Genomic DNA, 91,640 nt, shown 5'->3' with positions numbered 1-91,640 from the left:
GTCAGACGACCTCAACCTGGCACTTATGATGCCGGCGGGGGCCGTCCACCCCAACATCCCGGGGCCGCGCAGCGGAACCCGGGATCCATAACCGCTGAGGATGCAGGACGAGGCGGAACGTCGATCGCTTCGTTCGGCACCGTCAGCGGTTATGGATCCCGGGTTCTCGCCTTCGGCGAGCCCCGGGATGACGTCGGGAGAAATGCGGCCGTGTACCGGATCGATGCCGCCGGCCAGAGATGCCCTCAAGGGGAGGTTGCGAACCGGATGGGCAATATCTTCAAATCCACCGCTTGCGCCGTTTGAAGCTCTTCAAGTTCCGGAAGCTCTTGCGCTGGTCGCCGGCACCGCCGAGGTAGAATTCCTTCACGTCCTCGTTGGTGCGCAACTCCTCGACCGTGCCGTCGAGCACGACCTTGCCCTGCTCCATGATGTAGCCGCGGTCGGCGACCGAGAGGGCGGCGCGGGCGTTCTGCTCGACGAGGAGGATGGTGACGCCCAGATCCTGGTTGATCTGGCGGATGATGCCGAAGACCTCCTTCACCAGGAGCGGCGAGAGGCCCATCGAGGGCTCGTCCATCAGGATCAGGCGGGGGCGGGCCATCAGCGCGCGGCCGATCGCCAGCATCTGCTGCTCGCCGCCAGAGAGGTAGCCCGCCGCCCCCGTGCGCTCCTTGAGGCGCGGGAAGTAGGTCAGCACCCGCTCGAGGTCCTGGCCGATCTCCTTGTCGCGGCGCGAGAAGGCGCCGAGGCGCAGATTCTCCATCGGCGTCATGTCGGCGACGATGCGGCGGCCCTCCATCACCTGGAAGATGCCGCGGCGCACGATCCGGTCAGGCTCGATGCCGTCGATGCGGGCGCCGTCGAACACGATCTCGCCGCGGGTGACCTCGCCGTCCTCCGAGCGCAGCAGGCCCGAGATCGCCTTCAGCGTCGTCGACTTGCCGGCGCCGTTGGCGCCCAGCAGCGCCGTGATCGAGCCCGCCGGCACGTCGAGGCTGAGGCCGCGCAGGACGAGGATGACGTCGTCGTAGACGACCTCGACGTTGCGCAAGCTGAGGAGGGGAGCCTGCGCGGCGTCGGGAATCGGGCGCTCCAGGGTCATGACCTGCGACATCGGACGGCTTTCGCTAAACGAGATGCGACGTCGAACCCTCCCCCCTCTGCGGGGGAGGGTGGCCCCTGCGTCAGCAGGGGTCGGGAGAGGGGACACCGCTTCCGGACAGGGCGCGGCCACCGTGAAGGGCGCCACATCCGGCAGCGTCGCGGTCCCCTCTCCCGCCCCACTCCGTGGGGCACCCTCCCCCGCAGAGGGGGGAGGGTTCAGAGGCGGGTCACCGGTCGAGGGCGGTTCTCACCACCCCTGCCACTCGCTCTTGCGCGGCAGGGTCACGGTCTTGACCGGCTCGAGCTTGATCGTGCCGGCCTTCATCAGGTCGGGCAGCGCCCCGTCGGTCGGGCCCGAGATCTTGGCGCGGTAGATGTGCACCTCCATCATGCCGCGGTGGTCGGTCGGCGACCAGGTCGAGGGGACGCAGACGCCCTCCATGCCGGCCGGCACCCAGTCCTTCTTCTGGTAGAAGCCCTTGCGGACGTTGGGGCCGGCGAGCCCGCCATTGTCCTTGGCCCAGGCGAGCGCCTCGGTCATGTAGAGGGCGGCGCAGATGCCGGTGTAGTAGTGCACCGGCCGGTAGGCGGTGCCGGCGGCGTCCGACACCTTCGAGATCTCGGCCGCCATCGCCATGCCGGGCGCGGTGCTGCCGCTCACCGCTGCGGTGCGGACCGGGAAGACGACGCCGTTCGCCGCCTCGCCGGCCGCCTTGGCGGCGTTCTCGTCCATGCCCCAGACGTTGCCCATGAACTGGATGTCGGTGCCGACCGACTTGCAGGACTTGAGCAGCGAGATGTTCGACCCGCCGGTGTTGCCGAGATAGGCGTAGTTGGCACCGGCATTCTTGGCGGTCAGGCACTGCGCCGTGTAATCGCCCGGCGCCAGCGCGAAGACGATCGCCGGCAGCACCTCGAAGCCGAGGTCCTTCGCCATCGCCTCGCCGGCTTCCTTGGGCGAGTTCGGGTAGGGGTGGTTGCCGCCCATATGGACGTATTTCGGCTTGCCGGTCTTGCCCTTGGCCTTCCAGTCGTCGGCGGCCCACATCAGCATGGCACGCAGCGCATCCGAGTAGGACGGGCCGTAGAAGAAGTTGTAGGGCGCGGCCTTGGCCTTGCCGCTGGCGCCGGTCGGGTCGCTGACCTGGGCGGCGTAGGAACCGGAGATGTAGGGCACCTCGTCCTTGGTGACGAAGGCCGAGAGCGCCTCGGTGTCGGCGGTGCCCCAGCCCTGGATCGCTGCGACCTTGTCGCGCCCGCCGGTCCACTTCTTGTAGAGCGCGACGGCGCGGGGCACCTGGTAGCCGTAATCGACCGATTCGACGTTCATCTTCTCGCCCTTGATGCCGCCCTTGCGGTTCACGTAGGCGAGGGCGTCGGCCACCCCTTGGGCGTAGGGCACGCCGACATCCGACGTGGCGCCGCTCTGGTCGGCGAGGTGACCGATCGGGATCTCGGCGGCCAGCGCCGGCAGGCTGAGCGCGAGGGCGGCGGCCGAGGCGAGGGAGAGACGAAGCATGGGTTTCCTCCGGTTGGCGGGCCGGTTCGTCCGGCCTCGTCGATGGGGTTCAGTGCGAGAACGGGTACAGCTTCCAGTACGCCTTGATCTGGCGCCAGCGATGGGCGAGCCCGTCGGGCTCGAACATCAGGAACAGCACGATCACGAGGCCGATCGCCATCTCGCGCAGGAAGGACAGGTTGTCCTTGAGTGCCAGCGCCCGGTCGAGGGACGAGCCGCGCACCGCGTCGGTGAGCCAGCCCATCGCCTCCGGCACCAGCACCATGAAGGCGGTGCCCATCAGCGTGCCCATGATCGAGCCGAGGCCGCCGATGATGATCATGCCGAGGAACTGGATCGAGAGCAGGATCCCGAAACCCTCGACCGAGACGAATTGCAGGTAATGCGCGTAGAGCGCGCCGCCGATGCCGGCGAAGAAGGCCGAGAGGCCGAAGGACAGGGTGCGGTAGCGGGTGAGGTTGATCCCCATCATCTCCGCCGAGAGGTAGTGGTCGCGCACCGCCACCAGCGCCCGCCCGTCGCGGGAGCGCATCAGGTTGGTGGCGAGCACGAAGGTCAGCACCAGGTAGGCGAGCACCACGTAGAAGTAGCGGTGGTCGGTGTCGAAGGCGAACCCGAAGATCGAGAACGCCTCCGCCGCCGTGCCGGCGACGCCGCCGGTGAACCAGTTCGCCCGGGCGAAGAAGTCCTGCAGGATGTACTGCGCGGCGAGCGTCGCGATGGCGAGGTAGAGACCTTTGAGCCGGGCCGCCGGCAGGCCGAAGATCAGCCCGATCGCGGTGGTCAGGACGCCGGCGAGCGGGATCGCGAAGAAGACCGGGATTCCGTAATTGTTCGACAGCCAGGCCGACGCGAAGGCGCCGAAGCCGAAGAAGGCCGCGTGCCCGATCGAGATCTGGCCGGTGAAGCCGACCAGGATGTTGAGGCCCAGCGCCGCCACCGCGAAGTAGCCGATCTGGATCAGCAGGCTCAGCCAGTAGCGGTCGAGGACCAGGGGCGCGAGGCAGAGCAGCGCCAGCCCCGCCCAGACCGCGTAGCGGCTGCCGGCGGTCGGGAAGATGGTGGTGTCGGCGGCGTACGTGGTGCGGTAGTCGCCGGCGGGGATCAGGCTCTGGGTCGCCATCAGACGCGCTCGATGTCGCGGGTGCCGAACAGGCCGTAGGGCTTGATCATCAGGATCACCACCAGGACGTAGAAGGGAACGATCTCGTAGAGGTTGCCCCAGTGCAGGTACTGGCCGTCGACGTACTGCGCGACGTTCTCCAGCACCCCGATCACCAGGCCGCCGATCACCGCGCCGACGACCGAGTCGAGCCCGCCGAGGATCACCGCCGGAAACACCTTGATGCCGTAGAGCGACAGGGCCGAGGATACGCCGTTGACGATGCCGACCACGATGCCGGCGACCGACGAGACCACCGCCGAGATCGCCCAGGCCAGCGCGAAGACGTTGCGGACCGAGATGCCGAGCGACTGGGCCACCTGCTGGTTGAAGGCGGTCGCCCGCATGGCAAGACCGTGCTTCGAGTAGCGGAAGAACCAGGCGAAGCCCGCCATCATGGCGACCGAGATGCCGAGGCTCATCAGGTAGACGGTCTGGATCTCGAGCCCGAGGAACGACACCGACTGCGTCGAGAAGATCGGCGGGAAGGGCTGGGCGAAGACCCCGAACAGCCACTTGCACAGGGCCTGGAAGAAGATCGACAGGCCGATCGTCACCATGATCACCGAGATGATCGGCTCGCCGATCAGGGGTCTCAGCACCACCACCTGGAGGGCGACGCCGAAGACCAGCATGAAGGCGAAGGTGATGCCCATGCCGACCAGGAACGGCAGCTGGTAGGTGGTGAGCAGCCACCAGCACACCCAGGCGCCGATGAGCAGGAACTCGCCCTGTGCGAAGTTCACGACCTGGCTCGCCTTGTAGATCAGGACGAAGCTCATCGCGACCACGCCGTAGAGGGCGCCGACGATCAGCCCGTTGACGACGAGCTGGAGCAGCAGGTGGGTGTTCATGGCCTCATGAAGCCCTATTCGGCGGCGGCGAGGGTGGCGGGGGCCGCCGTGAGGTCGATCACCGGCAGGGTGGTGCGGATGCGTTGCGTCGTGCCGTCCTGGAACCGGATCACCGTGTCGACCCGGTAGCTCGGCGCGCCGGCATAGATCGTGTCGATCAGGTCGGAATACTTCTCGTTGATGACGCCGCGGCGGACCTTGCGGGTACGGGTCAGCTCGCCGTCATCGGCGTCGAGCTCCTTGTAGAGGAGCACGAACTTGGCGACGCGCTGGACGTCGGTGAGCCCCGCATTCACCCGCTCGACTTCGGCACGGATCAGCTCGATCACCGCCGGCTTCGAGGCGAGGTCCGAGTAGGTGGTGAAGGCGATGCGGTTCTTCTCGGCCCACTTCGCCACCACCGCGTAGCGGATGCAGATCAGCGCCGCCAGGTACTCGCGCCCGGCGCCGAGGATCACGGCTTCGGCCACGTAGGGAGAGAACTTCAGCTTGTTCTCGATGTATTGCGGCGAGAAGCGCTCGCCATGGGCGTTGACGGCGAGGTCCTTGATCCGGTCGATGACGACCAGTTCGCCCTTCTTGTCGACGTACCCGGCATCGCCCGTGTGCATCCAGCCGTCGCGCACGTCGTTCGGGGCGTTCGGATCGGCCTTGTAGTAGCCGTGGAACATGTTGGCGTGGCGCGCCAGCACCTCGCCGATGCCGTTGCGGTCGGGATCGAGCACCCGGATCTCGATGCTGTCGTCGAACGGCACGCCGACCGTGTCGAAATCGACCGTCTCGCCCCGGTGCAGGGTGTAGGCGCCGAGCGTCTCGGTCTGGCCGTAGAGCTGGCGGAGCGGCACGCCCATGGCGCGGAAGAACCGGAACGTGTCGGGCCCGAGCGCCGCGCCGCCGGTGGCGGCCGAGGTCAGCCGCGTGAAGCCGAGCCGGTCGCGCAGGGCCCGGAACAGCAGGGCATCGGCTGCGCCTGAGCGCGTGCCCTTGTCGAGGGCGGAGAGGCCCATCCTCATGCCGCACTCGTAGAGGGCGCGCTTGAAGGGCGACGCGTCCATCATCCGGGCGCGCACGTCGGCGGCCACCGCCTCCCAGACCCGGGGGGCGAAGAGAACGAAGGTCGGGGCGATCTCCCGGAAGTCGTGCATCAGCGTGTCGGCATCCTCGACGAAGTTGACCTTCATGCGAGAGAGCAAAGCCTGGCCGAGCGCGTAGACCTGCTCCATGATCCAGGGCAGCGGCAGAACCGAGACGTAGTCGTCCTCCGGTCCCTTGGGGTCGGCGGCGAGGTAGCGGGCGCAGTGGCGCAGCACCCGGCCCCCGCTCAGCATCGCGAGCTTCGGCCGCGCCGTGGTGCCCGACGTGGTGCAGAGGATCGCCACCGCCTCGGCGTCGGTCGCGTCGACCATCCGGTCATAGAGGCCCGGATCGGCGGCGTGCAGCGCCTCGCCCTTGGCCGCCAGGGCTTCCGCCGAGATCAGCCGCGGGTCGTCGTACTTGCGCATCCCGCGGGGGTCGCAGAACACGATGTGGCGCAGAGAAGGAACTTGGTCGGCGAGGTTGAGGAGCTTGTCGACCTGCTCCTCGTCCTCGGCGATCACCGCCTTCACCCCGGCGAAGGCGAGGAGGTACTGGACCTCGTCCTCGAGCGCGTCGCGGTAGAGGCCGAGCGACAGGGCGCCGAGCGCGTGGGCGGCGATCTCGCCCGCCACCCAGTCGGGCCGGTTGTCGCCGATCAGCCCGACGACGTCGCCGGCGTCGATGCCGAGATCGGACAGGCCGAGCGCGAAGGCGCGGGTGCGGGCGTGGTATTCGCCCCAGGTGGTCGGGCGCCAGAGCCCGAAGATCTTCTCCCGCAGGGCGACCTCGTGCGGGTGCTCGGCGGCGTTGAGGCGCAGGAGCTTCGGGAAGGTGTCGGCGCTCTCTGCCCGCGCGGTGAAGTCCGTCATCACGACACCGCCCTCACCGGTTCGGGCGAGGCCGGTTCCTCATCCTCCTCACCGAGATAGGCTTTCCGCACGTGCGGATCGGCCAGAACGGCCTCGGGGCGGCCGAGCGCGATGCGGCGGCCGAAATCGAGCACCATCACCCGGTGCGAGATGTCCATGACCACGCCCATGTCGTGCTCGATCATCACGACGGTCATGCCGAACTCCTCGTTGAGGTCGACGATGTAGCGGGCCATGTCCTCCTTCTCCTCGAGGTTCATGCCGGCCATCGGCTCGTCGAGGAGGATCAGCTTCGGCTCCAGCGCCATGGCGCGGGCCAGTTCCACCCGCTTGCGCAACCCGTAGGACAGGGTGCCGGCGGGCGCCTTTCGGTAGGCCTGGAGGTCGAGGAAGTCGATGATCTCCTCGACCCGGCGGCGATGCGCCAGTTCCTCGCTCTGGACACCGGGCAGCCAGTACAGCGAGCCGGTGACGAAGTTGTTGCGCATCAGGTGGTGGCGCCCGACCAGGATGTTGTCGAGCACGCTCATGTGGTGAAAGAGCGCGAGGTTCTGGAAGGTGCGGCCGATGCCGAGCTTCGGACGCTGGTTCGGCGTCGCCTTCGTGATGTCGCGCCCGTCGAGCAGGATCTGGCCCTCGGACGGCCGGTAGCGGCCCGAGATGCAATTGATCATCGAGGTCTTGCCGGCGCCGTTCGGGCCGATGATCGAAAAGAGTTCGCCCTTCTCGACCGCGAAGCTGACATCCGTCAGCGCCTTGACGCCGCCGAAGCGCAACGAGATCTGGCGAACCGCGAGGGTTTCCGCCACGCCTGATCCTCCCCTGAGGATGGCGGCCGCGCTCGTGTCCGGCGCCGCTCTGCCATTCTGAGATGCCGGGTATGCGTCCCGGTCATCCGTGATGAAAATACGTTCGACTGTTTTTTTCCGAGCGTCAAGTGCTACACTGGGCCGACGAAAGTCGTGGGGCGGCACGCCCCGTGAGGGCGGGGTTAGGGGCAGCATGGCGCGTATCGCAGGCTCGTCGGGACCGCGGACCGAGGAGGCCATCCGGCGGGCGGGGTTGAACCTGATCGCCACCCACGGCTACGCCGCGATGAGCCTGCGCCAGCTCGCGGCCGAGGTCGGCATCCAGCAGGGCTCGCTCTACAACTATTTTCGCAACAAGCAGGAATTCCTGTTCGACCTCATCCGCGGGCACATGCTCGACCTGCACGCCGCCCTCGACGCGGCCCTGCTGGCGGAGGGGAGCGGGGAAGAGCGGCTGACCCGGTTCACCGAATTCCACGTCGCCTACCACGTCGAGCGGCCGCAGGAGGTGTTCATCTGCTACTCGGAGCTGCGCAGCCTGGAGCCCGACAACCTCGCCGCCGTGGTGGCGATGCGGCGCGACTACGAGCGCAAGCTCGGCGACATCCTCGACCACGGCTGCGCCACCGGGGAGTTCCGGCTCGCCGACACCCGGATGGCGACGCTGGCGATCCTCGCCATGCTGTCGGGCATCTGCACCTGGTACAAGCCGGGGGGCCGGCTCTCGACGACGGCGTTGCAGGAGATCTTCACCGGCATGGTGCTGGCGCTCGCTCGCGGCGGGGAGCCTGCGGCGGCCGCGGTGGCGCCGCGGCGGCGCGGGGCGCTCAGGGCGGGGGCCGCTTAGGGTCGAAACTCGGGAGTCCGGCGACGCTTGCGATCCCATCCCGAGCATTGGTGCACCTCACAAAATGCCCATTGCTCTGACGTCGCCACGGCGAACGACGACGATGATCGCGAGTTTTGTGAAAGCCGACAATCCGGTTCCGGCAGTGGTCGAGTAGACGACGGATATCCCGAGAGTCCCGCTTGCGCTGCGGCAAGTTCCGCTCATACTGCAATTCCGGCTCGTGTGACAGACGATGGGAGATGGGGTCCTGTGGGGGAGCGCCAGCGGTCCGCGCTGCATGTCTGGTCACAATGATCTCGACAACGGAGGATGCTTTTGCCCGAAATCAGTTCTCTGCTTGCCTTCACGCTGATTGCGCTCGGCATGGTCCTCACCCCAGGGCCTAACATGGTCTACCTGATCTCGCGCTCGATTGCGCAGGGACCGGTTGCCGGACTGATCTCGCTCGTCGGGGTGGTTCTGGGCTTCGTCATCTACATGGTCAGCGCAGCGTTCGGCCTGACGGCGCTGATGCTGGCCGTTCCGTATGCCTATGACGTCCTGCGCTTCGGCGGTGCGCTCTATCTGCTCTGGCTCGCCTGGCAAGCCGTCCGCCCGGGCGGGCGATCCCCGTTCCAGGTGAAGGATCTTCCCTTCGATCGCCCCCGGAAGCTCTTCCTCATGGGCTTCCTGACGAGCTTGCTGAACCCCAAGATCGCGGTCATGTACGTATCCCTGCTGCCTCAGTTCATCGACCCTGCGATCGGGAGCGTCCTGACACAGTCGTTCGTTTTCGGTGGCATCCAGATTTTCGTCAGCGGGACGGTGAACGCGCTCATCATCCTCTCGGCAGGGTCGATTTCCGTCTTCCTCATGCGTAGACCGACCTTTGTCGTCGTCCAACGCTGGGTGATGGGGACGCTGCTCGCCTCTTTGGCTGTCAAGATGGCGACCGAGGCACGGCGGTAGGCGGTTCTTGAGGGGACGATGAACCGGACTCGGCATTGGCCGACGCGTTCGACCCATTGATGTCCCTCACAAAACTCCCGATCGCCGACGCGGCTTGCTGTGGCCGCGACAATGCGGCGGGAGTTTCGTGAGATGCACGTGATTGCCCGCGAAAGCCGGATCACGACGGGAGTCGTATTCGACCATCGGGCGGCAGCTGCAGTTTTGGTGGCGGGTAGACCTCACGAGCTTGGCATCACGACTGGCGAGCCGTGGTTGCTCGGCTTGATCTGATGATCGCCTCTACACCGTCCATACGTCGCAAGTTCCGGATGGCGACAACGGATCGATTCACCGCGCGAGATGACGTCAGGCACCGCTCGGAATGCCCTGCCGCTGACACGCTGCCGTTCGATCGAGCGCAGCGAACGCCGATTCCGGCCCGGATCGCTGCCGTTGGTCCTCCACGGCGCGAATGGCCGTTTCCCACCCTTCCGCCGCCCTTCGCGCGGTCAAGCTGACTGGGGTCGGACCGTAGGTCGCGGCTGATGCCGCACGGTCAAGATCTTCTCAGCCACACGCAAATCGTTCCAAGCGCTGACAATGTATACCGAGCGTTCACGACCGAGCCTCTAGGTCTAGCGGGACATCCGGCGAGGACCGGATCCGGAGCGGCTGCCCCATGTTCGTGCTCACCCTTCCCCGCAAGTTCGCCCTGCTGATCGTGCTCGCGACCTTGAGCCTGGTCGCCCTGGGCGGGATCGCGCTCAACTATCAGTACGAGGCGATGCTGGCGCAGCGCGTCGAGCGGATGGCGCTCATCACCGAGGCCGCGGCCAACGTCGTCGAGCGCTACCGGCAGAAGGCCGAGAGGGCCGAGATGAGCGAGGCGGCGGCCCGGGAGGCGGCGCTCGCCGACATCGCGGCGATGCGACACGGCCGCGACAATTACCTGTTCGTCAACGACGCCGCCGGCACGGTGATCGCCCACCCCTCCGCGAAGGTGGTCGGCCGCAACCTGATGGGCGTGACCGATTCGACCGGATTCCGCTACGTCGCCGACGTGATGCCGCGGGCGGCGCGGGACGGCGTGGCGACGTTCCGCTACACCTGGGTCCCGGAGGGCGCGACGGCGGCGGTGCCGAAGATCGGGCTGTTTCGCTACTACGCGCCCTTCGGCTTCTCCATCGGGGTCAGCGAGTATGTCAGCGACCTGCGCGAGATGATCGTCGCGCAGATCGAGCGCCTCGCCGTGGCCGGCCTCCTCATCGTGCTCGTCCTCGGCGGCGTCTCGCTCCTGATCGTCCGCTCGGTGGTGCGGCCGATGGAATCCCTTCGCGGCACCATGGGCTCTCTCGCGCAAGGCCGCACCGATCTCGCGGTGCCGGAGGCCGGACGGCGCGACGAGGTCGGGGCGATGGCCCGCGCGGTGCTCGTCTTCCGCGACAACGCGATCGAGCGCGAGCGCCTGCGCGGTGAGAGCGAGGCCGAGGAGTTGCGCCGGATGCGCCGCGCCGCGTCGCTGAACGAGCTGATCCAGGGCTTCGAGGCCTCGATCACCAGGGTGGCCGCCACCGTCGCGTCGGCCTCGGGCGAGCTGCGCGGGACCGCCCAGACCATGACCGCCACGGCGACGCAGACCGCGGCCCAGTCCACCGCCGTCGCGGCCGCCGCCGAGGAGGCCGCGTCCAACGTCGAGACCGTCGCGGCGGCGGCGGAAGAGCTCGGCGCATCGGTCCAGGAGATCGGCCGCCAGGTCGACGGCTCGGCCCGCCTCGCCCAGGCCGCCGTCGCCGAGGCCGGCCAGACCGCCCACCAGGTCCGCGCGCTCACCGAGGCGACCGCCCGCATCGGCGACGTGGTCGGGCTGATCTCGTCGATCGCCGCGCAGACCAACCTCCTGGCGCTCAACGCCACCATCGAGGCCGCCCGCGCGGGCGCCGCCGGCCGCGGCTTCGCGGTGGTGGCGGCCGAGGTGAAGGAGCTCGCCGGCCAGACGGCGCGTGCCACCGAGGAGATCACGAGCCAGATCGCGGCGATCCAGGCCTCGACGGGCCAGGCGGCCGGCGCGATCGGCCAGATCACGGCGCGGATCGAGGAGATTTCGGGCGTGGCGACCTCGATCGCGGCGGCGGTGGAGGAGCAGGGTGCGGCGACGCAGGAGATCGTGCGGAACGTCAGCCAGGCGGCGGCCGGCACCGGCGAGGTGACGGGCAACATCGCGGGCGTGGCGGGGGCGGCGGAGGAGACGGGGGCGGCGGCGGGCCAGGTGCTGGCCTCGGCCACCGAATTGTCGCGTCAGTCCGAGCGCCTCTCGGCCGAGGTGGCGCACTTCCTGGCGCAGGTCCGGGCGGCCTGACGGTCCGGTACCCGAACGGGCCTGACGGCGGCGTCCGCCCCGCCGTCAGGCCTCGAACACCACGTCGAGGTGGACCGGGAACGGCGTGCCCTGCGTGTCGATGCGTCCGCGCGCGCCCTCGGCGCGGCGCAGGGACGGGCGGGCGAGGAGGGGCTCGAGCAGGCCGGGCAGGGTCGCGCGGTTGAGATGCGCGCCGAAGCACAGGTGCAGGCCGTGGCCCCACAGCATGTAGGTGTCCCACGGCCGGTCGGTGCGGAACCGGCCCGGCCGCGGCACCGCCAGGGGATCGAACATCGCCGACAGGTTGGCGGCGAAGACCATCGTGCCCTCCGGGATGCGGCGGGCGCGCAGGGTGCCGGGGGCCACGGTCGTCTCGCACATCGCCCGGCGATAGATCACCGGGTTGAGCGGGCGGAAGCGCAGGGCCTCGAACACGTGGGCGGCGAGGGCCGCGTCGTCGCCGGACCGCGCCGCCGCCTGGGCGCCGGCGAGCGCCGCCGGCCGGTCGAGCAACTCGTCGAGGGCCAGGATCGCGGCGGCCGAGGTCGTCGGCAACTCGCCGATCAACAGGCCGATCAGGTTGTCGCGGATGGCGCGGTCGTCCATGCCCGGGGTGCCCGAGGCCTGGAGCGCGAGGCAGCGGCCGAGCACGTCGTCGCGCGCCTCGCCCGAGGCCTTGCGGGCGGCGATGTGGGCGCCGAGCCACTCGCGAAAGGCGGCCGCCGCAGCTTTCGCCCGCGCGTCGAGGGCCGGATCGGCCTGGAGGTCGAGGAAGAGGTACCAGAACAGGGTCGTGGTCCACTCGACCATCGCCGCCTGCGACGGGCCGGGCGTGCCGAAGTAGCGGTCGAGGAGGCCGGCGGCGACCGGCAGCGTCAGCGCCTGCGGCACGTCGAGCCGGCCCCCGGCCGCCGCGACGCGGCCTCGCGCCTCCCGGGCGACGAAGGGCGCCACCACCTCCGGCACGTCCTCGCGCCGCACCACCAGCCGCATGTTGGAGACGTCGCGGGTGTAGCGCGGCGTGTCCTGCATCCCGAGGAAGAAGTTCTCGCCGTCGGTGATCGTCTTCATCCGCGGCCCGTAGACGACGCCGAACTCGTCGTCGCGCGACAGGATGTCGATCACGTCGTCGCGCCGGGTGACGATCGCGGTGCCCGAATTGGCGTAGGCCGTGACGAGGACGCGGCCGAACCGCAGGTTGGGCTGGACCAGCCGCAGCACCGCGAAGACCCGGCGCTGCCCGGCGGGCGCGGCGAAGAGCGCGGCGAGCCGCGCGCCGACCGGGCCGCTGCCGCGCAGGAGCGCCGCGACGGCGTCCCCTGCCAGCACGAGCGCGGCGCCGATCCCTTGCCCGAGGAGCAGCAGGCGCCGCCAGAGCACGACCGGCAGGTTGAGGAGCCACATGGCGGAGGGCCTCTTGGGATTTCTTGATGACGTGGATGCCGGTACGTCGCAGGCACGCAACACAATCAAAGACCTGGAGCGCTGCCTGATTGGAACGTCAGAGTATATGGCGGTGGCGTGAAGCCCGGTTCGCGTGAGCGGCCCGACAGGACACCCTCTTCGTCATCCCGGGGCTCGCCGACAGGCGAGAACCCGGGATCCATAACCGCTGACGCTTCGAGATAAGCCAGGATGCATTCCGCTTGGCTCGGCACCGTCGGCGGTTATGGATCCCGGGTTCCGCTTTCGCGGCCCCGGGATGACACGGAGGGTTTCATTGTGGGCGGCTGACGCAAGCCAGGCTCCCGGGTCACTGTCGCGTACCGTGTCGCAGCGCGATCGAGCGTCCTCTAGGTCGGATCGGTGATGCCCGTGCCGATCAGGCGGAGCGCCGTCATGCTCGGCACGAAGAAGTAGTCGCCGCCGCGGGGCTCCACGAGCTGGGGCAAGTCGTTGCAGATGTAGGGCCGCTGCCCGCTTCCCGGCTCGACCGCGATCACGAGCTTCGGATCGTGATGGGGGTCGCCCTTCGGGTGGTTGCCGATCACCGGGCAGGTGTCGCTGCCGGCGTTGAAGTCGAGGCCGTACTGCATCCATTGCTGCTGCACGAACTCGAACTGGCGGAACAGGTTGGTGCAGATCGCCAGGAAGATGATGCCCTGCTCGCCGGAATCCCGGCCGCTGCCTCCTTGCGACGGGCCGCCATAGGGCAGGCCGCGGCGCAGGATGCGGCGGCGGTTGACCAGCGCCGAGCCGTCGCCGGCCTTCGGATCCTTGTCGGTGACGTGCGGGTCGAGCATGTCGCGCGGGTTGGCCCGGCGCATATGGGCGGCGACCGGGCAGGTGGTGCCGGAGAGGTCGTCGCGATAGGTGAAGTCGGTGTAGCGCAGGGCGAGGGCGGCGAGCGTCGGCTTGTCCTTGGCGGCCTTGGCCTTGGCGAGTTCCGCCTGGAACGCCAGCCAGTCGGCATGGGTCGGCGCGGCCTGGAGCGGGATTCCGTCCTCCCAGCGCCCGACCAGCTTGGCGCGCAAAGTCGCCTCGGCCTCCGCCTGCGGGATGCCGTGGATCGCGGCGTAACGCTCGCCCTGCTGGCGGATGTAGGTCGCGAAGCTCTCGACGTTCTCGTGCAGCTTGCGATAGGCCATGAAGGTGCCGTTGCGGCTGAACTCGATCGGCATCGCCGCGCCGGGGATCTCCTGCCCCTCGTCCGGATAGCCGAGCAGGAACTCGCCGGTGGCGAGCGGCGCCCAGGTCTGGTCGGGCATCAGCTTGCCGCCGCCGATCACCCGCAGCGCCTCCAGCGCCGGCGGGAACTGGCCCTCGAAGACCGGGTCGCCGAAGCCGTCCGAGAGCCCGAAATGCTCCTTGTTGGTCGGTGCGAGGCCGTGCTCGCCCGGGCTCAAGACCGCCGACATCTCCTGGAAGTCGGCCCCGTCCGGCCCGGTGCCGGACAGGAGCACGACCTGGCCGCCGGACGCCGCGCACAGGTCGCGCAGGCGTTGCGTCTCCATCTCGAGTTCGGCGACCGGCGTGCCGTCCGCCTCCATCTGCGCGTTCAGCATCACCACGATGTGGACGCGGGTCTCGCCGGAGGAGTCGCGCCAGACCGGGTCGCGCGTGTCGAGGAAGGGGTCGTCGCCGAGGATCTCGGCCCGCTGCGCCATGCCGTCGATGAACTCGTCGGGCATGCCCCGCAGGGTGCGCACCGGCACGCCGAGGGCGAGGAGGCCGTAGAACGTGAAGGCGAGGTTGAGCGTCACCTTCGGCTTCACCAGGGTCACCTCGCCCGGATAGTCGGCCTCGCCCTCGGCGCGGGCCACGTCCTTGAGGCGCGGGGCGCGGCGGCGCACCAGCGCCTCGCCGCGATCCGGGTCGCTCCAGCGCGCGGCGGTGGTGACGAGCGGCCGCAAGCGCTCCACGAAGGCGCGGCCCTCGGTGCCGTCGCCGCGCACGGTCAGGAAGAAGGCGCGGGCCTTGGGGAAGCCCTGCCGGCCATAGGCCCGCAGGATGCCGCCCTGGATGTCGGCGAGGTCGAGGAGGGTCGTCATGCCGTGGGTTCCGGGCGAGGTGCGGCGCGCAGGCCGGGATCGGTCGGGCGGGGCGGCGGCGTCAGCTGCCGATCACCCCGGGGGCCTGCGTCGGGCCGGCGATGTCCGCCGGGCGGTGGGTGGCGAGGAACTGGCGGAACGCCGCCCCGCGCGCTTGTGGCGTGGCCCCCTGCTGGGCGATGGCGAAGCGGGTGAAGGCCTGCTGCAGGTAGAGCGCCTTCAGCACGTGCCGCAGGGTCGCGTCCGGCGCCGCCGGCAGCGGCCGGGCGCCGCGGCGCATCACGATCCAGTAATCGACCGCGAGGCCCGCGAGGCCGAGCACCAGCGCCAGGACGAGGCCGGTGGGCCATCGCACGAGGTGGAGCAGCATGGCGAGGAGCGGCAGCGCCACCCCGAGCGCCGGCGGGGCGATCACCAGCCAGCGGGAGGGCGACGACAGGGGCGGCGTGCCGATCCAGTAATCGTTGAACGGCATCGTCGTCTCGACCTGGCACGGCAACAGGAAGTCGGCGAAGGACTTTCCGTCGCGGACCTCGCGGAAGCCGTAGCAGAAGCGGAACACCGCCTCGAGCTCGCGCGGCATCAGCGCCCAGAGCTCCTCGCAGTAGCGCCGCGCCGGATCGGGCCCCTCCGGATCGAAGTCGATCATCACCAGGAGGTAGGGGCAGGCGAGGACGTCGTTGGCCTGCGGGAGCAGCAGGTCGGTCCCGTGCGCGGCGTCCGCCACCGCGTCGCTATGGTCGCGCCCGTTGAAGAACGGCTGGTCGAGCACGACGAAACGGGCGAAATGCGTGCGCGACGAGCGGGCGAAGGGGCTCTGGATCCCGACCTTCACCGCTTCCGGCGATTGCAGGGCGGTGGGCAGCGTCTCCAGCGCCTCGCGCACCATGTGGACGGGGGAGCTGCGCAGGCCCTCGTGCTCGACGATGACGTCGTTCTTGATCGGCACGATCGCGGTGAAGAAGTAGTGGCCGCCGTCGAGGTTCGGCATCTCGGCTCTCCTGGTCAGCGCGTCCTGTCAGCGATCTTGGCGCCGCGCGGCGCTGCGGCGGGTGCGGCCCTTGATCAGGGCCTCGACGGTGGCCCGGACCTCGCCGGCCTGCGAGGCCGACGCGTCGGCGCGCGGGGCGGCCTGGATGCTCTCCAGAACGGCCCCCCCGCCGCCCGGGGCGGGCGCGGACTGGACGACCTCCACCGGCGGCGGGCCGCTGCCGTCCCGGCCCCAGCGGGCCCGCACCATGGCGCAGCGATGCAGGTCGGCGATCGCGGTGTCGCGGCTCGCCACCGGCCCGTAGCCCGGCGTGCCGAGGCAGCCCTGGTTCTCGGCGAGCACCCGGTCGAAGGCCGCCGCGAGGGTGCCGTCGTCGCCGTCCGGCCCCACCGCCCGCAGGGCGGCGGCGAGTTGCAGCGCCAGCTTGATGTCGCGCTGGCCGCTGCCCGGCGTCGCGTTGTAGTAGTAACCGGTATCGATCTGGTTCGCCCGGATGTACGACTTGAACGGGGTGATCGGGATCGAGTTCGGGTACTTGGTACTGCAGTACCAGAACAGGTCGAGCCCGTTGGGGATGCCGTCCGCGAACGCGTCGATGTACTGGTCCCAGGTGCCGTTGAAGTTGCTGCAGAACAGCATGGTGTCGTTGGCGAGCACCTGCTTCGGCTGCCCGCGCTGGGGCCACTGGTCGCGCCGGATGATCACCCAGCGGGCGAAGTGGATCAGCGACAGGCCGAGAAGACCCGACAGGGTTCCGGGAAAGACCCGCGCCACCATGAAGATGAAGCGGTTGAGCCAAGTCCATCGTGGCCGGACCGGCGTCACGACGTTCATGCCATAGGCTTTGCCCGCCACGTTCGACATGCGTCCGTCCCCGATTCGTGCGGAGACACTATCACAACCTAGAGCGACATCAATCCGGAGCAGAAACCGGGCCGGCGGAAAATCGACCGGTGCGCGGACGGCGGATACCGGGAGGGTATGTTCTAACGCGAATTGTTGGCGGTGCTGCGTCTTGATGAAGATACGCCGGGAGCGAATGTCGTCAATTTGGGAATTACGGTTCTGAGGCGAGACTAGACCATGCGGCGGGCGGCGGCCCTGAACGGCCGCCGCCCGCGGCCGTCAGCCCACCGGCCGCTCGTCGGCGATGACCTTGCCGTCGTTGGGCAGGCTGCCGGGGGCGACGATCTCGACCGTGCCGCGCAGCTTCGTCACCGCCCGCAGGGTCTCGGCCACCACCTCGGCCAGGGCGGCGGCGCCCGCGCCGGCCTCCGCCCGCAGGGTCATGACGTCGGCCTCGTCGGCCCGGGTCACCACGAGGCGCAGGCGCCCGAGTTCCGGGTGGCGGCGGGCGATCTCGGCGACCTGCTCGGGGCGCACGAACATGCCCTTCACCTTGGCGGCCTGATCGGCTCGGCCCATCCAGCCGCGGATGCGCTCACCCCCCGGCAAGGCCGCCGTGAGGTCGCCGAGGGCGTAGCGGATCAGCGGCCGGTCGAGGTCGAGCACCGTGACGACGATCTCGCCGACCTCGCCCTCCGGCACCGGATCGCCGGTGCCCGGCCGCACGATCTCGAGGATCAGCCCGTCACTGACGAGGAGGCCGGGATCTCCCGGAGTCTCGTAGGCGATGAAGCCGACATCGGCGGTGGCGTAGGCTTGCGCTGCGGCGATGCCGCGCTCCCGGAACTCGGCCTGGAGCGAGGGCGGGAAGGCGGCGCCCGAGACCAGCGCCTTCGTGAGCGACGACACGTCCCGCCCGGCCTTGGCGCCGGCATCGAGCAGCACCTTGAGGAAGTCCGGCGTGCCGACATAGCCGGCGGGCCGGTAGGCCTCGATCAGGTCGAGTTGCTGCTCGGTGTTGCCGGGTCCGGCCGGGATCACTGCGCAGCCGAGGGCGCGAGCGGCGGTATCGAAGATGAAGCCGCCCGGCGTCAGGTGATAGCCGAAGGTGTTGAGCACCACCTCGCCGGGCTTGAAGCCCGCGGCCGCGAGCGCCGGCGCGCCGCCCCACGGATCCTCCCCGGCCCGCTGCGGCTCGAAGATCGGCCCCGGCGAGGTGAACAGGCGGGGAAATCCCCCGGCCGGCCCCGGCACGAAGCCGCCGAAGGGCAGGGCCTCGCGCTGGCGCGCCGGCATCTCGCCCTTGCGCAGGACCGGCAGGCGGGCGAGCGCCGCCCGGTCGGTCACGGTGGCGGGGTCGATCCCGGCGAGGTGGGCGGCGTAGGCGGGGGCCTTGAGGGCGGCCGCCAGGGCGTCGGGCAGGCGGGCGAGGAGGGTGAATTGGGGCATCGTGGGGCGTTCTCCCGGGGAATGGCCCGCGCGTTGGCCGCACGGTTGCGTCAGGATTGGAAGGAAGTGCTCGTGAAGACGACGGCGGCCGCCTGCTTGCCTGTCAACCCGAGCCCCGATACATGAGGCATCATCGATGCCGTAACGTCATGGCGCGCATACAGCAGCATCCCGAGTTTGCGGCGTGGTTCTCGAGGCTGCGCGATGCGGCGGCGTTCGCCCAGATCGCCAAGAGGATCGACCGGCTGGCGCTCGGGAATCCGGGCGACGTGGCTCCGGTCGGTGATGGCGTGAGCGAGATGCGCGTTCATGTCGGCCCTGGCTACCGGGTCTACTTCGTGCGTCGCGGAGAGGACATCGTCGTTCTCCTGTGCGGAGGCGATAAGTCCTCCCAGTCGCGCGACATCCGCCGGGCGAAGGCCTTGGCAGCGGCCCTCTGAACGTCGATGGTGACGATCATGACGAACGTCCTGCTCACTCCCTACGATACGGCGGACTACCTCGACAGCCCTGAGCGGATCGCCGCCTACCTCGAGGCGGTGCTCGCTGAGGACGATCCGGCGCTCGTCGCTCGTGCGCTCGACGCCATCGCACGGGCTCGCGGCCTCGCTCGCGGAGAGGTGCAGGCCGGGGCGACGCATCTGGCCGCCGTCATCGACCTGCTGCACCGGCTCGGCCTCAGGATGAGCGTCGCCCCGCTCGGAACATCCTGAGGCAGCCTTGTCTACAATCCGAACTCTGCGGTTCCTTTCTCTCCGGGCCCGTCGGGTGGAGACTGCAAAGCGCGTCACAGGCCGATGCGATCGAGGTCGCGCAGATCCTGCGCCAAGTCCGCCTGATCGTGATCGGCGGAGATGCCGCGCTCCTTGAGGAAAGCATCGAGTGCCATCCGGGTGCCGAAGCCGAGGAGGCGGCGCAACGCGGGCTTGGTCAGCCGCCCGGCCTGGAATTCCTCGACCGCGAGCCCTTCCAAGGCGCGCCGGGCGAATGCGTCTCCGTCCGCCTCCATCTGCGCCACCTCATCCCACCCGCGCCAGCAGCCGCTCCGCCCGGCGCAGGTGCGGCCGGTCGAACATCTCGCCGTCGATCCCGACGACGCCGACGCCCGGCGCCTCGGCGAAGGCCGCCACGACCTTGCGCGCCTGGGCGAGCGCGGCCGGCGTCGGCGTGAAGGCTTCGTTGATCACCGCGACCTGCGCCGGGTGGATCGCCATCTTGCCGACGAACCCGTCGCGCCGCGCCGCGCGGCACTCGCGGGCGAGGCCCTCGAGATCGCGGAAGTGGGCGTTGATGGTGTCGATGGCGTCGACCTCGGCGGCCGCGGCCGCCATCAGGGTCAGGTTGCGGGCGAGCTGGAACGGCGCGCTCCAGGCGCCGTCCTCCCCCCGGTTGGTCTCGGCGCCGATGTCGGCCGAGAGGTCCTCCGCGCCCCAGGTGACGCCGGAGAGCCGCGGGCTCGATCCCGGTAGGCTGGACAGCGCGAAGACGGCGCGGGCCGTCTCGGTGGCGATCGGCAGGATGCGGGTGGCGCCGTCGGGCAGCCCGTGTTCGGCCTCGTGGACCGCGAGGCGCCCCCCGAGATGCGCCACCGAGGGACCGCCCTCGGCCTTGGGCAGCATGATCCCGTCGGGGGCATGCGGCATCACCGCGGCGAGGTCGTCCTCGGTGAGGCCGGTATCGAGGGCGTTGACGCGGACGTAGAGCTTCGGCCGGCCGGCCTGGTCCCGCATCCGCGCCAGGAAGCCGGCCGCGACCTCGCGGGCCTTGGGCTTCTCCGCCAGCGCGACGGAATCCTCCAGGTCGAGGATCAGGGCGTCGGCCCCGACCTCCAGGCCCTTCTCCTGCTTGCGGGGGGAATCACCGGGCACGAACAGCAACGAGCGCATGACGGGAGCCTGCCTGGTCTGATGATTTTATTCCACTCGCGACCGGAGCATGAGGCTGCGGGTGGGACGTGAACGAGACGTGGATGACCCTTGCTCGCAGGTCGAGCCGTGATCGGAGCTTGTCTGAATTGATGGGCCGGCATGAAGCCCTCTTCGTCATCCCGGGGCTCGCTGCAAGCGAGAACCCGGGATCCATAACCGCTGACAGTTCAGGACAAGGCGACCGGCGTTCCTCTTCATCCGGAAGCGTCAGCGGTTATGGATCCCGGGTTCCGCTGCGCGGCCTCGGGATGACATGGAGGGTGTCATCGCCGTCGGCGCCAAGAGAAGTTGGGGTCAAGAGAACGAGCGCTCAGGCCGCCACCGGGCGCTTGCGCATCATCGCCTGGCGCCGGCACTCGGCCACCAGCGTGCCGTCCTGCTTGTAGGCGCGGTGGACGAACTCGACGATGCCGGCCTCCGGCCGCGAGCGCGACTCGCGCTTGGCGACGACCTCCGTCGTCACGCTCACCGTGTCGCCCTCGAAGAGCGGCGCGGGAAAGCGGGTCTCGGTCATGCCGAGATTGCCGATCGTGGTGCCGACCGTCGTGTCGTTGACCGAGATGCCGATCATCAGCCCGAGGGTGAACAGCGAGTTCATGAGCGGTTTGCCCCACTCGGTCTCGGTGGCGCAGAAATGCGCGTCGATGTGGAGCGGCTGCGGATTGAGCGTCATGTTGGAGAAGAGCATGTTGTCCATCTGCGTCACCGTACGGGTGAGGCGATGGCGGAGCGTGGCGCCGACCTCGAAATCCTCGAAGTACAGCCCGCCGCGCGGATGGGTCGAAGCGGGAATCGTGCTCACGCGGCGTCCTCCGTCGTCAGGGTGATCAGGCGGGCGCCCTCGGCGACCTGCTGGCCGGCCTCCGCGGCGACCTCGGCCACGGTGCCGTCGGCGGGGGCGGTCAGTGCGTGCTCCATCTTCATCGCCTCGACCACGGCGAGGCGCTGGCCGCGCACCACCTTGTCGCCGGGGGCGACCAGCACGGCGACGAGGCGGCCGTGCATCGGCGCCTTGATGGTGCCGCCCTGGTCGATGTGGTCGAGATCGACCGCGAAGGGATCCGGCGGGGAGAGGGCGATCTGGCGGCCCTCGGAGAGGACCAGCACGCCGCCCGGCGCCTCGACGATCGCCAGCGAGGCGGGCTCAGGACCCGCGCCGCCATACTCCACGCTCGGCCCGGAGGCGCCCCAGTGCAGCACGGCCTCGGCGGGCTCGCCCTCGATCACGACCGGAAACACCTGGCGGCGGGCCTCGCCGAGCTGGAACCCGTCCGCCGCGTCCCAGGGCGAACTGGCGCCGGCGGGGGTCGCCCGCGCCACCAGCGCCCGGATTCCGGCGCGGATGGCCGCGTCGCGGTACGGGCTCGGCGCCGTCAGGGCAGCGAGGTCGCGGTCGATGAAGCCGGTATCGAAGCGGCCCTCGCGAAAATCGGGCGCCTCGGCGAGCGCCTTGAGGAAGGCGACGTTGGTCTTCGGCCCGGCCACCCGGGTGCGGCCGAGCGCCTGCGCCAGCCGGTCGAGGGCTTCCGCCCGGGTCGCGCCGTGGGCGATCACCTTGGCGATCATCGGGTCGTAGAACGGCGTCACCCGGTCGCCCGCGCGCACCCCGGTATCGACCCGGATGCCCTCGCCCACAGGCAGGTCGAGGGCCCGCAACGGGCCGGTCGAGGGCAGGAAGCCGTGATCGGGGTCCTCGGCGTAGAGCCGCGCCTCGACGGCGTGGCCGTGGATGGTCAGGCCTTCCTGGCCCACCGGCAGCGTCTCGCCGGAAGCCACCCGGAACTGCCACTCGACGAGGTCGTGGCCGGTGATCGCCTCGGTCACCGGGTGCTCGACCTGGAGCCGGGTGTTCATCTCCATGAACCAGAAGCCGTCGGGGCGCAGGCCCTCGCGGCCGTCGGCGATGAACTCGACCGTGCCGGCGCCGACATAGCCCACCGCCTTCGCCGCCTCGACGGCGGCGCGGCCCATCGCGGTGCGGACCGCCTCGGGCATGCCGGGCGCGGGCGCCTCCTCGATCACCTTCTGGTGGCGGCGCTGGAGCGAGCAATCGCGCTCGAACAGGTGCACGGCGTTGCCGTGGGCATCGCAGAAGACCTGGATCTCGACGTGGCGCGGCGACAAAATATACTTCTCGACCAGCACCCGCGGGTCGCCGAAGGCGTTCTGGGCCTCGCGCTGGGCCGAGGCGAGGGCATCCGCGAAGCCTTCCGGCCCCTCGACCCGGCGCATGCCCTTGCCGCCGCCGCCGGCCACCGCCTTGATGAGGACGGGGTAGCCGATCGCAGCGGCCTCCGCCGCGAGGAAATCCGGGTCCTGGCGGGCGCCGTGATAGCCCGGCACCACCGGCACGCCGGCTTTCGCCACGAGGGCCTTGGCGGCGTCCTTGAGGCCCATGGCGCGGATGGCCGAGGCCGGGGGGCCGACGAAGACGATGCCGGCCTCGGCGCAGGCGTCGGCGAAGTCCGGCCGCTCGGAGAGGAAGCCGTAGCCCGGATGGATGCACTCGGCCCCGCTCGCCCGCGCGGCCTCGATGATGCGGTCGATGCGCAGATAGGATTCGGCGGCCGGGGCCGGGCCGAGCAAAAAGGCCTCGTCGGCGAGGGCGACGTGGAGCGCGTCGCGGTCGGCCTCGGAATGGACCGCGATGGTGCGCATCCCGAGGGCCTTGGCGGTGCGGATCACCCGGCAGGCGATCTCGCCGCGATTGGCGATGAGGACGGAGGCGAGGCGGCGTGTGGTCATGACGGTCCTCACATCCGGAACAGGCCGAACCGGGTCTCCGGCACCGGCGCGTTGAGGCAGGCGGAGAGCGACAGGCCGAGCACCCGGCGCGTCTCCTCCGGCAGGATGATGCCGTCGTCCCACAGCCGCGCGGTGGCGTAGTAGGGCGAGCCCTCCTCCTCGAACCCGGCGCGGATCGGCGCCTTGAACGCCTCCTCCTCCTCCGGGCTCCAGGCGCCGCCCCCGGCCTCGATGTTGTCGCGCCGGACGGTGGCGAGCACGCTCGCCGCCTGCTCGGCGCCCATCACCGAGATGCGCGAATTCGGCCAGGCGAACAGGAAGCGCGGCGAGTAGGCCCGGCCGCACATGCCGTAATTGCCGGCGCCGTAGGAGCCGCCGACGATCAGCGTGAGCTTCGGCACCGCCGCGGTCGCGACCGCGGTCACGAGCTTGGCGCCGTTCTTGGCGATGCCGCCGGCCTCGACCTCGCGCCCGACCATGAAGCCGGAGATGTTCTGGAGGAAGACCAGCGGGATCCGGCGCTGGCAGCACAACTCGATGAAGTGCGCGCCTTTGAGCGCGCTCTCCGAGTAGAGGATGCCATTATTGGCCAGGATCCCGACCGGCATCCCGTGTAGGCGGGCAAAGCCCGTGACCAGCGTGGTGCCGTAGAGCCGCTTGAACTCGTCGAATTCCGAGCCGTCGACGAGGCGGGCGATCAGCTCGCGGGCGTCGTACTGCTTGCGCAGGTCGGTCGGCACCAGGGCGTCGAGGTCGGAGACGGCGTAGGCCGGATCGACGGATGTCGTGATGTCGAGATCCGGGCGCTTGACGGTGTTGAGACCGCCGACGATGCGGCGCAGGATCGCGAGCGCGTGGGCATCGTCGGTGGCGTAGTGGTCGGCGACGCCCGACAGGCGGGCGTGGACGTCGGCGCCGCCGAGATCCTCGGCGCTCACCACCTCGCCGGTCGCGGCCTTCACCAGCGGAGGTCCGCCGAGGAAGATCGTGCCCTGGCGGCGCACGATCACGCTCTCGTCCGACATCGCCGGCACGTAGGCGCCGCCGGCGGTGCACGACCCCATCACGCAGGCGATCTGCGGGATGCCGGCGGCCGACATCTGCGCCTGGTTGTAGAAGATGCGGCCGAAATGCTCGCGGTCGGGGAAGACTTCCGTCTGCTGCGGCAGGTTGGCGCCGCCGGAATCGACGAGGTAGAGGCACGGCAGGCGGTTCTGGAGCGCGATCTCCTGCGCCCGCAGGTGCTTCTTGACCGTGAGCGGGTAGTAGGTGCCGCCCTTGATGGTGGCGTCGTTGCAGACCACCATCACCTCGCGGCCCGCCACCCGGCCGATGCCGGTGATGATCCCGGCGGCGTGGATGTCGTCGCCGTACATCCCGTTCGCGGCGAGCCCGCCGAGTTCGAGGAAGGGCGAACCCGGATCGAGCAGGCGCAGGACCCGGTCGCGGGGCAGGAGCTTGCCGCGGGCGACGTGGCGCTCGCGGGCCCGCTCGGGCCCGCCGGCGGCGGCCTTGGCGCGGTGGGCCTTGAGGCTGGCGCGCAGCTCGCCCCAGGCGGCGCGGTTCTGCTCCGCCGCCCCGGAGGCGAGGTCGGCGCTGGTGGGGATGACCGGCATCGGGCTCGACCTCAGGCGGACTTCGTGAAGAGCTCGCGGCCGATCAGCATCCGGCGGATCTCGCTGGTGCCGGCGCCGATCTCGTAGAGCTTGGCGTCGCGGAGCAGGCGCCCGGTCGGGTAGTCGTTGATGTAGCCGTTGCCGCCGAGGAGCTGGATCGCGTCCAGCGCACATTGCGTCGCCCGCTCGGCGGCGTAGAGGATCGCGCCGGCGGCGTCCTCGCGGGTGGTCTCGCCGCGGTCGCAGGCCTGGGCCACCGCGTAGACGTAGGCCTTGGCGGCGTTGGTCGAGACATACATGTCGGCGAGCTTGCCCTGGACGAGCTGGAACTCGCCGATTGCTTGCCCGAACTGCTTGCGCTCGTGGACATAAGGAATCACCACGTCGAGGCAGGCCTGCATGATGCCGAGCGGCCCCGCCGCCAGCACCGCCCGCTCGTAATCGAGGCCCGACATCAGCACGTTGACGCCGCGGCCGACCGTGCCGAGCACGTTCTCTTCCGGAATCTCGCACTCCTCGAAGACCAGCTCGCAGGTATCCGAGCCGCGCATGCCGAGTTTGTCGAGCTTCTGGGCGGTGGAGAATCCCTTCATGCCCTTCTCGACCAGGAAGGCGGTGATGCCGCGGGATCCCGCCTGCGGGTCGGTCTTGGCGTAGACCACCAGGGTCTCGGCGACGGGACCGTTGGTGATCCACATCTTCGAGCCGGTGAGGACGTAGCGGTCGCCCTTCTTCTCGGCGCGGGTGCGCATCGACACCACGTCCGAGCCGGCGCCGGGCTCCGACATGGCGAGCGCCCCGACATTCTCGCCGGAGATGAGCTTCGGCAGGTACTTGCGCTTCTGCGCGTCCGAGCCGTTGCGGCGGATCTGGTTGACGCACAGATTCGAGTGCGCGCCGTAGGACAGGCCGACCGAGGCGGAGGCCCGCGAGACCTCCTCCATCGCCACGCAATGGGCGAGGTAGCCGAGGCCCAGGCCGCCATATTCCTCCTCGACCGTGATGCCGTGGAGGCCGAGCGCCCCCATCTCGGGCCAGAGGTCGCGCGGGAAGGTGTTGGTGCGGTCGATCTCCTCGGCCCGCGGCGCGATCCTGTCCTGCGCGAAGCTGCGCACGCTGTCGCGGATCGCCTCGGCGGTTTCGCCCAGGCCGAAATTGAACTCACGCGCGGCGTTCGGGATCATCGGCGCCCTCCCTCGGATTTTCCCCATTCATACGAACGATCGTTTTTTAAGACAAGCCTGCTCGCGCCGTCCGCGGGGTGCGGCCTTCCGCTTCCGCAGGAGGGCGAGGGGGCGTGCCGCGCCGATCATGCTGCGCAACGCCGCAGGCCGGCTCCCTCGCTTCGCGTCGTTGTCCCGGAGCGGAGGGAGCGGGTTCCCTGTGTGAAGGATAAAATCTCCAACACAGATCCCGCGCGGTTCCAGCCGTGCGGCCATCAGGAAGCTTCATCGGACATTTTCCTGCAAAGCGAATACTTGTTCGTCTGGCACGGTGATGGGCAACCGGTTGCCCAATATGCTCCCGGTTCTCAAATCTAATATACAGCGATACCGAGTGGAAGCGGTCACGCTCCTCTAGGTCAAACAGAGATGAAGCGGCGGCGTTAGCGAATTTTTATTCCTGACCGGGTACGTCAGAGCTGCACGGTATTCGGGTGAGGGCGAAGCATGGCTTGGGGCAGGCATAAACCGATCGAGGATGCGAGGCTCACCGCCCTCGACCGGGCCATGGCCACGATCGAATTCGCGCTCGACGGCACGATCGTCGGCGTGAACGCGAACTTCCAGGCGCTGGTCGGCTACGCGCCGCAGGAACTCGTCGGCCGGCCCCACGCGCTCCTCGTCGCCCCCGGCGTCGCGGCCTCGGAGACCTACCGGGAGTTCTGGCGCCAGCTCCGCGCCGGCATCCATCAGGTCGGCGAGTTCGAGCGGGTCGGCAAGGGCGGCAGGACGGTCTGGCTCTGCGCCACCTACCTTCCGGTGATCGGGCCGGACGGACAGCCGAAGAGCGTGATGAAATTCGCCTTCGACATCACCGCGAAGAAGCAGGAGGCGCTGCGCCTCGCCCAGATGGTCGACGGGATGCCGGTCGCCGTGATGATGGCGGACCCGCAGGACGAGTTCCGCATCACCTACATCAACGAGACCTCGCGCGAGACCCTCGGCTCGATCGAGCGGCACCTGCCCGTGAAGGTGGCCGATCTGGTCGGCTCGTCGATCGACGTCTTCCACAAGAACCCGTCGCACCAGCGCCGGATGCTCGCCGACGCGCGCCACCTGCCGCACCGGACCAAGATCCGCCTCGGGCCGGAGGTGCTCGACCTCCAGGTCTCGGCGATCAACGGACCGGACGGCGCCTATCTCGGCCCGATGCTGACCTGGTCGATCGTCACCGGGCAGACCCGCATGGCCGAGGAAGTGCGCGAGGTGGTGGACGCGGTGACGGCGGCGGCGGGCGAGATGGCCCGCTCCGCCGAGGGGCTGACCGGCGCGGCGACGGATGCCCGCGAGCGCGCCGCGGCGGTGGCGGACACCTCCCGGCAGATGTCCGGCAGCGTGCGGGACGTCGCCGACCAGGTCGGCCGCGTCTCGGAGCGCAGCCGGCAGATCGCCTCCCAGGCCGAGGCCACCGACGCGACGGTGCGGCTGCTCACCGAGAACACCCGCAAGGTCGATGCGGTGGTGGGCATGATCAAGTCCATCGCCAGCCAGACCAACCTGCTCGCGCTGAACGCCACGATCGAGGCGGCGCGGGCCGGTGCGGCGGGCCGCGGCTTCGCGGTGGTCGCCGCCGAGGTCAAGGAACTCGCCGGGCAGACCGCGAAGGCCACGGACGAGATCACCCAGCAGGTCGCCACGATCCAGGCCGCCACCGGCGACGCCGTGCTGGCGATCCAGGGCATCACCGAGGCCGTCGGCGAATTGTCGGCCCTGACGCACTCGATCTCCGCGGCGGTGGAGGAACAGGCCGCCTCGACCTCCGCCATGTCCGGCACCATCACCGGCGTCTCCGACGCCGCGACGCAGACCGGCGACCTCGCCGACGCGGTGCGGGGCCTCGCCGGCACCCTCTCGACCTATTCGGGGCGGCTCGACCGCAGCATCGTGTCGTTCGTGGGCGGCGGGCGCTGAGGGGGGCTCGGCGGGCTTGCAGGGAGCTTGCGAGCCTGCCCGTCCGCGACGCGGGGTTCGCTGCGGGACCGGCGCCCATCCCGCGAGGCCTGCGGGCCGTCCGGACCCGGTCGGCGCTCCTGCGTGAAGCGCTGCTGGGAGAGGGGGAAGCGGCGGCTCGCCGGATGAACGCGGAGCGGCCGGATCGCGCCGATTCCGGACCTCCGGCGCACGCCCCGAAGCGACCGCTTCCTGCCAGCCACCTGCCGTGGGCTCGGATCGGTGCGTGCAGCGGATGCTGGACGGGACGCGGATCCGACCCGCTCATGCGATTTCCGATTGATCGCTTCGCGATGCGGAAATCGGCTTCGCTCGGTCGCCGCGCGGGCTCGTGAGACGCTTTCCGGAACGAATCGTCCGGACAGCGTCTCAGAGGCTCGGGCGCAGATCGCGAACCGGGCTCACGCGCTCCAGCACCATGGCGGCGTTCAGGAGCGTGGTCTCCGCCTGCCAGCTTGCGACCAGCTGCACGTTGATCGGCAGCCCTTCGCGGCTCGTCCCGAAGCGCATCGACAGCCCGGGCAGGCCGGTCACGTTCAGCGGCACCGTCGCGCCCTGGAGGTAGGTCAGGTCGACGGTCTCGCCGTTGACGACGAGTTCCTTGATGCCGTGCTTGTGCGCCGGCACCGGCAGCACCGGGGTCAGGAGGACGTCGTAGTCCCGGAAGTAGGCCGCGTAACCGTCCCGCAGCCGCTCCGCCGCCTGCTCGGCCGCGAGGTAATCCTCCATCGAGGTGTCGGGCAGCGACAGCATCGTCCTGGCCATCTTGTACATCTGGTCCTCGTGCCCGGCGGTCGCCGCGCGGAAGGCCGGCTTCATCTCCATGACGTGGAGCGTGTTGAACACGTCGAGGGCGAAGTCGCGCTCCAGCGCCGGGATCCGCACCTCCTCCACGCGATGGCCCTCGCCCTTGAGGGCCTCGGCCGCGGACCGGACGGTCGCCGCGACCTCGGCGTCGATCGGCCCGAAGCCCGGACCGACCATCCAGCCGACGCGGAGCTTGCGATCCGTCGTGACGCCGGCGTCGAACGGGACGGTGCTGGTCGCGAAGGCGTCCTCGCCGTCCGGACCGGCGAGCTGCGAGAAGGCGAGCGCGAGGTCGCGGATCGACCGCGCCATCGGGCCGACATGCCAGAAGCGGCGCGGCGCCCGCGGCCAGATGCCGGTCATCGGCACGCGCCCGTGGGTCGCCTTCAGCGAGACGATGCCGGTCTGGGCGGCGGGGCCACGCACCGAGATGGCGAGGTCGGTGCCGAGGCCCAGCGGCGATAGGCCGGCCGCGATGGCGGCCGACTCGCCGCCGCTCGAGCCGCCGGGCGTGCGGTCGAGGTCCCACGGGTTGTTCGAGCGGCCCGACAGCAGGTTGTCGCTCTCGATCCAGTAGGAGAATTCGGGAAGGTTGGTCTTGGCGAGCAGGATGCCGCCGGCCGTCTTCAGGCGGGCGACGCTGGTCGCGTCGGCCTCGGGGGTGCGGCCCTTGAAGATGGGCGACCCTCGCTGGGTCATGACGCCTGCGGTGTCGATCGAGTCCTTCACGGTGAACGGCACGCCGTGCAGCGGCCCGAGTTCCCCGCCCGCCATCACCGCCGCCTCGGCCTGTTTCGCGGCGGCCAACGCCCCGTCCGCGATGGTGACGATCGCGTTGACCTTAGGGTCGACGGCTTCGATGCGATCGAGGTGGGCCCGTACGACCTCCACGGGCGAGAGCTGCTTGGACCGGACGAGCGCGGCGAGGGCGGTGGCGTCCGAGAAGATGATGTCCTGGGTCATGGCTTCATCCATACCTGTCGTTAGGCAGGCTCAGAGCTAGGCCTGGATTTTCGGCCCGTCAACACCTAACTAACAGTCGTTAGGTTTTTTGGCCGGCCGGGAGGCGGAAGTGAGTTCGAACGCGAAGGAGACGATCCTGGCCGCTGCGAGGAGGACCGCGCAGGCGCATGGCTACGGAGGCTTGAGCTACCGCGACCTCGCCGCCGAGGTCGGGATCAAGGCGGCGAGCATCTACCACCATTTCGCCAGCAAGGCGGATCTCGGGGCGGCCGTGGCGCGACGCTACTGGGAGGACATTGCGGTCGAGCTCGACGCCATGCTCGCCGAGACCGGCGATCCGTTGGAAGCCCTGCGGCTCTATCCGGGCACCTTCCGCCGCTCGCTCGCGGACGGGAACAGGCTCTGCCTGTGCAGCTTCATGTCGGCGGAATACGCCAACCTGCCCGAGGCCGTGCAGCGCGAGGCGCAGGGGTTCGCCGACGTCAACGTCGCCTGGCTCGCCAAGGTGCTGGTCATGGCCGGGGCGGTGAAGTCCGAGGACGGCGAGGCGCGGGCCCGGGCCGTCTTCGCGGCGGTGTCCGGCGCTCAGCTCTATGCGCGGAGCCGCTCGGACCTCTCGCAGTTCGATGCCCTGATCGCGACCTACCGCGCCTCGGGCCTCCTGCCGGCGTAGGCCCTGGACGGCCCCGCGACTCGCGGACGTCATCGGAGGTTGATGTCGCAGACGCCCCGGCGAGGTCCGCTTCTCCTTCGGAAGCGGGCCTCTCGATGAGTTAGGTACACGCGCATTTTCCGACCGAGTGGATACCGGTTCGTCGGAAAACGCTTCAGGTCTGCAGGGGTCGGAAGCTCGGGGCGACCGTGCATGGGCTGGGTGTCCGAAGGGGATCGAAACCAGTCCCCCGCACGGCCAGGCTTCCTCCGCGCCCTACCCCCGCGCGACCGCCCGGGCGATCCGCGCCGCCCCCGGCCCCACTGCGGCGGCCTGCGTCGCCGCCCGGGCCCGCGCCGCCCGGTGGCTCGCATGGGTGATGGCGATCGCGAGCGCGTCGGCGGCGTCCGCGGTGTCGGCGGTGGCCTTCGGCAGGAGGAAGCGCACCATGGCGCCGACCTGGTCCTTCTCGGCGTGGCCGGCGCCGACCACGGTCTTCTTCACCAGGTTGGCGGCGTATTCCGCCACCGGCAGGCCGGCCAGAGCCGGCACCAGCAGGGCGACGGCGCGGGCATGACCGAGCTTCAGGGTCGCCTGGGCGTCCTTGTTGACGAAGGTCTCCTCGACCGCCGCCTCGTCGGGGGCCAGCGTGGCGACGACCTTGGTCAGGCCCTCGTGCAGCGTGCGCAGGCGGGTGGCGAGGTCGTCGTCGCCGTTCGAGGTCACGGTGCCGCTCGCCACGAAGGCGAGGCGGGTGCCCGTGACGGTGATCAGGCCCCAGCCGGTGCGGCGCAGGCCCGGATCGATGCCGAGGATGCGGATCGGTTCGCTCATCGCCGCTCGAATATCCTTGCCGTGGGTGCAGGCGGCGCCCGCATCATGCCGCGAATCCGTCCCGGCGCGAAGGGCGCCGCCTCCGTAGCCGGGAACCGGCGGCGCCGCTACGCGGGACGTTCCGTGAACGCCTGTGAGCACTCTTGCGGCCGACATCTTGACGAACCGTAGCCGTGGCGGCCTGGTGGCCTCATGCCGCCCGCTCTTGCCGCCCTCCATCCCGCCGATCTGCTGCCCCTCGATGCCCGGGCCGTCACCCTGTTCCTCGCCGCCCTGGTCGGCGGGCTGGTGCGCGGCTTCACCGGGTTCGGCTTCGCGATGGTGTTCGTGCCGATCGCGGCCGCCGCGGTCGGGCCGGCGGCGGCGGTGGGGCTGATCTGGGTCGTCGACGCGCCGTTCTCGCTGTGGTTCGGCGCCCGCTCCGCCCGGCGGGCGACCTGGCGCGAGGTGGTCCCGCTGCTCGTCGGCTCCACGCTCCTGCTGCCGGCCGGCGTCTGGCTCCTCACCCGGCTCGATCCGGACCTGACCCGCTGGATCACCGCCGGGGCGATCCTGCTGGCCCTCGCCGCCCTGGTCTCGGGCTGGCGCTACCGCGGCGTGCCCTCGCTGCCGCTCTCGCTCGCCACCGGCGGCGCCTCCGGGCTGGCGAGCGGCTTTGCCGCGCTCGGCGGCATGCCGCTGGCCGTCTTCTGGCTCGCCAGCCAGCGCGCCTCGGCCGGACAGGTGCGCGACAACCTGATGGCCTATTTCGGCCTCTCGACCCTGGTCTCGGGCGTGGTGTTCACGGCGACCGGGGTGCTGTCTGGCCCCCGCTTCGCCGAGGCCCTGCCGCTGCTCCTGCCCTACGGACTCGGCCTCGCGCTCGGATCGCACGGCTTTCGCCTCGCCTCCGACCGGGTGTTCCGGGCCGTGGCCTACACGGTCATCCTGCTGGCGGTCTGCCTGGCGCTGCCTTTGCGCTGAGGGCAAGTCCAGGCGCGTTGCGATCGGGCGTGCTGCCCTTCCCCTTGCCCGCCGCGGATACGCCTCAGCCGGCTCGCACAAACGACGTCCGCCATTGCGAGTTATTGCGACCTCCTGCCCGGGCGAGTAGCTTGGGATCGGACGACACCTTTCCTGTCGCGAAGGCCCGGGGCACCGGGCTTGGGGCGGAGTAGCCGACCGCCTCCTCGAGTAGGCAGCACAGGAAGGGAGCTGACATGCACGGAATGCCGCTCGTGACCATCACGGTCACGAAAAACCCGACCGGATGGTCCGTGACCATCACGATCGGGTTTTGGTAGTGCCGGTGCTGTGGTGAGCAGCGTCGTCTAACAAGAGGGGTCGCGGGGTGCCTCCTGCGGCCTCTCGCCTCTTAAGATGCTTTCTCTCGACGCAGTGTCAAGCGGCAGCTCCTCGCGCTGCACGGTCTTCCGGCCCACAGGCGAGATCATGCCCCCGTCCAGGATCGCCGCGGCTGGGCTCATGTCGCCCGTCATCAGCCCCATGGTGAACCGCACCTGCACGACGCGCGGCGGCGGCACGGGGATCCGTTTCGCCGGGACGATGCTCCGGGTCTTGGCTCCGGGTCTTGCGCTCACGCCTTGTCCCACCAGCCCTTCTCCGGCTGCAGCCCGTGCTGGCCGCGATAGGGCGCGACCCCGGGGCTCTGCCAGCCCTCCGTCAGTTCCGGCGCCAGCCGGTAGATCTCGACGCCGAGCGGCCGGCAGACGTCGATCGGGTCGCGGGCGTCGGGTCCCCAGAGCGGCACCGAGAGGTCGCCGCCCGGGCAGGTCGAGAGGGCGCAGAGCAGGTCGATCTCGGCGAAGAACTCGAGGTAGTCGCCGGCCTGTGCCGGGCAGTCGCGCATGAAGTACAGGTCGTCGTGGTTGAGGCCGGTGACCTGGAACACGTTGAGCACGTCGTGCACGTCGAACTCGGTCAGGCCGAACGGCATCACCGCGCGGACCAGGTTCGAGTGGCAGTGGAAGTGGAAGTCCTGGCCGGTGAGCAGCTTGTTGACGTAGGGGTCGCAGCGGGTGCCGAGCAGGTCGTGGACCCGGCCGCCATACTCGTCGGTGCCGTAATGGGCGAGGGTATCGGCCGTGATCGTGACCAGCGGGCGCAGGAACGGCAGGGTCGACCACAGCCGGTCGAAGGTGCTGACGTGCGCGCCCTGGAGCTGGCGGGTGCGCGCCGCCCACAGCCGCTCGCGCGGATCGTGCCGGTTCCAGATGTTGAGGTCGCCGACCTGCGGCCCCTCCGGCGCCACCACGCGGAAGACGTGGCCGGCCGGCACGCGCCAGGCCCGCCCGGTGCGGATCGGGATGGTGAACGCCTCGACGAGGGTGCGCCCGCCGGTCTCGGCGGCGATCCGCTCGTAGAACGGCCGGTCGACCGACAGGGCCGAGCCCTCGCTGACCTGGTAGGCGGCCGGAAAGTCCTTCATGCCGGGGGCTCCCGCGTGTGTGATACGAATTCCGGAAGAATCCTTCCGGAATTCGTATCACAAGCCCGCGCGGCGCTTGAGCGATGGGGAAGTCGTGTGACGTGAGCCTGGAGTGGCAGAAGAGGCGGGGAGGGGCAAACCGGCGCCGCCCGCCCCGCTCCCGCCGCAATGCGGCGGGACCAGTGCGCACCGGACGGCGCCGCGCGTCACCGCCGGTTCACCACGAGGGCGAGCACCGCCGAAGGACGAAGCGTCATGCCGCGCCCGTATCGCCTCCCGTTCCTCGTCTCCGGGGCCGTGCTCTTCGCGGCGACGCCGGCGCTGGCGCATCCGCATGTCTGGATCACCACGAGGGCCGAGCTCGATTACGGGCCGGACGGGGCGTTGCGGGCGGTGCGCCACGCCTGGACCTTCGACCCGACCTATTCCGCCTTCGCGGTCCAGGGCCTCGGCCAGTCGCCGACCGGGCCGGTGAACCCGGCGGCCCTGGCGGCACTCGCCCGCGACAACGCCGAGAATCTCGACGAGCAGGGCTACTTCACGCTCCTGAAGGTCGACGGCCGCAAGCAGGAACTCGGCAAGGCGGCCGATCCGGCGATGACCTTCGCCGACGGGCAGCTCACCTTGCGCTTCACCCTGCCGCTCAAGGCGCCGGTCGCCGGCACCGCCTCGCTCGAGGTCTTCGACCCGACCTACTTCGTCGCCTTCAGCCTCGCCGACGGCGACGGCTTCGCGACGCTCAAGGGCGCCCCGTCCGCTTGCCGTGCCACCGCCCACCGGCCGAAGAGCGCCGCCCCGGCGCCCGCCGCGACCGGCATGTCGGAGGCGTTCTTCGAGGCGATGACCGCCGCCTCGACCTACGGGGTGCAGTTCGCCAACCGGATCGTCGTCGCATGCTGAGCGCGCTCAGCCTCACGCCGCCCTCCCGCAGCCTGCAGCGGCTCGGCCTCGCGGCGCTCGCGGTCCTGGCCGCCGCCGCCGTACTGGCTCTGCTCCTCGGGCTCCTGGCACCGGGCTTCCGGGCGCCGCCGCGCTCGCCCTTCGGCATCGGCTTTCGCGAGGCGGCGCCGACTGGCGCCACCAACCTCGGCGCCTGGCTGCTCGCGATGCAGGCCGGCTTCTCCCGGGCGCTCCAGGCGGCGGTGTCGGCGGTCAAGGCCGGACGCGACGGCACCCTGACGCTGATCGGCCTCGGCTTCACGTATGGAGTGCTGCACGCCGCCGGGCCCGGCCACGGCAAGGCGGTGATCGCCGGCTACCTGATGGCCGGCGAGCGCGCCCTGAAGCGCGGCTTCAGCTTAAGCCTGCTCGCAGCGCTCCTCCAGGCCGTGGTCGCCCTGGCGCTGGTCGGCGGCGGCGCGGTGCTGCTGCGCCTGACCGCTGCCGGCCTCAACCAGGCCGGCACGGTGATCGAGACCGCGGGCTTCGCCTGCGTGGCGTTCCTCGGGGCGGCGGTGACCTGGCGCAAGGCCGGGCAGCTCGCCCGGCTCCTCAACCGGGAGGCGGGGCCGGCCTGCGGCCCCGATTGCGGCCATGCGGGCCTCGCCGACGGGACCAGGGTGGAGCGCCTGACGACGTGGCGCGAGCAGGCCGGCGTGGTGCTGGCCGCCGGCACCCGGCCCTGCGCCGGCGCGGTGCTGGTGCTGGTCTTCGCCCTGTCGCAGGGCATCCTGTGGGCGGGCGTGGCCGCCACGCTCGCGATGGCGCTCGGCACCGCACTCACCACCGGGGTGCTGGCGGCGCTCGCGGTCTTCGCCAAAGCGCTGGCGCTCAGGCTCGCCGGTGGCCGCGGCCAGGGCGGGGCGATCGCGGTCGGCGTGCTCGAATTGTGGGCCGCCGCCTTCGTGCTGGTGCTCGGCGCCGGGCTGCTCTCGGGCTGGGCCGCGGCGGCGTTCTAGAACGCTCTTCGACCAAGTGGATGCCGGTTTTTCAAATAAAGCACTACATAATCAATAACCTGGGCTGCTGCCCGATCGTAGCGCCGTGGTGAACGACACAGTAGGCTGCCCGGTTCGAGAAAACGACCGCCGCCCTTGCCCCCTCCCCCCTCTGCGGGGGAGGGTGGCCCCTGCGTCAGCAGGGGTCGGGAGAGGGGACTCGGCTTCCGGAGAGGTCGCGACCGCCTTGAAGGGCGCTACGTTCGGCACCGTCGCGCTGCCCCTCTCCCGCCCCACTCCGTGGGGCACCCTCCCCCGCAGAGGGGGGAGGGCTCTAGCGCGGTGGCCATCACTTCCGTACCGCGTGCAAACCGCTACGTCGTGTACCGTATCGCGACGCGATACAGGCGTGCTTTAAGCGACGGCCGCGACCCGCGCGACCCGCCGGCGCCGCGAACTCTCCGCCGCGACCGCCGCGAAGGTGATCTCCTGGCGCTCGCGGGCGACGAAGGCGCCGGGCATGTCGGCCTGCATCTGGCCCTCGAGGTCGCGCAGCAGCGCGTCGGTGTGCTGGGGATAGAGGTGCACGATGGCGAGCCGTCCGACATCGCCGGCGCGGCACAGCTCGACGCCCTTCTGCCATGTCGAGTGGCCCCAGCCGCGGCAGGCCGGGTACTCGCCCTGCGTGAACATGCCGTCGTAGATCACCAGGTCCGCGCCGCGCACGAAGTCGAGCAGGGCCGGATCGGGCCAGGGTTCGGAATGCTCCAGGTCGCTGATGTAGCAGGCACTGCGGCCGCCATGGCGGAAGCGGTAGCCGGTGGCGCCCTGGGGATGCTGGAGGGGGATGGTGTCGACGACGGCGCCGTCCGGGAAGGTCAGGCTCTCGCCGGCCTTGAAGCCGTGATGGACGAAGCGGGCGGGCAGCACGTCGAGGGTGATCGGGAAGAGCGGCGGCGAGAACAGCCGGCCGAGGGGCTCGGCGGCGCTCGCGCCGTCGAGGTTGCCGCACCAGGTGTGGATCTCGCGCGAGGGGTCGAGCACCGCCGGCTTCATGAAAGGCAGGCCGCCGACATGGTCGAGGTGGAGGTGGCTCAGGAGCAGGTCGACCCGCTGGGGCAGCCGGTCGCGGTGATGCGCGCCGAACGCGTTGATGCCGGTGCCGGCATCGATCACGAACAGTCGCTCGCCGCAGCGGACCTCGACGCAGGGGGTGTGCCCGCCGAATTCCACGAATTCCGGACCGGAGGCACAGGTCGACCCCCTGACGCCCCAGAACCGGAGCGTCAGACCGGCTTCCATGAGAGGACCCCTCGTTGTCATGCCGGCGACCGTGATGGGGGTTGTCTGGGTTGGATGTGCGATGACGCACATGGCGGATGCTCCGGCCGGACGGTCCGGCAAGACACTATGGTGGGCTGTGCACGAGAGATGTGCCTCACGAACGATGAGCGCAAGACGAAGGTTCCCTCGGACGGCCTAATCTGTCGTTAAGCGGGTGTGCTCGCGCACCGGCCCTATGGATTGAGCAGCATCCTGCCCGAGCGCGGCCGTCGCGGGAAGTCCCACCTCGGGGGGAGACGCCGCAGGACCGGTGTGGCCGGCGGGCACCACCGTGTTGCGCTCGGCCCGCAGCACAAGGTCGAAGGGCGCATCCGGATCCGGCCGGCACTCGTCCGGCAGGCAGACCACGAGGCCGCGCCCGGCCCGGGCCGCCCGCAGCCGCGCGATTCCCGCCATGATCTCGGGCGCGCCGCGGTCGTCGAGGGCGAGCCCGATCACCAGGATGTCGGGCCGGCGCACCAGGCAGCGGGCGAGGTCGATCGCCATGCGCTCGGACGGCGTGAAGCCGTCGCGCCCCCCCAAGCCGCTGTCGGCCGCCCGCGGATCGACCTGGCTGGCGAGGCCGAAGCGGTAGACCGTGCGCTCCAGGCCGCGCTCGCGCAGGACCGCCTGCATCAGGCTGCGCACCCGCGCCCCGGCCCCGGCCTCGGCGCCGGCGATGCGGCCGAACAGCAGGTTCTCCTCCAGGCTCGCCGCGGCGGTGACCCTGCCGGGGTCGTAGAATTCCACCGAGCCCTGGAGCGAGGCCGGCAGCAGCGCCGCGAAGGTGCGCCGCGCCGCGACGAGGCGCGCCTCCATCGCCTCGTCGATGAGGCCGAAGCGGTGCCGGGTCTCGCTGTAGCGCAGGCACAGGCCGATCAGCCGGGCGCGGTCGCGCTGGCCGGCGGGGCCGCGGCGCCACCCGGAGGCCTCGGGCTGGCGCGCCACCAGGTCCTCGAAGAAGCCGCGCTCCCGGGCCGGGAAGAGCGAGAAGGCGTCGAAGAGCGGGTGGTCGTCCGGCAGGTCGGAGAAGATCTCGACCGTGGCCCGGGCGATGGCGAGGCCCATCTCGGTCATCGGCCGGGTCAGACCTTCCGCCTCCAGCACCGCCCGGGTGAAGGGATGGCCGGCGAGCCGCGCCTCCGAGAAGGCCGAGCCGACCGGCGCCCCGAACAGGATGTTCTCGCCCACCGTCGCCTGGCGGTTGTAGCGGGCGGGGTCGAACGGCTCGATCAGGTGGGCGGCGTGGTCCGCCGTCAGCGCGGCGCGCAGGGCGTCCCGCGTCTCCACGATCGCCGTTGCGGTGCCTGCGTCGAGCCGGCGCGGCAGCACGCTGGCGAGGCCCCGGCCATAGACCAGCCGGTCGAGCCCGGTGACCGCCAGGGCCTCGACCAGCCGCTCCTCGAGTTCGCCGGCATGCGGCGTGCTGGCGTCCGGGCTCGATCCGTCGGCGAAGGCGGGATCGCCGTAGAGCAGGTTCTGCAGCAGCGTGCCGGCCATCAGCACCGGCTCGGCCCCCGCATAGGCGATGCGCCGAGCCCGCTCCGCCGGCTCGACCGAGCGCAGGTCGATGCCCGCATAGGTGACCGCCCCGGCGGTGGGTTCGAGCTGGCCGGCGATCAGCGCCGCCAGCACCCGTCCGCCGCTGCCGCGGTCGCCGAGGATCGCGACGTGGCCCGGCATCGGCACGGTGAGGTCGAGGCCGATCAGCCGCTCGCCCGAGGCCGGATCGTAGGCCGCGACGTTGGCGAGCACGATCGGCCCGCCGTCGGGCAGGCTCTCGGACTGGCTGCGCAGCCGGCGCGGCGCCCGGGCGCGGGCCTCGAGCGAGGCGGTGGCGCGGGCGATCTCCCGGAAGGCCGGCAGGGCGGCGCGCCGCCGCCGGTTCTGGCGCAGGAAGGCGGCGACCGCGCTCGACGCCACGGCCAGCGCGCCCAGCACCGCCGAGAGGCCGCCGGCGCTCACCGGGGCGGTGGGCGTCGGCCCCTGCCAGAGGGCGGCGGCGAGCACGATCGTCGGCACCAGCACCGTGATGGCGAGCGCCGGGGCGCGGGCGCGGGACAGCTCGTCCTCGGTCGCCGTCAGCGCCCGGCGGGCCCGCTCGGCGACGTGGCCGAGGCGGGCATGCTCGAAGGCGGCGGTGCCGTGGGCCCGCACCGCCGGCAGGCGCCGCACCAGGTCGGTGAGGCCGCGCTCGAGCGCCGCGCCCTCCAGGCGGCGCTGGTCGTCCCGGCGCTCGGTGCGGGCGATGAGGAGCTGGCGCGCCAGCGCCGCCGCCACGAGGCTGATGCCCGCCACCGCGACGAGGCGCGGCGCCACGGCGGCGGCGACCGCCAGCGCCACCAGCACGGCGCCCACCGCCAGCGCCGGCACCAGGATACCGACGGCCAAGAGCCCGTCCGCGGCGCGGATCGCCGCCCCGACCTGGCCGGCCAGCGCCCGCGCATCGTCGCGGGCGGCAGGCCCCGAGCGCAGGATCGCGTCCTCGGCGAGCTCCCGCAGATGGCGCACCGCCTGTCCCTGCGCCGTCACGCAGAGCCGCGCCACGCCCCAGCCGAGGAGGGCGAGGGACAGGGCGACGCCGATCAGGCAGCCCAGCGCCCACAGGGTCAGGGCGCTCTCCGGCAGCGGCCAGCCGCGCACCAGCACCAGGCCGTGGCCGCCCCATCGCTCCGGCAGCGGCACCACGAGGTGGAGGAAGTGGATCGGCCCGCGTCCCGGCTCGGCGAGCGCCAGCAGCTCGTCGACGAGGTCGCGAAGGGCGAGCAGCCCGAGCCCGACCAGCGGGCCGCCGAGCCCGAGGGCGACCGCGACGGCGGTGGCGTGCCGGCGCTTGGCGGCGCGCCAGGCGAAGGCGATCGGATCGCGGTCCATCAGCGTGGGCGACGGGACCGGGGGGAGGGGGCGCCGGAGAGAGGGGCGCCCGTGGGCCGCGCCGGTCCGGTGCGCGGGGGCAGGCCCGTGGGCCGTCTCGCGATGGTGACCATGGGCCTCCTCGATGTTGCGCGAGGTATGGGCCGCGCGGGCCGGAGCGGTCAAGCCGGGTGGGCGGACCGGCCCGCGCCCCGGGTCATCCGCCGCGAGAGTGACCTTACGCAGCACAGACGTGCGGAACCGCACCCGGTCGCATCGCAGGCGGGATTATTGTTCGGTTTATCCTTGGGTGCGTGGCCGCACATCGCAAGACAATGTCTTCGATCATCCTCATCTTCATCGCCGGAACGGACTGGTTCGGTCCGTCAATACAGTCGATCGAGAGAGGATAATACGATGAAGACGATCGTCGTTACGACCATCCTGGCCACCGCTCTCGCGCTGCCGGCCGCCGCGCGGGCCGAAGGCGGCGAGGGCAGCCGCCAGGCCGCCGGCGGCGGCTTCATGAGCAGCTACGTCTCCGATCCCTACCACGATCCCCGCTCGCACCTGTCGCAGCGGGCGGGCACCGGGCAGATCCAGGGCCAGCCGATGGTGGCGGAGCGGGGCAGCGGGATGGAGCGCGCAGGCCGGTGGGCGGTCGGCCGGTGAGGCGCGGGTTTTCTCTTCCCATGGGTGCAGGGTCGTACGGGAAAAGAAATGGCGCGGGCTTCTTCCCTCCCCCCTCTGCGGGGGAGGGTGCCCCACGGAGTGGGGCGGGAGAGGGGCAGCGCGACGCCGCTCCAGGGTACGCCCTTCATAGAGCGCGCGGCCTCTCCGGAAACGGTGTCCCCTCTCCCGACCCCTGCTGACGCAGGGGCCACCCTCCCCCGCAGAGGGGGGAGGGAAGAAGCCCGCGCTACTTACTTTCCCCGGTCAGCCTTCCGCCCGCGGGGAGAGGGGGCGCGCACGACCCGGCGTGACTCGACGAAATCCTGAGGTGGCGAAACCCCGCCCCCCATCCACCACGACAAGGACTCCTCGTGGACAGCAGCATCATCCAGGGCATCTGCGCCTTCCGCGGCAGCGTCTTCCCCGGCCAGCAGCGGATGTACGAGCGCCTCGTGCGCGACGGGCAGCAGCCGAAGGCGCTGATCATCGCCTGCGCCGATTCCCGGGTCTCGCCCGAGCACATCACCCAGGCCGGCCCCGGCGAGCTGTTCGTCTGCCGCAACGCCGGCAACATCGTGCCGCCCTTCTCGCAGATGAACGGCGGCGTCTCCTCGGCGATCGAGTACGCGGTGGTGGCGCTCGGGGTGCGCGACATCGTGGTCTGCGGCCACTCGGATTGCGGCGCCATGAAGGGGCTGATGCAGCCCGGCGCCCTCGCCGCGATGCCGAACGTCGCCGCCTGGCTGCGCCACAGCCACGCCGCCGACCGCATCGTCTGCGAGGCCTATCCGGCCGACATCGACCCGAAGGACCGCCTGCGGGCGCTCGCCCTCGAGAACGTGGTGGTGCAGCTCGCCCATCTGCGCACGCATCCGAGCGTGGCGGCGGCGCTCGCCAAGGGCGGGCTCTCGCTGCACGGGTGGTTCTTCGAGATCGAGACCGGCGCGCTCCTGGCCTATGACGGCCGGCGCTTCGTGACCCTGACCGACGACGGCGCCCTCCCGGTGGCCGAGGTCTCGACGCCCCGGCGGGCGGCGGCCGACCTGCCGGTGCGGGTGGCGGCGGAGTGAGGCGCTGAGGCGGGCCCGTTCCTCCGCGCCCATCCTGGAGGAAACGGGCCGGTTCCGGGCGGCGGGTTGAGGCCTACGCTGCCTCGAAGGCTGGACCGGCCAGGCCGCGGGCATGGTCGCGAAGATCCGCCGGCCAGTTCTCGCTCAAGGTTCGGAAGCGATCCGCATCGCCCGCGTAGAGGGCGCGTGACGCCTCTTCGTAGCCGGGAGCATCGCCGAGCATTGCCCCCATGAAGCGGTCTGCCGCTTCTTGAGCCAGGCGCTGCCGCTCCCCGCCCGCGCCGGCATTGCGGGCCGCCTCGACGAGCTTGCGCAGGGCGACCGAGGCGCCGCCGGGTTGAGCGGCGAGCCAGTCCCAGTGCCTCGGCAGAAGGGTGACCTCGCGGGCGACGACCCCGAGCTTCGGGCGTCCCGCCGCGCGGGCGGGTGGCTCCAGCCGCGCCGTCACCTCGGCGTCGCTGCCGCGCAGGTCGAAGTCGATCTGCCGACCGGAGCTGTCGTCGAAGACGAGCGGGCTGGCTCCCCGCGCGACCGCTTGTTTGACCGCCAGGGCCACGACGGCGGCCGGGCCGGTGGCCAAATGTCGGCCATCCTCGAAAGCGGTGCAGGTAAAGGACTCGTCCATGGCGAAACTCTGGGCTCGACGTGCGACGCCTTTTTACCCGGATAAAAAGCAGCGTCAATAACACCCGGGTAAAATCAAGGGTTAAGCCACTCATCCCCGCGCGCCGCGCGGGCGAGCCCCCGCCGATTCGCGCTTCCGGTACGGTGACCGTGCGCTAGATACGGCGCCATGCGCACCGCCCGGATCGTCCCCCTCGTCGTCGCCACGGCCCTGTTCATGGAGAACACGGACTCGACCGTGCTCGCGACGTCGCTGCCGGCGATCGCCGCGGATATGGGCGAGGACCCGATCGCCCTGAAGCTCGCGCTCACCTCCTACCTCGTCAGCCTGGCGATCTTCATCCCGATCAGCGGCTGGGCCGCCGACCGCTACGGCGCCCGCACGGTGTTCCGCTGGGCGCTCGCGGTGTTCATGGCCGGCTCGCTCGCCTGCGCGGCGGCGCATTCGCTGGGCTGGTTCGTCGCCGCCCGCTTCCTGCAGGGCATGGGCGGGGCGATGATGGTGCCGGTCGGGCGCCTCGTGCTCCTGCGCAGCGTGCCGAAGGGCGAGCTGGTCCAGGCGCTCGCGACGCTGACCATCCCGGCCCTCGTCGGCCCGGTGATCGGTCCGCCGCTCGGCGGCCTCATCACCACGACGCTGCACTGGCGCTGGATCTTCTTCATCAACCTGCCGATCGGGCTCGCCGGCATCCTGCTCGCCACCCGCTACTTCCAGGACATCAAGGAGGAGGCGCGCCCGCCCCTCGACCTCGTCGGCTTCGTCCTCTCAGGCATAGGGCTCGCGAGCCTGATGCTGGGCCTCGCCTCGAGCGGGCGCCACCTCCTGCCGGAGGCCGTGTCCTGGGCCTGCACCGGCGCCGGCATCGTGATGTGCGGGCTCTACCTCGCCCATAGCCGCCGGGTCGCGCATCCGGTGATCCGCCTCGACCTTCTGCGCTACCCGACCTTCCGGGCGGCGGTGCTCGGCGGCAGCCTGTTTCGCATCGGCACCGGGGCGATTCCCTTCCTGCTGCCCCTGATGCTGCAGCTCGGCTTCGGGCTCGATCCGCTGCATTCGGGTCTCATCACCTTCGCGGCCGCCGCCGGCGCGCTGTTCATGAAGACCATCGCCGCCCGCATCCTGCGCGCCTTCGGGTTCCGGGCGGTGTTGACCCTGAACGCCGTGGTGGCCGCCGGGCTGCTCGCGATCAACGGCCTGTTCACCGCGGGCACGCCGCACGCCGTCATCATCGCGGTGCTGCTGATCGGCGGCTGCTTCCGCTCGCTGCAATTCACCGCCGTCAACGCCATCGCCTATGCCGACGTCGACCCGCGCGACATGAGCGCGGCGACGAGCCTCGCCAGCGTGGCGCAGCAGCTCTCCTTGAGCATCGGGGTCGCCTTCGGGGCTTTCGCGCTCCAGTCGGCCGCCGAGTGGCACGGCCGCACCGAGATCCGGGCGGAGGATTTCTGGCCCGCCTTCCTGGCGGTGGCGGTCCTCTCCGGGCTCTCGACCTTCTCGTTCCGCCGCCTCGCCCCGGAGGCCGGCGCCGAGGTCTCGGGCCACCGCATCGTCCAGGCGAAGCCCGCCGCCGACGCGACCTGAGCTTTGCCGTGAGAGTCTTGCCGCGAGTCTGCGTGAAGGAATCCTGCGCCCAAGCTTCAGCCGGCATTCAGCGTGACGGTGAGAATTTGAGGACATCGAGCACGGACGAGCCGCGATCGGCTCTGGGTTGCTCGGGACATCGTCCTCACCTTCCAACGTCATGGGGATCTGCCATGAAGCGCATCGCATCCGTCTGCGTGGCCGCGGCGAGCCTGGCGAGCGTCACCCTGGCCGGCGCCGCGCCGGCCGAGGCCGGCTGGCGCGGCGGGCCGGCCTTTGCCCTCGGCGCGGTCGGCGGCCTCGCCCTCGGCAGCGCGATCGCCGCCGGCGCGCGGCCGGCCTACGGCTATGCCCCCGCCCCGGCCTACGGCTATACGCCGGTCTATGGCGGCTACGCCCCGGCCTACGGCCCGGATTGCTACACCGTCCGCCGCCGGATGGTGGACGAGTTCGGCGACGTCTACATCCGCCGGGTCCGCGTCTGCGACTGACCGCGACCTGACCTCGTTCGGCCGGGACCGCCATGAGCCTGCTCCTCCGCCACATCCCGGCCTTTTCAGATTGCGCCCTCGCCGATCTCGCGGACGAGACGCCCTGGGCGCTCACCGCGGCGGCGCCGGCGGTCGTCCGCCGGCTCCTCGACCGGCTCGGCACGGATTTCTGCCTCGCCGACGAAGTCGCGGTCCATCGCAGCGCCCGGATCGAGCCCGGCGCGGTGCTCAAGGGCCCGCTCGTCGTCGGGCCGCGCTGCTTCGTCGGCCACGGCGCCACCCTGCGGGGCGGCGCCTGGCTGGAGGAGGCCTGCACGATCGGGCCGGGCGCGGAACTCAAGGCCTCGTTCCTGTTCGCCGGCACGGCGCTCGCCCATTTCAACTTCGTCGGCGAGAGCGTGGTCGGCCGGGGCGTCAACCTCGAGGCCGGGGCCGTCATCGCCAACCACCGCAACGAGTGGCCCGGCGCCACGGTGGCGTTCCGGTACGACGGTGCCCTGATCGAGACGGGCCTGCCCAAGTTCGGCGCCCTCGTCGGCGACGGGGCGCGGCTCGGGGCGAATGCCGTCGTGGCCCCCGGTGCGATCTTGCGCCCCGGCACGGTGGTGCCGCGCCTCGGGTTGGTCGATCACGGCGTCCCGCCGGACCTCAGGTGAGCGATTTCCAGACCCGCTTGCTTCGACGAACCGATCTGCAACCCTCCGGGTCATCCCGGGGCCGCGCAGCGGAACCCGGGATCCATAACCGCTGACGTTCCAGGAAGAGGCGGGAGGCCTTCCGCCTGATCTGTCACCGTCGGCGGTTATGGATCCCGGGTTCCCGGCTGCGCCGGGCCCCGGGATGACCCGGTGAGATGGTGACCTGCGTGCCAGATCGACCGACGCCATCGGTCAAGCACGCTCTCAGATCAGCTCCTGCACCGGCACTGGCTCGCCGATGCCGCGCAAGCGCCGCAGCTCGGCCCGGGCCGTGATCCCGTTCTCGGTCAGGCAGCGGGCGGCCTCGGCGTGGCGCAGGACCGCGTCGGTGGCGAAGATGCCGCCGGCCGCCGCCAGCTGCTGCACCCGCGCCGCCACGTTCACGGTCTGCCCGAAATAATCCTGGCGGTCGTTGAGGCTCACCGCGAGGCACGGTCCCTCGTGCAGCCCGATCTTGAGCACGAGGTCGTCGGCCCCGCGCTCGGCGTTCAGGGCCTGCATCGCCGCCCGCATGCGGAGCGCCGCCGCCACCGCCCGGTGCGGCGCCGGAAACGTCGCCATTACGGCGTCGCCAATCGTCTTGACCACCGCCCCGCCCTCGGCGGCGACGATCTCGTGCAGGATGCGGAAATGCGCCCGCACCAGGTCGTAGGCGACGAGGTCGCCGACCCGGGCGTAGAGCTCGGTCGAGCCCTTCAGGTCGGTGAACAGGAAGGTCAGGCTCAGGATCTTGAGCCGCTGGTCGATGTCGAGCGTGTCGGTGCGGTAGAGATCGCGAAAAGTCTGGTTGCTGAGGAGTCGCTTGGCGGTGAGGAAGGGCATGCGCCCGCCGAGCAGCGCCTCGAGATCCGGCCCGACGCGGAAGACCGCCGGCAGCACCCGCCCGCCGGTCCGGTTGTCGAGGGAGATGCGCAAGGGACCGGGGCGGACCGTGCTGTGGCCGGCGCTCGCCCTCGCGGCGTCGAAGACCAGGGCGAGATCCTGGCGCTCCTGCGTCGGCTCGCCCTCGACCGCGAGGGTGTGGGCCGCATGGGTCACGGGATCGAGCACGATCAGCGGCTCGGGCCCGAGCTGGAGCGCCAGGATCATCCGCTCGCCGGCGCGCAGCTCGACCGTTTCGACGAGCGCCCGCTGCGCCAGCGCGGCGAGGTCCGCCGGCTCCGGAAAGGCGAGGCCGGAGCCGAAGAACACCTGGCGCTGGTAGTCCCAGAAGCCGAGCCCGTCGGGATCGTGCGCGGCGATGCGCCGGATCCGCGGGCTGACCGTGAACGTCACCTCGACCGTGTCGTCGAGGACCGGTTCGCTGTCGAGGGCGCAGAAGGCGCAGTGATAGCCCGACGACCGGACCCCGCGCAGGCTCGCCGGCGCCTCGATCACGCCGCCGCAGCTCGGGCACAGGACGTTCCAGGCCATCTCGAGGAGGCCGAGCCGCGCGCCGTGCAGGAGCGCGCCGATCACCGGCTCGTCGTCGAGGCCCGCTTCCGCAGCGAGATGCACGGCGTTGATCCGCGCCAGTTCCGCATCGGCTCCGTGCCGGAGCAGGTGCTCCACGGCCCGGGCCGCCGCGGGCTCGGCCGTCCGGTGGAGTGCGGCGAGGAGGGCATCGCTCTCGTCCATCGGGGGAGACTAGACCCGGGCGCGGGCGGCGGCAACGCGGCGTCCGGCCGTCGAGCCCGCGACGGGCACGTCCGTGCGGGCGGAGCCTCCTCCCGGGCAGACAGGCTGAAATCCCCGATCGAGGACGCGCGACGAGTTGGCCCGGGGCGAGGCGCAGCCACCTTTGCGTGCCGGCACCAAGACTGAAAAATTAATAATTGCATCTCTTGGCTGCGTGTGCCGATGGCAGAGTTAGCAGTTCAGCTTCGATCCGACACGTTGCCTGCCGGTGTAGACCATGTGATAAGTTTTCGATTGACAGGCGGCGACCGGATCAGGGCGTCTTGCTGCCGGCGGGTGCCCTTCCTATGCCGTACTTCTATTTCCATCTGCGGACTCCGAGTGGATTGAACCAGGACGAAGCCGGGTCCGAGTTCGCCAGCCTCGAAGCGGCTTACCTCGATGCCTTCGACGCGATCGGGACCATGACTGTCGACCTGATGCGGCAGAAGGCCAATCCCTGGCAGTACGGCTTCCAGATCACGGACGCTGCCGGAAAGACCATGCTTGATCTGCCGTTCGCCGAGTATCTGGGCCGGGGGCGGCGGTCGATGCTTCCACCGACCTCGGTCGACATGCAGCGGATCGCGGACGAGCTGAGAGGACGGCGCGACGCGGCGGCACAGGCGCTGATGCGCTCCCACGCCTTGCAGACGGCCCTGCGGGAGCAGGGCGCCGCCCTGCAGGAGACCCTCGCGGAGACGAGACGGCTGCTGAGCGAGGCGAGCCGGGGTCTGGCGGCGTTCCGGCCCATGCGGACGGGATCGACGGCCTGACGTCGACCGCGACGATGCCTTGCGCCCCGCGGCCATCGGGAAGGCGCTCGGCCCCTGAGCATCATTCGCCGAAGCGGTCACCGGTTCGGCGGAATAAATGATGCAAAAACAAGGAGCTGAGCGGAGTTGCCCCGTGCAGCTCTGCTTAGCCTCGCTCCGCCCCGCCGAGCGTCGCCAGCGCCTCCCCGTCGAGCCGGAAGAACACCTTGTCGGGCTTCTGTGCCGCGCCGAGCCCCTCGTAGAAGGCGAGCAGCTCCGGCTTGCCGGCATCCGCCGTCCAGTCGACGCGCTTCAGCCCGCGCGCCACGGCCTCTCCCGCCACCGCCCGCACGAGCGCGCGGCCGTGGCCGCCGCCGCGATGGGCGGCGCCGACGAACAGCTCCTTCAGGAACAGGCCGCCCGCGAGACCCGGGCCGGGATAGACCGCCGAGAAGGCCGCGAAGCCGGCGAGGGCTCCGACATCCTGCGCCCCGCCCCCCTCCGCCACCAGGATCTCGGTGCCGGCCGGGCGCCCGGCGAGCGCCGCCTCGATCTCCTCCCGAGGCGGGCACGGCACGGCGTAGTAGGCCTGCATCTCCTCGAACAGACACGCCAGGGCCGGGTGGTCGGCCGGGGTGGCGGCCCGGATCACAGGGCGCCCCGGCGCAGGTCGGCGAGCACCGCGGCGAGATGCGAGAGGAAGCGGGCCGCCGCCGCGCCGTCCACCGCCCGGTGGTCCCAGGACAGGCTCAGGGGCAGGATCAGCCGCGGCTGGAAGGTGCTGCCGTCCCAGACCGGCTCGATGCGCGAGCGCGCCGCCCCCAGGATCGCCACCTCGGGGGCGTTGATGATCGGCGTGAAGCCGTCGCCGCCGATGCCGCCGAGCGAGGAGACCGAGAAGCCGCCGCCCTGCATCGCGGCGGGAGGCAGGGTGCCGGAGCGGGCCTGCTCGGCGAGCTCCCCCATCTCCTGGGCGATCTCGACGAGGCCCTTGCGGTCGCAGTCGCGCACCACCGGCACCAGGAGGCCCCGCGGCGTGTCGACCGCGAAGCCGACATGGACATGATCCTTCAGGATCAGGGCATCGCCGTCGAGCGCCGCGTTGAAGCGCGGATAGGCCCGGAGCGCGGCGGCGGCGGCCTTGATCAGGATCGCCACCATCGTGACCTTGTGGGCGCCGGGCCGGCCGGCGCCGTTCAGCTCGCGCCGCAGCGCCTCGGTCTCGGTGACGTCGGCATGGTCGAAATTGGTGACGTGCGGGATCGTCAGCCAGTTGCGGGTGAGCGCCTGGCCGGAGATCTGCTGGATGCGCGACAGGGCCTCCCGCCGCACCGGGCCGAACTTGGCGTGGTCGACCTGCGGCCAGGCCGGCAGGCCGGCGCCGATCCCCGAGGGTGACGGAGCGGGCGGTGGGGCCGCCGGGGCAGCGGGGGAGGGGGCCGCCATCTGGCCGCGGACGAAGGCCAGCACGTCCTCGCGCAGGATGCGGCCCTGCGGGCCGGTGCCGGGAATGCCCGCCAGATCGACGCCGAGCTCGCGCGCGTAGGCGCGCACGGAGGGCGTGGCGTGGGCGGCGGACGTGGCGTGGGCTTCGGACGTGGCGGGGATCTCGGGTGCGGCCGGCGCGGGAACCGCCGCTGGGGCCGGGCTCGGCGCCGGTTCGGGGGCGGACGGGGCCGCGGCGGGTGCCGGCGTGGCGGCCTCGCCGGAGGTGTCGACCATCAGGATCGGCGTGCCCTGCGACACCCGCGTGCCCGGCGCCACCAGGATCTCCGCCACCACCCCCGCCACAGGCGAAGGGACCTCCATGGTCGCCTTGTCGGATTCGATGCTGATCAGGAGGTCGTCGACGGCGATCCGGTCCCCGGGCTTGACCAGGATCTCGACCACCGGGACGTCCTTGAAGTCGCCGATATCAGGCAGGGCGACCGGCAGGCTGGCACTCACGAGGCTCTCCCCGAGACGGTTCTCGTTGTCCCGTCGCGCGCCATCCCGTCGCGGGCGGCGCAGCATCCGGAATGTTACGCCTAGAGCATTTGGCGACCGGGGGGAAACCGTCGTGCGATGCCTCCTAGCGCGCCTTGCGGGTCCGTTCCGGCAGGGCCGGGCGCAAGGAGGGGGCGGCGGCCGGGCGCAGGCGCGGCGAGGCCGGGCCGTGGGCCGGGCGGTGCTGCTCGGGGGTGGCGCCGTGCAGGATCCCGTCGCTGCCGAGGATCGAGGCGACGAGGTCGCGGGCGGTCGCGGCGTCCATGACGCGAAACAGCTCGGTCAGGCCGGATTCCGCCTCGGCCGAGCGGGCGGCCGCGGGATCGAGGTGCCGGAACATGACCACCGCTTCATCCTCGGCGAGGTCCGCGGCGCGGAGCGCCAGCGCCAGGAGGTCGCGCCGCTCCGGCTCGGAGGCGCGCAAGCCAGCCCCCGGCATGCCGAGCGCCTCGCCGAGCGCCGCCTCGAACCGCTCCGGCTCGCCGCGGGCGGCGAAGGCGGTGAGCGCCGCGACGGCGGCGCGCGTGCCGGCCCGCCCCTGCGGCCGCAGGGCCGCGCGGGCGGCGACGCCGTCGCGGATCGCCGCCCTGCGCTCGCCGTCGGCCTTCAGGTAGAGCGGCGCGAGCTCGACCGCCGGCAGGTCGTCGCGGGCGAGGAGCAGGGCGGCCAGGTCCGGCCGCCGGCGCGCCCGCTCGGCCAGCCGCACCAGGGCGGCGCCGGCGAGCGGCGCCGTCGCGTTGCGGGCGAGCGCCAGGTCGACGTCCGGCTCGTCGCGCTGGCTCAGGTCGTCGACGAGGGCCCGGCCGAGATCGTGCCGCAGGGCGATGACCGCGTCGAGTTCCGGCCCGTTGCCGGCGGCGTCGAGCAGCGCCGTCGACAGGACCGGGCTCAAGGCCAGCACCGCGTCGCGGGCGCCGCCGCCATGGGCGGCGAGCAGCGTCAGCACGCTCTGGGGCGTGTCGGCCAGCGGCGCCAGCTTCTGGGCGACGATCTCGGCGGTAGCGGAATCGACCGTCGGGATCAGCCCGCAGGCGAGCGACTCGAAGGCCCGGATCGTCGCGACGTCCCGCACCGGCGCGGCGCGAAAAAGGTCCGTCTGCACCCGCAGCAGGACCGGTTTCATGTCGAGACGCCGGTCTCGCGCGAGGTCGAGAAGGCCGGAGAGGTCCGGCGGAGCGTCGGCGGCGGAGCGGGCCATGGGCGATCGGGTACGCAGGACTGAAGACGACCCGGAGAATGCCGGGGCTTGCGTAAAGCGACGCTTAAGGCTGCGGAGAGCGGCCGGTTCCCGGCCTGGGGACAGCGGGGATCGAGCACCGGTCCGGTCACCGATGGTTTACGCCGCGGGCCGGGCGGGCTTCCGGACACGGTGATACGGGGGATCGATGGAAACAATCCATTAACCATGCGCGTGGTTTCGTCCCTCCCATGAGGTCGCGATGGGCGGCGGTCCCGGGGGGACGTGCCGGAGGGACTTAGGCGGAGGCGGGAGAGCACACATGGTCGGCCCACAGCGGCGTCCCTCGGCGGACATCATCCCGTTCCCGCGCCTCGCGGCGCGTGCGGTCGCCGGCGGTTCGGCCGATTCCCATCCGGCGGACGCGGTCCGCGGCACGATTCTGCTGTTCACGGGAGTGCGCTATGAGAGGCTGCCCGATCCCGCCGAGCCCGGCCTGCCCGCGCCCGAGCGGCGCTGCCGGCGCTGAGATCCCGCGCTCCCCCATGCCGCGCCGGACCCTGCCGTTCGTCTCGCCGCTCGCCGGCGCCCTCATCGCCGTGCCGCTGGTGGCGGCCTGCGTCCAGCAGGGCGATTTCGGCCGCCCGGCGCCCACCGCCTGGAACAGCCTGATCGACGCCGCCGGCACCTTTGCAGCGCACGAGCGCGGCGAACCGGCCTCGCTGTTTCCCTTCACGGAGGACGAGCGGGCGCTTCGCGACCGCGCCTGGCGCTTCCTGATGCCGGCGCGCGAGCGCAGCGTCTTCGATGCCGCCCTCAACAACCTCACCCGCGCCCGGGTGCTGCCGGCGGGCTGGCGCCCCGCCGATCCGGCGGCCTATCTCGAGGCGATCACCAGCGGGCCGTTCCGCTCGGTCGTCTCGCGCTACCGGCGCCTCTCCGACGACCTGGTGGCGGATGGCCGCCTCGTCCCGGCCTTCGCCGAGACGGCGTCGCGGGTGGTGCGGGCGGACCTGACGCGGCTGCAGAGCCTGCCCTTCATCACCACCCTCGACGACCGCGACGTGCGCAGCGCCGCGATGCGGGTGGCGGAGAACCGCTGCCTCATCGCCTGGGTGCGGCGCGAGACGGCGGCGCGCTCCGCCTCCTACCGCTACGCCCTCGAACACCTGCTGATCGCCGCCCCCGAGGACGAGGCGGTGGCGACCGAGCGGGCCCTCGCCTTCCTGGACTCGCGCCGGACCCTGCTCGACCCGCTGCTGCCGGCGGATGCCGAGGCGCGCTGCGGCCTCGTGCCCGCGGAGCCGGGCGAGGTGGTGCTGGTGCGCAAGGGATGAAGAGATCGCCTCCCGGTCGCGGAGACCGGGAGGCGATCGCCCTACTCGTCCGGCCCGTCGATCGTGCAGGAGACCGAGCGGGCGGCCTCGTTGGCCTGGGCCTGCTGGCTCGGCAGGGCGGCGAGCACCCGCACGCTGACGAAGCCCTGCCGGCTCGGCGCGACGATGCGCACGTCGCGATTGCGCTCGTCCTCGTCGGCGGTGGCGAGCGCCTCGTCGAACTGGCGCCGGGTCATGATGACGAGTTCGACGGTGCCGCGCACGGCCGCCTGGTCGGTGATGGCGTAATAGGCGCCGCTGCGCCCGTGCAGCGCGATCGTCTCGACGAGCGGGCCGGTCTCGGCGGTGATCCGCACCGGGCCGTCGTCGAGGTCGTAGGCGCAGACGCCCACCGCCGTCGCAGGGTCCTGCGGCGGCAGCCAGCCCTCCGCCGCCTCGGCCGGTCCCCCGATTGCGGCCGCGTGGACCAGCACCGAGGTGTCGTTGGCGAGCGTCGCGCGCGAGCGCGCCAGGGCGTCGCCGTCGGCGAGATAGGGGATCGCCAGCACCGTCGCGACGTGCACGAGTCCGGCCAGGACGAGGCCGCACAGGGTGGCGAGGACGAAGCGGCCGAGCGGCGTCACGGGCAATCCTCCCGGGTGATCGAGGGCACGCCCTCGCGTTCGAGCACGCCCGTGCTCGCCGCCACCGGCGTGTCGTAGAGGCGCAGCACCAGCCGGATCGAGCCGTCGCCCCCGGGCATCGGCAGCCAGTTGCCGGGCTGCACGACCGGGCTCAGGCTCACGGCGAAGCGGCCGTCGCGGTCGCGCAGGACCTCCGTGGAGGTGAAGCCGGTGCGCGCCGGCGGCACGGCGCCTCCCTGCGCCGGGCGATCGGCCGCGGCCTTACTGGAGTCCTTGGCCGTTTCCTTGGCGGCTTCACCGGCGGCTGCCCGGGCCGTCTCCCTGGCGTGCCCGCGCCGCTCCACCGTCAGGGTCCAGGCCCGGGCCGGGGGCGTGGCACCGGCGATGCGGTAGCGGCAGGACGGGTCGAGTCGGCGCCCGGCATCGTCGGTGAGCGCGGTGAGGAGCAGGCCTTCCCCGAGGGCCAGCGGCACCTCGCCGGTCCGGGCGTGGATCGCCCGCACGTAGGGGTCGGCCTCGCGCGAGCCGATCTTCGGCCAGGCTGTCCAGGCGTTGAGGGTGACGCCCCCGAACGGGTAGCGCCCCCGCGTCGCCCAGTTGGCGCTGGCAAGACCCAGGACCGCACCGAGCGCGAGGGCGTAGACCACCAGCCCGACAGTCCCGAACCCGAACCCGCGCAGGCGCGCCGCCCGCCGCAGCAGCCGCGGCAGGGTTCGGGGCCGGAGGGGCGCGGCGCGCCCGGCGGCCGGAGGGGCGACTTTCTCGATCAGCATCGTGGGGCCGTGTCTAGCCCAGGTCGGGCGGAGCCCGAACGGGTTTTTTCGCCGAGCGGCTACCGCCGGGCCGAAGACGGGAGGCCCGGGATCCGCCGGATCGGACCGCGAGCCTCCTCCGGGGATCCGCGGTGCGGGGCGAGCGTCATCGCGTCAGCCGCTCGTACTCAGCATCGAAGGCGGCTTCGAACAGGCGTGTCTTGAAATCCGAGGTTTCGTTCCTGTCGAGAACGTCGAATCGTTCTCGCGAGTGGTCGCGCGGTGCGCTCCCTGCGTAATTAGCGTCGCCCCACCGCATGCGCAGGACAAATTCGTCATAAGTTTTGCATTGATAGTGATTGATCTGGATCGTGTCGTGAACTGTCCGTGTGCCGATGCCGGGGTAATGCAGCGTGAACTCCTTGAAGTCGGAGAGCGTCCTGCGGCCCTCCGACGTTCCCGCGTCGTGAACGTGAACATCCGTTGCCAGGGCCGTGCGGATGAAGCTCTTGAAATGGTGGTGATTGGCCCAATCCAAGTCGGCGCCCTGGAAAAACGTCTTGGTCACGAAGTCGTAATCAGCGGATGTCCGTCCGCCGGAGCCGAAATTCCGCCAGTTGATGTGAACACTCGCGACGTCGGCCGGAACGCGATCGAGGAAATCGTGGATATGGCCGTCGGCGAAGGGCAGGAGAAACTCGTCGATGTCGAGGAACATGACCCAGGGCGTCGTCACGATGCGCAGGGACTGCGTGTAGGCGGTGATCTGGGGCGAGGTGCCGGGTACGGACGGCCACGGTATCAGGGCGACCCGTGGGTCCCGCCGTGAAAGACGCGAGACGATCCGGTCGGTGTCGTCGGTGCTGTCGTTCGAGAAGATCAGGATGCGATCGAAGCCGATCGCGAGATTCCAGGCGATCCACTCCGTGATGTACCGGCCTTCATTCTTCGCGATCGCCACGACCGTCGCGACGCCCGGCGGGCGCTCGGGCGGGTTCACGATCGCCGAGAGCCGATCGCGAATCCGGTGCGGCCACGGCGTCGCGTGACCGTGCTCCGGGGCGGACCCGGCGCGGTCGAGGAGGTGTGTCCGGATCCGCTGCGCCAGGCGCGTCGCGAGAAGGCGGTCCAGCCACCGATCATGCTCGCGCTGTGTCGTCAGTCTCAAAGCCGTTGAACCGTAGGGTAATCCGGAGGAGTGCTCGATGACGATCGAGGCTGCGCCTGCCGGGCTCAGTTCAGGCGATCGTAGAGCATTTTCCGAGAAAGTGCATACGGGAGCTGTGACGGAAATGTGACAAAATCGCAATCGCGGAGTCGAAGATCTGATGCGCCCTCGATCCGAGTACGGCCGGTCCGTGCTCTAGGGCATGATCCGGTCGGCATGCGCCTTGGTGCTGCGCCGGATCTTGGAGCGCGCCGGAATTTTTTCCTTCGCGCCGACATCCGCTCGGTCAGGGGGTGCCCGGGTGACGGGCCGGTCCATCGTCACGGGCGTCCCGATGGACGCCGCAGGAGCCGAGCTATCGGCGACGCTCACAGGATCCGGCCGTGCTGCGACCCCCATTGCTCGACCAGCTGCCGGACCGCCGCGCTCGAATCGATCAGCCGGCCGTGCTGCTCGGCCAGGTCCGCCAGGTATCCCATGAGGCTCCTGACGGCGATCATGTCGTCCTCGACCCGCGGCGTGTAGCGCAGCTCGCCGCCATGGTAGCGCGTCGGATCCTCGACGAGGTCCGGGTGCTCGTTCTTGTGGGTCATGAACCACTCGCTCTTGAGGAGCGCTTCGGGCCGGTCCTTGAGGATCTCGAACGGCCCGCGATAGTGGGAACTCGCGCCGGCCTTGAGCGCGACCTCGCCCGCGGCGAGGACCTTCGCCCAGCCCCGCACGAACTTCACCACCAGCTGGAACGGCGAGCGCTCGGAGTAGTGGGCCAGCCAGATCCTGGCCTCGGTGATCTGCTCGCGCACCTCGGACCCGCGGCAGAAGACGTGATGCGATCCGTTGTCGATCATGATCTCGTCGTGACGGATCTTCGCGCTCACGATCACCTTGCAGGTGTCGCTCGGCGCGTGACGCTTGACCATGCGACGCGGGACGATCATTTCATCCTTGTTGTCCTGCCGCGTGTATTGATAGTTGACCATCGGGATCTTGACGCACTGGACCGGGCTGCCGCTCCGCTCCAGGGCCTCGAAGTACTGATGAAACGACATCCCGAGATGGCGGTCGTCGAGGAACTCGTCGGCGTCCAGGAAGACGACCCAGTCGGCCCGGTGGTTGTCGACCGCTTCCTTGTACAGGAAGGTGTTGAACTCGCGCTCGTTGTAATGAACGGACTTGTTCTGGAAGACGGTGATCGACAACCCCTCGGCCTGCAGGGACCGCAGGATGTCGAGCGTGCCGTCGTTGCTGCCGTTATCGATGAAGATGTGATGGCCGGCAAACAGGGCCGTGTGCCGCGTGAAGGCCTCGACGATGTCCGCCTCGTCGAGGATGCGGGTGACCGCCACGTACTTCATGGGCTTTTCCTTCGTGCGGCCCTGCAACGCGTGCCGGAGCCGGTCGCCGCGGGACCGTGCGGCCGCACGGCGCCGTTGTGCGGATCGTCATGGCGAAGGTCAAGGCGCGGCACTCGGGCGCCGCGCCCCCCCCGCGTCACCGCACCGACGACCGTTCCGCCGCGCCGCTTCCCACCGTGTTGAACGCCGCCCGCCCCGGGGTCGGGCTCTCGACCGAGCGGAACAGGGTGCCCAGTCCCCCCAGCACCTCGAAGGAGCGCCGCGACAGGGCGCCGGCCGGCGCGCCGGGGGGCGGGGTGGTCGGGGCGGGGCCCTGGGCGCTGCGAACGGCGGCCTTGTCCGCCTCGAAGCCCGGCATCGGCTTGATCTCGATGCCCTGGTGAGCCGGGGCCATCACCTCGTGGAAGGTGATCGCCGGCAGCGAGCCGCCGGTCAGGTTCTTGGTCGAGGAATGGTCGTCGTTGCCGTACCAGACGGCGGTGACGAGGTTGCCGGTATAGCCGACGAACCAGGCGTCGCGGTAGGCGTTGGTGGTGCCCGACTTGCCGGCGGTGCGCACGCCCTCCACCGCCGCCTTGCGGCCGGTGCCCTCGTCGACGACCTTGTTCAGCATGAAGTTCATGTCGGCGACGACCCGGGTCGAGAGCAGCTGCTCGGGCGGCCCCTCGCTGGTGTCGTGGCGGTAGATCACCTCGCCGGCGCCGGTGCGGATCTCGGACGCCGCGTAGGGCTTGGCCCGGCGGCCGCCATTGGCGAAGACCGAGTAGCCGGCGGCCTGGTCGAGCACCGTCACCTCGGCCGAGCCGATCGGCAGCGAGACCGAGTCGACCAGGTTCGAGGTGATGCCCATCTTGTGGGACAGTTCGATGATCTTGGCCCGGCCGAGCTTGGCCGCCCGGGCGTCGTGGGTCTCGCCGAGCTGCTTGCCCATGGCGATCGAGAACTGCACCGGGATGGTGTTGATCGACTTCGCCACCGCGACCCAGAGCGGCACGGTGCCGGCGAACGAGCGGCCGTAATTCGCCGGGCACCAGTTGCCGATGCAGACCGGCCGGTCGACGACGCGGCTCTCCGGCCGCCACTGCCCGGTGGCGAGCGCCGCGGCGTAGACGTAGGGCTTGAACGACGAGCCGGGCTGGCGCAGCGCGTCGGTGGCGCGGTTGAACTGACTCTGGCCGTAATCGGCCCCGCCGACCATCGCCCGCACGGCGCCGTCCGGATCCATGGTCACGAGGGCCGCCTGCTCGACGTCGAAGGCGTCGCCGAACTGGCGCAGCACGTTCTCCACCGCCTGGTCGGCCCGCTTCTGGATCGCGAGGTCGAGCGGGGTCTTCACCACCAGCACCCGCTCCTTCTTCAGCTTGCCCTCGTCGGCGAGCTTCTTGATCTCGTTGAAGGCCCAGTCGAGATAGTAATCGGCGCTGATGTCGCGCGAGCGGGTCACCGGAGTCGCCGGGTTGCGCAGGGCCGACTGGATCTGGCCCTCCGTGAGGTAGCCCGCCTCGACCATGTTGTGCAGCACGTCCGCCGCCCGGGCGCGGGCCTTCGGCAGGTTGACGTGGGGCGCGTACTTCGTCGGCGCCTTGAACAGGCCGGCCAGCATGGCCGCCTCCGGCAGGGTGATGTCCTTGAGGTTCTTGCCGAAATAATAATCCGCCGCCGCGGCCGCCCCGAAGGTGCCGCCGCCCATATAGGCGCGGTCGAGGTAGAGCTTCAGGATCTCGTTCTTGGTCAGGTGGCATTCGAGCCAGAGGGCCAGGAACGCCTCGTTGATCTTGCGCTCGAGCGAGCGCTCGTTCGACAGGAAGAGGTTCTTGGCGAGCTGCTGGGTCAGCGAGGAGCCGCCCTGGACGTGGCCGCCGCCGCGCGCGTTCACCGTCACGGCGCGCAGGGTCCCGATCGGGTCGATGCCCCAGTGCTCGTAGAAGCGCCGGTCCTCGGTCGAGATCAGCGCCTTGACCAGGATGTCGGGAAACTCGTCGATGCGCAGCGAATCGTCGTGCTTGATGCCGCGCCGCCCGACCTCGGTGCCGTAGCGGTCGAGGAAGGTCACGGCGAGGTCCGGGGCCTTCAGCCAGTTCTCGCTGGTCTGGTTGAAGGCCGACTGGGCGAGCGTCAGCATCACCACGGCGCCGCCGAGCCCGAGCGTCACGCCCTCGCTCGCGAGGTCGAGGACGACGCGCTTGACGCCCCGCACCCGGAAGCGGCGCTGGATCTTCTCGGCGTAGCGGCCGTAGGCCTCGCCGAACGAGCGGCCGCCGTTGTAGAGGGCGTCGTTCAGCCAGGCGTCGAAACCGAGCATCCCGTGGGACAGGCGGGTCCGGAGCTTGGTCAGCCGGTCGGTGGGCTGGTTCTCGGGCACGGCAACGGTCCTCGGGATGGCGCAATTCGATGGTCTAGCAAGCCTCGCATCCTAGCGCGAGACCGTGAGCCCTTCGCAGGCTTCCAAGGCCTATATGGGGCGCTTCTTCGCCGACACGACGTCGCAGGATTGCGTAAGCCGGCCCGGCCGTGCTTGCCCGCGGGCCCCGGGCGCGGCAGAGGGGGATCCTCCATCCCCGACATTCCCACCCGCGCCGTCGCGCCGGCGCCTCGAGAGCCTTGAACCACCGTGGCCGAAGCCCGCAGCAAGCCCCCGCGCCCGCCCGCCTCGCTGAAGGCCGAGACCCCGTTCTGGCGCGAGAAGAGCCTGGAGGCGATGTCGCCGCAGGAGTGGGAGAGCCTGTGCGACGGCTGCGGCCGCTGCTGCCTGCTCAAGCTCGAGGACGAGGATTCGGGCGAGATCCACTACACCGATATCGGCTGCACGCTGCTCGATGCCGGCACCTGCCGCTGCCGCGACTACGCCCGGCGCCAGCGCAGGGTGCCCGATTGCGTGCGGCTGACGCCCGAGGCGGTGCGCACCCTGCCGTGGCTGCCGCCGACCTGCGGCTATCGCCTGGTGCGGGACGGGCGCGACCTGCCCTGGTGGCATCCCCTGGTCTCCGGCACCCGGCGCACCGTGCACGAGGCCGGCATCTCGGTCCGCGGCCGGGTCAGCGGCACCGAGGAGGAGTTCGAGACCGAGGAACTGCCGGACCGCATCGTCGACTGGCCGGGCCAGGATCCGGGGAGCGAGGATCCGGCGGGCGGGGATCCGCAAGGCGGGGCCTGAACGGCGCGGGCAGGACGCTCACCTCGCCGGTCGAGCGCCGGGCCGACCTCAGGAGCGCCCGAGCCGCCGCGCAGCCAGCGCTGGCACGGGGCTTGCTAACTCCTGGCAGACGCTCATGGGCGTTTCCTCCCTGACTTGGGGCCCCGCCGCGATCCCCGCGCGGGGCCCTCCTTCCTTTCACGGCCGTTGCCATCGGGCGCGGGCCGCCCGATAACCCGGGCGACCGGAGATACCCCCGACATGGCCCTCACCGTCGCGGTCCAGATGGACCCGATCCAGGCGATCCGCATCGCCGGCGACACCACCTTCTCGCTGCTGCTGGAGGCGCAGGCCCGCGGCCACACGCTCCTGCACTACACGCCCGACCGGCTCTCGATGCGCGACGGGCGCGTCACCGCCCGGGCCGAGCCCCTGCGGGTGCAGGACGTCGAGGGCGACCACGCCCATCTCGGCGCCCAGGAGCGCGTGGACCTGGCGAGCGTCGACGTGGTGCTGATGCGCCAGGACCCGCCCTTCGACCTCGCCTACATCACGGCGACGCACATGCTGGAGCGGATCCATCCGCACACGCTGGTGGTGAACAACCCGTTCGAAGTGCGCAACGCCCCCGAGAAGCTGTTCGTCACCGCCTATCCGGAGCTGATGCCCCCGACCCTCATCACCCGCGACAAGCGCGAGATCGAGGAGTTCCGGGCCGAGCACGGCGCCGTGGTGATGAAGCCGCTGCACGGGCATGGCGGCGCGGCCGTGCTGCGGGTACTGCCCGACGACCCGAATTTCGGCTCGATGTTCGACCTGTTCTCGGTCACCTTCCGCGAGCCCTGGGTGGTGCAGCGCTTCCTGCCGCGGATCACCGAGGGCGACAAGCGCATCATCCTGGTCGACGGCGAGCCGCTCGGCGCCGTCAACCGGGTGCCGGCGGCCAACGACATCCGCTCCAACATGGTGCGGGGCGGCACCGGCGGCGCGACGGCGCTGACCCCGCGCGAGCGGGAGATCTGCGCGGCGATCGGCCCGGAGCTGCGCCGCCGCGGCCTGATTCTCGTCGGCATCGACGTGATCGACGGCAACCTGACCGAGATCAACGTCACCTCGCCGACCGGCATCCGGGCGATCAAGCGCCTCGGCGGCCCCGACCTCGCGGTCGCGGTCTGGGATGCGATCGAGGTCAAGGTGACGAAGCCGCAGAGCGCCTGACACGGCCCGATGGGGGAGGGCGCCTCAGCCCGCGCTCTCCCCCAGCGTGTCCTCGATGTAGAGCCGGTCGAGCAGCACCTTGCAGACCGCCATCAGGGGCAGCGCCAGGGCCACGCCCCAGAGCCCGAACAGCACCCCGAGCAGGATCTGGCCGGCGAACAGGGTGGCGGGCGGGATGTCGAGCGCCCGCTTCTGCACGAAGGGCGTCAGCACGTAGCTCTCCAGGGTCTGCACCAGCAGGTAGACGCACATCCCGGCGATCACCCCCTGCAGCCCCGAGGCGAGGGAGGCCAGCACGATGATGATGCCGGCGACCAGCGCCCCGATGGTCGGGATGAAGCAGAGCAGGCCGGCCTGGAGCCCGAGGACCAGGGCCCCGTCGATGCCGACGAGGCTCAAGCCGAGCCAGACGCAGACGAAGATCGCCGCCATGACGACGAGCTGGCCGAACAGCCAGTGGCGCAGGGTGATGCCGATGTCGTCGGCGACGGAGGCCGCGTGGGTGCGCTGGCGCGAGGGCACGAAGCGCAAGAGCCCGTCGCGGTAGGTCCGCGGATCGGCCGCCACGAACAGGCCGAGCACCACGACGATGAACACGTTGCCGATGGCGCCGAACACCGCCAGCGCCACCGTCGAGGCCTGGCCGAGCACGCTGCTCGCGCCCGACAGGAGCGTGCCGGGGCTCGGCAGGCCGCTCGGGCCCTTCTGGCGCCCGTCCTCCGCCGGATTCGGATCGCGCTGCGCCGCGGCGTCCTTCAGCTTGCCGAAATCGAGGAAGCGGGTGTCGATCCCGCGGGCGTCGAGCCAGGATTTCACGGTGCCGGATTGCTGCTGCAGTGTCTCCCCCAGGCGCTGCGCCTGCCCCGCCACGGTGGCGCCGCCGAGCCCGACCATGCCGAGCACGAGCAGCGCCAGCAGCACGCTGACGATCGCGAGCCGCGCCCCGTGCCCGAGGGGGACGATGCGGCCGAGGTAATGGGTGAGCCCGTCGAGGAAGACCGCGCACAGGATGCCGGCGAAGATCAGGAGCAGCGTGTCGGCCGAGTGCCAGGCCAGCAGCAGGATCGCCGTGAACGACACCACCCCGATGCCGGCGAGCACGAGGGAGCGGGTGCTCGCCCCGGTCGCGCGGGTGGGAACGGCATCCTGAGATGGGAAAACGGCCATGTCCGATGATCTCTCCGCCGGCGGCGCGCGCGGCCGCCGTGCAGGACAGATAGCCGCGCGCGGCCGTTCGGCGACCGCAAAACCCCCTTACCCGTGCTCGCGCCGCCGCCGGACGCCGGCGAGCACGGCGGGATGCGCCGAGGTCTTCCAGGCCTCCGCCCCCTCCGGCGAGACGGCCGTGAAGGGTTTCGGCAGGGCCAGCACCGGGGCGTCGCGCCGGGGCGTCCAGTCCTTCACCTCGACGACCTCGATGATCGGCTCGGGCGGCGGGCGGATCGTCCGGCGCAGGGGCTGCGGCGCGCGGCGCCGGCCGACGACGCGCAGCAGGGCCCAGCCGGCGAGACCGGCCCAGGCGAGAAAAACCCCCCCGGGCGTCGGGCGCTCGGAGAGGAGGAGCGTGGCGAGTCCGACGAGGGCGCAGGCCACCGCGAGGCTGCGCGCGCTCAGCGGGTCGAACGCCAAGGAGTCGGGCTCTCTGGGATCGGAGCGTCTGTGATCGTGGACCATGACCGTGATCCTGCATCAGGCCGGTCAGCGAATCCTCGATCCGATCGCTCCAATTCTCGGTAATCCCCGTTTCACACCCTCACCACCGCGCTGCCGCCGCCGCATCGTGCTCCGTCGCCTCGACCCAGCCGCCCAAGGTGCCGTCGGCGCGGTGCTCGCGCTTCCAGAACGGCGCGCGGGTCTTGAGGTAGTCCATCAGGAAGCTCGCGGCCTCGAAGGCGGCCGTGCGGTGGGCGGAGGCCGCGAGCACCAGCACGATCCCCTCGCCCGGGCGGATCAGGCCGTGGCGGTGGATCGCGACGGCCCCTTGCAGCGGCCAGCGCGACGCGGCCTCGGCGAGCACCCGGCCGATCTCGGCCTCGGCCATGCCGGGATAATGCTCGAGCTCGAGGGCGGAGAGTTGCCCGTCCTCGTCCCGGCACAGGCCGGTGAAGCTCACGATGGCGCCCGCCCGCCCGCCGAGCTCCGCCGTGAGGGCGGCGATCTCCGCCGCGACGTCGAAGGGCTCGGGCTGGATCGAGAGGCGCGGGGTCATGGCGGGTCCGGGCAGTGGGCAGGGCCTTGCTCTAGCATGAACCGGCCGCGACGGGACCCGGGGCTGGCGGCGGGCGCGGAACGGCGTAGATGTGGGGCGAAGGACCGGCCGCGCGGCCGGCCGGACGGAGGACGACCCGTGACCCCTGACCTCCTCCTCTCCTTCGACGACACGGAGCCCACCTTCGCCGCCCGGCCGGTCTGGTGCGGCCGCGGCAGCGCGGTGATCGGGCGGGCGAGCCTCGGGGCCCAGGCCTGGCTCGGCGACGAATCGGTGATCCGCGCCGACGGGCACGACGTGATCGTCGGCGACCGGTTCTGGCTCGGCGCCCGCTCGACCCTGCACATCGCCGCCGAGATGTATCCGTGCATCGTCGGCGACCGGGTCACGGTCGGGCGCGATGCGGTGGTCCATGCCTGTACGGTGGGCGACGATTGCGTGATCGAGGATGCCTGCATCGTCCTCGACGGGTCCCTGATCGAGGACGGGGTGCTGCTGGAGGCCGGCAGCACGGTGTTTCCGCGCACCACCCTGCCGGCGGGCTTCGTCTGCGCCGGCAGCCCGGCCCGGCCCCTTCGCCCTCTCGCGCCGGGCGAACTCGCCGAGCGGGCCGAGCGCCTGCGCGAGGCCGCCGCCAGCGAGCCGGCCGCCGCGCCGGGCGACGACTTCGCGCCCGATCCGGCGGTGTTCGTCGCCCGCACCGCCCGGCTGCGCGGCCGGGTCGCCCTTGCGCCGGGGGCGAGCGTGTTCTTCTCCTGCCTCCTCGAGGCGCCGCTGAGCCCGATCGTGATCGGAGCCAACGTGAACGTGCAGGACAATTGCGCGATCCACACCCAGGCCGGCGGCCTGGTGATCGAGCGCGACACCACGCTCGGCCACAACGTCACCGCCGGGGACGGGCGCATCGGCCCGGGCTGCCTGATCGGCATGGGCGCGCGGCTCGCTCCCGGCACGGTGGTGGAGGGGGACGTGCTGCTCGCCGCCGGCAGCGCCACCGATCCGGGCCAGGTGCTGGAATCGGGCTGGCTCTGGGGCGGGCGCCCGGCCCGGGCCCTGTCGCGCCTCGACGCGAACCGCCGCGCCATGATGGCCCGCACCGTCGCGAGCTACGCGGCCTATGGGCGGGCGTATCGCAAGCTTCAGGCGATGCGCGGCGAAGGTTAGAGCCCCGCCACCGCCCGCCCGGCCCCGGCGCGACGAGCCGCCTCCGCGACGTCGAGGAGGTGGGCGAGCTCGGACGCCGCCGCGGCGACCCGCTCGGCGACGCGCTCGTCGGTGACGATTCCGTTCTCGATCTCGGCCTCGCCGGCATAGACCGCGGTCGGCGCGACGTGGGCGGTGAAGAAGCCGAACAGTGGGCGCAGCTGGTGCTCGACCATCAGGGCGTGGCGCGGGCCGCCGCCGGTCGCGGTGAGCGCCACCGGCTTGCCGGCCAGAGCCGCCGGCTCCAGGAAGTCGATCACGTGCTTGAACAGGCCCGAATAGGAGCCGTTATGCACCGGTGAGCCGACGATCACCGCGTCGGCGCCCTCGATCGCCTCGATCATGTGGGCGATCGGCAGGGGCAGGGCCTGCCGGGTGGTGGCGCCGAGCCCGGTGCCGACCTCGGCGAGGTCGAAGACCTTCAGGTCGATCGGGCGGCGTCGGCCGAGCTCGGCCGCCACGGCCTCCACCAGCGCGCGGGTCCGGGAGGGGCGGCGGACGTTGCCCGAGAAGGCGACGATGCGGGCTGGTCTCACGGCGGGCTCCGGTTGGCTTTCACGGCGACGAGGAGGCTGGAACGGTTTCGCGGTCTTGGCGACGCCCCCGAATGTGAAGCGCGCGCGCGACAGGTCAATGCGAATCCGGTGCCAGGGCTCCCCGTCCGTTAACGGGACGACGCGTCCCAGGTCTCCAACAGATGGGGCAGATCGGTGAATTCGTCGAAAACCCGGAGGGCTCCTGCAGCCAAAAGATCCGTCCCGGCCCGGTCGTGCGACCAGTGGCCGCCGCCGCAGAAGCCCAGAACCGGGATGCCGGCGGCCCGCGCCGCGGTGACGCCCGGCACGCTGTCCTCGACCACCACGCAGGCTTCCGGTGCCACCCCCATCTGGGCGGCGGCGTAGAGGAAGAGGTCCGGGAACGGCTTGCCCCGCGCCACCATGGTGGCGCTGAAGACGTGACCGTCGAAATGCTCCAGGAGGCCGGTGAGCGAGAGCGCGTGGCGCAGGCGCTGCGGATCGCTGCTCGAGGCGACGCAACGCCGGTCCCGCATCGCCCCCAGCACCGCGCCGACGCCCCTGATCGCCTGAAGCTCGGCGTCGAAGGCCCGCAGGGTGTCGGCCCGCACCGCGTCGACGAAGCCGTCCGGGGTCGCCACGCCGTAGTCCGTCGCGACATGCGCCATGATCGAGGTCATGCTGGTGCCGGTGAAGCGGCGGGCCACCGTGTCGAGGTCGATCGGCACGCCGATGCGCCGCAAGGCGTCGGTCAGGCGCGCCAGGCTGATCGGCTCGCTGTCCACCAGGACCCCGTCGCAGTCGAAGATCACCAGCTCCGGCCGTCCACCCGTCCTGCCGTTCATGCCGCTCCCCCCGCTGTCGGTCGCAACGCGCCGTGACACGGAGGCTGCGCCCGGATCAACCCGCCACGGTGCCGCGCTCAAGCTTGCGCCCGCAAGACCGTCTCTCTACTCAAGGTGCCGCGCGCCCCCGGGTGAGGCGCGCGGTCCGGAGCCCTGGATGATCCGTTTCCTGTGCCGCAGCCTCGGCCTTCTGCTTCTCGCCGCCGGCTTCGTCGGGATCGTCTATGACGGCGCCCGCTCGATCGCCAACAACGCGGTGCTCGTCACCTCGGTCAGCGACGTCGCCGCGGCGCTCATGAAGGACCGGGCCGCGAGTCTCCAGGCGATGGCCGAGGGCGGGCAGCCGACTTTGTGGAAGCTCCTCGGCCTCCCCTTCACCCTCTCGCCGGCGGCCCCGATCGCCCTGGTCCTCGGTCTGGTGCTGCTCTGGCTCGGCCAGCCGGCGCGGGCCGGCATCGGCACGAGCTTCCGCCCGTGAGCGAGCGCCCGCGACCTCTCCTGCACACGAGCGCGCCCGACGATGCGGCCTGACGCGATGGGGCGGTCCGCGCTCGCGGTCCTGCCCGGCCTCACCCTCTGCGTCGCCGTCACGGCGGCGGCGAGCCTGGTCCAGGCGGCGGAGGAGCGCCTCGTCCACCACCCCTACGTCGAGGCCCTGGTGATCGCGATCCTCGCCGGCATCGCGATCCGCTCGGTCTGGGAGCCGGGGCCGCGCTGGCGCATCGGCATCGCCTTCAGCGCCAAGCAGCTGCTCGAGGTCGCCGTGATGCTGCTCGGCGCCTCGATCAGCCTCGCGGCTTTGGTCGCCTCGGGGCCGGCCCTGCTCGCCGGCATCGTCGCCACCGTGGTGATCGCCCTGATCGCCAGCTACGCCATCGGCCGCCTGCTCGGGCTGCCGGCCCGGATGTCGATCCTGATCGCCTGCGGCAACGCCATCTGCGGCAACTCGGCCATCGCGGCGGTGGCCCCGGTGATCGGCGCGAGCGGCGACGACGTCGCCTCCTCGATCGCCTTCACGGCGATCCTCGGCGTGCTGGTGGTGCTCGGCCTGCCGCTCCTCATCCCCTTGCTCGGCACCAACCCGACCGAGTACGGCGTGCTCGCCGGCCTCACGGTCTACGCGGTGCCGCAGGTGCTCGCCGCCACCGTGCCGGTGAGCCTCGTCAGCACCCAGGTCGGCACGCTGGTCAAGCTCGTGCGGGTGCTGATGCTCGGCCCCGTCGTGCTCGGTTTGTCGCTGCTCGCCCCGCGCCTGCGGGAGGAGCCTGGCACCCCGGCCGGCGCGCGCAAGAAGCTCGGCTTCTTCAAGCTGGTGCCGTGGTTCATCCTCGGCTTCCTGGCGCTGGCCACCGCCCGGTCGCTGGGCCTCGTGCCCGACGCGGCGCTCGCGCCGCTCACCCGCACCGCCGGCATCCTGACGGTGATCGCCATGGCGGCTCTGGGCCTCGGCGTCGACGTGCGGGTGGTGGCCCGGGTCGGCGGGCGGGTGACCCTCGCGGTCATCGCCTCCCTGGGCGTCCTGCTCCTCGTCAGCATCGCGCTGGTGCGGGGGTTGGGGATTTCCTGACGGCGCTCAGCTCCGGAGCGCCGCCGTGCCCGATTTCGGCCCCACCCCGTCGGGGACCGGCACCGGGGTCGCGCCGTAATTCGCGTTGAGAGTCAGGTTCGGCCCCTCGTAGAGGTTGATCTGCCGGGCGACGATCACCGTGTAGGCTGATTGGTCGGCGACCGGCCGATTGCTGTCGACGATCAGCCGGCCCGCCGGCAGGTAGATCGTGCCGAGCATCGTGCGGGCGTTGTCGCTGATGATGCGGTACTGCCGCATCGGCGGCGCCGGACCCGGCGGGGGAGGGGGCGGCGGCGTGACCCAGGTGTCGATCGGGACGGGGACGGGATCGGAGACGGTCCGCTGCTCGGCCATCAGCAGGCCGGCCATCAGGCCGCTCGTCGGCGCGGTGAGGCTGATTGTCGTGTTCTTGTCGAACAGGAGCCCGCCCTTGTCGCCGGTGAAGAAGAACCCGACGCCCTCGCCCGACATCGTCGCCTTCTTGTCGACGATCAGCGGGCCGTCCTTCATCACGTAGGTGCCGGGACGGAGCGTGACGATGGCGTTTTCTGTGATGCGCAGGCCGCCGCAATAGGTGCCGGGATCGAGGGTGACGACGCCCGTCACCAGGTTGGCGGGACCCGGGGGCGGCTTCTTGGCGCTCGGATTGACCCAGGAGCCCAGGATCACGCAATCGACGTCCGGATTCGGCAGCGGCCGACTTTTGAGCGGATCGCCGATCGGCGTGCAGTCGGTGACCGGTGCCGGGGTGAACAGGGCCTTGGACCCGTCGAAGCCGCCCGCCGAGCAGATCGACATCGCCCGGGCGGTCGCGCTGTTCTTCCCCATCATCCCGCTCGGGCTCGTGGAGTTCGAGTAGAGCGAGCAGCCGTCGGCGGTGACCTTCGCGTTCTTCTCCATGTCGAACGCCCCTTTGGCCGAGGGGTCGAGGGCGAGCAGGCATAGGCGGACCGAGCCGACGAGCTGGGCCTTCGCGCTGACGATCAGGGTGGTGGAGGGCAGGCTGAGCAGCTTGCCCATGAGCGAGGGCACCGTCTCCTCGATCACCGTCGACACGGCGCTGCGCCTGTCGCCGACCTCGGCCGTGATCGTGCTGCGCCGGTCGGCGGGCGTGCGCGCCTGCGCTTGGATCGTCTGCCGGGTGACGCTCGCCACCGCGGCGTCGTCGGCATTGGCGAGCTTGAGCATGTTGGCGCCGGCGAGCACCCCGGCATCGGCGGCGCTCTGCAACTGGGCCTTGCGGTAGAGCAGCCGGCTGTACTCGACGCCGGCGCCCACCGACGCCACGAGGACCGGCAGCGCGACCGCGAAGGCGACCAGGACGGTGCCGCGGCGATCCTGCGCGAAACGGTGGAGCCGCCGGCCGGCGCGCCGCGCGCGATCTCCGAAAACTGGGTTCTGCACGAGATCCGTACCGCTGAGCCTCGGCGGAGGGCGCGGCGCCTCGCGCGCAGGCTCCACCGGATGAAGTGTCGATCACGCCCGGGTACCGTTCCGACGATGATACCCCAACTGAGTATTAAGAGTTGAGACCGAAAACTTTTAACGGGCGGTGAAGGCGTCAGGTCTGCCGCCTCGTCGCTGCGGTCTCCCCGGCTGAAGTTCCGGTCCCGGCACGGTCTAACTCGCCGGCGATCGCGACGGTGGCGCGCATGGCGGTGGCGAATGCGATCGCGCGCGGGTGCAAAGTCCTGGGACCGGAGCGGCGACGACGGTCTCGATCGGCAGGACCGGCCTGCGGCCGTCATTCGGACACGCGATGAATGCCGCGGAGAGAGGCGCCTGACGCCGTCAATTTTCGCGTGAGCCGCGCCGATGTCGCGCGGGGCGAGGGCGATCGGCTGCCGGCCTCGGAGAAGCGGCTGGTTCCGAGCCCCTGCCCGGCAGGGGCGCCTCGTCGACCATCGGGGCTGTTCTCGGGCCGGACTCGCGTCTCGGGCCGATCTCGTGGACTCGGCCACATTCCTCGGACGCCGACGCAGGCCGGTTCGTCCGACATGCGCGCGCCGTCCGCAAGATCGGACGGCTAGCGGGGTTTCGCCACGGAGGCGCCGGTCAGGTCGGCGGGACGGTGCTCCGGCGTTCGGCGGCGGGCGTGGGCCGGGAAGAGGCGGGCTTCTCGGGCGCGGATGCCTTGGCGCCGGGTTTCGGCTCGGCCTTGGGCGCCGTCCCCTCTGCCGAAGGTGCCTTGACGGCGGCCGGCTTGGAGGCTTCGGATTTGGCGGCACCTGGCTTGGTCGCGGTGGGCTTGGCGGTCGGCCTGGTCTCGGCCGCGATTCCCGCCGGGACCGGCCGGGCGGCGGGCTTCGCCGACCCCGGCTTGGCGGTATCCGGCTTGGCGGTGTCCGGTTTGGCGAGCGCCCCGGTCACCGCGACGTCGGCCGGTTTGCCCGTGTCGAGGCCGTAGACGTCGTCGCGAAAATGCACCCGGCCGTCCGGGGTGGCGTAGCCGGTGAGGTAGACGAAGGTCACCGGCACGGGCTTCGCCAGCTTGATGTCGCGGCGCTCGCCGGTGGCGATGCCGGTCTCGATCTCCATCGGGCCCCAGGCCGAGCCGGGGCCGTTCGGGCCCGGCGTTCCGTCGAGGAGCCAGCCGACCAGCGCCTTCACGTCGGCGACGCGCACGCAGCCCGAGGAGTGGAAGCGCACGTCGCGGGTGAACAGCGACTTCGACGGCGTGTCGTGCATGTAGACCGCGTGCCGGTTCGGCATGTCGATCCGCACCTGGCCGAGCGAGTTGTCGAAGCCCGGGTCCTGGCGCAGGGTGTAGTTCACCGCCCGCTCGGTCGACCAGTCGACGGCGGTCGGCTGCACCTCCTGGCCCTGGCCGTCGAGCATGCGGATATGCATCTTGGCGAGGTAGCCCGGATCCTTGCGCATGTGCGGGATGATGTCCTTCTTGATGAGGGACACCGGCACGGTCCAGGTCGGGTTGAAGTTGATGTTGGTGATCTTCGTCTCGACCGAGGGCGAGGCGCGCTCCGGCTTGCCCACCACCGCGACGTAGCGGCGCGCCACGCTGCCGTGATCCACCGCCTCGACGGCGGCCGACGGGATGTTGACCACGACGTAGCGCTCGCCGAACGGGAAGCTCGACCCGATCAGCCGGTTGGCCGAGGCCGCGAGCTGGCGCTGGCGCACGCCCGCGGGCACGTTGAGGGCGGCCACGGTCTGGCGGCCGAGGAGCCCCGTCTCGGGCAGGTTGTGCCGGGCCTGGTAGCGCTTGAGCGCCGCGACGAGGCCGGGATCGAGGGCGTCGCCCTCCGGGCCGCCCGGGGCGAGGTCCTCGGTCAGAACGAGGTGGCGGCGTAGAAGCGGGATCGCCGGGTTGCGCTCGCCGGGCTTCACCGCGAGGTCGGCCGGCAGGGCCGGCCAGCCCCCGGCCTCGACCAGACCCTGGTAGCGCTCGGCCGCCCGCAGGGTATCGAGGAAGGTCGCGGGCGTCAGGGTCGGGGTGGTGTCCTGCGACATCCGCGCCACCACTAGCGGCGGCAGCTCGCGCGAGACTTTTTTGGGGGGCGCCTTGCCCTCCGCGGCTTTGGTTTCGGCTGGCTTGGGCTCGGCAGGCCTGGCCTCACCCGGCCTGGGGGCGGCGCCGGGCTTGATCGGGCCGACCGGCAGCGGCGTCGCGCCGCCCGGCAGGGGCTCGGGCGACGCCGTCACCTCGCGCCGCGTCGGCTCGACCGGCGCCGGCGGGACGGGGGCGGCCTGCACGGAGGGCGCTTGATTCTGGGAGCCCGGGACCGACGCGGGCGGCACCGGGGGCGCGGGCTCGACCGCGGCGGCGAGCCCGGTGCCGAGCACCCAGGCGAGGGCCGCCGCCGAGGGCAGGTACGGAAACGCAACACGCAACACCATCACCGGCCTCGGGCAAGGACGCCCCCCAGCATGGTCACGCGAGGGTTACCAAAAACCTGCCGGCCTGCCTCAAGGGTCACCAGGTCGCGGATCACCGCGTCAAGGATTACCCAGCGCGCCTCGCGCCGCCGCCAGGATCTCGTCGGAGAGAGCCGGATCGTCCACCGCCCGGGCGAGCACCAGGGCGCCGACGAGGCCGGAGATCGCCGCGAGCGCCGCTCCCCGGTCGCCGTCGGGCAGGGCTTCCTGCATCCGGGCGAGGCGCGCCTCCAACCCCTCGGTGAAGGCGCGGCGCACGGGCGCCGGCTGGCGCGCCGTCTCGCTCCCCAAGGCCGCGAGGGCGCAGCCGGTGCCCGGCCGGTCACGATGGGCCGCCGACAGGTAGGCGGCGACGAAGGCGGCGAGGTCCGGCGCCGTCCCGGGTTCCCGCGGCGCCGGCGTCAGAGCCTGACCCAGCGCCTGGGCGGCGAGGTCCTCCTTCGAGGCGAAGTGGCCGTAGAAGCCGCCATGGGTGAGCCCGGCGGCCTCCATCACCTCGGCCACCGTCACGGCGGAGAACCCCTTCTCGCGGAAGAGACGCCCGGCCGCTTCGAGGATCCGGCGCCGGTTTTCCTGGAACTGCTCGCGCGTCACCCGCATCCGACGATCCGCTCCCGTTGACATCATTGAGGACCACGATCATCAATATGGTATCATGATCGACGTCATGTAAGAAGACGAAAAGGAGGGAGCATGGCCGCCACGTCGTCGCCCGAGCCGCTGCGGGAGCCCCCGGCAAGAGAGCACACGGCAAGAGAGCCCTCGGCAAGGGAGCGCACGGTCACCTGGACCGATCCGCGGGCGCTGGCCCGGGCCGGGCAGGGGCTCGCCGGGCTCGATTTCCTGCGCGCCCTGATCGCCGGCACGGTGCCGCCGCCGCCGATCGTCGCCCTGATGGGCATCACGCTCGACGAGGCCGAGCCGGGCCGGGTGACGATGCGGATGCCGGCGGGCGAGTACCTCTACAACCCGATCGGCAGCGTCCATGGCGGGGCGCTGGCGACGCTGCTCGACAGCGTGATGGGCTGCGCCGTCCACAGCACCCTGTCGGCCGGGCGCGGCTACACGACGCTGGAGATCAAGGTGAACTACCTGCGGGCGGTCACCGAAGGCTCCGGCCGCGTCATGGCGGTGGGCCGGGTGGTCCATGCCGGGCGGCGCCAGGCCGTGGCCGAGGCGAGCCTCACCGACGAGGCCGGCCGGCTCTGCGCCACCGCCAGCACCACCTGCCTGATCTTCGACCTGCCCGTGCGGGACGATCTGCCCGCCCGCGCAGAGCGGCCCGCCCGACCGGAGGAGCGCCCGTGAGCCTGCCCTACCGCACCGCCCTCATCGTCGGCGCCGGAGCCGGCATCAGCGCGGCGCTGGCCCGCCTCCTCGCCGCGGAAGGGCTGCAGGTCGGCCTCGCGGCCCGCGACGCGGGCAAGCTCGCCGACCTCGCGGCCGAGACCGGGGCGGCGACCTTCGCGGCCGACGCCGCCGACCCGCAGGCCGTGGCCGCGCTGTTCGCCGCCGTCGAGGCCCGCCTCGGCGCGCCCGACGTAGTGATCTACAACGCCAGCGCCCGGGCGCCCGGGCCGCTCGCCTCCCTCGATCCGGAGGCGGTACGGCGGGCGGTGGAGGTCACCGCCTACGGCGCCTTCCTGGTCGCCCGCGAGGCGGCGCGGCGCATGGAGCCGCACGGCCACGGGGCGATCCTGTTCACCGGCGCCACCGCCGGCGTGAAGGGCTTTCCGCTCTCGGCTGCCTTCGCGATGGGCAAGTTCGCCCTGCGCGGCCTCGCCCAGAGCGCGGCGCGCGAACTCGGCCCGAAGGGCATCCACGTCGCCCACTTCGTCGTCGACGGCGCGGTGCGCAGCGCCCGCCGGCCCGACCCGGCGGACAAGCCCGACAGCACCCTCACGCCGGAGGGCGTGGCGCGGGCCTATCTCGACGTTTTGCGCCAGCCCCGCGACGCGTGGTCGTTCGAGGTCGAGCTGCGGCCCTGGGTGGAGCGGTTCTGAAGGTTTGACGGGCGGCGCCGATCGATCCGGCGCCCGGGCCGACACCGCTCCGTGTCATCCCGGGGCCGCGCAGCGGAACCCGGGATCTATAACTGCCGACGCTCCTCGTTGAAGCGGAACACTCACCGCCTCTTCCTCCAACGTCAGCGGTTATGGATCCCGGGTTCCGCTTTCGCGGCCCCGGGATGACGTCGAGGGTGTCAAGACTGTCGATGGACGAAGCGCCGCGGGCAGCCGCCCTCACGCCGCCCGCACCGCCTCCAGGAAGCCCTGCACCTGGCCGCGCAGGCGCTCGGCCTGGCCGGCGAGCTCGGAGGAGGTGGCGAGCACCTGGGTGGCGGCGTGGCCGGTCTCCTGGGCGGCCTGGGACAGGCCGGCGACCGTCGCGGTGACGTCGCCGGTGCGGGTCGAGGCCTGGGCCACGGAGGCGACGATCTCCCGGGTCGCGCTGCCCTGCTCGCGCACGGTGCCGGCGATGGCCTCGGCGGTGTCGCTCACGGCGTGGATCGTCCCGGTGATCCCGGCGATCGCCGTGACCGCCCGGCCGGTCGAGGTCTGGATCCAGGCGATCTGCTCACCGATCTCGGCGGTCGCCTTCGCGGTCTGGCCGGCCAGCTCCTTCACCTCGGCGGCCACCACGGCGAAGCCCCGGCCCGCCGGTCCGGCGCGGGCCGCCTCGATCGTGGCGTTCAGCGCCAGCAGGTTGGTCTGCTGGGCGATCCCCGAGATGAGGGCGAGCACGTCGCCGATCCGGTTCGCCGCGCCGGCCAGATCCGCCACGATGGTGCCGGCCTGCGCGGCCTCGGCGACCGCGGCCTTCGAGCGCTCGGCGGAGGCTGCGGCCTGCCGGTCGATCTCGCTCACCGAGGCGCCGAGGGTGCCGGCCGCGTCCGACACCATCCCGACGTTGCGGGCCGCGTCGCCGGCGGCCTCGGCCACGACCGCCGAGCGCCGGGCGGCGTCGCCCGCGGTGGCGGAGAGCTGGGCGGCGGTCGCCTGCATCTCGGTCGCCGCCGACGAGACCATGCCGACGACCTCGCCGACCGCCCGGTCGAAGCTTCGCACCAGGTCGTCCACCGCGCCGGCCCGGCGCTCGCGCTGCGCCTGCCCGGTCGCCTCCGCGGCCCGCAAGGTCTCGGCCTCGGCGAGGCGGTCGCGGAACAGCCGGACCGAGCGGGCCATGGTGCCGACCTCGTCGCCCCGCTCCGTCGCCGGCACGGCGACGTCGAGGCGGCCCGCGGCGAGGGCCTGCATGGTGCGGTCGAGGGCGGCGAGCGGCCGGCCGATATGCCGGGCGAGCGCCCAGGCGACCGCGAGCGCCGCGAGGGCCGCGACGGCGAGCACGCCGAGGAGGATGAGCACCGCCCGGTGCCGGGCGGCGACCTCGCCCGAGATGTCGAGCGCCACCTCGATCGTGCCGATCGCCTGGCCCGAGGCGTTGACGAGCGGCCCGGCCACCACGGCGGTCGCGCGCTCGGCGAGCCGGATCTCGCGCCAGGCGATCGGCCGGGCGGTCGCCGCGGCATGGGCGGCGGGGTCGAGCAGGGTCTTGTCGGGGAAGGTCGCCGCGAGCGTCGTCGGCACCCCGTCCTTGACGAGGTGGAACGCCAGGTCGACGCCGAGCCGCTGCTTCAGGTCGGCGAGGAAGCCGGCGCCGAGCGGGCTGCCGACATCGGCGATGCCGACCGTCGCGCCGTTGCGGACCACCGGCACCGTGGCGAAGATCGCGATCGTGTCCCGCCCCGGCTCGATGCCGGTCGTGGGCAGGCCGGTCTGCAAGGCCGCCCGCACGGTGGCGCGGCGGGCGAGCACAGAATCGCCGTGGGCGTCCGGCGCGTGCAGGCGCGCGAGCGCGGTGCCGTCCGGGCGGAAGAAGCTCACCAGCCGCAGGTTCAGGCCCTCCGCCAGCCGCGCCCCGAGGGCCGGGGATCGCGAGAGGATCGCCGCGCGGTCGCCCCGCTGCATCGCCTCGCCGAGGGCGGGATCGTGGGCGAGGCTCGTCGAGACCGCGAGGGCGCGCCGGCCCTGCTCGGCCATCGCATCCGTCACCGCCCGGTAGCGCTGGTCCAAGGCCGTGGTGATCGCGGCGTCGGCGGCCTCGTGCTGCTGGCGGTAGGCGGTCCATCCGAGGAGCGCGGTCGCCGTCAGCGAGCAGGCGAGCAGGGCGGCGGTGAGCTTGCCTCCGATGGAGCGCAAGGCAGGCGGGCGTCGCGAGAGCATGGCGGGTGCGTAAGGACTCGGTCAGGTCGGGCTCGACCGGAGAGACCCTGTCGATCGCACGTTAAGGCCGCGTGAAGCGCGGCCCGCGAAAGATCAAGGCGGCGCGACGATCGTCGGCGGATCGTATCGGGTGGTCTTCGCGGCACCGCGTTGACGCACGTCATCCCGCGTCATGGATGAGACGGGCGGGCGAACGGTCCGGGACGCGCGGAAAAATCTTCCCCAACGCCAACCACGACCTCGTCCGCCCGGCTTGGTCTGCTCACCCCCGGTAGCGCGCCGCCGCGTGCTCCTGCGCGAAATTCGGCGCCATCGCCCGGCGGGCCGCCTCGAACGCCTCCCACTGGCCGTCATCCGGCAGGGACGGGATCGTCACCGCCTCGCGCCGGTCGAATCCGTTCAGGGCGGCATCGACCATCTCGCCGACCTCCATCACGCCCTGCAGGCTCTCCACCGCTCTGCCGGAGCGCTCCCAGATCTCGGTGCGGGTCGCGGCCGGCAGCACCGCCTGGACGTAGATCCCGCGCGGTCCGAGCTCGAACTGGAGCCCCTGCGACAGGGTCAGCACGTAGGCCTTGGTCGCCCCGTAGACGCCGGGCAGCCACTCGGGCGCGAGCGCCACCACCGAACTGATGTTGACGATGGCGCCGCCGCCGCGGGCCAGGAACCCCTGCACGGCGGCGCCGGCGAGCCGGGTGAGCGCCACCACGTTGAGGTCGACGAGGCGGTATTGCGGCGCGAGGTCGTCGGCCGTGAACCCCGCCGGGGCCGCAGCACCCGCATTGTTCACGAGCAGGCCGATCCCGGCATCGTCGCGCAGCCGCGCCTCGACCGCCGCGAGCCTGGCCGGATCGGTGAGGTCGGCCGCCAGCACGTCGACCGCGACGCCGGTCTCGGCCCGCAGGCGCGCGGCCATGGCGTCGAGGCGGGCGGCATCGCGGGCCACCAGCACCAGCGGATGGCCGCGGCGGGCGAGGCGGTCGGCGTAGGTGGCGCCGATGCCCGACGAGGCGCCGGTGATCAGGGCGATGGGCTTCCGGTCGCGTGTCTGGTCACTCATGGGAAATTCTCCGGGCCGGCGGCGTTTCATGATCGCCGTCATGTCTGTATTGATGATGATCAACAGCAAAACCGTCAATCGGCGCCGCCGCCGGCGGGTGCGCCGGCGCACAAGGGGCCCGCAACCTCCGCACAAGGCAGGGGCGTCAAGAGAGCGATGAGGCAGTGTCGCCTGGGCTGGGACGGGATTGGCGAGAGAGATGTCCGGTCGCGAGCAAGCCGAGAGGCTGTGGAGCAACATCGTCGAGCTCGGGCCCCGGCGTCTCGCCGCCCTCGGGCTGATCGGGCTCGTGGTGTTCCTGGCGGTGGGCCTCGGCGCCTATTACCTGAGCCGCCCGGCGCAGGAGACGCTCTATACCGGCCTCTCGCGCGAGGACGTCGCCCGCATCGGCGGCGTGCTCAAGGATGCGGGCATCCGCTTCGACGTCAGCGCCGACGGGGCCGCCGTGATGGTGCCCTACGGCAATACCGCCCAGGCCCGGATGCTGCTCGCCGAGAAGGGCCTGCCGCAGAGTTCGAAGTCGGGCTACGAGCTGTTCAACGACCTCGGCTCGCTCGGCATGACCTCGTTCATGCAGGAGGTGACCCGGGTTCGGGCGCTGGAGGGCGAGATCGCCCGCACCATCCAGGGCATGAAGGGCGTGCGCGCCGCCCGCGTCCACATCGTGCTCCCCGAGCGCGGCTCGTTCCGGCGCGACCAGCAGCCGCCCTCCGCCTCCGTGGTGGTGCGCACCGAGCCCGCCGACGACCGCAGCGGCGCCCAGGCGATCCGCCAGCTCGTCGCCTCGGCGATTCCCGGCATGCGGCCGGACCGGGTCACGGTGATCGGCGCCGACGGCACCCTGCTCCTGTCGGGCGACGATGCCGGCCAGGTGCCGACCGGCCGGATGGCGAGCCTGGAGAAGGATGTCGGCCGCGAGGTGCAGGACCGGATCCGCCGGGCGCTCACCCCCTATCTTGGCCTCGGCAACTTCGAGGTCAGCGTCGCGGCCCAGCTCAACACCGACAAGACCTCGACCAACGAGACGATCTACAACCCCGACCAGCAGGTCGCCCGCTCGGTCCGCTCGGTGCGCGAGAACGAGAACAGCCAGAACCGCAACTCCCAGCGGCCGACGAGCGCGCAGCAGAACCTGCCCGACCAGCGCACCCGCTCGGACGGCAACGACACCGCCAGCAACGAGACCTCCAAGAAGGAGGACCTCACCAACTACGAGATCTCCCAGAAGGTGATCCAGACGGTGAGCGACGGCTATGCGATGAAGCAGCTCTCGGTGGCGGTGCTGGTCAACCGCTCGCGGCTCACGGCCGGGCAGCCGCAGGGTCAAGAGGGCAATGCGGCCAACGCGGCCAACATCGAGAAGCAGATCGCCGAGATCGAGCAGATCGTCGCCTCGGCGGCCGGCACCAGCAAGGAGCGCGGCGACACGGTCAAGGTCGCGGCGGTGAGCTTCATCAACGACGGCCAGCCCCTCGAGCCGGTGCCGCCGCTCAGCATCGCCGATGTGATGGTGCGCCAGTCCGCGACCCTCATCAACGCGGCCACCATCCTGGTGGTTGCGGGCCTCCTGATCTGGTTCGGCCTGCGCCCGGCGCTCCGCGCCATCCTGGCGGTGCCGGAGGCGGCCCAGACCGAGATGGCGGCCCTCGAGGCCGCGGGCGCCGCCGCCCTGCCGGGCGCCGCGATGGCCGAGGCCGGCGTCCTGCCGGCACCGGACGCCGTCCCGGGCCATCCGGCGCTCGCCGGCCCCGAGGGGATGACGGCGATGGCGAGCCTCATCGAGGACATGGCCGAGAAGGCGAGGAACTCGCCGCAGAAGCGCCTGGAGCAGATGATCGACGTCGACGAGGAGCAGGTCGCCGCCATCCTCAAGCGCTGGCTGCTGCGTGAGGAGCCGGCGTGATGGATGCGGTGATCGCCCGCTACCTGCCGGAAATCGCCTCCGGCCCGGTGCCGCCCCAGGCGGTCCGCTTGCCGGCCCAGGCTCCCGCGGCCTCCGGCAACCCCTCCTCCGGCCCTTCTTCCTTCGACACTCCGTCCTTCGATAACCCTTGGGCCGGCCTCGCCCGGGCCCCGCGCGCGCCGCTCCCGGTTTCCGAGACGCCGGACGCGATCCGGATCGAGCCCGCCCGGGCCGAAGGCTCGCTCGAAGGCCTGCCCGGTGGCCCGCTCGACGCCGCGCGCGCGGAGTGGCTCGAAGGGCTGCTGCCCCGCGCCGCGACCCCGCCGGCGCCTGCGCCGCCTCCGCCCGAGGCCGCTATCGCCGCCTCGCCCCTGGTGAAGCCGCCGGCAGCCAAGCGCGAGACGCCGGAGGAGCGCGCCGCGCTCCTCGCCGCCGCCGAGGAGCGCGGCCGGCAGCAGGGCCTCGCCGAGGCCCGGGAGGAGGCCGCGGTCGCCCGCCTCCACGCGGCGCAAGCCGCGGAGGACCGCCTCGCCGAGGCGCGCCGGCACTGGAGCGCGGCCGAGGCCGACGCCCTGGCCGACGGCTTCGCGGCGGCGCTCCGCGCCCTCGACGCGACCCTCTCCGACCGCATCGCCCGCCTGCTGGTGCCGGTGCTGACCGACGCCCTGCGCCGCCAGGCGGTGGCCGAGCTGAGCGGCGCGCTGGCGCGGCTGCTGGCCGAGCCGCAGGCCGCGCATGTGCGGGTGAGCGGGCCGGAGGACCTGCTGGCGGCTTTGGCCGAGCGCCTCGGGCCGCTCGCGGCCTCCGTGTCGTTCACGGCGGCCGAGACGGCGGAGGTGCAGGTGAGCGCCGACCAGACCGTGATCGATACCCAGCTCGGCGCCTGGACGCGCCTCATCGCGGCAGCGGTGGCGGAGACCTGAGATGTCCGAGGGCCATCAGGAAATCATCATCATCAAGCGCCACGGCGACCACGAGGACGGTCACCACGGCGGCGCCTGGAAGATCGCGCTCGCCGACTTCATGACCGCCATGATGGCGCTGTTCCTCGTGATGTGGCTGATCAACTCCACCAGCAAGGAGCAGAAGCAGACCATCGCCGAGTACTTCAACCCGGTGAAGCTCGCCGAGGTCACCCACGACAAGAAGGGTCTTCGCGATCCCCACGACACTCCCTCCGAGCCCGGCGCCGAGGGCGGCAAGTCCGAGGGCAAAGGCGGAGAGGGCAAGGGGGAGGGCAAGGGCGAGGGCAAGGCCGGCGACAAGGCGAGCGAGGCCGCCCCGGGCAGCCGGTCACGGGAATCGGCCCTGTTCCAGGACCCCTACGCGGTGCTGGCTCGGCTTGCCGCCGAGTCCGAGCGCGCCGACACGGCGAGTTCCGACGCCGCCGTGGTCGAATCCGGCCAGCCCGGGATCAGCGGCGGCGACGCGGCGCGCGACCCCTTCGATCCGCTCTACTGGCAGGTCGAGCCGCTGCCGCGCCACCGCACCGAGCGGCCGGGCAAGGTCGGCACCGCGGTCACCGCCCCGTCCGAGAACCGCCTCGACGCCGCCGGCCAGGTCGCGTCCGCGGGCAAGCCCCGCGACCCGAAGGACGCGGTGACCCGCGTCGCCTCGGCCGAGGACGGGATGCCGCTCACGCCGCGGGATCCGCCCAAGGACACCTCGAAGGATGCCGGCAAGGACGCCGTGAAGGCGGCCGCCCTCAAGGAGCCGTCGCCCAGGGACGCCGCGAAGGACCTCGCCAGGGAGGCTGCTAAGGACACGGCCAGGGAATCCGGCAAGGACAAGGCCGCCGAGACCGCCGCGGTCGCCGCCATGAAGGCCGAGATCGCCAAGGCGGTGGCGCCGCTCTCGACCGGCGCGCCGATGCCGAAGGTCGAGGTGCGCCGCTCGGGCGAGGGCATCCTGATCAGCATCACCGACGAGATCGATTTCAGCATGTTCGGCATCGGCTCGGCGGAGCCGACCCCGAAGGTGGTGCGGGCGATCGAGAAGATCGCCAAGGTGATCAATTCCCGGCCCGGCCGCATCGTGGTCCGCGGCCACACCGACGGGCGTCCGTTCCGCTCCGAGTCCTACGACAACTGGCGCCTCTCGACCGCCCGGGCGCAGATGGCCTCCTACATGCTGGTGCGCGGCGGCGTCGACGACGCCCGCATCGAGCGCATCGAGGGCTACGCCGACCGCCAGCCGCGCAACCCCGCCGATCCGAAGGCGGCGGAGAACCGGCGCATCGAGATCCTGCTGCGGGGGCTGCCCGAATGAGCCGCCTCGCCCGCCTCGCGCTCGCCGGCATCCTCCTCGCGGCCGGGCTTCTCCCGGCGCAGGCCGGCGGGGACGGCCATGGCGGCGGCCACGCCGCGCCGGCGGCCGATTCCCACGGCGGGGGAGGGGACGGCCACGGCGGCCCGCCGCCGAAGCCTATCGAGCCGCTGCCGGTGGCGCCCCGCGGCCTGCCGGTCGAGCTGGTGCGCACGCTGCAGCTGCTCCAGGACCGGATCGCCCGCGGCTCGACGCAGGCCCACCTCGCCCAGCGCCAACTCCTCGGCCATATCGAGCAGCGCCTCGTCGCCCTCGATCCCGAGTCCTGGACGGCGCCGGAGAACGTGCGGGCGGCCGTCGCCTTCGCGCTCGCCGGCGGCGGTCCCGGGGTGCTGCGGCGGATGCGCGAGACGGCCAGGGTGCCCGACGACCTCGCCCCCCTGGTCCAGGGCGCGCTCGCCTACCTGGAGGGGCGCGAGCGCGAGGCCCGGCCGCTGCTCGGCCGCTACGATCCTCGCACCCAGCCCCTCGCCCTCGCCGGCCAGCTCGCCCTGACCCAGGCCGCGGTCAACGTCCGCGAGGCGCCGCGGCGGGCGATCGAGCTCCTCGACCTCGCGCGGCTGCTCGCCCCCGGCACCCTGGTGGAGGAGGGGGCCCTGCGCCGCGAGATCTTCATCCACGCCCAGGGCGGGGACGCGACGCGCTTCGAGGCCCTGTCGATCCAGTACCTGCGGCGGTTCCGCCGCTCGGTCTATGCCGGCAATTTCCGCCAGCGCTTCGCCACGGCGCTGACCCGGCTCGACTTCGACAGCGACCGCGCCCGCGTCGCCCGCCTCGAGCGGATGCTCGACGAGATCGAGCCGGGCGAGCGGCGCGACCTCTACCTCCTGGTCGCCCGGGCCGGGCTGGACCAGGGCCGGCGCGAGACCGCGACCTTCGCGGCCGAGCGGGCCTTGAGCCTCGCCGGTCCCGACAGCGAGGCGGCCGCCCGGGCCCGGCTCTACCGGGCCGCCGCCCTGATCGTCGTCGACGGGCGCTACGAGGAGGGGCTCGAGTCGCTGCGCGCCGTCGACCGGGCCGGGCTCGACGCGAGCGACCGCGGCCTCCTCGACGCCGCGCTCTCCACCGCCGGCCAGATCCGGGGCGGCGCGCCGCCCGCGCCCGCCGCCCCTCCCGCGCCGCCGACCGCCGAGGCCGCCCCGCCGGCCGGCCGGCACCAGATTCCCGAGGCCGCATCGATCGCCCGGGCGCGCGAAGCGCTCGCGCAGGTCGACCGGATGATCGACAGGACCGACCCGTGACTCCCCTCGACGCGATGCTGACGGGCCCGCGCCCGCGCCTCGACGGCGCGCGCACCCCCGGCGACCAGGCCCGCCCCGATGCCGGAGCCGGCTTCGACGCCGTGCTCACCCAGTTCGAGAGCCGCGAGCGCCCCGAGCCCGCGACCCCGCCCGAGGCCGGGACGGAGACGGCGGCCGACCCGGCCGCGCGCGCCGAGGGGGCGACGCGCCCCGCGAACCGGGGCACCGCACTCCTCGGCGCCGCGACGCTGGACACGCTGCTTGCCGGCGCGCTCCCGCGGGGCGGCGTCCGCCCGCGCGACGCGGATCTCGCCGCCCTGATGGAGCGGGCCGCCGGCCGGGTGCCCGCGCAGGCCCCCGCCAGCGAGATGCCTGGCTCCGCCGGGGCGATGCCGGCGGCGAGCACCCCGGGATCGGGTACGCCCCCGGGACCGCAAGCCGCCGCGTCCGGCTCTCCCGGCAGCCTGCCTGGACCCGGGAGCGCCGCCGCGGCCGCTTCCGCGCCCCCGCTCGCCGGCGCGAGCCGGATCCTCGCGATCCAGGCCCGCGCGCACGAGGTGCCCGCAACCGCGATCTCCTCGACCGAGCCCCCCCCGGCGGAGGAGGCCGCGCCGCTTGCCGGCCCCGCGTCGCGAGAGGCGGCTCCGCCCCGCCACCTCGCAGGGCTGCGCCCGATCCCCGTCCCGGAGGCTCCGGCCGCGAAAGCCGAGGTCCCGGCCGCATCGGACGGGGAGGGCGAGACCTCCGAGCCCGCGGCCGAGCCGGCGCCCGCCGACGAGGCCCCGTTGGCCGCCGTGCCGTGGTCGACGCGCGCCGATCCGGCGCTGCCATTCCCGCTCCCGGCCGCGCCGGCAGCCCCGGCTCCGGTGAGTGCCGCGTCGCCGCAGACCCCCGGTCCTGCGGCCGATCCGGCGGCAGGTCAGGCGATGGCGCCCGCCGCCATGCCGAGATCCGCCGTGGTCGTGATCGCGCAGGAGACCCATTTCGCACCGGTCGCGGCCCGTCCGGCGCCGGCGAGCCAGGCGCCCGCGACGCCCGTCGGCGAAGCGGCGACGCAGCGCGACGCGACCGCTCCGGGGACCGCCCTGCCCGGAGCGCAGCCACCGGCTCCGCTCCCCACCTCGGCGGGCATGACGGCGCCCCGTCCGCAGCCGCTCGCCGCCGCGTCAGCCTCCCCGGTCTCCGATGCCGCCGGCCCCGCGGGCGGGACCGGTGCCGTGCCGACCGAGACGCCGCCAAATTCCGGCGCTCCGGCTCCCGCGACGGCCGGCGGCCCGGCCCTGCCCCTGCGCGACCCCGCCTCGCCGATCCCGTCGGCGGTCGCGACAGCCGCTCGGCCGGCGGCAGCACTGCCCGGGACACTCGCCGGACCGGCCGGTGATCCGAATGCCCCACCGCCGCCGCCATCCTCTACCGGTCAGGCCCGTGCCATCGCCCCGGAACCGGTTGCCTCCCCGCCGGGCGAGACGATGACGACTCCCTCGACGGTGCCGGCGGCCGCGTCCCGACCAGTGACGGGAGAGTCGGGATCCGATCATGCCACCCCGACCCGCGAGGCGGCGGTCGGTACCCCCGCGACCGCTCGGATGCCGGAAGGTTCCGGGCCTCGGCCGCTGACCGGCGACGCCGCCCCGATGGCCGGGCCGGCCACCGCGAACGCACCTGCGCCGGGAGCGGCCTCCCCATCGGAAGCCAGATCGTCATCCGAGTCCAAGCCTCCGGCTGAGGCCAAGCTTTCGGTCGAGGGCGGGCGTCCTGTCGGAGCCGGATCGTCGACCGGAACGACATCGTCGGCCGAAGCGCGTCCCGCGATGCCATCGCGGGAATCCGGTTACCAACAGGAACCCGGCACTGTCCGCGAGGCCGGCTCCTCCCAGGAGACCCGATCCTCCCGGCAGGCCGGTCCGGCGCGCGCCGCCATGCCCGTCTCGGAGGCCAGGCTCCTGCCAGAGGCCAAGGCGTCACAGGAGATCAAGACCGTCGGCCCGGCGACGCCCGGGGAGCGGCGTGCCGAGGATTCGGCGGCGGGCCTGACCACCCCGGTCCCGACCGTCGAGGCGGCGCCGGTCCCGGTGGCCTTGCCGGCCGCCACCCTGCGGCAGATCGCGGACGCGGTGGCGACCGGGGCTGCCTCCCTGCCCGACCCCGCCTCGGTCCGGGCCGGTGCGGTCGCGGCGGCCTGGAGCGCCGCCGCCCAGACGGAGGGACCGTTGCGGCTCCTGACCCTGCAGCTGCGCCCGGCGGAGCTCGGCCAGGTCCAGGTCCGGATGCGGTTGCAGGACGGGCGCCTGGAGATGAGCCTGCGCGCCGAGCGCGAGGAGACCGCGGAGCTCCTGCGGCGCGACGGCGGTCTCCTCACCGCCCTGGTGCGCGAGGCCGGCTACCAGCCGGACCTCGTCACGGTGCAGGCCGGCCGCCTGCCGGGTCAGCCCGACGCCTCCCCGCAAGGGGGCGGCCAGGCGCTCCCGTCCTTCGCCGGCGGGCAGCAGCAGCATGGCGGCGCGAGCCCGGACCAGCCGGCCCGCCGCACCCCCGACGCGCCCGAGGAAGGCGGGCGCCGGAGCATGGAGCAGAGAGATGATGCGCATTCGGGCGATCGCGACCGCAGCGGCCTTTACCTGTAGCGCCGTCGCGGGCGCGCAGGCCGCCGCCACGGTGTCCGGGTCCGCCCGGGCGCCGCTGCCGCCGACCGGCAACGTCTGCGAGCAGCAGATGGCGCAGGCCGCCGCGCGCCACGGCGTGCCGCTGGGCATGCTCTACGCCGTCGGCCTGACCGAGAGCGGCAACCGCGGCTCGTTGCAGCCCTACGCCATGAATATCGGCGGCAAGGCCTATTTCGGGTCGAACGCCGCCGACGTGATCCGGCGCCTGGGGGAAGCGCAGGCCAGCGGCGTGCGCCTGGTCGATCTCGGCTGCATGCAGATCAACCATCATTATCACCGGGCGAAGTTCTCCTCGCTCGAGGCGATGATCGACCCGCGCCAGAACGTCGAGTACGCCACGATCTTCCTGAAGGAGCTCAAGGCCCGGGAGGGCAGCTGGACCCTGGCGGTGGCGCGCTACCACGCCGGCCCGAACAACAACCCGGCGCAGAAGCAGTATGTCTGCCGGGTGATCGCCAACATGGTGGCCTCCGGCTTCGGCCAGTGGACGCCGGGCGCCAAGACCTTCTGCCACTGAGGACGTTCTGCCGGTGAGGCTTCGCCTCACCCGACGTAGGTGTAGCCGATGTAGCGCTTCGCCTCGATCGGGTCGTGGCCGAGAGCCTGCGCCAGCTTCTTGCGCAGCTTGCTGACATGGCCCTCGACCACGCTCTCCTCGACGCCGTCGCTGTAGACGCCGTACACGCCGTTGAAGAGCTGGGTCTTGGTCACCCGCCGGCCGCGGTTGCGCACCAGGAATTCCAGGATGTGGCGCTCGCGCCGGGGCAGCGAGAGGGGCACGCCGTCGATCTCGGGGTCGCGCCCGTCGAAGAACACCCGGAGCCGCTCGGGCCCCCGGGCCGGCGCCTGCCCGTCGCAGGCCGGGGCGGCATCGGAGCCGGACGCCTGGGAGCCGGACGCCTGGACACTCGCCGCCTGCTCCCCGTTGACCCGGCGCCAGATCGCCTCGGTCCGGGCCAGGATCTCACGGACGTGGACCGGCTTGGGCAGCACGTCGTCGATGCCGGCGTCGAACAGCACCAGGGTCTGTTCCAGCGACCGCGAATCGGCCAGCGCGATGATCGGGGCGCGGGATTGCCGGCGGATCGCGCTCGCGCAGCGGGCGCGCTCGTCGAAATCGCCCAGCAGAAAACCCTGCACCGCGTCGAGGTCGCTGCGGGACGCCGATTCGATCCAGCTCGTGAACTCTTCAGGCGAGAGCGAGAAGGATGAAATTCCTTCCCGGTCGAACCCGGCCTTGAAGCCTGCATTCACCGATTTCCTGGCATCAACCAAGAAATACATCTGTCGTACCCTCATCGGGCCGGGCCGGACCGCACCGCGTGGCGAAGCCCGTACCTGTGCCCTGTCTTGCGCCTCCGGCACGGAACCTTGGGTCGTCGGGCGGGCGGGGTACGCGCGCCGTTCGATTAGCCTTCGGTGTCCGATTTGCGCCGAACGAAGTCATGTCCGGGCCGTCGCGGCCGGTCAATGACTGCTGCGCCGCAGCAAGCCCGCTTCGCAGGACTTTTTTGAGGATGGGGCGCGGGTGTGTGCGCGAGGACGCGTTAAGCCGGAGTTAGCTGGGCCCGCCCAGCCCCTTGCCGTGGCCGCGTCAGACCTCAGGAGAGCCGGGCGTCCGACAGGGCACGGGCGAAGGCGTCGAGGCGCAAGGGGGGGCCGTCCTCGGCCAGGATGCGCTGGATCGCCACCCCGACGAAGCAGCCGTCGAGGACGAGCTTGAAGAACACCGTCACGGGCTTGGCGGCGAACTCCATGTCGAGCACCACCTGCATCGAGCGGCCCCAGTCGAGGCAGACGTCGGCGGCGTCGGCGTAGGTCAGCGTCGCGTGCTTGAAGAACGGCTCGGCGGAGGAGGCGACGAGGTCGGCGATGTTGCCGTGGCGCTCGCCCCGCACCCAGCCGATCAGCACGCTGCCGTCGAGCAGGCAGAACTCGGTGATGAAGTCGCGGAGCGCCGTCGCGAAGACCTCCTCGGCCGCCGCGATCACGTCCCGGGACGGGATCCGGGCCTGCGCGAGATCGTGGTCGTGAGGGATCATCGTTGTCTCGCGAACAGGAAGAACAGGATCTGCGCCACCGCGCGGTAGAACTCCGCGGGGATCATCTGGTCGACTTGGACAGCATCGTACAGCGACCTTGCCAGAGGCTTGTCCTCGATCACCGGGATGCCCTTCTGCTCGGCGATCTCGCGGATGCGCAGGGCGATCAGGTCCTGGCCCTTGGCGAGCACGATCGGCGCCGGTCCTTCCGACGGCTCGTAGCGCAAGGCGATCGCGAAGTGAGTCGGGTTGGCGATGACCACGGTGGCGCGGTCGACCTGGCCGAGCATGCGCTTGCGGGTGCGGTCCTGGGCGAGCGAGCGCAGGCGCGCCTTGATGGTCGGATCGCCCTCGATCTGCTTGTGCTCGTCCTTGATCTCCTGGCGCGACATCTTGAGCGAGCGCTGCCAGCGCAGGCGCGCCCAGACGAGGTCGCCCGCGACGATCACGATGGTGGCGATGCTGACGGCTGAGACCAGGCGGATCGCGGTCGTCAGGATCAGCTCGGGGAGCTGGCTCGGGTCGACGAACATGGCACTCACGGCTTTGCCCTGTTCCGAGCGCAGGAGCAGGAGGACGACGAGACTGACCGAGGAGACTTTAAGGACAGCTTTCAGGAACTCGACCTGGCCGGAGCGGCCGAAGATGCGGCCCCAGCCCGAGGCCGGGGAGATGCGGTTCCATTTCGGGGCGATCCGGTCGGCGACGAGGCTCGGGACGTTCTGGGCGAGGGAGGCGACGAGCCCGAACCCGATCAGCACCAGCAGGATCGGGGTCAGGAAGCGGGCGAGCGCTCCGCCGGTGGCGTGCATCAGGGACAGGGCGTCCTCGGCGCTGCCGAGCGCGAACCCGCCCGGATGGTCGAGGAACGAGGACAGGTCGCGGGCGAGCGCCGTCGCCCGGTCCCGCACCACCAGGCTCAGGGAGACCAGGAGCCCGAGGATGGAGGCGAAGACCGGCGCCTCGCGGGAGAACGGCACGTTGCCCTTCTCGATCGCGTCGCGCACCTTCCGCTCGGTGGCGGCCTCGGTCTTGCTCTCCTGGTCGGTCTCCTCAGACATGCGTCGGACCGCGCCGCGCGAGCCTCGCCGTCGGGAGCGTCATTCCGCACCGCTCAGCGGATGAGGGCCTCATCCTCGCCTCCCGGGTTGATCTCGATCTCGCCGCGGCCCGCCATGTCCATGGCGAGGTCGGTGATGGTGCGGCGCGCCTCCATCACGTCGCGCTGGGCGGCCGGCTCGCCGCCGTTGAGCTCGTGCTCGACCATGCGGCGCACGCGGGCCGACAGCGCGCTCAGCACCACCGTGCGGAACTCCGCGTCGGTGCCCTTCAGCGCCAGCACCAGGCGGTCGTTGGGCACCGCGTCGAACAGGGTGGTGCGCGCGCGCGGCGCCAGCTTGACGATGTCGTCGAAGGTGAACAGCAGGCCCTTGAGGATCTCGACCGATTTCGGCCGCGAATCGGCGAGGCTGGTGAGCGCCTCGTCCATCTGCTGGCGGTCCATCTTGTTGATGATGTCGGCCATCTTGGCGTGGGTGTCGGCGCCGGAATTGCGCGAGCCGTTGACCAGGAAGTCCTCGTGCAGGGCGCGCTCGACCGCCTGCATCACCTCGTCGGTCACCGGCTTGAAGGTCAGCATCCGCCGCATCACGGTGTTGCGCACCGGCAGCGGCAGGTGTCCCATCACCTTGGCGGCGATAGCGGGCTTGACCTTCGACAGGATCAGGGCGGCGGTCTGCGGGTGCTCCTTGACCAGGTAGCTCGCCAGCACGCTCTCCGACACCGTCGCCATGCGCTCCCAGACCGAGCGGTTGGCGTTGCCGCGCACCTCGGCCAGGATGTCGGCGAGCTGATCGGCCGGGAGCAGGCCGGTGAGGAGCTTCTCGACCTCCTGCACCGTGCCGACGAGGCTCGCGCCGCTGGCGAACTCCTCGGCGAAGCTCTCGACCACGCTGTCGACCTGGTCGGGGTTCACCGCGCCGAGCCGCGAGGCCGAGTGGGTGATCCGCTTGATCTCGTCCGGCTCGAAATACTTGAGCAGGCGCCCCGCCGCGGGCTTGCCCATGGCCAGGAGCAGCGTCGCGACCTGGTCGACGGGTGCGAGCTGCCGCGAGGCGCTGCGCAGGGCCGAGGGGGACACCGAGACGTTCACGCGGGTCAGCCGTTCTGTGCGGCGTCGGCCGGGCCGACCACCTCGGTCAGCGAGACGCCGAAGCGGGAATTATCCTCCTCGACGATGACGATCTCGCCCCGGGCGATCACCCGGCCGTTGACCATCACGTCGACCGGCTCGCCGACCCGGTGGTCGAGGGGCACGACGGCGCCGCGGCCGAGCTTCATCAGGTTGGCGACCGGCATGGTGGCCGAGCCGAGCACGACCTGCACCAGGACCGGGATGCGCAGGATCGAATCGAGGTTGCGTCCGTCCTCGGCTGCTGGCGAGCCTTGGTTCGGGAAGGCGGCGCTGGCGCCGGCATCGGGGAAGGGGCTCGTGCTCATCGCGGGCTCGCGTGGAAGTCTCGAAATGTCCCTGACAGGTCTAGGCGCTCAAGCTGATCCGAGGCTTGCGGCGCATGCTTGCGGCCGGGTGTGATGGCGTCATTCGGCCTGGCTTCATCCGTCGTGCCTTGCCGGCGCAGCGAGACCGGAGTCCCGGCGTGGGACGCCTGTCGGCGTCCGCGTTCGGGCAGGGCGCAGTCTCGCGCCGAATCGATACCGGACCGTGCAGGGGATGCAGCGAAAGCGATGCTCCGGACGCAGCATCCAACGACGGGGATGTCGGCCTTCCCACCCGCGACCTTGTCCCAAAGAGCATCACGCGCGTCATCGGGCGGCCTTGAAGCCCCCCGTGTCATCCCGAGGCTCGCCGGAGGCGAGAACCCGGGATCCATAACCGCCGACGCAGTCGGACGAGGCGGAGCGCGTTCAGCCCGATCTTGCGCAGTCGGCGGTTATGGATCCCGGGTTCCGCTTTCGCGGCCCCGGGATGACACGGAGGGCTTCACGTCGGTCCGCTCACGCCGAGCCGGTGCCGCGGTACCATGCACGCAACTTTGCCGCCGGACCGTTGGCCCCTTTCGGTGAATGACACTCAGCGCCGTCCCTCGGCCCGGGCCGCCTCGCGCCGGCCGGCCTCGAGGGCGTCGAGCGTCGCCTTCGCCTCGTCGATCTTGGCGGCGAGCGCCTCGAGCACCGCCCGGCCCTCGCCGGTGAAGCTGCGCACCGCCTCGCCGGCGCTGGCGAGCGCGTGGCCGGAGGCCGCGACCGCGCGCCCGTACTCGGCCTGGGCGCGGTCGAGGCGCTTGAGCTTCAGGTAGAGCGGCAGCACGCAGGCATTGGTGCCGACGAGGGCGGCGAGCAGCACTCCGTCAACCAGCGACACCATGCTCCGCTCCCTCCTTGTCCTGATTGATGGCCTCGTCGATCCGCAGGACGTAGGCCCCCTGAGACTGCCCGGCCTGACACCAGAACAGCGGCTTGTCGTTGCCCTCGAGCTTGATCCGCGTCGCCGGGGTGGCGTCGAGGGCGATCACCTGTCCGACCTTCAGCCCGGCGATCTCGCCGAGCGTCAGGTGGCGCTCCTCCAGCACGGCGCGCAGGTGCACCGTGGTCTTCTGCACCTCGGCGGCGATCTGGCTCGTCCAGCGCGGGTCGCGGCGGGTGTTGGTCTCGCCGGTCAGCACCTTGGCGAGGCTCGGGCGCAGCGGGTTGAGCACCGATTGCGGCAGGATGAGGAACATCTCGCCGCCGCGGCTGAGCCCCTGGATCAGGAACTTGGCCTGGATCGCCTTGTTGCTGCGCCGGCCGATCACCGCGAATTCCATCCGGGTCTCGGTGCGCTCCAGGTGGAACGCCGTCTTCGAGACGAGGCCGAACGAGGATTCGAGCGCCCGGCCGACCTGCTCCAGGATCATGTGGGCGATGCGCAGCTCGATCGCCGAGAAGGCGCGCTCGTCGTCGACCGGCTGCTCGGTGCCGTCGGCGCCGAACAGCACCTCCACCATGGTGAAGACGAAGTCGCGGTCGAGGCCGACCAGGATGTGGCCGTCCCAGGCCGGGGCGCTGAAGATGCCCACCACCGCCTTGGCGTCGTAGACGTCGAGGAGCTCGCCGAAGCGTCCGCTCTCGACGCCGTTCAGCGAGTACAGGACCGACGAGGCGGCGAGGTGCTTGAGGCTGTCGCCGCAGGCGGTGGCCAGGCGGTCGAAGATGAGCTGCAGCATCGGCAGCCGGTCCAGGGAGAGGCCGGCGGCCTCCTGGATGCGGGCGCGGATGTCGGCGGGGCTCCGGAGGATCGCCGGATCGGAGGGGCCGGGCGTGGAGCCGGAGAGGGGGCCGGTCGCGGGTTCGGTCATGGATCGGAGTGTCCCGGCTCTCGTCAGGCCGCGTCTCGGGGGATGTGCATCAGGCCGCTGCGCGGCCGGTCCACGGTCAGGCCGCCTCGCGGTTCTGGGCGCCCGGCACGGTGGCGGCCTCGACCTCGTCGATGGTCGGGCGGTCGGGCGCGGCGATGCCCTTGCGGCCGTGCTCGATCGCCACCTGGGGAAGGGCACCGTTCATGTAGGCGATCAGGCTCTGCTTCACGATGGTGTAGACCGAGCACTGCTTCTCGCGCACGCCCTTCACCTTGATGGCGAGCGGCGCCAGCACGCCGTAGGACGCGAACACCCCGAAGAACGTGCCGACGAGCGCCGCGCCGATGAGGCCGCCGAGGATCTGCGGCGACTGGTCGAGCGCGCCCATCGCCTTCACGATGCCGAGCACCGCCGCGACGATCCCGAGCGCCGGCAGCGCCTCCGCCACCGTGTTGATCGCGTTGTAGGGCTTGAGCGCGTACTTCTTGTGCGTGCCGATCTCCTCCTCCATCAGCGCCTCGATCTCGTGCGAGCGGGCGCCGCCGATCAGGATCAGCCGGCAATAGTCGCAGATGAACAGGACCAGGCCCTGGTCCTTCACCACGTCGGGGTAGTTCTTGAAGATCTCGGAATTCCCGGGATCGTCGAAATGGGTCTCGACCTCGTTGCGCGGCTTGGTCTTGATCTCGCGCAGGAGGGCGTGGATCAGGCCGAGCAGCGACAGGAAGTCCTTGCGCTTCGGGCCCTTGCCGGTGAACGCCTCCATGGTCGCCTTGCCGGAATCGACCACCGTCTTCATCGGGTTGGCGATCACGAAGGTGCCGGCCGCCATGCCGCCGATGATGACGAACTCCCAGGGCTGCCAGATCACGATCAGGTGGCCGCCCATGGCCACGAAGCCGCCGAGCATGCAGCCGATGGCGATGAGCAGGCCGACGAGGATTCCCATTTCCCGCAACGCTCCGTCTTGAGGCCTCAAGGCTCTAAGGCCGGTGGCTTGCGCGGGGCTTTTTGGGACAATCGGCCGTGGCGTCCGGGCTCAGGGCCGCGGATTCCCACCGCCGCGGCGGCGGAGATTCGGCTTGAGTCTATCGCGGCTTATCTCGGCTTTTCCGGGTTTTCCCCAGGCATCTCGCCGGGTCCGGGGCGGCTTAAGCGCTTGATAAGGCGGGTATCGCGATAGTCCTCCCTGTCGCCGGGGCCCACAAAGACCGCGGCGACAGGATCAGCGGAGGGCATAAACTGCCCTAGACATGATGTCGATCCGCTGACCCCGGTGAGAAGCCGGATGTGTTGAAAGCTCAGACGGTGAGGTGACGGTTCGCGGGCTGATGAAGCCCGCGGACCCAGCCGGGCCGCTCTGCACCGGTACGAGCCCGGACTCCTGCACATTCCCGCCACCGCGCAACACCGGAACCATCAGCCGTGACCAGCCTCCTGACCAACACCGCCGCGATGACGGCGCTGACCACGCTCAAGTCCATCAGCCAGAACCTCGACACGACCAGCAACCGCGTCTCCACCGGCCAGCGCGTCTCGGCCGCCTCGGACAACGCCGCCTACTGGTCGATCGCCACCACGGTGCGCACCGACAACGCCTCGCTCTCGGCGGTCAAGGACTCCCTCGGCCTCGGCTCCTCGGCCGTCGACACCGCCTATAACGGCGTGTCCAGCATCATCACCAACCTGCAGACCCTGCGCAGCAAGCTGCAGACCGCGCTGCAGCCGGGCGTCGACCGCTCGAAGGTCCAGACCGAGATCGCCGCCATCCAGAACCAGATGA

83 protein-coding genes and 1 pseudogene are annotated in these 91,640 nt (G+C 71.5%); 33 read left to right on the top strand and 51 right to left on the bottom strand.

Annotated elements, in window-relative coordinates:
• Positions 1-280 precede the first annotated feature (280 nt).
• The 6 genes from BM430_RS24770 to BM430_RS24745 form a co-directional block, all read right to left on the bottom strand.
• The gene (locus tag BM430_RS24770; RefSeq protein ID WP_093569902.1) at positions 281-1,117 is read right to left on the bottom strand and encodes an ABC transporter ATP-binding protein; all 837 of its coding nucleotides are present in this window, start codon (positions 1,115-1,117) and stop codon (positions 281-283) included.
• Positions 1,118-1,354: 237 nt separating this feature from the next.
• The gene (locus BM430_RS24765) at positions 1,355-2,626 is read right to left on the bottom strand and encodes an ABC transporter substrate-binding protein (RefSeq protein WP_093569901.1); all 1,272 of its coding nucleotides are present in this window, start codon (positions 2,624-2,626) and stop codon (positions 1,355-1,357) included.
• Between the two features lie 49 nt (positions 2,627-2,675).
• Positions 2,676-3,749, bottom strand: a complete 1,074-nt coding sequence (locus tag BM430_RS24760; protein WP_093569900.1) for a branched-chain amino acid ABC transporter permease — start codon at positions 3,747-3,749, stop codon at positions 2,676-2,678.
• Entirely contained in the window at positions 3,749-4,642 is an 894-nt protein-coding gene (locus BM430_RS24755; RefSeq protein WP_093569899.1) for a branched-chain amino acid ABC transporter permease, read from the bottom strand. The genes BM430_RS24760 and BM430_RS24755 overlap by 1 nt, the downstream gene beginning before the upstream one ends.
• A gap of 14 nt (positions 4,643-4,656) precedes the next feature.
• Complete coding sequence (locus BM430_RS24750) at positions 4,657-6,588, bottom strand: long-chain fatty acid--CoA ligase (protein ID WP_093569898.1); 1,932 nt, start codon at positions 6,586-6,588, stop codon at positions 4,657-4,659.
• Positions 6,588-7,397: an ABC transporter ATP-binding protein gene (locus BM430_RS24745; RefSeq protein ID WP_093569897.1), complete on the bottom strand. Its 810-nt coding sequence runs from the start codon at positions 7,395-7,397 to the stop codon at positions 6,588-6,590. The genes BM430_RS24750 and BM430_RS24745 overlap by 1 nt, the downstream gene beginning before the upstream one ends.
• Positions 7,398-7,590: 193 nt before the next feature.
• On the opposite strand from BM430_RS24745, the gene BM430_RS24740 reads away from it, so the two are divergent.
• The 3 genes from BM430_RS24740 (at position 7,591) to BM430_RS24730 (ending at position 11,533) form a co-directional block, all read left to right on the top strand.
• Entirely contained in the window at positions 7,591-8,244 is a 654-nt protein-coding gene (locus BM430_RS24740; RefSeq protein WP_093569896.1) for a TetR/AcrR family transcriptional regulator, read from the top strand.
• A 318-nt stretch (positions 8,245-8,562) separates the two neighbouring features.
• Positions 8,563-9,195, top strand: a complete 633-nt coding sequence (locus tag BM430_RS24735; RefSeq protein ID WP_093569911.1) for a LysE family translocator — start codon at positions 8,563-8,565, stop codon at positions 9,193-9,195.
• A gap of 661 nt (positions 9,196-9,856) precedes the next feature.
• Complete coding sequence (locus BM430_RS24730; RefSeq protein ID WP_093569895.1) at positions 9,857-11,533, top strand: methyl-accepting chemotaxis protein; 1,677 nt, start codon at positions 9,857-9,859, stop codon at positions 11,531-11,533.
• A 45-nt stretch (positions 11,534-11,578) separates the two neighbouring features.
• Here the strand turns inward: BM430_RS24730 and BM430_RS24725 are convergent, their stop codons facing one another.
• A complete protein-coding gene (locus BM430_RS24725; RefSeq protein WP_093569894.1) occupies positions 11,579-12,937 on the bottom strand; it encodes a cytochrome P450 family protein in 1,359 nt (452 codons plus the stop codon).
• Here BM430_RS24725 and BM430_RS35600 point away from each other — a divergent pair.
• Positions 12,936-13,058, top strand: coding sequence for a hypothetical protein (locus tag BM430_RS35600; protein WP_280142291.1), 123 nt, complete (start codon positions 12,936-12,938; stop codon positions 13,056-13,058). The genes BM430_RS24725 and BM430_RS35600 overlap by 2 nt on opposite strands.
• 268 nt (positions 13,059-13,326) lie before the next feature.
• Here the strand turns inward: BM430_RS35600 and BM430_RS24720 are convergent, their stop codons facing one another.
• The 4 genes from BM430_RS24720 to BM430_RS24705 form a co-directional block, all read right to left on the bottom strand.
• On the bottom strand, positions 13,327-15,024 hold the full coding sequence (locus BM430_RS24720; RefSeq protein ID WP_093569893.1) for a Dyp-type peroxidase: 1,698 nt from the start codon (positions 15,022-15,024) through the stop codon (positions 13,327-13,329).
• A gap of 61 nt (positions 15,025-15,085) precedes the next feature.
• Positions 15,086-16,015 (bottom strand): hypothetical protein, encoded by a 930-nt coding sequence (locus tag BM430_RS24715; protein WP_093569892.1) that lies wholly within the window; start codon positions 16,013-16,015, stop codon positions 15,086-15,088.
• Positions 16,016-16,042: 27 nt separating this feature from the next.
• Complete coding sequence (locus tag BM430_RS24710; protein WP_210188459.1) at positions 16,043-16,879, bottom strand: hypothetical protein; 837 nt, start codon at positions 16,877-16,879, stop codon at positions 16,043-16,045.
• 261 nt (positions 16,880-17,140) lie between these two features.
• Positions 17,141-18,310 carry a phenylacetate--CoA ligase family protein gene (locus tag BM430_RS24705; protein ID WP_093569891.1) on the bottom strand — a complete coding sequence of 390 codons (1,170 nt, stop codon included), beginning with the start codon at positions 18,308-18,310 and terminating at the stop codon, positions 17,141-17,143.
• Positions 18,311-18,459: 149 nt separating this feature from the next.
• Here BM430_RS24705 and BM430_RS24700 point away from each other — a divergent pair, with 149 nt between their 5' ends.
• Complete coding sequence (locus BM430_RS24700) at positions 18,460-18,750, top strand: type II toxin-antitoxin system RelE/ParE family toxin (protein WP_093569890.1); 291 nt, start codon at positions 18,460-18,462, stop codon at positions 18,748-18,750.
• A gap of 18 nt (positions 18,751-18,768) precedes the next feature.
• Positions 18,769-19,023, top strand: a complete 255-nt coding sequence (locus BM430_RS24695; RefSeq protein ID WP_093569910.1) for a helix-turn-helix domain-containing transcriptional regulator — start codon at positions 18,769-18,771, stop codon at positions 19,021-19,023.
• A gap of 74 nt (positions 19,024-19,097) precedes the next feature.
• Here BM430_RS24695 and BM430_RS24690 read toward each other — a convergent pair whose 3' ends face one another.
• The 6 genes from BM430_RS24690 to BM430_RS24665 all read right to left on the bottom strand — a co-directional run bounded on the left by BM430_RS24690 (position 19,098) and on the right by BM430_RS24665 (position 25,783).
• Positions 19,098-19,319 carry a UPF0175 family protein gene (locus BM430_RS24690; RefSeq protein ID WP_093569889.1) on the bottom strand — a complete coding sequence of 74 codons (222 nt, stop codon included), beginning with the start codon at positions 19,317-19,319 and terminating at the stop codon, positions 19,098-19,100.
• Positions 19,320-19,329: 10 nt separating this feature from the next.
• Positions 19,330-20,196, bottom strand: coding sequence for an HpcH/HpaI aldolase/citrate lyase family protein (locus BM430_RS24685; RefSeq protein WP_093569888.1), 867 nt, complete (start codon positions 20,194-20,196; stop codon positions 19,330-19,332).
• Between the two features lie 352 nt (positions 20,197-20,548).
• Positions 20,549-21,040: a MaoC family dehydratase gene (locus BM430_RS24680; RefSeq protein WP_244539649.1), complete on the bottom strand. Its 492-nt coding sequence runs from the start codon at positions 21,038-21,040 to the stop codon at positions 20,549-20,551.
• A complete protein-coding gene (locus BM430_RS24675) occupies positions 21,037-22,983 on the bottom strand; it encodes an acetyl-CoA carboxylase biotin carboxylase subunit (RefSeq protein ID WP_093569887.1) in 1,947 nt (648 codons plus the stop codon). The genes BM430_RS24680 and BM430_RS24675 overlap by 4 nt, the downstream gene beginning before the upstream one ends.
• An 8-nt stretch (positions 22,984-22,991) precedes the next feature.
• A complete protein-coding gene (locus BM430_RS24670) occupies positions 22,992-24,599 on the bottom strand; it encodes a carboxyl transferase domain-containing protein (protein WP_093569886.1) in 1,608 nt (535 codons plus the stop codon).
• Between the two features lie 11 nt (positions 24,600-24,610).
• The gene (locus BM430_RS24665) at positions 24,611-25,783 is read right to left on the bottom strand and encodes an isovaleryl-CoA dehydrogenase (RefSeq protein WP_093569885.1); all 1,173 of its coding nucleotides are present in this window, start codon (positions 25,781-25,783) and stop codon (positions 24,611-24,613) included.
• A gap of 486 nt (positions 25,784-26,269) precedes the next feature.
• On the opposite strand from BM430_RS24665, the gene BM430_RS24660 reads away from it, so the two are divergent.
• On the top strand, positions 26,270-27,733 hold the full coding sequence (locus tag BM430_RS24660) for a methyl-accepting chemotaxis protein (protein ID WP_210188458.1): 1,464 nt from the start codon (positions 26,270-26,272) through the stop codon (positions 27,731-27,733).
• Between the two features lie 408 nt (positions 27,734-28,141).
• Here BM430_RS24660 and BM430_RS24655 read toward each other — a convergent pair whose 3' ends face one another.
• Positions 28,142-29,542: an amidase gene (locus BM430_RS24655; protein WP_093569883.1), complete on the bottom strand. Its 1,401-nt coding sequence runs from the start codon at positions 29,540-29,542 to the stop codon at positions 28,142-28,144.
• A 109-nt stretch (positions 29,543-29,651) separates the two neighbouring features.
• Between BM430_RS24655 and BM430_RS24650 the strand changes: the two genes are divergently transcribed.
• Positions 29,652-30,215 (top strand): TetR/AcrR family transcriptional regulator, encoded by a 564-nt coding sequence (locus BM430_RS24650; protein WP_093569882.1) that lies wholly within the window; start codon positions 29,652-29,654, stop codon positions 30,213-30,215.
• Positions 30,216-30,470: 255 nt separating this feature from the next.
• Here the strand turns inward: BM430_RS24650 and ruvC are convergent, their stop codons facing one another.
• A complete protein-coding gene (gene ruvC, locus BM430_RS24645) occupies positions 30,471-31,028 on the bottom strand; it encodes a crossover junction endodeoxyribonuclease RuvC (protein WP_093569881.1) in 558 nt (185 codons plus the stop codon).
• Between the two features lie 192 nt (positions 31,029-31,220).
• Here ruvC and BM430_RS24640 point away from each other — a divergent pair, with 192 nt between their 5' ends.
• Positions 31,221-31,991, top strand: coding sequence for a sulfite exporter TauE/SafE family protein (locus BM430_RS24640; RefSeq protein WP_093569880.1), 771 nt, complete (start codon positions 31,221-31,223; stop codon positions 31,989-31,991).
• A 613-nt stretch (positions 31,992-32,604) separates the two neighbouring features.
• Here the strand turns inward: BM430_RS24640 and BM430_RS24630 are convergent.
• The gene (locus BM430_RS24630) at positions 32,605-33,456 is read right to left on the bottom strand and encodes an urea carboxylase-associated family protein (protein WP_093569878.1); all 852 of its coding nucleotides are present in this window, start codon (positions 33,454-33,456) and stop codon (positions 32,605-32,607) included.
• Positions 33,457-33,711: 255 nt separating this feature from the next.
• Between BM430_RS24630 and BM430_RS24625 the strand changes: the two genes are divergently transcribed.
• Together BM430_RS24625 and BM430_RS24620 are read left to right on the top strand one after the other, a co-directional pair.
• Complete coding sequence (locus tag BM430_RS24625; protein ID WP_093569877.1) at positions 33,712-34,356, top strand: DUF1007 family protein; 645 nt, start codon at positions 33,712-33,714, stop codon at positions 34,354-34,356.
• Positions 34,350-35,354, top strand: a complete 1,005-nt coding sequence (locus BM430_RS24620) for a nickel/cobalt transporter (RefSeq protein WP_093569876.1) — start codon at positions 34,350-34,352, stop codon at positions 35,352-35,354. The genes BM430_RS24625 and BM430_RS24620 overlap by 7 nt, the downstream gene beginning before the upstream one ends.
• Before the next feature lie 393 nt (positions 35,355-35,747).
• Here the strand turns inward: BM430_RS24620 and BM430_RS24615 are convergent, their stop codons facing one another.
• Together BM430_RS24615 and BM430_RS24610 are read right to left on the bottom strand one after the other, a co-directional pair.
• Entirely contained in the window at positions 35,748-36,635 is an 888-nt protein-coding gene (locus BM430_RS24615; protein ID WP_244539648.1) for an MBL fold metallo-hydrolase, read from the bottom strand.
• Between the two features lie 177 nt (positions 36,636-36,812).
• Positions 36,813-39,530, bottom strand: coding sequence for an ATP-binding cassette domain-containing protein (locus tag BM430_RS24610; RefSeq protein WP_093569907.1), 2,718 nt, complete (start codon positions 39,528-39,530; stop codon positions 36,813-36,815).
• A 396-nt stretch (positions 39,531-39,926) separates the two neighbouring features.
• On the opposite strand from BM430_RS24610, the gene BM430_RS24605 reads away from it, so the two are divergent.
• Together BM430_RS24605 and BM430_RS24600 are read left to right on the top strand one after the other, a co-directional pair.
• Positions 39,927-40,181: a hypothetical protein gene (locus tag BM430_RS24605; protein WP_093569875.1), complete on the top strand. Its 255-nt coding sequence runs from the start codon at positions 39,927-39,929 to the stop codon at positions 40,179-40,181.
• 371 nt (positions 40,182-40,552) lie between these two features.
• A complete protein-coding gene (locus BM430_RS24600; protein WP_244539647.1) occupies positions 40,553-41,251 on the top strand; it encodes a carbonic anhydrase in 699 nt (232 codons plus the stop codon).
• 73 nt (positions 41,252-41,324) lie between these two features.
• On the opposite strand, the gene BM430_RS24595 is transcribed toward BM430_RS24600, so the two are convergent.
• Entirely contained in the window at positions 41,325-41,876 is a 552-nt protein-coding gene (locus BM430_RS24595) for a DUF2239 family protein (protein ID WP_093569874.1), read from the bottom strand.
• A gap of 168 nt (positions 41,877-42,044) precedes the next feature.
• Between BM430_RS24595 and BM430_RS24590 the strand changes: the two genes are divergently transcribed.
• The 3 genes from BM430_RS24590 (at position 42,045) to BM430_RS24580 (ending at position 44,607) form a co-directional block, all read left to right on the top strand.
• Positions 42,045-43,460, top strand: coding sequence for a DHA2 family efflux MFS transporter permease subunit (locus BM430_RS24590; RefSeq protein WP_093569873.1), 1,416 nt, complete (start codon positions 42,045-42,047; stop codon positions 43,458-43,460).
• Between the two features lie 173 nt (positions 43,461-43,633).
• Positions 43,634-43,951, top strand: a complete 318-nt coding sequence (locus BM430_RS24585; protein WP_093569872.1) for a hypothetical protein — start codon at positions 43,634-43,636, stop codon at positions 43,949-43,951.
• A 32-nt stretch (positions 43,952-43,983) separates the two neighbouring features.
• Complete coding sequence (locus BM430_RS24580) at positions 43,984-44,607, top strand: LbetaH domain-containing protein (RefSeq protein ID WP_093569871.1); 624 nt, start codon at positions 43,984-43,986, stop codon at positions 44,605-44,607.
• A 246-nt stretch (positions 44,608-44,853) separates the two neighbouring features.
• Here the strand turns inward: BM430_RS24580 and BM430_RS24575 are convergent, their stop codons facing one another.
• The gene (locus tag BM430_RS24575) at positions 44,854-46,266 is read right to left on the bottom strand and encodes an adenylate/guanylate cyclase domain-containing protein (protein ID WP_093569870.1); all 1,413 of its coding nucleotides are present in this window, start codon (positions 46,264-46,266) and stop codon (positions 44,854-44,856) included.
• A 386-nt stretch (positions 46,267-46,652) separates the two neighbouring features.
• Here BM430_RS24575 and BM430_RS24570 point away from each other — a divergent pair, with 386 nt between their 5' ends.
• Positions 46,653-47,081 (top strand): DUF6894 family protein, encoded by a 429-nt coding sequence (locus BM430_RS24570; protein ID WP_143132122.1) that lies wholly within the window; start codon positions 46,653-46,655, stop codon positions 47,079-47,081.
• A 145-nt stretch (positions 47,082-47,226) separates the two neighbouring features.
• Here BM430_RS24570 and BM430_RS24565 read toward each other — a convergent pair whose 3' ends face one another.
• The 3 genes from BM430_RS24565 to BM430_RS24555 all read right to left on the bottom strand — a co-directional run bounded on the left by BM430_RS24565 (position 47,227) and on the right by BM430_RS24555 (position 50,244).
• Positions 47,227-47,655 (bottom strand): GNAT family N-acetyltransferase, encoded by a 429-nt coding sequence (locus BM430_RS24565; RefSeq protein WP_093569905.1) that lies wholly within the window; start codon positions 47,653-47,655, stop codon positions 47,227-47,229.
• A gap of 53 nt (positions 47,656-47,708) precedes the next feature.
• Positions 47,709-49,007 carry a 2-oxo acid dehydrogenase subunit E2 gene (locus BM430_RS24560; protein WP_093569868.1) on the bottom strand — a complete coding sequence of 433 codons (1,299 nt, stop codon included), beginning with the start codon at positions 49,005-49,007 and terminating at the stop codon, positions 47,709-47,711.
• A gap of 124 nt (positions 49,008-49,131) precedes the next feature.
• Positions 49,132-50,244 (bottom strand): DUF2336 domain-containing protein, encoded by a 1,113-nt coding sequence (locus tag BM430_RS24555; RefSeq protein WP_093569867.1) that lies wholly within the window; start codon positions 50,242-50,244, stop codon positions 49,132-49,134.
• Between the two features lie 301 nt (positions 50,245-50,545).
• On the opposite strand from BM430_RS24555, the gene BM430_RS24550 reads away from it, so the two are divergent.
• Both BM430_RS24550 and BM430_RS24545 read left to right on the top strand, forming a co-directional pair.
• Positions 50,546-50,752, top strand: coding sequence for a hypothetical protein (locus BM430_RS24550; protein WP_093569866.1), 207 nt, complete (start codon positions 50,546-50,548; stop codon positions 50,750-50,752).
• 16 nt (positions 50,753-50,768) lie between these two features.
• Positions 50,769-51,560, top strand: a complete 792-nt coding sequence (locus BM430_RS24545) for a hypothetical protein (RefSeq protein WP_093569865.1) — start codon at positions 50,769-50,771, stop codon at positions 51,558-51,560.
• A gap of 41 nt (positions 51,561-51,601) precedes the next feature.
• On the opposite strand, the gene BM430_RS24540 is transcribed toward BM430_RS24545, so the two are convergent.
• From BM430_RS24540 to BM430_RS24520, 6 genes are all read right to left on the bottom strand, one after another.
• On the bottom strand, positions 51,602-52,183 hold the full coding sequence (locus tag BM430_RS24540; protein ID WP_093569864.1) for a DUF1254 domain-containing protein: 582 nt from the start codon (positions 52,181-52,183) through the stop codon (positions 51,602-51,604).
• The gene (locus tag BM430_RS24535; RefSeq protein ID WP_093569863.1) at positions 52,180-52,956 is read right to left on the bottom strand and encodes a DUF1214 domain-containing protein; all 777 of its coding nucleotides are present in this window, start codon (positions 52,954-52,956) and stop codon (positions 52,180-52,182) included. The genes BM430_RS24540 and BM430_RS24535 overlap by 4 nt, the downstream gene beginning before the upstream one ends.
• A 145-nt stretch (positions 52,957-53,101) precedes the next feature.
• A complete protein-coding gene (locus BM430_RS24530; protein WP_143132121.1) occupies positions 53,102-54,103 on the bottom strand; it encodes a glycosyltransferase family 2 protein in 1,002 nt (333 codons plus the stop codon).
• A gap of 195 nt (positions 54,104-54,298) precedes the next feature.
• Positions 54,299-54,421 (bottom strand): hypothetical protein, encoded by a 123-nt coding sequence (locus BM430_RS35595; protein ID WP_280142290.1) that lies wholly within the window; start codon positions 54,419-54,421, stop codon positions 54,299-54,301.
• Between the two features lie 50 nt (positions 54,422-54,471).
• Complete coding sequence (locus BM430_RS24525) at positions 54,472-55,458, bottom strand: glycosyltransferase family 2 protein (RefSeq protein WP_093569861.1); 987 nt, start codon at positions 55,456-55,458, stop codon at positions 54,472-54,474.
• Between the two features lie 136 nt (positions 55,459-55,594).
• The gene (locus BM430_RS24520; protein ID WP_093569904.1) at positions 55,595-57,760 is read right to left on the bottom strand and encodes a transglycosylase domain-containing protein; all 2,166 of its coding nucleotides are present in this window, start codon (positions 57,758-57,760) and stop codon (positions 55,595-55,597) included.
• A 309-nt stretch (positions 57,761-58,069) separates the two neighbouring features.
• Here BM430_RS24520 and BM430_RS24515 point away from each other — a divergent pair, with 309 nt between their 5' ends.
• Together BM430_RS24515 and gshB are read left to right on the top strand one after the other, a co-directional pair.
• Positions 58,070-58,612 carry a YcgN family cysteine cluster protein gene (locus BM430_RS24515; RefSeq protein WP_093569860.1) on the top strand — a complete coding sequence of 181 codons (543 nt, stop codon included), beginning with the start codon at positions 58,070-58,072 and terminating at the stop codon, positions 58,610-58,612.
• A 240-nt stretch (positions 58,613-58,852) separates the two neighbouring features.
• Positions 58,853-59,809, top strand: a complete 957-nt coding sequence (gene gshB / locus BM430_RS24510) for a glutathione synthase (RefSeq protein WP_093569859.1) — start codon at positions 58,853-58,855, stop codon at positions 59,807-59,809.
• 24 nt (positions 59,810-59,833) lie between these two features.
• On the opposite strand, the gene BM430_RS24505 is transcribed toward gshB, so the two are convergent.
• From BM430_RS24505 to BM430_RS24495, 3 genes are all read right to left on the bottom strand, one after another.
• The gene (locus BM430_RS24505; RefSeq protein ID WP_093569858.1) at positions 59,834-60,976 is read right to left on the bottom strand and encodes an AI-2E family transporter; all 1,143 of its coding nucleotides are present in this window, start codon (positions 60,974-60,976) and stop codon (positions 59,834-59,836) included.
• A gap of 87 nt (positions 60,977-61,063) precedes the next feature.
• Positions 61,064-61,438, bottom strand: coding sequence for a hypothetical protein (locus tag BM430_RS24500; protein WP_093569857.1), 375 nt, complete (start codon positions 61,436-61,438; stop codon positions 61,064-61,066).
• 124 nt (positions 61,439-61,562) lie between these two features.
• Positions 61,563-62,018: a molybdenum cofactor biosynthesis protein MoaE gene (locus BM430_RS24495; RefSeq protein ID WP_093569856.1), complete on the bottom strand. Its 456-nt coding sequence runs from the start codon at positions 62,016-62,018 to the stop codon at positions 61,563-61,565.
• A 138-nt stretch (positions 62,019-62,156) separates the two neighbouring features.
• On the opposite strand from BM430_RS24495, the gene BM430_RS24490 reads away from it, so the two are divergent.
• Positions 62,157-63,182 carry a gamma carbonic anhydrase family protein gene (locus tag BM430_RS24490; RefSeq protein ID WP_093569855.1) on the top strand — a complete coding sequence of 342 codons (1,026 nt, stop codon included), beginning with the start codon at positions 62,157-62,159 and terminating at the stop codon, positions 63,180-63,182.
• On the opposite strand, the gene msuE is transcribed toward BM430_RS24490, so the two are convergent.
• Both msuE and BM430_RS24480 read right to left on the bottom strand, forming a co-directional pair.
• Positions 63,179-63,757, bottom strand: a complete 579-nt coding sequence (gene msuE, locus BM430_RS24485; RefSeq protein WP_093569854.1) for an FMN reductase — start codon at positions 63,755-63,757, stop codon at positions 63,179-63,181. The two genes, BM430_RS24490 and msuE, sit on opposite strands and share 4 nt — an antisense overlap.
• A 128-nt stretch (positions 63,758-63,885) precedes the next feature.
• Positions 63,886-64,581: an HAD family hydrolase gene (locus tag BM430_RS24480; RefSeq protein WP_093569853.1), complete on the bottom strand. Its 696-nt coding sequence runs from the start codon at positions 64,579-64,581 to the stop codon at positions 63,886-63,888.
• A gap of 157 nt (positions 64,582-64,738) precedes the next feature.
• On the opposite strand from BM430_RS24480, the gene BM430_RS24475 reads away from it, so the two are divergent.
• Together BM430_RS24475 and BM430_RS24470 are read left to right on the top strand one after the other, a co-directional pair.
• Positions 64,739-65,059, top strand: coding sequence for a PetM family of cytochrome b6f complex subunit 7 (locus BM430_RS24475; RefSeq protein WP_093569852.1), 321 nt, complete (start codon positions 64,739-64,741; stop codon positions 65,057-65,059).
• Positions 65,060-65,101: 42 nt separating this feature from the next.
• On the top strand, positions 65,102-66,148 hold the full coding sequence (locus BM430_RS24470) for a YeiH family protein (RefSeq protein ID WP_093569851.1): 1,047 nt from the start codon (positions 65,102-65,104) through the stop codon (positions 66,146-66,148).
• Between the two features lie 6 nt (positions 66,149-66,154).
• Here the strand turns inward: BM430_RS24470 and BM430_RS24465 are convergent, their stop codons facing one another.
• The 3 genes from BM430_RS24465 to BM430_RS24455 form a co-directional block, all read right to left on the bottom strand.
• Entirely contained in the window at positions 66,155-67,552 is a 1,398-nt protein-coding gene (locus tag BM430_RS24465; protein WP_177303163.1) for a TadE/TadG family type IV pilus assembly protein, read from the bottom strand.
• Between the two features lie 651 nt (positions 67,553-68,203).
• Entirely contained in the window at positions 68,204-70,006 is a 1,803-nt protein-coding gene (locus BM430_RS24460; protein ID WP_093569850.1) for a L,D-transpeptidase family protein, read from the bottom strand.
• Positions 70,007-70,105: 99 nt separating this feature from the next.
• Positions 70,106-70,645, bottom strand: coding sequence for a TetR/AcrR family transcriptional regulator (locus BM430_RS24455; protein ID WP_093569849.1), 540 nt, complete (start codon positions 70,643-70,645; stop codon positions 70,106-70,108).
• A gap of 93 nt (positions 70,646-70,738) precedes the next feature.
• Here BM430_RS24455 and BM430_RS24450 point away from each other — a divergent pair, with 93 nt between their 5' ends.
• Both BM430_RS24450 and BM430_RS24445 read left to right on the top strand, forming a co-directional pair.
• Entirely contained in the window at positions 70,739-71,353 is a 615-nt protein-coding gene (locus tag BM430_RS24450) for a PaaI family thioesterase (RefSeq protein WP_093569848.1), read from the top strand.
• On the top strand, positions 71,350-72,048 hold the full coding sequence (locus BM430_RS24445) for an SDR family NAD(P)-dependent oxidoreductase (protein ID WP_093569847.1): 699 nt from the start codon (positions 71,350-71,352) through the stop codon (positions 72,046-72,048). Before BM430_RS24450 ends, BM430_RS24445 begins: the two co-directional genes overlap by 4 nt.
• 240 nt (positions 72,049-72,288) lie before the next feature.
• Here the strand turns inward: BM430_RS24445 and BM430_RS24440 are convergent, their stop codons facing one another.
• Both BM430_RS24440 and BM430_RS24435 read right to left on the bottom strand, forming a co-directional pair.
• Entirely contained in the window at positions 72,289-74,244 is a 1,956-nt protein-coding gene (locus tag BM430_RS24440; RefSeq protein ID WP_244539646.1) for a methyl-accepting chemotaxis protein, read from the bottom strand.
• A 286-nt stretch (positions 74,245-74,530) separates the two neighbouring features.
• Entirely contained in the window at positions 74,531-75,328 is a 798-nt protein-coding gene (locus BM430_RS24435; protein WP_093569845.1) for an SDR family NAD(P)-dependent oxidoreductase, read from the bottom strand.
• A gap of 199 nt (positions 75,329-75,527) precedes the next feature.
• Here BM430_RS24435 and fliF point away from each other — a divergent pair, with 199 nt between their 5' ends.
• The 6 genes from fliF to BM430_RS24405 are packed head-to-tail and all read left to right on the top strand — an operon-like array spanning position 75,528 to position 83,977.
• Entirely contained in the window at positions 75,528-77,231 is a 1,704-nt protein-coding gene (gene fliF / locus BM430_RS24430; RefSeq protein WP_093569844.1) for a flagellar basal-body MS-ring/collar protein FliF, read from the top strand.
• A complete protein-coding gene (locus BM430_RS24425; RefSeq protein WP_093569843.1) occupies positions 77,231-78,154 on the top strand; it encodes a hypothetical protein in 924 nt (307 codons plus the stop codon). Before fliF ends, BM430_RS24425 begins: the two co-directional genes overlap by 1 nt.
• A gap of 1 nt (position 78,155) precedes the next feature.
• Positions 78,156-79,499, top strand: coding sequence for a MotB family protein (locus BM430_RS24420; protein ID WP_093569842.1), 1,344 nt, complete (start codon positions 78,156-78,158; stop codon positions 79,497-79,499).
• The gene (locus tag BM430_RS24415; protein ID WP_093569841.1) at positions 79,496-80,797 is read left to right on the top strand and encodes a chemotaxis protein MotC; all 1,302 of its coding nucleotides are present in this window, start codon (positions 79,496-79,498) and stop codon (positions 80,795-80,797) included. The genes BM430_RS24420 and BM430_RS24415 overlap by 4 nt, the downstream gene beginning before the upstream one ends.
• Positions 80,794-83,421, top strand: a complete 2,628-nt coding sequence (locus BM430_RS24410; protein ID WP_093569840.1) for a flagellar hook-length control protein FliK — start codon at positions 80,794-80,796, stop codon at positions 83,419-83,421. The genes BM430_RS24415 and BM430_RS24410 overlap by 4 nt, the downstream gene beginning before the upstream one ends.
• Complete coding sequence (locus BM430_RS24405; RefSeq protein WP_093569839.1) at positions 83,375-83,977, top strand: transglycosylase SLT domain-containing protein; 603 nt, start codon at positions 83,375-83,377, stop codon at positions 83,975-83,977. The genes BM430_RS24410 and BM430_RS24405 overlap by 47 nt, the downstream gene beginning before the upstream one ends.
• Positions 83,978-84,003: 26 nt before the next feature.
• Here the strand turns inward: BM430_RS24405 and BM430_RS24400 are convergent, their stop codons facing one another.
• The 8 genes from BM430_RS24400 to motA all read right to left on the bottom strand — a co-directional run bounded on the left by BM430_RS24400 (position 84,004) and on the right by motA (position 90,806).
• Positions 84,004-84,744, bottom strand: coding sequence for a response regulator transcription factor (locus tag BM430_RS24400; RefSeq protein ID WP_093569838.1), 741 nt, complete (start codon positions 84,742-84,744; stop codon positions 84,004-84,006).
• A gap of 317 nt (positions 84,745-85,061) precedes the next feature.
• Entirely contained in the window at positions 85,062-85,502 is a 441-nt protein-coding gene (locus BM430_RS24395) for a hypothetical protein (RefSeq protein WP_093569837.1), read from the bottom strand.
• Positions 85,499-86,563 carry a flagellar biosynthesis protein FlhB gene (gene flhB, locus BM430_RS24390; RefSeq protein ID WP_093569836.1) on the bottom strand — a complete coding sequence of 355 codons (1,065 nt, stop codon included), beginning with the start codon at positions 86,561-86,563 and terminating at the stop codon, positions 85,499-85,501. Before flhB ends, BM430_RS24395 begins: the two co-directional genes overlap by 4 nt.
• 53 nt (positions 86,564-86,616) lie before the next feature.
• Complete coding sequence (locus BM430_RS24385) at positions 86,617-87,654, bottom strand: flagellar motor switch protein FliG (protein ID WP_244539645.1); 1,038 nt, start codon at positions 87,652-87,654, stop codon at positions 86,617-86,619.
• Between the two features lie 5 nt (positions 87,655-87,659).
• Entirely contained in the window at positions 87,660-88,001 is a 342-nt protein-coding gene (gene fliN / locus BM430_RS24380; protein ID WP_093569834.1) for a flagellar motor switch protein FliN, read from the bottom strand.
• 592 nt (positions 88,002-88,593) lie between these two features.
• On the bottom strand, positions 88,594-88,887 hold the full coding sequence (locus tag BM430_RS24375) for a hypothetical protein (protein WP_093569833.1): 294 nt from the start codon (positions 88,885-88,887) through the stop codon (positions 88,594-88,596).
• Entirely contained in the window at positions 88,871-89,857 is a 987-nt protein-coding gene (locus BM430_RS24370; protein ID WP_093569832.1) for a flagellar motor switch protein FliM, read from the bottom strand. Before BM430_RS24370 ends, BM430_RS24375 begins: the two co-directional genes overlap by 17 nt.
• Positions 89,858-89,933: 76 nt before the next feature.
• A complete protein-coding gene (gene motA, locus BM430_RS24365) occupies positions 89,934-90,806 on the bottom strand; it encodes a flagellar motor stator protein MotA (protein WP_093569831.1) in 873 nt (290 codons plus the stop codon).
• 476 nt (positions 90,807-91,282) lie between these two features.
• Between motA and BM430_RS24360 the strand changes: the two are divergent.
• A pseudogene (locus BM430_RS24360) lies at positions 91,283-91,640 on the top strand (flagellin); the annotation flags it as partial.

The sequence above is a fragment of the Methylobacterium sp. 174MFSha1.1 genome, from assembly GCF_900116815.1.
Lineage (GTDB): Bacteria > Pseudomonadota > Alphaproteobacteria > Rhizobiales > Beijerinckiaceae > Methylobacterium.
Note: the sequence above shows the minus strand (reverse complement) of the source record. Positions and strands in the feature narration are given on the sequence as shown.

Coding starts and splice junctions, on each gene's coding strand:
- BM430_RS24610 (WP_093569907.1), bottom strand. CDS start 39,530: ATGGACCGCGATCCGATCGCCTTCGCCTGGCGCGCCGCCAAGCGCCGG.
- BM430_RS24690 (WP_093569889.1), bottom strand. CDS start 19,319: ATGGAGGCGGACGGAGACGCATTCGCCCGGCGCGCCTTGGAAGGGCTC.
- BM430_RS35595 (WP_280142290.1), bottom strand. CDS start 54,421: ATGGACCGGCCCGTCACCCGGGCACCCCCTGACCGAGCGGATGTCGGC.
- flhB (WP_093569836.1), bottom strand. CDS start 86,563: ATGTCTGAGGAGACCGACCAGGAGAGCAAGACCGAGGCCGCCACCGAG.
- BM430_RS24750 (WP_093569898.1), bottom strand. CDS start 6,588: ATGACGGACTTCACCGCGCGGGCAGAGAGCGCCGACACCTTCCCGAAG.
- BM430_RS24580 (WP_093569871.1), top strand. CDS start 43,984: ATGAGCCTGCTCCTCCGCCACATCCCGGCCTTTTCAGATTGCGCCCTC.
- fliN (WP_093569834.1), bottom strand. CDS start 88,001: ATGAGCACGAGCCCCTTCCCCGATGCCGGCGCCAGCGCCGCCTTCCCG.
- motA (WP_093569831.1), bottom strand. CDS start 90,806: ATGGGAATCCTCGTCGGCCTGCTCATCGCCATCGGCTGCATGCTCGGC.
- BM430_RS24450 (WP_093569848.1), top strand. CDS start 70,739: ATGGCCGCCACGTCGTCGCCCGAGCCGCTGCGGGAGCCCCCGGCAAGA.
- BM430_RS24375 (WP_093569833.1), bottom strand. CDS start 88,887: ATGGTGTCGCTGGTTGACGGAGTGCTGCTCGCCGCCCTCGTCGGCACC.
- BM430_RS24590 (WP_093569873.1), top strand. CDS start 42,045: ATGCGCACCGCCCGGATCGTCCCCCTCGTCGTCGCCACGGCCCTGTTC.
- BM430_RS24730 (WP_093569895.1), top strand. CDS start 9,857: ATGTTCGTGCTCACCCTTCCCCGCAAGTTCGCCCTGCTGATCGTGCTC.
- BM430_RS24475 (WP_093569852.1), top strand. CDS start 64,739: ATGATCCGTTTCCTGTGCCGCAGCCTCGGCCTTCTGCTTCTCGCCGCC.
- BM430_RS24455 (WP_093569849.1), bottom strand. CDS start 70,645: ATGCGGGTGACGCGCGAGCAGTTCCAGGAAAACCGGCGCCGGATCCTC.
- BM430_RS24575 (WP_093569870.1), bottom strand. CDS start 46,266: ATGGACGAGAGCGATGCCCTCCTCGCCGCACTCCACCGGACGGCCGAG.
- BM430_RS24415 (WP_093569841.1), top strand. CDS start 79,496: ATGAGCCGCCTCGCCCGCCTCGCGCTCGCCGGCATCCTCCTCGCGGCC.
- BM430_RS24420 (WP_093569842.1), top strand. CDS start 78,156: ATGTCCGAGGGCCATCAGGAAATCATCATCATCAAGCGCCACGGCGAC.
- BM430_RS24715 (WP_093569892.1), bottom strand. CDS start 16,015: ATGCCGAACCTCGACGGCGGCCACTACTTCTTCACCGCGATCGTGCCG.
- BM430_RS24770 (WP_093569902.1), bottom strand. CDS start 1,117: ATGTCGCAGGTCATGACCCTGGAGCGCCCGATTCCCGACGCCGCGCAG.
- BM430_RS24720 (WP_093569893.1), bottom strand. CDS start 15,024: ATGACGACCCTCCTCGACCTCGCCGACATCCAGGGCGGCATCCTGCGG.
- BM430_RS24505 (WP_093569858.1), bottom strand. CDS start 60,976: ATGGCCGTTTTCCCATCTCAGGATGCCGTTCCCACCCGCGCGACCGGG.
- ruvC (WP_093569881.1), bottom strand. CDS start 31,028: ATGAGCGAACCGATCCGCATCCTCGGCATCGATCCGGGCCTGCGCCGC.
- BM430_RS24620 (WP_093569876.1), top strand. CDS start 34,350: ATGCTGAGCGCGCTCAGCCTCACGCCGCCCTCCCGCAGCCTGCAGCGG.
- BM430_RS24695 (WP_093569910.1), top strand. CDS start 18,769: ATGACGAACGTCCTGCTCACTCCCTACGATACGGCGGACTACCTCGAC.
- BM430_RS24395 (WP_093569837.1), bottom strand. CDS start 85,502: ATGATCCCTCACGACCACGATCTCGCGCAGGCCCGGATCCCGTCCCGG.
- fliF (WP_093569844.1), top strand. CDS start 75,528: ATGTCCGGTCGCGAGCAAGCCGAGAGGCTGTGGAGCAACATCGTCGAG.
- BM430_RS24535 (WP_093569863.1), bottom strand. CDS start 52,956: ATGCTGATCGAGAAAGTCGCCCCTCCGGCCGCCGGGCGCGCCGCGCCC.
- BM430_RS24710 (WP_210188459.1), bottom strand. CDS start 16,879: ATGTCGAACGTGGCGGGCAAAGCCTATGGCATGAACGTCGTGACGCCG.
- BM430_RS24725 (WP_093569894.1), bottom strand. CDS start 12,937: ATGTGGCTCCTCAACCTGCCGGTCGTGCTCTGGCGGCGCCTGCTGCTC.
- BM430_RS35600 (WP_280142291.1), top strand. CDS start 12,936: ATGGCGGAGGGCCTCTTGGGATTTCTTGATGACGTGGATGCCGGTACG.
- BM430_RS24525 (WP_093569861.1), bottom strand. CDS start 55,458: ATGAAGTACGTGGCGGTCACCCGCATCCTCGACGAGGCGGACATCGTC.
- BM430_RS24405 (WP_093569839.1), top strand. CDS start 83,375: ATGATGCGCATTCGGGCGATCGCGACCGCAGCGGCCTTTACCTGTAGC.
- BM430_RS24640 (WP_093569880.1), top strand. CDS start 31,221: ATGCCGCCCGCTCTTGCCGCCCTCCATCCCGCCGATCTGCTGCCCCTC.
- BM430_RS24605 (WP_093569875.1), top strand. CDS start 39,927: ATGAAGACGATCGTCGTTACGACCATCCTGGCCACCGCTCTCGCGCTG.
- BM430_RS24370 (WP_093569832.1), bottom strand. CDS start 89,857: ATGACCGAACCCGCGACCGGCCCCCTCTCCGGCTCCACGCCCGGCCCC.
- BM430_RS24615 (WP_244539648.1), bottom strand. CDS start 36,635: ATGGAAGCCGGTCTGACGCTCCGGTTCTGGGGCGTCAGGGGGTCGACC.
- BM430_RS24655 (WP_093569883.1), bottom strand. CDS start 29,542: ATGACCCAGGACATCATCTTCTCGGACGCCACCGCCCTCGCCGCGCTC.
- BM430_RS24625 (WP_093569877.1), top strand. CDS start 33,712: ATGCCGCGCCCGTATCGCCTCCCGTTCCTCGTCTCCGGGGCCGTGCTC.
- BM430_RS24565 (WP_093569905.1), bottom strand. CDS start 47,655: ATGCAGGCCTACTACGCCGTGCCGTGCCCGCCTCGGGAGGAGATCGAG.
- BM430_RS24520 (WP_093569904.1), bottom strand. CDS start 57,760: ATGCTCGGTTTCGACGCCTGGCTGAACGACGCCCTCTACAACGGCGGC.
- BM430_RS24585 (WP_093569872.1), top strand. CDS start 43,634: ATGAAGCGCATCGCATCCGTCTGCGTGGCCGCGGCGAGCCTGGCGAGC.
- BM430_RS24660 (WP_210188458.1), top strand. CDS start 26,270: ATGGCTTGGGGCAGGCATAAACCGATCGAGGATGCGAGGCTCACCGCC.
- BM430_RS24765 (WP_093569901.1), bottom strand. CDS start 2,626: ATGCTTCGTCTCTCCCTCGCCTCGGCCGCCGCCCTCGCGCTCAGCCTG.
- BM430_RS24470 (WP_093569851.1), top strand. CDS start 65,102: ATGCGGCCTGACGCGATGGGGCGGTCCGCGCTCGCGGTCCTGCCCGGC.
- BM430_RS24760 (WP_093569900.1), bottom strand. CDS start 3,749: ATGGCGACCCAGAGCCTGATCCCCGCCGGCGACTACCGCACCACGTAC.
- BM430_RS24755 (WP_093569899.1), bottom strand. CDS start 4,642: ATGAACACCCACCTGCTGCTCCAGCTCGTCGTCAACGGGCTGATCGTC.
- BM430_RS24705 (WP_093569891.1), bottom strand. CDS start 18,310: ATGCCCCAATTCACCCTCCTCGCCCGCCTGCCCGACGCCCTGGCGGCC.
- BM430_RS24460 (WP_093569850.1), bottom strand. CDS start 70,006: ATGGTGTTGCGTGTTGCGTTTCCGTACCTGCCCTCGGCGGCGGCCCTC.
- BM430_RS24670 (WP_093569886.1), bottom strand. CDS start 24,599: ATGCCGGTCATCCCCACCAGCGCCGACCTCGCCTCCGGGGCGGCGGAG.
- BM430_RS24685 (WP_093569888.1), bottom strand. CDS start 20,196: ATGCGCTCGTTGCTGTTCGTGCCCGGTGATTCCCCCCGCAAGCAGGAG.
- BM430_RS24665 (WP_093569885.1), bottom strand. CDS start 25,783: ATGATCCCGAACGCCGCGCGTGAGTTCAATTTCGGCCTGGGCGAAACC.
- BM430_RS24630 (WP_093569878.1), bottom strand. CDS start 33,456: ATGAAGGACTTTCCGGCCGCCTACCAGGTCAGCGAGGGCTCGGCCCTG.
- BM430_RS24555 (WP_093569867.1), bottom strand. CDS start 50,244: ATGGCCCGCTCCGCCGCCGACGCTCCGCCGGACCTCTCCGGCCTTCTC.
- BM430_RS24495 (WP_093569856.1), bottom strand. CDS start 62,018: ATGACCCCGCGCCTCTCGATCCAGCCCGAGCCCTTCGACGTCGCGGCG.
- BM430_RS24595 (WP_093569874.1), bottom strand. CDS start 41,876: ATGGACGAGTCCTTTACCTGCACCGCTTTCGAGGATGGCCGACATTTG.
- gshB (WP_093569859.1), top strand. CDS start 58,853: ATGGCCCTCACCGTCGCGGTCCAGATGGACCCGATCCAGGCGATCCGC.
- BM430_RS24675 (WP_093569887.1), bottom strand. CDS start 22,983: ATGACCACACGCCGCCTCGCCTCCGTCCTCATCGCCAATCGCGGCGAG.
- BM430_RS24700 (WP_093569890.1), top strand. CDS start 18,460: ATGGCGCGCATACAGCAGCATCCCGAGTTTGCGGCGTGGTTCTCGAGG.
- BM430_RS24480 (WP_093569853.1), bottom strand. CDS start 64,581: ATGAACGGCAGGACGGGTGGACGGCCGGAGCTGGTGATCTTCGACTGC.
- BM430_RS24550 (WP_093569866.1), top strand. CDS start 50,546: ATGGTCGGCCCACAGCGGCGTCCCTCGGCGGACATCATCCCGTTCCCG.
- BM430_RS24425 (WP_093569843.1), top strand. CDS start 77,231: ATGGATGCGGTGATCGCCCGCTACCTGCCGGAAATCGCCTCCGGCCCG.
- BM430_RS24740 (WP_093569896.1), top strand. CDS start 7,591: ATGGCGCGTATCGCAGGCTCGTCGGGACCGCGGACCGAGGAGGCCATC.
- BM430_RS24435 (WP_093569845.1), bottom strand. CDS start 75,328: ATGAGTGACCAGACACGCGACCGGAAGCCCATCGCCCTGATCACCGGC.
- BM430_RS24545 (WP_093569865.1), top strand. CDS start 50,769: ATGCCGCGCCGGACCCTGCCGTTCGTCTCGCCGCTCGCCGGCGCCCTC.
- BM430_RS24400 (WP_093569838.1), bottom strand. CDS start 84,744: ATGTATTTCTTGGTTGATGCCAGGAAATCGGTGAATGCAGGCTTCAAG.